The sequence below is a fragment of the Nocardioides sp. SR21 genome, assembly GCF_022761125.1.
Classification (GTDB): Bacteria; Actinomycetota; Actinomycetes; order Propionibacteriales; family Nocardioidaceae; genus Nocardioides.
In genome coordinates, this window is the sequence record NZ_JAKWJR010000012.1 from 1 (window position 1) to 112,159 (window position 112,159).

Below are 112,159 nucleotides of genomic sequence, written 5' to 3' on the forward strand. Positions count from 1 at the left end.
CCGGAGGTTCTCTTCACGTCAACGGCCAGAACCGCTACCAACGTCCTGGCCGGGTACAACTAGCGCGGCTCCCACACCGCCGCGTCGTGGGCGAACACCACGCGCCGCGGGTCGAACGCCAGCAGCCGCTCCATCCACGGCGGCGCCAGCGGCAGGTCGAGCGCGTCGGCGCTCCAGGCCGAGGCGTTGTCGTGGGACTGACCGGCGAGCACGACGCTGCCGTCCGCGCACTCGACCACCAGCGACTGGTGCCCGTCGACGTGACCGGGCGTCGGGATCACGTGCAGCCCCGGCAGCGGCTCGGCCTCGCCGTCGAGCAGCTCGTAGGTCACCCCGTCGAGGAGGTGCTCGAACGTGTAGCTCCCGGCCCGGGCGGTGGCGAGCTCGTCGCGCTGGCACAGCACGGGCGTCGCCCCGAGCAGCGGGTTGCCGCCGCAGTGGTCGAAGTGCAGGTGGCAGTTCGCGACCAGGTCGAGATCGTCGAGGGAGACGCCGGCGGTGGCGAGGGCGTCGGGCAGCGCGACCCGGCGCGGCTGGTACCAGGACTCGGTCCCCTCGTCGCCGCGCCCCATCCCGGTGTCGAGCAGGACCAGCCCCGCCTCGTGGCGGACCAGGTAGCCGTACACGCCCTCCACGCGCGGCCGGCCGGTGCCGGTCTCCTCGGGAGGGCGGGTGAACGTGCCGAGCAGGATCCGGCGTACGTCGTCGATCTGCATGGTCAGTGCCGAGCCTCGAGCCCGACGGCGTCGCGGAGCTTGGACACCGCCTCGTCGAGTCGCGGGTCCTCCTGGGCGCGCGACTCCATCAGCGCCGCCAGGCCCTCGGCGAGGACGTTGAGCTTCTCCTGCGCGGCCTCCTCGCTGCGGCGGCCGGCGTTCTCGAGCAGGGCGAGCAGCAGCAGGGAGAGCACGCTGGCGACCGTGTGGATGGCCACCTGCCAGGACTTCAGGCTCGACCAGAACGGGACGCTGACCGCCCAGACGACGACGATGCCCAGGCACACCACGAAGAACGGCGCCCGGCTGACCTGCTCGTACGCCGCCTCGACGAACTTCTCGAACGGCGTGCGCCCGTCCTGCTTGGCGCGGTCCTCGGCGGCGTTGCTTCTGTTCTCCATGTCCGCACCCTAGGCGCGGTTGCGCCACTCCTCGGCGAGCAGCGCGTAGCCGTACCCGTCGAGCCATCCGCGCGAGCGGTGCAGCGAGTCGCGCACCGTGTGTTCCTCACGGCGCATCCCGACGCGCTCCATGAGCCGCCACGACGCCTCGTTGTCGGCGAAGCACAGCGCGATCACGCGGCGCAGCCCGAGGTCCTCGAAGCAGATCCGCAGCAGCTCGCCGACCGCCTCGGCCCCGTAGCCCTGGCCGGCGTGGGCCGGGTCGACGGTCCAGCCGAGCTCGGCCTGCACGTTCGCGGCCCGCTCGACGACCTCGGCCTGCGCCCAGGCATCGCCGATCGCGAGCATCAGGTCGCCGACCACCGCGCCGTCGCGCTCGATGATCAGCGTCTTCGACAGCCGGCCCGGGTCCAGGAACAGTGCGGCGTACGCGTCTCGGTCCGTCGGGAAGTGCGTGACCCACTCGCACACCTCGGGCAGCCGGCGGAACGCCCAGGTCGCGTCGGCGTCGTCGGCCGTGGCCGGGCGGATCGAGAGCCGCGCGGTCCGGACCGGCCAGGCGACCGCGCTGAGGTCCTGGATCATCTCTGGCCGGTGCAGGCGTCGCGGTAGGTCTTCCGCTCCGGTCGCGGCGCCGCGGTGGACTTCTTGTTCGCGTTCTTCAGCGTCCAGTAGCGCAGCCAGTCCATCTGGATGCGGGACTCGTTCATCCGCTTCCCGGGCTTCGCCTCCATCGTGTAGCGCACCGCGAACGGCACGCCGCTCAGCGCGTCCTTGCGCTTCTCGGTGCTGACCACGTGGGAGTCGACGAACCACGAGATCCGCTTGCGGGTCACCTCGACCGCGAACGTGTGCCATTGGTTGTCGCTCAGGTTGAGCCCCTTGCGCGCGACGAACCGGTTGTCCGGCCGCGTGTTGATGTAGTGGGCGGCCTTGTTGACGCCGGGCGTGTACGACGTCAGCGCGATGTTGCGCGCGCCGCAGTACCCCTTGCGGTCGCCGGCCGGGACCAGCTCGATCAGCACCCGGTACGGCGTGTTGCGGTGCACGTACTGGCGGTGCCGGATCCGGGTCTCCCAGCGGCCGACCGCGCGGCCCTTGGTCTGTTCCGTGGCGACGACCGTCCCGTGGCGCCCGGCGAGGAGGGTGAGCATGCCGTGCTGGTTGCCGACGTTCCCGCGGACCTTCCAGTGCGAGCGGTCCAGCGGTCCGACGAACGTGTAGTTGACCGGGGCGCGGCCCCAGCCGTACTCGCTGCCGGCGTGGACGGGGCCCGGCGGGTGCGCGTGGTCGGCGTCGGCCGGGACCGCACCGAGGGTCGCGGTGAGGGCAGCGGCGCCGAGCAGCGCCAGGACACGCTTCATCGTGCTCATGGTCGCCCAACGTACGGGCCGCGAGGGGCGGGGCTCAAACGGCGGGCCTCAGGGGCGGATGTCCGGCGCGGGCTTGGTCTGCGGGTCGAGGTTGGGGTCCTGGCCGGGGTCGATGTCCGGGTCGTTGATGCTCGGGTCGCCGCTGGGCACGACCTCGGGCTCGGGCAGGGGCTCTTGGGGTGTGGTGGTCATGCGACTCCCGTACCCGCTGATCTCCCGTCGAGACACCCGGGCCGGGTGTCTCGACGGAAGATCAGCGAGCCCGCCCGACCCCAGGTGCGGGATCGGGCGGGCTCGACGGCGTACGACGGTGGCTCAGCGGCCCCAGTCGTGGCTCTGGTAGCCCTCGCCCCACTGGTGATCCGAGTCGTCCCAGGCGTGGCCGGAGTCCTGGCCGGACTCCCGATCGGAGTCCTGGCCGGAATCCTGGCCGGACTCCTCGCCCCAGCCGTGGTCCTCGCCGGACTCGGACTCGGACTCGGAGTCCTCGCCCGGGCCGGCGTCGCCGAACACGTCGCCCTCGGCGAACGTGCCGTCACCGACGGCCGCGTTGAGCGTCTCGGCGCCCTCGGCCGTGAGCGCGAGGTCGGCCTCGTGGCTGTCGCCCTCCTCGGGCACGACCTCGAGCAGGTCGACGCGCTGGCCGTCCACGTCGAAGCTCACCTGCCAGTCGGTGGTGTCGAGCGCCGGGTCGAGCCACGCGGTGTCGCCGGACGCGCCGGAGACCGCGATGCCGCCGTCGAAGGCCGCCTGGCCGGAGCTGAAGTCCTGGTCCTCGCTGGTCGGGAACGTGAACTCGACGGTCCCGTCCTCGGCCTCCTCGGCCGTCGCGGGCTCGATCGCCGCGAGGGTCGCGCCGACCTCGGTGAACGCGGCCTCGGCCTCGTCACTGGTCTCGACCTGGACCGCGACGGCCCCGTGGTCGCTGTGGTGGTCGCTGTGGTGGTCGCTGTGGTGGTCGCTGTGGTGGTCGCCGTACCCGTCACCGGTGGCGTGGGCCGCGCCGGCGCCGACGGTGCCGACGACCGCGAGCGCGGCCAGGGGAGCGATCAGGGTGGTTGCGTGCTTCCGCATGAATCATGCACCTCCATGAGGCGGTGTGTGGTTCGTGCTTCGTACGGGTCCCGACCGTGCCAGAGACCCCGGGCTCTTTCAAACCGCGGCGTCCACCCTCCGCAGCACCGGTACCCGTCGGACCACCGCCGGTGCAGGAACGCCCTCAGGAGCCGTCGAAGTCGTGGGGCTCGTCCTCGATCAGGTAGTTGGGGTCGGCTTCGATCCGCTCGACGGTGCGCTGGATCCATGCGTCGTCCGTGGTCTCGATGTCCCGCTCGGACAGCTGCTCGCGCAGGTAGCCGGCCAGGTCGTCGGTCTCCTTGGCGTCCTTGGCCACCGAGGTGGCGTCGACAGCGGCTTGCAGGTCGGAGTTGTGGCGTGCCATGTGCACCTCTGTCCCCGGTCAGACCGCGACGTACACCTTCCGCAGCGTCTCGGTGACGACCCACGTGGTGCGCTCGCCGGCGGTCAGGCGTACGGCGACGCCGGGTGCGAGATCGACCACGTCGCCGTCCTCGAACGTCACCGTCCCGCGCCCGGTGAGGACCACGAACACCTCGTCGACCTCGGTGTCGTGGTCGGTGCCGGGGGCCATCTCCCAGGTGCCGACCTCGGCCGCGCCGAGCTCCGTCAGCGGCGCGGCCTCGCCGGCCAGCACGTCGGTCGAGAGCACCCTGCTGGATCCGCGGGCTGTCATGAGTCGAATCCCAGTCCTAGAGCGTCGAGGGTCTTGAGGAACAGGTTGCGCCGCCCCCGCCGGTGGTCGGCCCGGTCCAGCGAGCGCCGGGTCAGCTCGATGCCGAGGTCCGCGACCGGCGACGGCGGGAACGGCAGCGGCTTCCTCTGCACCATCTCCAGCCGCGTGCGCTCGGTCGACAGCCCGGACAGCCGGTCCAGCATCACCTCGGCGGCGAAGCGGGTCGCCCCCACGCCGAGCCCGGTGAAGCCGGCGGCGTACGCCACCCGGCCACCCGACGCGAGTCCGTGGAACGCCGCGAACCGCGTCGACGTGTCGATCGCGCCGGCCCAGCGGTGGCTGAACCGCACGTCCTCGAGCTGCGGGAACACCGTGAGGAAGTGCGAGGCGAGCTTGCGGAACGTCTCCGGCCGCTCCTCGTGCTCCCCTCGCACCGTCCGCTTGTGGATCGCGTCGTACCCGCCCCACAGGATCCGGTCGTCGGCGGTCAGCCGCGCGTAGTGGAACTGGTTCGCCATGTCGCCGAGCCCCTGCCGGTTCGCCCACCCGATGGAGCCCAGCTGCGCGGACGTCAGCGGCTCGGTCATCAGCACGTAGTCGTAGACGGGCACCGTCAGCAGGCGGGTACGCCGCAGCAGCGACGGGAACACGTTGGTGGCGAGCGCGACCCGCTCGCTGGTGACGGTGCCGCGCGGGGTCCGCACGGTCGTGCCGTCCAGCCCGGTCGCGGTCGTCTGCTCGTGGATCTCGACGCCGAGGTCGGCGGCCACGCGCGCGAGCTCGCGCGCCAGCCGTGCCGGGTGCACGAGCGCGCAGCTCTCGCGCTCCCAGTCGCCGGCCAGGAACACCGGGCTGTCGATCTCCGCGCGGACGGCCGCGGCGTCCAGGAAGCCGTGCGAGTCCCGGATCCAGTCGACCTGGTGCTCCTCGACCGCGACCGCGAGCATGCCGGTGCGCTCGAACTCGCACTCGATCCCGAGCTCGCGGACGTCGGCCTCGAGCGCGTCGAGGTTCTCCAGGCCGAGGCGCTCGAGGGCGTCGTACTCGTCGGGCCAGCGGGTGCGCCCGTTCTCCTCGCCGTGGGTGATGCTGGCCTCGCAGAACCCGCCGTTGCGCCCGGATGCCGCCCACCCGATCGTCTGCGCCTCGAGCAGCACCACCCGGGCGGCGGGGTTGCGCCGCTTCGCGAGCACCGCGGTCCACAGTCCGCAGTAGCCGCCGCCGACCACGGTGAGGTCGGCGGCGGTGTCCTGGGTCAGCGGTGGGTACGACGTCCCGGGTGCGTCCTCGAGCCAGAACACCGCGTGCCGGCTCGGCGCCAGGGCCGCGTCGACGAGGTCTACGGCTGGCGCTAGACGCTCATAGACAGTGCTATGGCTCCGCCTATCCCTGGGCATGCGCGTCGCCGGCCTTGAGCGCGTCGTCGAGGATCGCCAGGCCCTCGCGGGCCTCCTCGTCGCTCATCGTGCACGGCGGGACCACGTGGATGCGGTTGGTGTTCGCGAACGGCAGCAGCCCGGCGGACTTGCAGGCGCCCACCACCTCGTTGAGCGCGGCCGGCGGCAGCAGCGCCTTGGTCTCCTGCGAGGTCACCAGGTCGATCGCCCAGAACGCCCCGACGCCGCGGACCTCGCCGACGCACGCGTGCCGGGAGGCGATCTCGGCCAGGCCCGGCCCGAAGACCTCGCGGCCGAGCCGCTCGGCGTTCTCGACGATGCCCTCGTCGCGCATCGTGGTGATGGTCGCGACGGCGGCCGCGGTCGCGAGCGGGTGGCCGGAGTAGGTCAGCCCGCCCGGGTAGACCCGGTGGTTGAACGTCTCCACGATCGGCTCGCTGATGATCACGCCGCCGAGCGGGACGTAGCCGGAGTTCACGCCCTTCGCGAACGTGATGAGGTCCGGGACGACGTCGTACAGGTCGAGCGCGAGCCACGACCCGGCGCGGCCGAAGCCGGCCATCACCTCGTCCAGGATCATCATGATCCCGTGCTGGTCGCACAGCGCCCGGACGCCTGCCAGGTAGCCCGGCGGGGGCGCGAAGATGCCCGCGGTGCCGGGGATCGTCTCGAGGATGATCGCGGCGATCGTGTCCGGTCCCTCGGCCTCGATCGTGCGCGACAGGTGCGCCAGCGCGCGCTCGCTCTCCTCGGCCTCGGTGCTCGCGTGGAACTCCGAGCGGTACAGGAACGGCCCGAAGAAGTGCACGGTCCCGGCGGTGGCGGTGTCGTTCGGCCAGCGCCGCGGGTCACCGGTCATGTTGATCGCGGTCTGGGTGCCGCCGTGGTAGCTGCGGTACGTCGAGAGCACCTTGTGGCGGCCGGTGTGCAGGCGCGCCATGCGTACGGCGTGCTCGTTGGCGTCCGCGCCGCCGTTGGTGAAGAAGACCTTCTCGAAGCCGTCCGGCGCGATCTCGCTGATCAGCCGCGCGGCCTCGGAGCGCTGGTCGTTGGCGAACTGCGGGGCGACCGTGCACAGCCGGTCGGCCTGCTCCTTGATCGCCGCGACCACCCGTGGGTGCTGGTGGCCGATGTTGGTGAAGACCAGCTGGCTGGAGAAGTCGAGGTAGCGGCGGTCCTCGTCGTCCCAGACGTACGACCCGCGAGCAGCGGTGATCACCATCGGGCTGATCTCGGCCTGGGCGGACCAGGAGTGGAAGACGTGCTTGCGGTCCAGCTCGTACGCGGTGCTCATGTCGGCGCTCTCCTGGGCTCTCAGTGGTTCTTCGGGAAGGCGAGCTCGAGGCCGCCGGCGGTGGCCGGGTCGGGCCAGCGCGTGGTGACGACCTTGCCACGGGTGAAGAAGTGCACGCCCTCGGTGCCGTGGGCGTGGGTGTCGCCGAACAGCGAGGCCTTCCAGCCACCGAACGAGTAGTACGCCATCGGCACCGGGATCGGGACGTTCACGCCGATCATGCCGACCTGCACGTCCTGCTCGAACGCGCGCGCCGCGCCGCCGTTGCTGGTGAAGATCGCGGTGCCGTTGCCGTACTTGTTGGCGTTCACCAGGTCCAGCGCCTCCTGGTAGGTGTCCGCGCGCACGACGGAGAGCACGGGGCCGAAGATCTCGTCGGTGTAGACGCTCATCTCGGGGGTCACGTGGTCGAACAGCGTCGGGCCGAGCCAGAAGCCGTCGGCCGCACCGTCGGCGGCGACGTCGCGGCCGTCGATGACCAGCGTCGCGCCCTCGGCCGCGCCGGCCTCGACGTACGACGCCACCTTGTCGCGGTGGACCTGGGTGACGAGCGGACCCATGTCCGCCTCAGATCCGGTGCCGGTCTTCGCGCCGTCGCCGATGTTGAGGGTGGCGGTGCGCTCGGCGATCTTCTGCACGAGGGTGTCGCCGGTGTCGCCGACCGCGACGACCACGCTGATCGCCATGCAGCGCTCGCCGGCCGAGCCGTAGCCGGCGCTGACCGCGGCGTCCGCGGCCAGGTCGAGGTCGGCGTCGGGGAGGACGAGCATGTGGTTCTTGGCCCCGCCGAGGGCCTGGACCCGCTTGCCGTGCTGGCTGGCGCGCTCGTAGACGTACTCCGCGATCGGGGTGGAGCCCACGAAGCTGATCGCAGCGACGTCCGGGTGGTCGAGCAGCCCGTCGACGGCGACCTTGTCGCCGTGCAGCACGGTGAAGACGCCGTCGGGGAGACCGGCCTCCTTCCAGAGCTCGGCCATCCAGTTGGCGGCGGACGGGTCCTTCTCGCTGGGCTTCAGCACGACGGCGTTCCCGGCGGCGATCGCGATGGGGAAGAACCACATCGGGACCATCGCGGGGAAGTTGAACGGACTGATGATGCCGACCACGCCGAGCGGCTGGCGGATGCTCTTCACGTCGACGCCGGTCGAGACCTGCGGGGAGTTGCCGCCCTTGAGCAGGTGCGGGATGCCGCACGCGAACTCCACGACCTCCTGGCCGCGGGAGACCTCGCCCAGGGCGTCGGAGCGGACCTTGCCGTGCTCGGCGGTGATGAGCTCGGCGAGCTCCTCCTTGCGCTCGTTGAGGAGCTCGCGGAAGCGGAAGACCACCTGGGTCCGCGCGCTCACCGAGGCGGCGGCCCAGTCGAGGCCGGCCTTCTTCGCCGAGGCGACCGCCGCCTCGATCTCCGCCGGACCGGCGAACGCGACCTGACCGGTGACCAGGCCGGTCGCGGGGTTGGTGACGTCGCCGACGCGGGCGCTGTCTCCGGGGTGGGCCTTGCCGTCGATCCAGTGCGAGATGGTCTTCATGGGTGTCATCGTTCCGCCGCTCCGCGGCTGACGCCAGGGACGGTCTGTCCCGTGCGTCGCGACCAGTGCGACACTGTGTCGCATGCCGGTCACCGTCCGCGAGGCGCTCGCCCTCCCCGAGCTGGCTGCCGGTGACCCGGTGGTGCTGAGCGGCGAGTCGGGCCTGGACGCGGTGCTGCGGTGGGTGCACGTCTCCGAGCTGCGCGACGTGGGCCGGATGCTGTCCGGCGCCGAGCTGGTGCTGACCACCGGCCTCGGGATGGCCGCATCCCCGGACGCGGCCGACGACTTCGTGCGGCAGCTGGTCGAGGTCGGCGCCGCCGGGCTGGTCATCGAGCTCGGCGCGTCGTACACCTCGGTCCCGGAGCCGGCGCTGCGCCGGGCCCGGGCGGCGGGGTTCCCGCTGGTCGCGCTGAACCGGCCGGTGCGGTTCGTCGAGATCACCGAGAGCGTCCACCGCGCGATCGTGGCCGAGCAGTTCGAGGAGGTCCGGTTCGCCGGGGACCTGCACCGGACCTTCACCGAGCTCGGGCTGGAGCGGGCGCCGATGCACCGGCTGGTCGAGGCGGCCGCGGACCTGGCCGACGGGTCGGTGGTGCTCGAGGACCTGTCGCGCCGGGTGCTGGTCGCGGCGGCGCGCGGCGAACCGGTCGACCGGCTGCTGACCGACTGGGAGCGGCGGTCCCGGCTGACGCCGTTCCCGCGCGGCACCGAGATCGGCGGCCCGGAGAGCTGGCTGACCACGCCCGTCGGCATCCAGGGCGGGGCGTGGGCGCGGCTGGTCGTGACCGGCCCGCGTGACCAGGCCCGCGCGCGGCTGGTCGCCGAGCGTGCGGCGCAGGCGCTCGAGCTGGGCCGGATGATCGAGCGCGACGAGACCTCGATCCAGCTGCGGGTGCACGGCGGCTTCCTGCTGGACCTGCTCGACGGGCGGGTCGGCAGCGAGCCGGTCGCCGCGGCCCGGCTGCACGCGCTCGGGGTGCCCGAGTCCACGTCGTACGTCGGCGCCGTCGCGCGGCTCCGGTCCGACGAACCCGTCGAGCGGCTGGTGGCCGTCCTCGGCGACGTACCTGGTCTGGTCGGCGTGCTCGACGCCGTCCACGTCGGCCTGCTGGTCCCCGTGGACGTCGACCTCGACGCGATCGCGCGGTCGGTGTCGGGCGAGGCCATCGTGGCCGCGGGTCATCCGGTCACCGGCGTGCTGCCTGCCGCGACGTCGCTGCGCTCGGCGCGAGCCGTCGCCGACGTGGCGGTCACGCTGCCCCCGCTCGACGGCTGCGTGCGCCAGGCCGACATCCGGCTCCCCGGGCTGCTGATGTCGCTGCGCGAGGACCCGCGGCTCCAGGAGTTCGCCGAGGCCGAGCTCGGCGCCCTGCTCGAGCACGAGGCCCGCCACGGTGGCGGCCTGGTCGAGCTGCTCCGGCAGTTCCTCGCGGTCGGCGGCAACAAGACCGAGCTCGCCCGCGTCGCGCACCGCAACCGCACCTCGCTCTACCCGGCGCTCCGGCGGCTCGAGGAGCTGGTCGGCCACCCCCTCGACGACGCGGCCTCGCGCCTGTCGCTCGGCGTGGCGCTGCTGGCCTACGACCAGGGGCGCGAGCTGTAGCTGTCGCGTCCCTTCCCGGCCGTGCACCGCCTGGAGGTGCCGGGACTGCCTGAGAGATGCCGCGATACTGAGCCATGGCGAAGTTCGAGACCGTCGACGACTACCTGGCGACGCTGCCCGACGACCAGCGCGCGGTGGTCGAGGAGATCCGGCGCCGCGTGCTCGCGGTGGCGCCGGCCGCGACCGAGGTGATCCGCTACGACATGCCGACCTGGCAGGTCGACGGGGCGTCGCTCGTCCACGCGGCGGCCTGGAAGCAGCACGTGTCGCTCTACCCCGTCCCACCCGCGGGCGACGCCGAGCTGGACCGCGACCTCGCGCCGTACGCCGGCGCGAAGGGCACCCTGAAGATCCCGTACGGCGAGGTCGACTACGACCTGATCGAGCGGGCGGTACGCCGGCTCGCGGCGGGCGGCTCCTGAACCGGGGCGGTCGACCTGGCAGCCGACACCAGCAGCGGCTACTCGCTCGCCGCCATCGCGGTACCGAGGCCGATCATCATCACGCCACCGGCGACGCCGAGCTTGTCGAGCCGGGTGGGCTTGCGGGCGAACCAGTCGCGCGCCTTGCCCGCCGCGAGCGCCCAGACGGAGTCGGAGCAGGCGGCCATCACGCCGAAGATGAGGCCGAGCAGCGCGAGCTGCAGCCCGGTGTGCCCGGCCGGCTCGTTCACGAACTGTGGCAGGAACGCCACGAAGAACACGATGGTCTTCGGGTTGGTCACCCCGACGGTGAACCCGACGCGCAGCGAGCGCCGCGCCGAGGCGCGGAGCACGACCGCCGAGGTCTCGACGGCGTCGAGGGCGGCGCGGGCGTCCGCGCGGTGCCGGATCGCCTGGACGCCGAGGTAGACGACGTACACCGCGCCGACGATCTTCAGCGCGAGGTAGGCGTGGGTGCTGGCGGCCACCACGGCGCCGAGGCCGACGGCCACGAGCAGCACCTGGGTGGTCACGCCGATCGCGTTGCCGACCACCGAGAGGAGCGCGTCGCGACGGCCGACCGTGAGCGCGCGACCGATCGTGAACAGCAGGCTCGGTCCGGGGACCTGGATGAAGAGGGCGCTCGCGATGACGAAGGCGAGCCACTGGCTGGTGGTCGGCACCGCGCCAGTGTCTCAGGACGGCGACGGGCCGCGCGAAGGATTTGCTTGAGTAAGCATGCTTTATGCTGACAAGCATGAGCCTGACGGACCGGGAGCGCGAGATCGTCGCGCTGCTGCGGCGCGACCCGCTGCTCGGGTCCGAGGCGATCGCGGCCACCCTCGGCACCACCCGCACCGCGGTCAACGTGCACCTGTCGAACCTCGGCAAGAAGGGCGTGATCCTCGGCCGCGGCTACGTGCTGAGCGAGGAGCCCGCTGTCGTCGTGATCGGCGGCGCCAACATGGACGTGAAGGCGCGCAGTGCCCGCGCCGCCGTACCGGCCACCAGCAACCCGGGCACCGGCTCGATGGCCGCCGGCGGGGTCGGCCGCAACATCGCCGAGAACCTCGCCCGGCTCGGCACCCGCACCCACCTGGTCGCCGCGATCGGCAGCGACGGCCTGGGCGACCAGGTCCTCGCCGCGACGACGGGCGCCGGCGTCCACGTCGAGCACGTACGGCGTTCCGCGCGCGCGACCGGCACCTACACCGCGGTGCTCGACGCCGACGGCGAGCTGGTTGTCGCGGTCGCGGACATGGCCGCCACCGACGAGCTGGCCCCCGAGCAGGTCAACGCCGCACGCGACCTGGTGGCCGCCGCGTCGCTGGTCGTGCTGGACGGCAACCTGTCGCCCGAGACCCTCGCGTTCGCGCTGGACCTCGCCACCCAGGCGGGCGTCCGGGTGCTGCTCGAGCCGGTCAGCGTCCCGAAGGCCGCGGCGCTCGCGCACCTCGTCGAGGCGGACCGGCCGCTCCACGCGATCACGCCCAACCGCGACGAGCTCGCCGCGCTCACCGACCTGCCCACCCGCACCGACCGCCAGGTGGCCACCGCCACCCGGGCGCTGCACGACCGCGGCGTCGAGCTGGTGTGGGTGCGGCTGGGGCGCGACGGCTCGCTCTTGAGTACGGCGTCCGGCGCGACCGCGCTGTCCGTCGTGCCCGCCGACGTCGCGGACGTGACCGGTGCGGGCGACGCGATGCTCGCGGCGTTCTGCCACGCGCTGCTGACCGGGGCGGACCCGGTCGACGCCGCGGCGTACGGCCACGCGGCGGCGGCCCTGACCGTCGCCAGCCCCCACACGGTCCGACCGGACCTCACCGACCGACTCGTCAGGAGCCTCTTGTGACGCACCCGCTACTCACCGTGACCGACGAGGTCGCCACCGCGCTCGCGGAGGGCAGGCCGGTCGTGGCGCTCGAGAGCACGATCATCAGCCACGGCATGCCGTACCCGCAGAACGTCGCGATGGCGGTCGAGGTCGAGGGCATCATCCGCGAGCACGGCGCCGTCCCGGCCACGATCGCGGTGCTCGACGGCCGGCCGAGGATCGGGTTGTCGCCCGACGACCTCGAGCTGCTCGCCAGCCACGGCGACGTGACGAAGGTGAGCGTCCGCGACCTCCCGTTCGTCGTCGCGCGCGGCAGCCACGGCGCGACCACGGTCGCCGCGACCATGCGGCTCGCGGCGCTGGCCGGCATCCGCACCTTCGTCACCGGCGGGCTCGGCGGCGTGCACCGCGGCGCGCAGCAGACGTTCGACATCTCGGCCGACCTCACCGAGCTCGGTACGACGGACGTCGCGGTCGTGTCGGCGGGCGTGAAGTCGATCCTCGACATCGGGCTCACGCTCGAGACCCTGGAGACGCTCGGCGTCCCGGTGCTGGCGTTCGGCAGCGACGAGTTCCCGTCGTTCTACTCCCGCTCCAGCGGGCACGCGGCGCCGATGCGGGTCGACTCCGCCGCCGAGGTGGCCGCGGTGATGTCCTCGAAGTGGGCGCTCGGCATCGCCGGCGGCATCGTCGTCGCGAACCCGATCCCCGTGGAGGACGAGATCCCCGCCGACGAGATCGGCGTCATCATCGAGCAGGCCCTCGGCGACATGGACGCGCTCGGCATCCACGGCAAGGACGCGACGCCGTACCTCCTCGGCCGGATCGTCGAGATCACCGGCGGCGCCTCGCTGACCGCGAACATCGCCCTGGTCCGGCACAACGCGAGGCTGGGAGCCGCCATCGCTGCGGAATTCGCAGCGCTCTGAGGTATCTGACGGCGATATCGGCACTCCTCCCGATGTCAGCGCAGTACCTCAGCAATGAATGTGGAGCTCATGAACCCGCTCAGCGCCAACCCCGTCACCGTCCTCCAGGCCGCCCGCGCGGACCGCGCGCGCACCGACCGCCGCGACCGCGCCGTGCGCGCGGCCCGCACTGCCCGTCAGGCGCTGGAGCGCCGCGACCGCTAGACAAATCTCTTGATTTGTCTCACCCTGGGTCGGTGGCCTACCGACCCGGCAGCGCGGACAGCTGGGCCGAGCCCTGGGCGATGTACGCCGACCTTCGCGACCACGACCCGGTCCACCACGTGGTCCCCGCCGGGCGTCCGGACGCCGACTACTTCGTGCTCTCCCGGCACGCCGACGTGCTGGCGGCCGCGGTCGACACCGCGACGTACTCCTCCGCCCGCGGCCTGACCGTCGAGTACGACGAGCTCGAGACGATCGGGCTCGCCGACAACCCGCCGCTGGTGATGCTCGACCCGCCGGACCACACGGCGTTCCGCAAGCTGGTCGCCCGCGGGTTCACGCCGCGCCAGGTACGGACGCTCGAGCCCGAGGTACGCGCGTTCGTGGTCGAGCGGCTCGAGCGGTTGCGCGACGCGGGCGGCGGCGACATCGTCGAGGCGCTGTTCAAGCCGATGCCGAGCATGGTGGTCGCCCACTACCTCGGGGTGCCCGCGCACGAGCGGGACCGGTTCGACGACTGGACCCACGCGATCGTCTCGGCCAGCTCCGCGGGGGAGATCGGGGCCGCCACCGACGCGATCGTCGAGATGATGGGCTACTTCACCGAGCTGATCGAGCGCCGCCGCGTCGAGCCGGGCGACGACACCGTCTCGCACCTGGTCGCGGCCGGCGTCGGGGACGACGACCGCGGGCTGCTCTCGATCCTCGCCTACGTCTTCACGGTCGTGACGGGCGGCAACGACACCACGACCGGGATGCTCGGCGGCACGGTGCAGCTGCTCGAGACCGACCGAGACCAGCGCGAGCTGCTGCTCGACGACCCGGCCCTCGTCGGTGACGCCGTCGAGGAGCTGCTGCGGCTGACCTCCCCGGTGCAGGGGCTGGCCCGGACCGTGACCCGCGATGTCGAGCTGCACGGCACCACGATCCCCGCGGGGCGCCGCGTCCTGCTGCTGTACGGCGCCGCGAACCGGGACCCGCGCCGCTACGGGCCGGACGCCGACGACCTCGACGTACGCCGGAGGCCGTCGCAGATCCTGACGTTCAGCCAGGGCAGCCACCACTGTCTGGGCGCCGCGGCCGCGCGGCTGCAGGCGCGGGTCGCGATCGAGGAGCTGCTGGCGCGATGCCCCGAGTTCACGGTCGACCTCGACGCGGTGGAGTGGGCTCCCGGTCCGTACGTCCGGCGCCCCACCACGGTCCCCTTCCGCCCGTGAACGCCGAGCAGATCCTGGACGCCGCCTCCGGTTTGTTCGCCGAGCGCGGCGTCAACGCGGTCGGCATGGGCGAGGTCGCCAAGGCCGCGGGCTGCTCGCGGGCGACGTTGTACCGCTACTTCCCCGACCGGCACGCGCTGCACGTCGCCTTCGTGCAGCGCGAGGCGCGCCGGATCGGGGCGCTGCTGCCCACCGACGAGCCCGTCGAGGCCATCCTCGGAGCGGTGCGGGAGGTCCGCGCCCGCCCCGAGCTGATCGCGTGGTTCGGCGCGGCCGACGCGGGGACGGCCGCGGAGCTCGCCCAGTCCGACGCCGTCATCGGCGGGCTGGGTGACGAGGAGACCGCGCGCTGGCTGGTGCGGGTGGTCGTCTCGCTGCTGATCGTCCCGGGACGCGACGAGGCCGACGAGCGCGCGATGGTCGAGCGGTTCGTGGTTCCGGGCCTGTAGGGCAGTCTTCTCCCATGCACCCCCAGACCCATTTCGTGGGCGTCGACCTCGCCTGGGGACAGAAGCAGCGCACCGGGCTGGCGGTCCTCGACGAGGACGGCCACCTCGTGCACATCTCGAGCGTGCACACCGACGACGAGATCCGCGACGCGCTGGCGCCGTACGTCGCCGGCCCGTGCGTGGTCGGCATCGACGCCCCGCTGATCGTCACGAACGCGACCGGGTCGCGGGCCGCCGAGCAGGAGCTCAACAAGGACTTCCAGCGGTTCCAGGCCGGCGCGCACCCGTCGAACACCGGCAAGCCGGAGTTCGCGGGCGGGGTGACCCGCGGCGCCACGATCTGCCGGCTGCTGCGGCTCGACATGGACCCGCGCTCCGGACGGGAGCGCCGGGCGATCGAGGTCTACCCGCACCCCGCGACCGTCGTGCTGTTCGGGCTGTCGAAGACGCTGAAGTACAAGTCCAAGGCCGGGCGCACCCTCGACTCGATGCGCTCGGCGCTCGTGACGCTGATGCAGCACGTCGAGCAGCTGGTGCCGCCGGACCCGACCTGGCGCGAGCTGCGCAGCCAGGTGGAGAACGCGACCACCAAGGCCGAGCTCGGCCGCGCCGAGGACCAGGTCGACGCGGTGGTGTGTGCGTACGTCGCGCTGTTCGCGCACCGCTGGCCGGCGCGGGTCACGACGTACGGCACGTTCGAGAACGGCTACATCGTCACGCCGACGCTGAGCGACGACCACGGCGTGATCCGGCGGGCGGTCGAGGAGTACGAGCGGATCCAGCCGGGCCTGGTCGCGGTCGCGGCCGAGTACGTCGCGCAGGTGACGTCGATCCTCGACGAGGCCGGCATCAACTACCTGACCGTCACCGGGCGGGCCAAGAGCGTCGAGTCGTTCGCGACCAAGGCGGCGCGCACCGTCGACGGGCTGCCGGCGTACGCCGACCCGCTCGCCGAGATCGGCGACCAGGTCGGCGTCCGCGTCATCACCTACGTGCGGGCCGACGTCGCCGCGGTCGCGGAGGTGCTCGGCAGCCAGCTGCGGGTGCTCGACGACCGTGACCTCGGGCAGGAGACCGCGAGCGAGGGGCGGTTCGGCTACGCCAGCCGGCACCTCCAGGTCTCCCGCGAGGGCGGCCCGGTCGCGCAGGTGCAGGTGCGCACCGTGCTCCAGCACGCGTGGGCCGAGTTCGAGCACGACATCCGCTACAAGGGCGCGGTGCCCGCCGAGCACGCCCGCGACTTCGACCGGCGGTTCACGCTCGCGGCCGGATTGCTGGAGCTCGCCGACCAGGAGTTCACCACGATCCGCGAGCGGCTGCGCGGCGGCTCGTTCGAGGAGATCGACGGCGACGCCGAGCGGATCAGCCCGCGCGAGCTCGCGGCGTACCTCGCCGGTCAGTACGACGACGCCGAGTGGTCGCGCACCGACCACTACGCCTGGATCGCGAGCCTGCTGCCGGACCTCGGCGTCGACACCCTGGACGAGCTCGGCGAGGTGCTCGCCCGCGTCGACGCCGACACCGTGGCCGCGCGGATGGACTACCGCTACCCGCCGGGCGCCGTACGCCGCCTCGATGACGCGCTGCTCGCGGCGTTCGGGGAGAGGTACGTCGTCCTGCCGGGCAACGAGCACCGGGTCGCGTTGCTGCGCGCCCGGCTGGAGAAGATGACCGGCTGACGTCGGCCGGGTCGGTGCGCCGACGTACGGTCGTGGGCATGACTCCGGCAGAGATCTACATCGACTCCTTCGAGCGGATCCTCGAGAACGGCGAGGCCGTCGTCGACGGGCTCACCGAGGCGCAGCTCGCGCACCGGCCCGCGCCGGACGCCAACTCGATCGCCTGGCTGGTCTGGCACCTCACCCGGGTGCAGGACTCGCACGTCGCGCCGCTCGCCGGGACCGAGGAGGTCTGGACGCGCGACGGCTGGGCCGACCGGTTCGGGCTCGACCTGGACCCGTCCGACCACGGCTACGGCCACACCAGCGAGCAGGTCGCGAAGGTGCGGGCGTCGGCCGAGCTGCTGGCCGGCTACCTGCGCGCCACCCACGAGGCGACGGTCGCCTACCTGCGCGGCCTCACGGAGGCCGACCTCGACGACATCGTCGACCGCGCCTGGGACCCGCCGGTCACGCGCGGGGTGCGCCTGGTCAGCGTCGTCGACGACGACGCGCAGCACGTCGGCCAGGCGGCGTACCTCCGCGGACTGCTCTGATCTCGACACGCCGGTCGCGACTTCGTTCCTCAGTCGCGCGGCTCGCTCGATCACCATCAGCGGAGCCGCTGCCGCGTCTCCGCTAGGGCTGGTACGGCGGCGCCACGCCCCAGCCCCAGCGCGGCACCGGCGCGTGCTCGACGACGTCCGCGCCGGGCCGGGAGTTCTGCAGCGCGAGCCGGGTACCCCACTCGAGGTAGCCGACCAGCGCGGCCCGGAACTCCGGGTCGTCGGGGAGCTCCGCGTCGTCGGCGGCCAGGCTCATCGTCGAGGCGAACCGGTGCCGCTGCTCCGCGGTGATGTTCAGCCCGACGTGATGGGCGAGCATCCGCTCGTAGCCGCCGTGGTGCCGGGTGTAGTCGTCCGGACCGCCGAAGACCTCCGACCACCACGTGGCCACGTGGTCGCGGTGCTCCTCGGACACCCCGCCCGGGAAGAACGCCGTCAGCAGCTCGTCGCGCTCGACGCGGTCGTAGAAGCAGTCGATCAGCCGGCGGATCGCGGCGCGCCCGCCCGCCCAGTCGTACAGGGTGGGGACGTCCTCGGCCACGGACCGAGGGTACGCGTCGCACGGTGGATGAGGTGCGAGCGAAGCGAGCCTCGACACCACTGGGTCTCGACACGCCGGTCGCGACCTCGTCCCCCGGGTCGCGCGGCTCGCTCGACCACCATCAGCGGATCCGCTGGCGCGTCTCCGCTACCAGGGGGACGGTTCGAAGTCCTTGAGGAAGTGGCCGTACAGGTCCTCGCCGGCCTCGCCGCGCACGATCGGGTCGTAGACGCGGGCCGCGCCGTCGACCAGGTCGAGCGGGGCGTGCCAGCCCTCGGCGGCGATCCGCAGCTTCTCCTGGTGCGGGCGCTCGTCGGTGATCCAGCCGGTGTCGACGGCGTTCATCAGGATCCGGTCGGTCTCGAACATCTCGCCCGCGCTGGTGCGGGTCAGCATGTTCAGCGACGCCTTCGCCATGTTCGTGTGCGGGTGTCCCGGCCCCTTGTAGGTGCGCGAGAACTGCCCCTCCATCGCGGAGACGTTCACGACGTAGGTACGCCGGGCCGCCGACTGCCGCATCGAGGCCCGCAGCCGCGAGATCAGCAGGAACGGCGCGGTCGCGTTGCAGAGCTGCACCTCGAGCAGCTCCAGCGGGTCGACCTCGTCGACCGTCTGGGTCCACGAGTTGGTGGTCTGCAGGTCCGGCAGCAGCCCGCCGGCGTCGACGGCGGTGCCCGCGAGGTGCGCCTCGAGGCTGGCGTTGCCGGCCTTCAGCGCGAGCGCGGTGATCGACGCCGGCGTGTGCGCGGGCGTCTCGTGGTGGGCGACCGCGTGCTGCTGGAGCGTGCCGGCGATCGCGGCCGGGTGCGCGTCGCTGATGTGGTCGAACGACACGATCTCCGGCAGCGTGGTCCCGGTCGGCAGCGGCGCCAGCTCGGCCTCGACGAGAGGCGCGTAGGCGCCGGGCGTACGGCGCACGGTCTGGCACGCGTTGTTGATGAGGATGTCGAGCGGGCCGGCCGCCGCGACCTCGTCGGCGAGCGCGACGACCTGGGTGGGGTCGCGCAGGTCGATGCCGACGATCTTGAGCCGATCGATCCAGTCCGCGCTGTCCTCGAGCGCGGAGAACCGGCGTACGGCGTCGTGCGGGAAGCGGGTCGTGATCGTGGTGTGCGCGCCGTCGCGGAGGAGGCGCAGCGCGATGTACATGCCGATCTTCGCGCGGCCGCCGGTGAGCAGCGCGCGGCGCCCGGTGAGGTCGGTGCCCTGGTCGCGCTTGGCGTGCGACATGGCGGCGCAGCTCGGGCAGAGGTAGTGGTAGAACGCGTCGACGAGCGTGTAGTCGTTCTTGCAGATGTAGCAGCCGCGCGGGTTGAGCAGCTCGCCGGCGAAGGCGCCCGGCGCGGTCGAGACGAGCGGGATGCCGAGGGTCTCGTCGTCGATCCGCATCGGCGACCCGGTCGCGGTCTTCTCGGTGATCGCCCGGTCGTGGGCGAGCTCGGCCTGGCGCTTGCGGGTGCGCCGCTCGGCCTTGAGCGCCTTGTACATGTGCGACGCCGCGCGCTTCACCGTGGTGATGTCCGGGTGGTCGACCGGCAGGCGGTGCAGCTCGTTGAGGACCTTGACGGCGATCGCCAGCTCGTCAGGATCGATGCCCTCGAGGAGCTCGGGATGATCGGGATTCACTGGGTGATGGTAGGTGTCCGGGTCACCCGGTACCGAATGAACGACGGCACCGCGATCGCGGCGATCACCGTCCCGACGATCACCAGGAGGCCGCCGCCTGCGGCCGCGGCCGCCGTACCCACCATCGCGGCGCTGGCGCCGTGCACGACGTCGGCGATGCGGGGACCGCCCGCGACGACGACCATGAACACGCCCTGGAGGCGGCCGCGCACCGAGTCGTCGGCGGCGCTCTGGAGCATGCTGGTGCGGAACGCCGCGGAGGCCATGTCGGCGGCGCCGCCGATCACCAGCATGACCAGCGCGATCGCGAGCATCAGCTGCTGCCAGTGGTCGGCCAGGCCGACCGCGATGCCGAAGCCGGCCATCGCCGCGCCCCAGATCAGGATGCAGACGATCACGGCGTACCCCTGCCGCTCGACGCGCGACACCCAGCCGGAGAACACGCCGCCGATCACGGCACCCAACGGGATCGCCGCGAACAGCAGCGCGAACACCAGGCCGCCCTCGTCGGGGCCGCCGAAGGACACGTGCGCGATCTCCGGGAACAGCGCCCGCGGCATGCCGAAGATCATCGCGATCAGGTCGACGACGAAGGACATCAGCAGGATCGGGTGGCCGCCGAGGTAGCGGAAGCCCTCGATCACCGACCGCAGGCCCGGAGTGCCGATCGGGTTGTCGACCGGCAGCCGGGGGAGCCGGATGACCGCACCGAGCGTCGCGAACAGCGTGATGGTGTCGAGGAAGTACAGCCACTCGTAGCCCACCACCGGGATCAGCACGCCCGCCAGCAGCGGGCCGCCGATCGCGCCGGCCTGGAAGACCGTCATGTTGAGGGAGTTGGCGGCCGGGAGCAGGTCGGGCGCGACCAGCTTCGGGATGATCGCCTGCCGGGTGGGCGCGTTGACCGCGAAGAACGCCTGCTGCAGCGAGAACAGGCCGAGCAGCACCCACACGTTCGTGTTGCCCAGGGCCGCCTGGAGCCAGAACAGCCCCGACGTCGTGATCAGGCCCGTGGTGGTGATCATCATCAGCGTGCGCCGGTCGAAGTGGTCGGCGAGCGCCCCGCCCCACAGCCCGAACACGATCAGCGGGACGAGGCCGAACAGCCCCGTGAGGCCGACGTACGCCGACGAGCCGGTGACGTCGTAGATCTGGGCCGGCACCGAGACGACCGTGAGCTGGGCACCGACCATCGTGATGATGTTGGCGATCCACAGCCGCCGGAAGTGGTCGTTGCGCAGCGGACGGGTGTCAGCCATCAGGTCCCGGAGTCTGCGCACGGTGGACCAACCTAATCGCCGATGAATCCTGTTCCGCCAGGAGGTCGAAAGGCTGTGACCGAGATCGACGTGACGTTCGAGGCGGTGCTCCAGCAGAGCGACGCGAAGGGTGGCTGGACCTACGTGGTCTGGCCCGAGTCCGCGGCGTACTTCGGGACCCGCGGACTGGTGAAGGTGCGGGGCACCGTGGACGGTGTGCCGTTCGAGAGCTCGTTCATGGCGCTCGGCGACGGGAACCACAAGCTGCCCGTGAGGACGGCGCTGCGGGTCGAGTCCGGGAAGACTGCGGGTGACACGGTGACCGTGCACCTCGACGAGAGGATCAAGTGATGAGCGTGGAGCCGAAGGTGCAGGGGCCGGCGTCGTACTTCCCGTCGATCGAGAAGAAGTACGGCCGCCCGATCGCCGAGTGGCAGCAGGTGGTGCGTACGGCGCCCGGGTACGGCGCGGGGGCGAAGCACATGGAGCTCGTGGCCGTGTTGAAGGACCAGCACGGCATGGGCCACGGCCACGCGAACGCCGTGGTCGCCTACACGCTCGCCGAGGACCAGGCCTGACGGCGAGGCCTGGTCGGTGGTTGAGGAAGGCGCGCTAGCGCCTGTCTCGAAACCACCGGGCGTGCTACTCGATGCCGGCGACCCGGTCGAGGTGCTGGAGCAGGTCGTGGGCGGCGAGCTCGACCAACTTGTGCCGCCACTCCGCGGCCCGGTAGACGCAGGCGATCAGGCCCGAGCGGTGCACGCGGCGCAGGTCGCCGTACACGAACGCGTAGCGCGCCTTGGTCTCGTCGTTGGCGTCCTCGGTGAGGCCGAGGTGCCAGGCGGCGTAGTCGTCCCAGGTGTGCCGCTCGAGGTAGGCGTTCTGCGCGTCGGCGCGCGGCTGCACCTCACCCCAGTCGCTGTCGAGGACGTACTGGCGCTTGTCGATCATCGAGCGCGCGTGGGCGACGGCGTCGGGGTTCACCGCGTACGTCGCCATCGGCTCAGCAGGCGCCCTGGTCGCTGCGGCCGAGGAGGCGGTCGGCGAGCATGTCGCACCACTGGCCGGACGGCGGGCCGCCGTTGACCTGGCCGTCGGACTCGCCCGGGTGCTTGACCCACAGCCGACCGTCGAACGCGCCCTGGAGGAGCAGCCGCGGCGGCTGGCCGACGCGCGCCCACGGCGGGTTGAGGACCTGGTCGTCCTGCGGGCCGCCCTTCGCGCCGTTGCGCGAGGTGTCGATGACGTAGTGCTTGCCCTTGACGTTCAGCTTGCGCAGCCCACGGAGCAGGGTCTCGGCGTACTTCTTCTCGTCGCCGGAGGTGCGGAAGTTCGAGACGTTGGTGCTGAAGCCGCGGACGTACTGGATGCCGGCCTGCTTGAGGTACGCCGCGCGGTCGTCGTACGGCGTCCAGTTGGAGTGCCCCGCGTCGAGGTAGACCCACGCGTCGGTCCTGCCGAGCTGCTTGTTCGCGAAGCGCAGCATCGCCTGCCAGCCCTGCGCCTCGGTCGGGCACGGGTTCCACTCGCTGCTGAACAGCGGGAGCGCGTCCGGCTCGACCACGACGATCGCGGTCTGGTTGCGGACGCCGGCCGCGACCTCCTTGATCCAGGCGCGGTACTGCTCGGCGGTCTGCAGGGCACCACCCGAGGAGTGGCTGCCGCAGTCGCGACCCGGGATGCCGTACACGACGAGCATCGGCGTCTTGTTCGCGTCGAGCGCGCGCTCGGTGTAGGCGCGGACGATGTCACGCACCCACGGGGTGCCGTACGCCTCCGGGATGATCCACAGCGCCTGGGCGTAGCCGCCGATCCGCTCGCGGTAGACCGCCTCCTGGTTGGCCGCCGGCATGAGGGAGTCGACGAACAGCCCGCGGGACGTGCGCGGATCCTTCGCCTGCTTGGCGACGTGGTCGTCCGCCGGGACGCCCTGCACGGCGACGGCGCCCGTCACGCTGAGCGCGAGGGCGGCGACGAGCGCGCCGAGGCGCAGCGACAGGGACCGAGTCGGCACCCGCTCAGGGTACGGGCTGGTCGTCCTCCCGGGGGCCGAAGATGCAGAGCTCGTCGAGCTCGTCCGGCGACAGGTCCAGCCCCCATGCCTGCATCTGCTCGCGGGAGCGACGGGAGAACAGGGCACGGAACGCCTCGTACTCGTCGACGCCGTCCGGCACGCCGCCGTCGCCGAACTTGTACGGCGCGACGTTGTCCAGCACCTTGCGCCACAGCGGCTCGGGGAGCCGACCGAGGCCGAGCGCCTCGTGGAGGTCGGCGTGGTGGACGCTGATGTCCCAGACGATCGCGGGCCGCGGGTTGTCGATGGTCGAGGCGCCGATGGCGTCCTGGTTGGCCTTCATCTCCGCGGTCAGCTCCGCGACCGGGAGGTTGGCCCGCTCGGACACGTGCCGCGCGGTCCACCCCGGGCCGGGCGCTCCGTCCATCCGCTCGGTCACGGCATCGGCCGGACCGCCGGCGAGGTGGGCGAACACGTCGTGGACCGTCCAGGCCGGAGTGCCGGGCACCGTGGTCGCGAGCTGCTCGTCGGTGAGCTCGCCGCCCAGCGCGGTGAGCGCGGCGACGTTGGCGCGGTAGAGCTCGTCCCAGGTGGTCGTCATGGGCACATCCTCACCCAGCGGCCGCCGACTCGAACAGGCAGAAGGGGTGACCGGCCGGGTCGAGGAGCACGCGTACGTCGTCCTGGGGCTGCTCCTCCGTCAACGTGGCGCCGATCGCCTGGGCGCGGGCGACCCCGGCGGCGAGGTCGGTGACGCCGATGTCGAGGTGCGCCTGCATCTGCTGGTCGCCCGGGCCGGGCGGCCAGGTCGGCGGCACGTGCCCGCCCTCGAGCTGGAACGACAGGCCGGCGCCGCTGGCGAGCGGAGCACCACCCACTCCGGGCTCTCCTCGCGCACCTCCCACCCGAGCAGCTCGCGGTAGAAGTCGGCCAGACCCCGCGGATCCGGGCTGCCGAGCACGGTCGAGGACAGGCGGAACTGGGGAGCCGACATGTGTGTCACCGTAGGCATCGGGAAACCGATTGGGGAAGGCTGTCGTATCGCCGGCATGCCGTTCGTGGACAAGGTGTCGGGCCCGACCAGGGCCCCGGACCAGGAGGATTTCCGATGACCCAGTACATGCTCTCCGTGCACCACCGCGCCGGGGACCCGGTCCCCTCGGCGGAGGAGATCCAGCCGATCTTCGAGGCGGTCGACCGCTTCAACGACAAGATCACGGCCGAGGGGATCTGGGTGTTCGGTGGCGGCCTCGAGCCGGTGGAGACCGCGATCACCGTCGACAACACCGGCGCCGAGGCCGTCGTCACCGACGGCCCGTTCGCCGAGTCCAAGGAGTGGCTGGGCGGCTTCTGGGTGATCGAGGCGCCCGACCTCGAGGCCGCGCTGGCGCTGGCCAAGGAGGCGTCCGCCGCGTGTGCCGGCCAGGTCGAGGTCCGGCCCTTCCAGGCCGAATGAGCGTCGACGAGGCGATCGAGCGGATCTACCGCGAGGAGTACGGCCGCGTGGTCGCCTCCTTGGTACGTCGCTTCGGCGACATCGACATCGCCGAGGAGGCCGCCGGCGAGGCGCTCCTCGTGGCGATGGAGCGCTGGCCCGAGGACGGCGTACCGCCGAACCCCGGTGGCTGGCTCACCACCACGGCGGGACGCCGGGCCATCGACCGGATCCGCCGTGAGTCGCACCGCGACGCGAAGCACCAGGCGGCACTGATGATCGAGGACGACACGCCCCACGAGCCGACCGGCGTCGTGGAGGACGACCGGCTGCGGCTGATCTTCACCTGCTGCCACCCGGCCCTGGCGCCCGAGGTGCGGGTGGCGCTGACCCTGCGGCTGCTCGGCGGTCTCACCGTCGCCGAGATCGCGCAGGCGTTCCTGGTCCCCGAGACCACGATGGCGCAGCGGATCACCCGGGCGAAGAGGAAGATCAAGGACGCCAACATCCCCTACCGGGTCCCGGCGCCCGAGGACCTGACCGCGCGGCTGAGCGGCGTGCTCGCGGTGGTGTACCTGGTGTTCAACGAGGGCTACCTCGCCAGCTCGGGCGGCGCGCCGATCCGCGAGGACCTGACCGCCGAGGCGATCCGGCTCGGTCGGATCCTGCGCACCCTGCTCCCGGACGAGCCCGAGGTCGCCGGCCTGCTGGCGCTGATGCTGCTCACCGAGTCCCGGCGCCGCACCCGCGTCGCCGGCGGCGAGCTGATCCCGCTGCACGAGCAGGACCGCGGCGGCTGGGACCGGGACCTGATCGCCGAGGGCCACGAGCTGGTCCGCGAGTGCCTGGCCCGCGCCATGCGCACGCAGCGAGGTCCGGGGCAGTACCAGCTGCTCGCCGCCGTCAACGCGGTGCACACCGACGCACCCGCGGCCGGCGACACCGACTGGGCGCAGATCGCGGCGCTCTACGCCCAGCTCTACGCGATCGCCCCGAGCCCGATCGTCGCGCTCAACCGCGCGGTCGCGATCGCCGAGCTCGACGGGCCGGAGGTCGCCCTCGCGGAGGTCGACCGGCTGCAGCTGACGACGTACCACGCCTGGCACGCGACCCGCGCCGACCTGCTCCGGCGTCTCGGGCGGAGCGCGGAGGCGCGGGCGGCGTACGACGCGGCGATCGCGGCGACCGAGAACGAGGCCGAGCGCGGCTATCTCTCCCGGAGGCGTGGCAGTCTGGCGCCATGACGGTCGCCCCCCTCGCGCTGCCCGCCCCCGACGCCGCCGAGGACTGGGTCGCGACCCGGACCCGCGAGGGGCTGGCGGAGGTGCGCCGCCTCGTCGAGGAGCTGCGCGACCGCCCGCCCGGCGACGCGCTCGCGACGCTGCGCCGGTGGGACGAGGTCTCGCTGGCGCTGAGCAACGTCGCGGTGGCGGCCTCGCTCTTCGCCAACGTGCACCCCGACGAGTCCGTGCGCACCGGCGCCGAGCAGGCCGAGGTCGAGCTGGACCGGCTGGTCACCGAGCTGCGCCAGGACCGCCGGCTGTACGACGTGTTCGCCGGGCTGGACCCGGCCGGGCTCGACCCGGTCGCCGCGCGGCTGCTGACCAAGACGCTCGACGACTTCCGGCGGGCCGGCGTCGACCTCGACGACGAGACGCGGGCCCGGTTGGCGCAGATCAACGAGCGGCTCACCGAGGTGGGCCAGGAGTTCAGCCGCACCATCCGCGACGACGTCCGCACGGTGCGGGTGACGCCCGACCGGCTGGCCGGGCTGCCGCAGGACTGGCTCGACGCGCACCCGGCCGACGAGGACGGCCTGGTGACGGTGACGACCGACTACCCGGACGCGCTGCCGGTGCGGATGTTCGCGCACGACGCCGGGGTGCGCCGCGACATCACGGTCGCGTTCCTCGACCGCGGCTGGCCCGAGAACGAGGCGCGGCTGCAGGAGCTGTTCGCGCTGCGCCACGAGCTGGCGAACCACGTCGGGTACGCCGACTGGGCGTCGTACGACGCCGCCGTGAAGATGATCGGCAAGGGCCCGGCGATCCCGGAGTTCATCGACCGGATCACCCAGGCCGCCGACGAGCCGATGCGCCGCGACCTCGCGGTGCTGCTCGAGCGCTACCGCCGCGACGTGCCGGCCGCGGCGGCGATCGACACCGCCGACTCCCTGTACTACGAGGAGCTGGTACGCCGCGAGCGGCACGAGGTCGACGCCCAGGAGGTACGCCGCTACTTCGACTTCACGCGCGTGCGGCAGGGACTGCTCGAGGTGACGTCTCGGCTGTTCGGCGTGGAGTACGTGCCCGTCTCGGACGCGCCGGTCTGGCACGAGGACGTCACGTCGTACGACGTGGTCCGCGACGGCGAGCGGATCGGGAGGATCCACCTCGACCTGCATCCGCGGGACGGCAAGTTCAAGCACGCCGCGCAGTTCACGCTCGCGAAGGGGCTCGCCGGCCGGCAGCTCGCGGAGGGCGTGCTGGTCTGCAACTTCTCCCGCGGGCTGATGGAGCACGACCACGTGGTCACGCTGTTCCACGAGTTCGGGCACCTGGTGCACCACGTCCTCGCCGGTGGCGCCGAGTGGACGCGGTTCTCCGGGGTGGCGACCGAGTGGGACTTCGTCGAGGCGCCGAGCCAGATGCTCGAGGAGTGGGCGTGGGACGCCGACGTCCTCCGCACCTTCGCGGTCGCCGAGAGCGGCGAGCCGATCCCCGCGGACCTCGTCGCCCGGATGCGCGCCGCCGACGACTTCGGCAAGGGCTACCAGGCGCGGACGCAGATGTTCTACGCGGCGATGTCGTACTGGTTCCACACCGACCGCCCCGCCGACCTGACCGCCGCGACGCGGGAGCTGCAGGCGCGCTACGCGCCGTTCCCCTACATCGACGGCACCCACATGTTCGCGAGCTTCGGCCACCTGGGCGGGTACTCGTCGGCGTACTACACCTACATGTGGTCGCTGGTGATCGCGAAGGACCTCTTCTCCGCCTTCGACCCCGACGACCTCTTCTCGCCCGACGCCGCCGGCCGCTACCGCGACCGGGTGCTCGCCCCCGGCGGCTCCCAGGACGCCGCCGACCTGGTCGCCGACTTCCTCGGCCGGCCGTACACCTTCGACGCGTACGCCGCCTGGCTGGCGCGGTAGCTGCTGTCGCGTCGGTTTCACCGGTGCACCGGTGAAACTGGCACTTCTCGGCCGTTGCAACGCCTGAGAAGTGACGGAATCACCGGTGAACCGGTGATTCCGACTTGCCTCGGCGCACCTTCAGGCGTACGCTCGCGATATATCGTGAAGTGTCGGCGACAGTCGATCCGCGGTATCACCAAACAACACAGAACACAGAGGAGGTCCCGAGATGGGACAGCGAGGATTCGGTCGGCAGTGGGCCGGCCATGGAGAAGATCAGTGGAACCAGCACGGCCGCCGGCACGGCGGTCACGGACACGGCGGTCCGCCGTGGGCGGGAGGCTGGAGCGGCTGGGGCCCGGCGGGCGTCGGCCGGCAGGGTCCGCCGCCGTGGGTGGCCGGCCTGTTCGGCCTCTCGCAGGGTGACCGGCAGCGCGGGCCGCGGGTCCGCCGCGGCGACGTGCGCTCGGCGATCCTGGACGTCATCCGCTCCGCGCAGTCGAACGGCGAGCAGATCAACGGCTACCAGGTCATCCAGCAGATCGCGGAGCGCAGCAACGGCTCGTGGCGGCCGAGCCCCGGCTCGGTCTACCCGACGATCCAGCAGCTCGAGGACGAGGGCCTGGTCGAGACCGTCGACACCAACGGTCGCCGCGGTCTCCGCCTGACCGACGCCGGGACGGAGTACGTCGACGCCAACGCCGACGAGCTCGCCGCGGTGTGGGCGCCGTTCGACGAGCCGGAGGCCGACCAGGAGGCCGACGGCATCCGCGACCTCAAGCCCGAGATCGGGCAGATGATGGGCGCGCTCTGGCAGATCATGACCAACGGCAGCGACCAGCAGCGGCGCGCGGCCGCCGAGATCCTGGTCGACACGCGTCGCAGGCTGTACGGCCTGCTCGCGGACGGCGACCCCGACGAGGACGCCGAGTCGTGAACGAGGAGGAGCCCGGGCTGCTCAGGATCGGCGATGCCGAGCGCGAGCAGGCCGCGGCCGAGCTGGGCGAGCACTACGCCCAGGGCCGGCTGAGTGCCGACGAGCACGCGGAGCGGCTCGACCGGGTCTGGGCGGCGCGCACGCGCGCCGACCTGGGCCCGGTCTTCCGCGACCTGCCCGGCCGGTACGGACCAGTCGTGCCCGTGCCGGCCGCACCGGCGCGCCGGTCGACGTACTGGTCCGGCGGTGTGCAACCGTTCCGGGGCGGTCGCCCCGGCCCGCTGGTGCTCGTGCTCCTGGTGCTGCTCGTGCTCACCGTGGTCACCCACGTGCCGGTGATCCTGGCCGGTGGCCTGGTCGCGATCTTCGTGCTGAGCAGGCGCCGGAGGTGCTCGCGGGATCTAGACCACTGGCGTAGACCACTGACGTAGACCAGTTTCTCGGTCTCGTGAGGCAGACCTAGCCTTGGCAGACCGGACCGGGGGGACCGGTAGGAACGCTCTCGGGGAGACGTGCTCACGCCCTATTTCCTGTCAATGCAAGGAGATCGTCGTCATGACGGCTCGAAATCGGTCCCGCACCTGGTTCATCGGTGCCGGCATTGCTGCGTTGCTCGCACCGCTGGCCCTCGTGGTCGCCGTTGCGACCCCCGCGTCTGCGCTGCCCGGCAAGCCGCACGAGGTCTACATCTACAAGGTCGAGAAGCACGTCGACATGTCCGGGGAGTACCCGGAGCAGTTCATGCACGAGCACCTCGCGTGCAACAACGGCGACTACGCCCTGGACGGCATGTGGCGCGTCGACCACGTCGACCAGGCCCAGCCCCCGCACATGCTCGGCGACGAGCGTGACGTCTACTTCACCGCGTCGTACGGCGACCCGGGAGACCCCAAGTACTGGCACTTCCGTGCGTACAACCGCGCCGACGGTGACGCCCAGATCAAGCTCTTCCTGACCTGCATCCGCGGCACGGTCGAGCAGGCGTTCAACCACACGCACGGCATCCAGGTGTCGCCCTCGCTCGTGGACACCTCGCGGACGAACCTCCAGCAGGACTTCGACTCCGGCGTGCCGGCGTGGACCCCGAACAACGACTGGGACCACAACCAGCAGTGCCAGCCGGGTGAGCTCGCGATCGCGCCGGGCTTCAACTTCACCCGCTTCGGCTCCGGGTACGACGGCCACAAGGCGCGGCTGTTCCGCAGCTACCCGACGGCCAACTACCAGGGTTGGCACTGGGCGTTCCTCGTCGAGGAAGCGCCGAACAACGTCGACGTGACGCTGTACCTGCGCTGCCTGCGCATCAAGACCGCGCCTGCCGGCAACGGTCCGCACGCCCACAACCTGCAGTGGGCCTGGCGGCCCAACGGCCAGGTCGGGTTCCACGACTTCTTCGGCGGCGCGCAGGTCGTCCAGGAGAAGCGCCTGAACTGCGACGACGGCCCGAACAGTGCCTTCTTCCAGGACTACAAGCTGGCGGTGGCGTCCTTCTACATCACCCGCCCGTTCCACACCTGGTTCCTCGGCATGGACCCGCGTCCGAAGCAGCGCGCGTTCAAGTTCTGGTGGGACGGCAACAGCGCCTTCAACAGCCACGAGTACTACCTCGGCGGCCTGTGCATCCGGGCGCGTACCGGCAAGCAGGTCGCGCCCTGACGGGCTGACCTCCGCACCGTGAGCTGACAGCTGAGCCCGGCCTGGGCATCTCGGGCCGGGCTCAGTCATCTCCCGAGGAAACCCCCAGACCCCCCGCCGGGCGGGAACCGCACCAGACAGGAGTGCGCTACCGCCCGGCGAGGCCTGGTCTCCGTGCGCCCCCGCGGCCGACGAAGCAGGTGACGCCCTGAACGCAGACAACAGCGCACGCCGCCGGTACTGGTTGCTGATCATCGCGCTGCTCGCCCCGGCGGTCGCCATCCCCTTGTGGGTCCCGCTCTACGACCGGGTCGACCCGAGGCTCGGCGGGTTCCCGTTCTTCTTCTGGTTCCAGATCGCGATGATCGGCGTCGCCGTGGTCCTGACGTCGCTGGCCCTGGTGGTCGCCGCCAAGGTCACCCGCCTCGACCGGGTCGCGCACGGCCTGTCCCCCGAGCCCCCGGACGCGAGTTGAACGGCGTCAACGGCGTCGCGTTCGGCGTCTTCGTCTTCCTGTTCCTCGTCGTCACGATCCTCGGCTTCGCCGCGTCCCGGTGGCGCCGCGCGACGTCGCTCGACAACCTCGACGAGTGGGGCCTCGGCGGTCGCGGCTTCGGCACGTTCGTCGCGTGGTTCCTCATCGGGGGCGATCTCTACACCGCCTACACGTTCATCGCCGTGCCCGCGACGCTGTACGCCGGCAGCGCGGTCGGCTTCTTCGCGATCCCCTACGGGATCATCGCCTACCCCCTGGTCTTCATCTTCCTGCCGCGGCTCTGGTCGGTCTCGCACCGGCACGGCTACGTCACGCCTGCCGACTTCGTGCAGGGCCGGTACGACAGCCGCGGTCTCGCGCTGGCCGTCGCGCTGACCGGCATCCTCGCGACAATGCCGTACATCGCGCTCCAGCTCGTCGGCATGCAGGTCGTGCTCGAGGTGATGGGGATCGGGACGCCCGGTGAGAGCTGGATCGCCAAGGACCTGCCGCTGTTCATCGCCTTCGGGTTCCTGGCGGCCTACACGTACACCTCGGGCATGCGCGCGCCCGCGCTGATCGCGTTCGTCAAGGACGTCCTGATCTACGTGGTGATCCTGGTGGCGGTGATCTACATCCCGCAGCAGGTCGGCGGCTGGGGCCACGTCTTCGACGCGGCGCAGAGCTCGTTCGACGCGGCCAACGCCGAGGGTGCGGTCCCCCCGAAGGGGATGATCCCGCCGCCGGAGATGCAGTGGGCGTACGCATCGCTCGCGCTCGGCTCCGCACTGGCGCTCTTCATGTACCCGCACTCGGTGACCGGGGTGCTGGCCACGCGGAACCGGTCGGTGATCCGGCGCAACGCGGCGCTGCTGCCGGCGTACTCCGTCCTGCTGGGCCTGCTGTCGCTGCTCGGCTTCGTCGCCATCGCGGCCGGGGTGAAGGTCGCGAACCCGCAGCACTCGGTGCCGCAGCTGTTCGAGGACCAGTTCAGCCCGTGGTTCGCCGGGGTCGCGTTCGCCGCCATCGCGATCGGCGCGCTGGTGCCGGCGGCGATCATGTCGATCGCCGCGGCGAACCTGTGGAGCCGCAACGTCTACAAGGCCTTCATCAACCGCGACGCCACGCCGGCGCAGGAGGCCCAGCAGAGCAAGCTGGTCTCGCTGCTGGTGAAGTTCGGTGCGCTGGTGTTCGTGCTCGCGCTGTCGAAGGACTTCGCGATCAACCTGCAGCTGCTCGGCGGGGTCTGGATGCTGCAGACGCTGCCGGCGATCGTCATCGGGCTCTACACGCGGTGGTTCCACCGGTGGGCGCTGCTCGCCGGCTGGGCGGTCGGGATGGCCTACGGCACCTGGCTGGCGTACGGCGTCGCCTCGCCGGTCAAGGCGCACTTCGGCGGTCCGCTCGTGGACTTCCCGGGCACCGAGACCAAGGTCTACATCGCGGTGGTGGCGTTCCTCGCCAACCTGGTCGTCGCGATCGTCCTGACCGTGGGGCTGCGCGCGCTCAAGGTCGACCCCGGCGTCGACCAGACCACGGCGCAGGACTTCCACGCCGACCGCGGCGACCCCGGGGTCGAGGCGGAGCGCTCGCACGGAGCACCCGTTCACGCCTGACGGAATTGGGTACGACCGTGGTGGTCGTCACCCAATTCTCGGAGGTGTGTCGTGTCGTCACGAGGGCGCTGGGCCGTCGTCTACCTGCTCCTGGCACCGGCGGTGGTGCTGCCGCTCTGGGTGTCGCTCTACGACCGGACCGACCCGACGCTGTTCGGGTTCCCGTTCTTCTTCTGGTTCCAGTTCGCGCTGATCATCCTGGCGGTCATGCTCACCGTCCCGGCCTACCTCGTCGCCCAGGGCGCCGAGCGATCGGACCGGGAGCGGCACGGGCTTCCTGCTGAGCCCCCGGCGACGCCCCCGACGACGCCCCCGACGACGGAGGAGAAGCCGTGATCGACAACGTGAACGGCGTCGTCCTCGGCGTCTTCGTCTTCCTGTTCCTGCTCGTCACCGTGCTCGGCTTCGCCGCCGCGCGCTGGCGCCGCGCCGACCTCGACAGCCTCGACGAGTGGGGTCTGGGCGGTCGCGGCTTCGGCACGTTCATCGCGTGGTTCCTCATCGGCGGCGACATCTACACCGCCTACACGTTCATCGCCGTCCCGGCGACGTTGTACGCCGGCAGCGCGGTCGGCTTCTTCGCGGTGCCGTACACGATCGTGGTGTACCCGCTGATCTTCCTGTTCCTGCCGCGACTCTGGTCGGTCTCGCACCGGCACGGCTACGTCACGCCCGCCGACTTCGTGCAGGGCCGGTACGACAGCCGCGGTCTCGCGCTGGCCGTCGCGCTGACCGGCATCCTCGCAACGATGCCCTACATCGCGCTCCAGCTCGTCGGCATGGAGGTCGTGCTCCAGGTGATGGGCATCGGCACCACCAGCGACAGCTGGTTCGTGAACCACCTGCCGCTGTTCATCGCGTTCGCGGTGCTCGCCGCCTACACGTACTCGAGCGGCCTGCGGGCGCCTGCGCTGATCGCGTTCGTCAAGGACACCCTGATCTACATCGTGATCATCGTCGCCGTGCTCTACATCCCGTCGCAGGTCGGCGGCTGGGACCACATCTTCGCGACGGTGACCGACTCCTTCGACACGTTCAACGCCGAGAACGCCGACGCGATCGCGGCCGGCGAGGCGACGCCGAAGGCGATCATGCCGCCGGACGTCGCCCAGTGGGCATACGCCTCCCTGGCGCTCGGCTCCGCGCTGGCGCTGTTCATGTACCCGCACTCGGTGACCGGCGTGCTGTCCACCCGCAGCCGTTCGGTGATCCGCCGCAACGCGGCCCTGCTGCCGGCGTACTCGTTCCTGCTCGGGCTGCTCGCGCTGCTCGGCTTCGTCGCCATCGCCGCCGGGGTGAAGGTGGAGAACCCGCAGCAGTCGGTGCCGCAGCTGTTCGAGGAGCAGTTCAGCCCGTGGTTCGCGGGCGTCGCCTTCGCGGCGATCGTGATCGGCGCCCTGGTGCCGGCCGCGATCATGTCGATCGCGGCGGCGAACCTGTGGACCCGCAACGTCTACCGGGCCTTCATCAACCGCGCGGCCACGCCCCAGCAGGAGGCGACCCAGAGCAAGGTCGTATCGCTGCTGGTGAAGTTCGGCGCGCTGGTGTTCGTGCTGGCGCTGTCGAAGGACTTCGCGATCAACCTGCAGCTACTGGGCGGGGTCTGGATCCTGCAGACGCTCCCGGCGATCGTCATCGGCCTGTACACGCGGTGGCTCCACCGGTGGGCACTGCTCGCCGGGTGGGCCGTGGGCATGGCCTACGGGACGTGGCTCGCGTACGGCGTCGCGTCGCCGGTGCAGGAGCACTTCGGCGGTCCGTTGGTGAACTTCCCGGGCACCGAGACCAAGGTCTACATCGCGCTGATCGCGTTCATCGCCAACCTGCTCGTGGCGGTGGCGCTGACGTTCGTGTTCCGCGCGATGAAGCTCGACGAGGGCGTCGACCAGACGCACCCGCAGGACTTCCACGCGGACATGGGCGACGCCGGTGTCGACCCCGAGCTGCGGCCGGAGGTCGCGCCGCACGCCTAGCGGCGCACCCAGCGTCAGCGCCGCCGGAGCTCCACGGGCTGACCGTCCTTGGGGAACGGCAGCGAGTGGTTGTTCATCGGAGCGACGTACGCCGGGTCGACCGACCACTCGAAGTCCAGCAGCAGGTGGAACATGAGCGCGGTGACCTCGGAGCCCGCGAAGTACATGCCGAGGCACTTGTGCACGCCGCCGCCGAACGGCGCCCACGCGTAGCGGTGCGAGCGGTCCTCGCGGCGCTCGGGCGAGAACCGCTCGGGGTCGAACACGGTCGGGTCGGTCCAGTACTCGGCCATCAGCTGGGCGTACTGGATGCCGACGATGGCGTAGGTGTCCTTCGGGATGCGGGTGCCGAGGACCTCGGTGTCCTTGACCGCCTGGCGCAGCACGACCGGCACCGGCGCCCGCAGCCGCAGCGACTCCTTCATCACCAGGTCGATCGAGGTCAGCGACTCGAGGTCGGCGAGCCCGGGCGCCGTACCCACCCGCGCGGCGAGCGCCTCGGCCTCGTCCCGGCAGCGCCGCTGCCACTCGGGGTGCTGGCCGAGGAACTGCATCATCGACGACAGCGTGATCGTGGAGGTGTCGTGCGCCGCCATCATCAGGAAGATCATGTGGTTCACGACGTCGGCGTCGCTGAACCTCTCGCCGTCCTCGGACTCGATGTGGCAGAGCACCGAGAAGAGGTCGTCGGTCGCGGTGGCGCGGCGCTCGGGCAGGTAGGTGGTGAAGAACTCCTCGAGGTACCGGCGGCCCCTCAGGCCGCGGCGCCACCGGGTGAACGGCACGTCGGCGCGCACGATGGCCGCAGCCGACTGCACGCACGCGATGAACGACTCGTTGACCCGCGCCATCTCCTGCGCGGACGTGTGGTCGGCGCCGCCCATGAACGTGGTGGTGGCGATGTCGAGCGTGAGGTTCTTCAACGCCCAGTAGGCCTGGAAGCCGGGCTCCGGTGTCCAGGTGGCGAGCCCGCTCGTGATCGCCGGGTGCATGGCGCCGACGTAGTTCTCGAGCCGGTCACGGGTGAACGCCTGCTGCATGATCCGCCGGTGCAGCAGGTGCTCGTCGAAGTCGAGGAACATCAGGCCGCGCCCGAAGAACGGGCCGACGAGGTAGGTCCACGCCGGCCCGTTCGCCCAGGCCTTGTCCGCGTTGCGCAGCGCGACCTCGACGGCGTCCGGCCCGAGCAGCATCACCCAGGTGTCCTTGCCGACCAGGCTCATCGGGGAGACCGGGCCGTAGCCGTCCCACTGCTTGCGGAACAGCGCCATCGGGTCGCGGGCGTACTCGAGGCTCCGGCCGATCAGCGGCAGTCCCTTGGGCGGGGTCGGCAGCTCGCGCAGCGGGGTGCTGGTCGCCATGCCAGCACGGTACGTCTAGTAGAGGAGTCGAGTCACGAAGCTGCTGGAGAACACCCGCGAGGGGTCGAGGATGTCCAGCATCTGCCGCGCGGAGTCCCAGTTGTCGTTGAGCGGCTGGCCGGCCCGGAACGTCGCCGGCACCTTCGCGTCGATCACGTCGTTCGACGTCCAGGCCCCGGCCGCCGTGTAGCCCCAGCCCTTCGACCACTCGGGGCGGACGTCGGCGTACGACGAGTAGTTGGCGTAGATCCACGACTCGATGTCGGCGTAGAACTCGTCGGCGTACGGCGTGCCCGGCAGCGTGAGGATGTCCAGCCACACCGCGCAGTCCCACTCCGGGTGGTCGGGTCGCGGTCGCAGGGCCGACATCTGGGGTGACCGCGTGGCACCCACGTCCGAGGGCTTGTCGAGGCCGGTCACGCGGATCTCGACGGGACCGTTCATCGGGAACCTGCCCTGCTGGCGGTAGTCGTTGAGCCGCGTGGAGTAGCGGAACGTGAACTCCTGGATCACCCGCTGGACGTCGGAGCGCTTGCAGACGATCGCGTAGCCGTTGGCCGTCACCCGCAGCGTCGAGGGCCGCACGTAGAGCAGCAGGTTCTTCGACCAGCCCCAGATGTCGTAGGTGAACGTGGTGACCAGGCCGGCCGCGACGATGTTGTAGTTGTTGAGCCCGAAGTCGGGCGTGCCCGACGGGTCGCCGCGGACGATCGACTCGGCGAGGTCGAAGAAGAAGTCCGGCAGGTTGTCGCTGAAGGTGTAGTTGTACGGGCTGTTCACCTGACGGGAGAAGAGCGGCTTGCTCGGCGCGACGCTCCACACCTTGAGCCAGGGCTTCGGGGTGAACGGGAACCAGATCGCCTCGACCCGGCCCGCCGAGTTGAGGAAGCTCGAGAACGTCTTGCCGCCCGACCCGGCCGGCGCGAAGAGCTCGGTCGCGGGGATGTCGAACCAGCTCTGGCAGCGCAGCCGCTGGTTGGGCCCGGCCTGGAGCACGACCTCGGTGACGAACGCCCGGCCGACGTGCGCCATCAGCGCGCCGGCCTCGGGAGCCGAGCGGTCGTACGTCCGGAGGACGTACGTCGACGTCGGGCCGTCCCAGACGACAGCGGTGATCTGCTGCACCAGGTTGCTGATCGACCCGTAGGTGTGGCCCGGGGGCTTGGTCTCGCCGGTCCTCGGCACCGCGGTGCCGTGGCCGTCGATCGCCAGCACGCCGCCGACCGTCAGGTCGCCGGGGGCCGGGGACGCGGTGACGCCGAGGCCCTTGGCCTCGAGCGCGGTCAGCAGCGCCTCCATCGTCGCGCCGGTCTGCACGCGGACCCGCGACGTGGCGGTGTCGACCGTGATCGCCTTGAGGTTGGTCCTGGTGTCGACGAGCACGACGTTCGCGGCGTCGCTGCCGTCGGCCGCCAGCGACAGCGGCGACCAGTTGTGCGAGCTGCCCTTCGCCCGCAGCCGCCAGCCGTTCGCCCGCGCCCAGTTCGCCAGCGTGACGACCTGCGCCGGGCCGGCCGGCGTGCACGTCCACACGCCGTCGACAGCGATCGCGCCGGACCAGTTCTTGTAGGACTGCTGGAACAGCGGGATCCCGCTCGGGAAGGCCGGCGGCGTCGGCAGCGCCGCCTGCGCGGCCGGGATCTGCTCGAACGGGATCCAGGCCGCGACTCCGACGGCGGCGGCTCCCTGCATCAGTCGGCGCCGGGAGATGCCGGCGCGCGTGGTCTCGCTCATGTAGTTGTGCTCCCTCACCCTGGATCCCACATCCCTGGTGTGACGCAGGTCACTGTAACGAGTTCTAGTTTTGGTCGGCCGTAGCCCGATGGGGCCATTTCCCCGCCCGATCGGGTCACGGGTGTGCGCGCGGCGCCGCCGCGCGTTCGGCGCAATTGCGCCCGGGACGGGCGTCCGCGCATCCCCGGGGTGACCGGTGGGTAACCTGCGGTGCGTGAGCGAGACGACCCCCTCCTTCGACCTCGGCCAGGACCACCTCGACCTGCGGGAGTGGGTGCACCAGTTCGCGGCTGACGTCATCCGCCCCGCGGCCGCGGAGTGGGACGAGCGGGAGGAGTTCCCGTGGCCGGTCCTCGAGGAGGCGGCCAAGATCGGGCTCTACTCCCTGGACTTCATCGCGACGCAGGCCTTCGACGAGACCGGGCTCGGGATCCCGATCACGATGGAGGAGCTGTTCTGGGGCGACGCCGGGATCGGCCTGTCGATCGTGGGGACGTCGCTCGCGGCGGCCGGGGTCCGCGCCAACGGCACCGACGAGCAGGTCGGCGAGTGGGTGCCGCAGATGTACGGCTCCCCGGGCGACCTCAAGCTCGGCGCGTTCTGCTCCTCCGAGCCGGACGCCGGCTCCGACGTCGGCGCGATGCGCACCCGGGCGCGGTACGACGAGGCGACCGACGAGTGGGTGCTCAACGGCACCAAGACCTGGGCGACCAACGGCGGCATCGCCGACGTGCACGTCGTGACCGCGGTCGTCGACCCCGACCTGCGCACCCGCGGCCAGGCGTCGTTCGTCGTGCCGCCGGGCACGAAGGGGCTCAGCCAGGGTCAGAAGTTCCACAAGCACGGCATCCGCGCCTCGCACACCGCCGAGGTCGTGCTCGACAACGTGCGCGTCCCCGGCCGCTGCCTGCTCGGCGGCAAGGAGAGGCTCGACGCCCGGCTGGCCCGCGCTCGCGAGGGCGGCGGCGCCCGCGGCAACGCCTCGATGGCGACGTTCGAGCGCACCCGCCCGGCGGTCGGCGCGCAGGCGATCGGCATCGCGCGAGCGGCGTACGAGGTGGCGCTGGACTACGCGAAGACCCGCGAGCAGTTCGGCAAGCCGATCATCGAGAACCAGGCGATCGCCTTCAAGCTCGCCGACATGGCCACCTCGATCGAGGCGTCCCGGCTGCTGGTGTGGCGCGCGGCGTGGATGGCGCGGCAGGGCAAGACCTTCGAGAACGCCGAGGGCTCGATGTCGAAGCTCTTCGCCGGCGAGACCGCGGTGCGGGTGACGACCGAGGCGATGCAGATCCTCGGCGGCAACGGCTTCACCCGTGAGTACCCGGTCGAGCGGATGTCGCGCGACGCGAAGATCTACACGATCTTCGAGGGCACCTCGGAGATCCAGCGGCTGGTGATCGCCCGCTCGGTCTCGGGAGCGCCGATCCGCTGATGCGCTTCCGCGGCGCGATCGCCGGCGTCGGCACGACGAGCGGTGTGCGGGTGGTGGTCGGGCGCTGGGACGAGTCGCCGTACGGCGCCTTCGCGGACGCGATGGTCGAGACGGCGGACGGGCATCGGGTGCTGCTGGCGCCGACGCCCGAGGTCGCGGACTTCGTCGCGGCGACGTACTCCTTCGACGAGGTCCGGGTCGAGCCGATCGCCGTCGACGGGTGGTCGGTCCGGTCTCCGTCGTTGTCCCTCGAGCTCACGGTCGGTGGCCGGACCGGGCTCGGCCGGCTGCTCCGGCTGGTGCCGCGCCGGGTCGCCGAGAGCACCTGGTGGTGCGCGCTCACCGACCCGGTCGCGCGGCTGCTGCTGCGCGGCGTGCGCACCCGCGGCAGCGCCGTGGACGGGCGACGCGAGTGGTACGGCGCGACCGACCTCTGCGCCGTCGCGGCCGTGTCGGGCACCTTCGACGGCGCCGACCTGGGTGCGCTCGCGCCGGTCGACCCGGCGCCGCGGTTCGGGTTCTCGTCGACGCCGCGGCGTCCCGGTGTCACCGAGCTGGTGACGACCGTCAGCCGCGATGGGTGAGCGCGACGTACACGTCGCACGGCGCGTGCGCGGCGACGTCGCGCGCGATGCTGCCGAGCACCCGGGCGATGCCCTGGACCCGCTTGTTGCCGACCACGATCAGGTCGGCGTCGAGCCGCTCGGCCGCGCTCACCAGCGCGTCACCCGGACGTCCCTCGGAGGCCGCGGCGTGCACCGCGAGGCCGGGGAACTCCTGCCGCAGCTCCACGGCGATGGCGCCGGCGACGCGCTCGGCCTCCATCTCGTTGCTGACCAGGATCGTCTCCGAACCGACCTCGACGGTCTCCGACTCGACCTTGCCGTACGCCGACAGCAGGTGGAGCTCGGCGCCGAGCGCTACCGCGAGCCCAGCGGCCTTGCGGGCCGCAGCGGCCGCGGTGTTGGTGTTGTCGACTCCGCACAGGATGGTCTTCGCCATGGGGAGAACGTACCGGTCGCGGCTCCCCGCGTCAGTCCGCGTCGCGCTTCGCCTGCCGGCGTGCGCCCGCCGCCCGGCTCGACGCGTCCTTCTTCACGCCGCCGGTGGTCTTCTTCGCGCCCCGCGCACGTGACGCGGCGGGCTTGGTCGACGCGGTGGCCGTGGCCTTCCGCGGGCCGGACCCGGTCCGCTGGGCAGCGGCGAGGCGCGACTCCTTGAGCTCGGCGGCGCCCCGCGCGGCGTGCGCTGCGACCTCCTTGCTCACCGCGGCCAGCGCGGTCTCGAAGACCTCGGCCTTGTCGCGGTCGCGCTGGTTCTTCGGGTAGCTGAACCCGCGGCCCCCGCGTTTCATGACCGCGCCGCTCGCGCCGCGGCGGTACAGCGTGACGTACTTCTTCCGCGCCCGCCGGACCCGCGCGTGCAGGTCCAGCAGCTCCTCCTCGTCGAGGCCGGCGAGGGCCCCCTTGGCGGTCTCGGCGACGAGTCGCTGCTCGGCCGCGGTCATCGAGTTGAGCACTGCCTTGTCCATGGGGACCTCCTGTCGCCATGGTGCCGCAGCGACGCGGTCGCGGCTAGCCGCGCACGGCCGGCAGCACGGTCTCGCACACCAGCCGCAGGCTCTCCCACGACGGCTCGGCGGGCAGGCCGCCGCAGGCCGGGTGGCTGGTCACCAGCCGGATCTCGCCGGAGCGGCACCGCTCGACGAGGTCGTCGGCGGTGAGCACGACGTACACACCGGCCGCCTGCATCTCCTCGACGGTGCGGGAGTGGTCGACGACGTACGACCCGACCTCGCCGTGCCACTCCTGGTAGGCGATCGCGTCGGCGAGCAGGTGCTCGCCGTACCGCTCCCAGAACTCGTCGGGCCGCTCGGCGCAGAAGATGTTCGCCGGCCCGTCACCGGGCGCCTGCAGCACGAAGCCGGGCTCACGGCCGGCGTCGCGGCAGGTCTGGTCGTAGAGCTCCTTGAGTGCGGCGTCGGCGTGCTGCGGCTGGAAGTGCAGCCCGAGCCGGGCCGCGCGCCGGGCCGCGGCCGGGGTGCCGCCGCCGTAGAAGAGGAAGGGGTGCGGCTGGGAGTACGGCCCGGGTGTGGTCGTGCCGTTCGCCCAGGCGTCGAGCACCGCCTGGATCCGCTCCTCGATGTCGCGGCCGCGCGTCTCCCAGGACCGGCCGTGGAGCTCGTACTCGACCGGCCGGTACCCGAGGCCGAACGTGTAGCTCACCCGCCCCTTGCTCAGGTGGTCGAGCACGGCGATGTCCTCGGCCAGCCGGACCGGTTCGTAGAGGTTCACCAGCAGCGCCGAGATCGTGATCGGCACCCGCGAGGTGACCGCGGCGAACGCCGACGCCACCAGCAGCGGGCTCGGCAGGTAGCCGTCCTCGGCCGCGTGGTGCTCCGACACCATCAGCGCGTCCATGCCGTGGCGGTCGACGTACGCCGCCTGCTCGACCGAGCGGGCGTAGATCTCCTGCCGGGTGGCCGGGTCCGCGCCGGGCGCGCGGAGGTCGTAGCGGGTGGCGAACTGGGTGCGCGGCATGCGCCCAGCCAACCAGAGAAACTGGAACTCGTTCTACATTCGGTCACAGATCCTTGGCGCGATTGACCCAGGTGCGGAACGTCCGCATGCCGACCTTCTCGTAGAGGCCGAGCGCGCCCGTGCGCGAGTCGGTGTTCAGTGTCGAGCTGGTGCAGCCGTGCGCGCGGGCGACGGCGAACGCGTCGACGAGCATGGCCTGGGCGATGCCCTGGCCGCGCTGGTCCTTGCGGGTCGCGAGCCGGTCGACGTACCCCTGGGACCCGAACGGGTGGACGTAGGTGACGCCGACGACCTCGCCGGCCGCGTCGGTCACCACGCGCAGGTGCCACGGCTCGAAGCCGGGACGATGGATGGTGCGGGCCACGAAGTCGTCGAACGACTCGCGGTCGCGGACCGACCACTCGAGGAACGCGTCCTCGAGCACGGTCCAGCAGGACTCGTAGTCCTCCGGCGTCGCCTCGCGCACGGTGTAGCCGGCGGGCAGCTCGCGCTCGGCGATCGTCGCACCCTCGGGGAGCTCGAGCTCCCAGCTCTCCCAGCGGACGCGGTAGCCCAGCGCCGACAGCAGCCGGTCACCCGGCGAGTCGATGGGGACCGGCATGCCGACGACCGTCGCGCCGGCCGCGCGGGCCCGCTGCTGCATCCAGCCCGCGAGCTCGGTGCCGATCCCGCGGCCCCGGTAGTCCGGGTGCACCGCGGCGTCTCCCCGGTCGCCGCCCATGTGCTCGGCGTACGCCACCAGGTGGTCGCCGTCGAAGACGCCGACCGTCCCGGCCGAGACGTCGTACGACGGCCGCTGCCAGTCGCCGACGATGTCGGCCTCCTCGATCGAGACGTCACCGAGGTCGTGCCTCTCTTGGGCGGCCATCACCTCGTAGACGGCGGTTGCGTCGGTCAGCACCAGGGGACGGGTGACCAGCGGGGCGGGGACCTCGAGCAGCTCGGACATGACGGACAGTCTGGATGAGAACTCGCCGAATGCGCCCCTGGATTACTCAGGACGGGTCCCCGGCGGCCGATCTCAGGGGTCCGGACAGCGACGGCCGGGTCCGCGGGGGAGTTCGGCCGTCGTTGTCTGCGGTTTCCCGGGGGCAGCGTGAGCGCTCGGGTGATGCTGGCCTGTGAGCCCGCAGACGCGACGACGGCCGGGTGCGTGAGCACCCGGCCGTCGGCGTGTGGAGCTGAGGAGCTCAGGCGTTGCGGATGGCCGAGACGTCGAACTCGAGCTTGACCTTCTCCGAGACGAGCACGCCGCCGGTCTCGAGCGCGGCGTTCCAGGTGAGGCCCCAGTCCTTGCGGTTGATGGCGGTGCCGCCCTCGAAACCGATGCGCAGGTTGCCGAACGGGTCCTGGGCGGAGCCGGTGGGCTCGAAGGTGACGGTGACCGGCTTGGTCTCGCCCTTGATCGACAGGTCGCCGGTGATCACCCAGTCGTCGCCGTCGCGCTCGACGTTGGTCGAGGAGAAGGTGATCTCCTTGTTGTTGTCGGCGTCGAAGAAGTCGGCCGAGCGGAGGTGGCCGTCGCGGTCGGCGACACCGGTGTCGATGCTGCTGGTCTGGATGGTCAGCTCGACCTTCGAGGCGCTCGGGTTCGCGGCGTCGATGCTCGCGGTGCCGGCGAAGTCGGTGAAGTGGCCGCGCACGGTGGTGACCATCGCGTGCCGGGTGCTGAAGCCGATCCGGCTGTGGGTCGGGTCGATCGTGTAGTCGCCGGAGATGTCCTCGACGGCGGCGGTGGGGGCGTCGAACTGCTCCGCGGACTTGCGGTTGAAGAAGGACATCGGGAACTGCTCCTCTGGTCGTCTGGTTGTTGAACCTTTGACGACCAGAACCGGACTGCGGTCCGGTTCATTCCCGACGGCGGGAAATATCTGACGCTCAGGCGGCCGACACGGTGTGCGTCGGCAGGTACGACGCGTCGATCCAGCGAGCCTCGAGCCGGGTCTGACCGTTCACGTCGGTCACCTCGACCCAGTGCTGGGTCAGATCGTTGGTCTTGGTGTTCATCGTCGTACGCCTCTCGTTCATCTTCTGTTCACCAACGATAGCCGATCCCCACCTGACCCGCCAACAAACGGCGGAATTCGGCAGTCTTGCTCCACCTGGGTGGTCGCTGATGGGCGCGTCGCGCGGGTCATGCTCCATCGGCAGGGATCGCGCCCTGCTGAGCAGTTCGAGGCGGTCAGGAGCGGGCGGGAGAAAGCGCGCTTCCTGCCCGAATTCGGGCAGGAAGTTGCGCGAAGGTCGGCCGCGAGCGCACGATCCCTGCCGTGACCTCCTTCCCCGACCCCGACCTGGTGGCCCGGATCGCGGCCAGCACCGGGCTGAGCGCCGCCGAGGCGGCCCGGGTGGTGGAGGACGTCGTCGCGTTCCACGCCGAGCCGGTGGAGGACTACGTCCGGCGCCGGCACGCGCACCTGAAGACCTACGGCGCGAAGAACCCCGAGATCTTCGCCCGCATCGCCGAGGAGCTGGCCGACCGCGTGGTCGCCGCTCCGGAGCTCACCGAGCGCCAGCTGCGGCGCATCATCTACGGATAGGACACAGAGATGTGCGGAATCGTCGGGTACGTCGGCGGCCAGCAGGCCACCCCGCTGCTGCTGGAGGGGCTCGCCCGCCTGGAGCACCGCGGCTACGACTCGGCCGGGCTGGCGCTGCTGGGCGGCACCGGGATCAAGGTCGCCAAGCGCGCCGGCCGGGTGCGCGACCTCGGTGACGGCCTCCCGAAGCGGTTCGCCGGCAAGGTCGGCATCGGGCACACCCGGTGGGCGACCCACGGTCCGGCCAACGACGTCAACGCCCACCCGCACACCGACGCCCGGGGCCGGGTGGCGGTCGTCCACAACGGGATCATCGACAACGCGGCGGCGCTCCGGCACCGGCTGACCGAGCAGGGCGTCGAGCTCGCGAGCGACACCGACACCGAGGTGCTCGCCCACCTGGTCGCCGGGTCCGACGCCGACACCCTCGAGGGCAAGGTCCGCGAGGCGCTCGCCGAGATCGAGGGCACCTACGGCCTGGCCGTCCTCCACGCGGACTTCCCGGACCGCCTGGTGGTCGCGCGCAACGGCAGCCCGCTGATCGTCGGCGTGGGGGAGCGCGAGATGTTCGTGGCCTCCGACCTGGCCGCGATCGTCCGGCACACGACGACGGTCGCGCACCTCGAGGACGGCGAGATCGTGACCCTGACGGCGAGCGGCTTCACGACCGCGCGCGACACCACGGTCGTCGACATCGACCCCGAGGCGTACGACGCGGGCGAGCACGAGTCCTTCATGCACAAGGAGATGCTCGAGCAGCCGGCCGCTGCCGAGCGGGTGCTCCGCGGTCGCCTCGACGACCGGTTCGGTACGGCGCACCTGGGTGGCCTCAACATGGACGCGCGCGAGACCCGCGCGATCCGGCGCGTGAAGATCCTCGGCTGCGGCTCGGCGTACTACGTCGGGCAGATGGGGGCGGCGCTGGTCGAGGAGCTGGCCAGGATCCCGGCGGACGCCGAGGCGGCCAGCGAGTTCCGCTACCGCAACCCGATCATCGAGCCGGACACCCTCTACGTCGCGGTGTCGCAGTCCGGCGAGACCATCGACACGCTGCTCGCCGTGCAGGAGGTCCGCCGCAAGGGCGGCCGGGTCATCGGCCTGGTCAACGTGGTCGGCAGCGCGATCGCGCGCGAGTGCGACGGCGGCATCTACCTGCACGCCGGCCCCGAGGTCGCGGTCGCGTCGACGAAGGCGCTGACCAACATGTTCCTCGGCTTCGCGCTGCTCGCGCTCCAGCTCGGGCGGGTGCGCGACCTCTCCATCGCCGACGGTCGCCGCCTGATCGCCGGGCTGAACCGGCTCCCCGAGCAGATCCAGCAGGTGCTCGACCAGGAGGACGCGCTGGCCGAGGTGGCCGGCCGGCTGGCCGACGCGGACAGCCTGTTCTTCGTCGGCCGGGTACGCGGCTACCCGGTCGCCCGCGAGGGCGCCCAGAAGTTCAAGGAGATCTCGTACCGGCACGCCGAGGCGTACCAGACCTCGGAGCTCAAGCACGGCCCGCTGGCGCTGATCTCGTCCGAGGTGCCGACGGTCGCGCTGGTCCCGGCCGACGAGCTGGCCGACCGCAACGTCGGGGCGCTGCACGAGATCGCCGCCCGCCGCGGACCGCTGGTCGTGGTGACGCACGAGGACGTCGACCTCGGCGAGCTCGACGCCCTGCCGCACTTCTGGCAACGGATCGTCGTACCCCGCAACGAGCGCGAGCTGGACCCGATCCTGCTGACGATCCCGCTGCAGCTGCTGGCCTACCACGCGGCGCTGCGGCTGGGCCACGACATCGACAAGCCGCGCAACCTCGCGAAGTCCGTCACGGTCGAGTGACGTCAGGTCTCAGAGGACAAGTGTTGACGGATCGTGCATGTATGCCTCGATCTCCGCACGGCGGCCCTTTACGGCAAGGACGATCGTCTCGGTCTTCCGGGTCACCGCGGTCAGTAGCCCAAGCGCGATCAATCGGTCCAAAACTCCGGAGACGAGACCCCGATCCTCCAGTGGCAGACCTCGCGCGAGCGCGGACTTGCGACGCCCGGCTCCGCTCTGCCGGTATACCTTCTTCAGGATTACGAGCGCGATCCTGACCTCGGTATCCACGCCAAGGGCCGAAACGCCCGCGGTGGTATCGACAGAACTCGAGAAAGCATCTATTTCGGCACCGGACAGCTTTCCGGCGAGGCTATCTGGGACCGCCGGGTACCCATGCAAGGTCGAAATCAGGCAGTCTTGGAAGACGGGAACCTCCGTCGCCGAGTCCACCTCAGTCAGATCCAGGTTGTCGATCACGCAGTCAGCGAAGATAGACTTGGAGAAGTACGAGTCCTCTCCGTGCGGCACCAGATCTTCGATGAGCAATTCGCGGAAGTACGGCTGTGCGGTGGACGGTGCCTCGACCTCCGCGAGCGATGCCATCGTTAGCAGGTCGAACATGACGGCGTCGCAGATGTCCTGGTCCATGCGTTGATTAATCGCAACATGCACATGACTGGCTTCGTAGCCGGATTGCTCGAGGTCGTAGATGGCGACTCCGGCAGAGAGTTCTCCCGTGTTGGCAGACCAGTTGACGCCCGCCTCCAAGGGATGCAATCCGATATAGGGAGCAGCCACGTACTTCGCGAGATCGAGCCCGTAGGCCGACTTGGCCAAATCGGAGTCGACGAAGCGGCGGACGTCCGCCTCGTCACCGGATCCGTCGCTCGCAATCCCTGGCATACGAAGGAGGAGTTGAAGCCCTTCCTCCTCGGCTTCGTACCCACACACGTCCTTGAAAGCCTCGCGCATCGATGACAGCGTCAGTTCGCCCTGACCGGCTTCGCCCGCGCCGTCGGCTCCGCGAGCAAGAGTCGCGATGCGCGCGATTAGATCGCGGACACGCTCTGGCGGCATCGTCGACAAGCGGTCCGACTCTCGCTTCGACAGCAGAGTTAGAAGCGCGTGCCACGCGCTTGCCTGATCGAAGTCCTCGTCGCTGGCGAGTCGCTCAAGGAGTCCAGTCAGGGCGAGATACTTGAGCAACAAGGGCCGGCTCGGAACCCACTCCGGCAGGGAGATGCTGCCGTCTCCTAGCAGTCGCTGGATCTGCTCACCGTCGAAGTCCTGGAGTCGACACACGATCGCGTCCTGGGGAAGTCCGAGGGTTTCGATGAGTTCCGAGTTACCGCCGAAGTACTGAGGACGCCCAGCGACGAGGACCCCGCAGTCACTGGGCGTCTCCTCAATCAAACGACGTACTGGTTCGAGTGCCTGCCAGCGGACGTTTCGTAGGTCCCGCGCACCCCCACCCCAGCGAATCGGGATGATTTCATCGAACCCATCAAGCAGCAGGACCGCAGCACCCGCCCGCCAAGCAGATATCAGACTTCGTTCGTTCGGAAAGCCGATCTCCTCGGCATGACGGCGGAGAACCTCAGTCGCCGATCTGAGTCCATAACACTCGCGAAGGTTGATGTGAACCGGTATGCGCTCGCTCGACGGGTTCTTGAAGTAGGCCTTTCGGAGGCGGATGAACACTTGATACAGCAGTTCACTCTTACCGGCGCCAAAATCCGCAGTCGCGACGCCACGTTGACCTCCTGCGATCGTGGTCGCCAGTTGGTCAACCGTGAAGGTGTCGGCGCCGACCGCGATGGTGGGGTGCACATAGTCGATCTTCCGATCGGTTACGTCTGGCAGTCGATAATTTGCGCTGCCGAACGGAGCGTTCAGTCGGGTGCTGATGTAGATCTCGGCGTCAACAAGTGAACGCTGAAGCGAACTGAAGCTCATCGCCCGCAGAGGTACACCAGTGTCCGAACTCACCTTCTGAACTGCAGTCCGCTGATCTGCCGTTGGTTCTTGCTCGGTTACGAAGTACCCGAGGGAAGACTTATAGCGATTGCTCGGATCGCTCGCTAGCTTCTTGAGCAGTCCCGCGAGCTTGCCGCCGTCCTTGACCGCCTTGTCCTTCGTCGGCATCTGAGTGAACTCGAAGGCGACGATCGCAGTGTCGTTGATAAAGACAGCGTCCCGTTCCTGACCATCCACCATCACCGGACCTTGCGTGCCGGATGGGTCGTGGATGGCCCGCGCGATCGCAAGCGCCCGAACCTCGAAAGACCGGCCAGATGATTCCGTCATTTGTCCTCCCGCGGCATCAGCGAGGTGATGCTTACATGCGCGCCGGCTGTCCACTGCCGTTATGTACAAACCAGTGCGCCGGGATCGATTGCGTACTGGGCGGGCCAGAGGGATGTCGCAACGGTGGAGGGAGTCGAGGTAGTGAGCCAGCCCACCGCGACGACGAAGGTGGCGCCCACGCGGAGAACCACTACCGTTGACGGGTGAGCGACACCGACGAGACCACCGACACCGTGACCTTTGCCGACCTCGGGCTCGACCCGAAGGTGCTGAAGGCCCTGTCGGACGTCGGCTACGAGAAGCCGTCCGCCATCCAGGCCGCGACCATCCCGCCGCTGCTCGAGGGCCGCGATGTCGTCGGCCTCGCGCAAACCGGCACCGGCAAGACGGCCGCCTTCGCGCTGCCGATCCTGTCGCGCCTCGACCTGTCGCAGAAGACCCCGCAGGCGCTGGTCCTCGCCCCGACCCGTGAGCTCGCGCTCCAGGTCTGCGAGGCGTTCGAGAAGTACGCCGCGCACATGAAGGGCGTCCACGTCCTCCCCGTCTACGGCGGCCAGGCGTACGGCGTGCAGCTCAGCGCGCTGCGCCGCGGCGTGCACGTGATCGTGGGTACGCCCGGCCGGATCATGGACCACCTCGCGAAGGGCACCCTCGACCTCACCGAGCTGCGCTTCCTGGTGCTCGACGAGGCCGACGAGATGCTCAACATGGGCTTCGCCGAGGACGTCGAGACGATCCTCGCCGACACCCCCGACGACAAGAACGTCGCGCTGTTCTCCGCGACGATGCCGGCGCAGATCCGGCGGATCTCGAAGCAGTACCTCACGAACCCCGAAGAGATCACGGTCAAGAACAAGACCACGACCTCGCCGAACATCACCCAGCGCTACCTGATGGTGTCGTACCCGCAGAAGGTCGACGCCCTCACGCGCATCCTCGAGGTCGAGAACTTCGAGGGGATGATCGTCTTCGTCCGCACCAAGAACGAGACCGAGACGCTCGCCGAGAAGCTGCGCGCCCGCGGCTTCTCCGCGGCCGCCATCAACGGCGACGTCGCCCAGGCCCAGCGCGAGCGCACGGTCAACCAGCTGAAGTCGGCCAAGCTCGACATCCTGGTCGCCACCGACGTCGCCGCCCGCGGTCTCGACGTCGAGCGGATCAGCCACGTCGTGAACTACGACATCCCCACCGACACCGAGTCCTACGTGCACCGCATCGGGCGCACCGGCCGGGCCGGGCGCAGCGGTGACGCGATCTCGTTCGTGACCCCGCGCGAGCGCTACCTGCTCAAGCAGATCGAGAAGGCCACCCGCCAGCCGCTCACCCAGATGCAGCTGCCGACCGCCGAGGACGTGAACGCGACCCGGCTGTCGCGGTTCGACGACCAGATCACCGAGGCGCTGAACCAGACCAAGCGCATCGAGCGCTTCCGCGACATCATCGCCCACTACGTGCGCGAGCACGACGTGCTCGAGGTCGACGTCGCGGCCGCGCTCGCCGTGGTCGCCCAGGGAGAGACCCCGCTGCTGATCGACCCCGCCGACGAGGTCAGGATCCGCGAGCCCCGCGAGGACACCCGCGACCGCCCCGAGCGCTCCGCCAGCCGCGAGCGTCGCGGCGCCCGCAGCGACGTCCCGATGGGGATGTACCGGATCAACGTCGGCAAGCGGCACAAGGTGGAGCCGCGCCAGATCGTCGGCGCGATCGCCAACGAGGGCGGGCTGCGCCGCGCCGACTTCGGGCACATCCAGATCCGGCCGGACTTCTCGCTGGTCGAGCTGCCCGCCGAGCTGCCCGGCACGGTGTGGGACGCGCTGAAGAACACCCGGATCTCCGGCAAGCTCATCGAGCTGCAGCGCGACAACGGTCCGACCCGCTCCGCCGCCCCGGACCGCAAGCCGCGCCACAAGAACCGCTAGAGCAGGTACGCCACCATCGCTGCCGCTGCGACCTGACCTGCGGCCGCGGCGGTCAGCACCGACGACATCGGCTTCGGCAGCTCGGCGGTGTGGGCCAGGTCCCCGGCGGCGTGGACGCCGGGCCGGCTGGTCCGGCCCATCACGTCGACCTCGACGCACCCGGACTCCAGCATGGTGAGGCCGAGCTGCTCGGCGAACGGCGCCGACTGCTCGAACGTGGGCGCGACGAAGATGCCTCCGTACTCCTGGCCGGTGCCGTCGGTCCGGATGACCCGCGCGCCCAGGTCGGAGCGCTCGACGCGGTCGACCGCGGCCTCCTCGATCATCGTCACCGACGACGCGACCGGCCCCATCAGGCCGACCAGGTGGGCGGCGTCGCCGATCACCGCCACCGGCTTGCCGGCGAACTCGTGGCCGTGGCAGAACGGGCAGTGCGCGACCACGTCGCCGAACAGCTCAGCGAGGCCGGGCTTGTCGGGCAGGGTGTCGCGGACCCCGGTCGCCAGGACCACGCCCCGGGCGGTGACGTCCTCGTCGCCGATCGACACCCGGAACCCGTCGCCGTCGGGGACCACCGCGGTGGCGGTGGCCGCGCGGACCGTCGCGGTGTCGTACGCCGCGATGTCCTTCTGTGCCGCCGCGCGGAACTCCGCGGGCGGGGTGCCGTCGTGGGTGACCACGTTGTGCATGTGGCGCGCCGGGTCGTTGCGGTAGTGACCGGAGTCGAGCATCAGGACGCGGCGGTGGACGCGCGCGAGCGTGAGGGTGGCCTGGAGGCCGGCGGGGCCGCCGCCGATGACGACGACGTCGTACTGCGTGATGTCAGAGGTTGTATTTGCCATGTGCACAAGGATCTGACTTCATGTTGACATGAAGTCAAGTATCGGCGAGATGGCCGCGCGGTTCGGCCTCGAGACCCACGTGCTGCGGCACTGGGAGGACGTCGGCCTGCTCCTGCCGGAGCGGGACGGGGCCGGCCGGCGACGGTACGGCGAGGCCGACCTGGTGCGGATCGCGGTGATCCTGCGCAGCAAGGCCGCCGGCATGAGCCTCGACCAGATCGCGGTGCTCCTCGACGCCGGTGCGGCCGACCGGCACGCGGTGCTGGCCGCGCACATCGCGGACCTCGACCGGCGGATGGCCGAGATGCAGCTGTCGCGCGAGATGACCGAGCACGCGCTGAGCTGTCGAGCCCACGACATCGCGACCTGCCCGCGCTTCAGGGAACGCGTCGCCGACATGCTGGCCGGAGGGACCTTCGGGCTCTAGTGTGACCGCCGTCACATCGCCCCTCCTGGAGGTTCCATGCCCCATCGCAAGCGGTTCGCGCGCGCCCTCGGCCTCGCGATCGTCGCCCTCGTCGTCACCCTTCTCCCGGCCCCCGCGCAGTCGGCGGGAGCGCCGTACGTCGCCCTCGGTGACTCGTACTCGTCGGGGGTCGGCACGCGCACCTACATCGGCGACGGCACCTGCCAGCGCTCGACGTACGCCTACCCGTACCTCGTCGCCGCGCAGAAGGGCTACGCACTGAGCTTCCAGGCCTGCGGCGGCGCGAAGATCGGCGACGTCACCAGCAAGCAGCTGGCCGCGCTGTCGACGACCACCCGCTACGTCACGCTGTCGGTCGGCGGCAACGACGCGGGCTTCGGAGACGTCATCCTCGAGTGCGCGAAGCCGGACCTGATCGCGAACTGCAGCGGCAAGATCGACACCGCCCAGGCCTACATCAACAACACCCTGCCCGGCGCGCTGAGCACGCTCTACGCGTCGATCAAGGCGAAGGCGCCGAGCGCCAAGGTCGTCATCGTCGGGTACCCGCGCCTGTTCATGGGCGTGGACTGCAACGCCGGCACGTTCTTCGGCTCGAGCGAGATGACCCGCCTGAACCAGACCGCCGACCTGCTCAACGCCAAGCTCGCCGCGGCCGCCTCGGCCAAGGGCTTCTCGTTCGCCAACCCGACCACCTCGTTCGCCGGCCACGCGGTCTGCTCCTCCACCGAGTGGCTCAACGGGCTGTCGAACCCGACCGGCGAGAGCTACCACCCGAACCGCACCGGGCACTCCTCCGGCTACCTCGCGCTGGTGAGTCCGCTCCTGGTCTGAGTGGCTGTCAGCACCGGCTGGTAGAACCAAGGCATGCGTCTCGCCCTCGCCACCACGTCCCTCTTGCTGGTGGCGGGGGGAGTCGCCGCCTGCAGCTCCGGAGGAGGCTCCGACGGCGACGGCGGTCCCGACGCGGCGGCCGTCGGCGACACCCTCGCCGCGGCGCTCGCCTCCGGTGACTTCGGCGACGTACCCCTCGCGGACGGGACGGCAGAGGACGTCGCCGCGGACTACACCGAGGTCGTCGAGGGGATGGGCGACGTCGAGCCGGTCGTGTACGCCGGAGAGGCCGAGGAGTCGGCCGACACCGCGACCGTCCCGCTCGCGTGGAGCTGGCCGGTGGCCGGCGACGAGTGGTCGTACTCCACCGAGGCCACCCTGACGAGGAGCGGCGACGACTGGCAGGTGACCTGGTCCCGCGACCTGGTGGAGCCACACCTGAAGAAGGCGACCGTCCTCGACATCACGCCGATCGGCGGCGGCCGCGGCCCGATCATCGGCGCCGACGGCTTCGCGCTGGTGACCGACCGGCCGGTGGTCCGCTTCGGGATCGACCGCAGCCAGGTCCCGACCGCGAGGGCCGGGGAGTCCGCGCGCCGGCTCGCCGAGCTCGTGGACATCGACCCGGCGCCGTACGCGAAGCAGGTCGAGGCCGCCGGCGACAAGGCGTACGTCGAGGCGATCGTGTTCCGCCAGGCCGAGGTCCCCGGCGAGGTCTCGCGCGGCGTCGAGAGGATCCCGGGCGCGCTGGCGATCCAGGACGAGATCCCGCTCGCCCCGACCCGCGAGTTCGCCGCACCCATCCTCGGCACGGTCGGCGCGGTGACCGCGGAGATGATCGAGGAGGACCCGGAGACGTACCAGGTCGGCGACGTCGCCGGGCTGTCCGGCCTCCAGGCGCGGTACGACGACCAGCTGCAGGGCACGGACGGCGCCGTGGTGAACGCGGTCGCGCCCGACGGCACCGAGCGCGAGCTCCACCGGATCGAGGGACTGCCCGGCACCGCGCTGGAGCTCACCCTCGACGAGCGGCTGCAGTCCGCCGCCGAGCGCGAGCTCGCCGGCGTCGGCCCGTCGAGCGCGCTGGTCGCGATCCGGCCGTCGACCGGGGCGATCCTGGCCGCCGCGAACGGGCCGGGGACCGACGGCTACAACGTGGCGACGTACGGCCAGGCCGCGCCGGGCTCGACGTTCAAGACCGTCAGCAGCCTGGCGCTGCTGCGCGCGGGACTGCGCCCGGACAGCACGGTCGCGTGCACGAGCTCGATCATCGTGGACGGCAAGCGGTTCGAGAACTACGACGACTACCCGAGCGGCGGCATCGGCCAGATCCCGCTGCGCACCGCGGTCGCGAACTCCTGCAACACCGCCTTCATCGCCCAGGCGGGCAAGCTCGGCAAGGGCGACCTGGCCGGCGCGGCCGCCACGCTGGGGCTCGGCGTCGACCACGACCTCGGGTTCCCGGCGTACTTCGGCGAGGTCCCGGCCCCGCGGTCGGAGACCGAGGCGGCCGCCGACCTGATCGGCCAGGGCACCGTGCTCGCCTCGCCGATGGCGATGGCGACCGTGATGGCCTCGATCCAGTCCGGCCAGACAGTCGTGCCGCGGCTGGTGAAGTCCGTCGAGGTGGCCGTGCCCGACGACGTCGAGCCGTTGGCCAGGGCCGAGGCCGAGGCGCTGCGCTCGATGCTGCGCGGGGTCGTCACGTCCGGCAGCGGCGTCGGGCTGCTCGACGTCCCGGGCCAGCCGGTGATCGCGAAGACCGGCACCGCCGAGTTCTCCCGCAACGGAAAGACCCTCCTCCACGCCTGGATGGTCGCGGCGCAGGGCGACCTCGCGGTCGCGGTGTTCGTCGACGAGGGCACCTCGGGCTCCGGCACCGCCGGCCCGATCCTCGAGGCGTTCCTGCGGGCCGCCGGATGACGGTCACCAGCCGGGTCGTCGACGACCCCGCGCGGCGGAACCTGTGGCACCCGGACGAGCCCCGGCCGATCCGGGTGTACGAGTGGCGGCCGGACGGCACGCCCGCGGGCACGGTCCTGGTGTCGCACGGCACCGGCGGCTCGGGGAGCGCGATGGGGTGGCTGGCCGATCCCATGGTCGCGGCGGGCTTCCGGGTCGTGGCCGTCGACCACCACGGCAACGACTTCGTGGGCGGCTACCACCCGGCCGGGTTCGCGCACGTCTGGGAGCGACCGCGGGACCTGAGCGTGGTGCTCGACGACCTCGGGAGTGTCGGACCCGTGGGCGTGGCCGGCTTCTCCGCCGGCGGCTACACCGCGGGGGCCCTGGTCGGGGGACGAGCCGATCCGGCGATCGTCCGGATGGTTCTCGACGGAGGGATCGAGCTGCCGCCGATCCCCGAGCTGCCCGGTGCGTTCGAGCGGCTGCGCGAGGAGACCACGGCCGTGGAGCTGGAGCAGGCGGTCGAGCGCTCGGCCGCCGACCTGCGCGATCCGCGGGTCACTGCGGCGTACGTCGTGGCCCCGGCGATCGGCGCGATGCTCACCGAGGAGAGCCTGGCGGCGATCGAGGTGCCGGTCGCCGTCCGCTGGGGTGACGCCGACGACGTCAACCCGTTCGAGCTGCACGTGCAGGCCTACGTCGACCACATCTCGGGCGTCGACGCCCGCTCGGTCGGCGCCGACGTGCGGCACGAGGACTTCATCGAGTCCGCCACGCCGGACCCGACGGTGCGCGACGCGGTGGGTCGCGACGCGGCGGCGTTCTTCCTGCGTCAGATGGGCTGACCGCCGGAGCGCGGTACGACGTTCTTGGCGACGTCCTCGGGCATCGCCTCGTAGTGCGCGAAGGTCCGGGTGAACACGCCGGCGCCGTGGGTGGTCGAGCGCAGGTCGACGGCGTACCGGACCAGCTCGGTCTGCGGCACCTCGGCCAGGACCTGGGTGCGGTCCTCGCCGACCTTGTCGGTGCCGAGCAACCGGGCCCGGCGCGCGGACAGGTCGCTCATCACGGTGCCGACCAGCTCGTCCGGCACGACGACCGAGACGTTGTCGAACGGCTCGAGCATCTTGATCGTGGTGGCGCTCGCGGCCTCGCGCAGGCCGAGCGCTCCGGCGGTCTGGAACGCCATGTCGGAGGAGTCGACGCTGTGCGCCTTGCCGTCGGTGAGGGTCACCCGCAGGTCGACCATCGGGTGGCCGAACCGGCAGCCGCGCTCCATCTGCGCGCGCACGCCCTTCTCCACGCTCGGGATGAACTGGCGGGGTACGGCGCCGCCGACGACCTTGTCGACGAACTCGAAGCCCGACCCCTCGGGCAGCGGCTCCACCTCGAGGTGGCAGACGGCGTACTGCCCGTGCCCGCCGGACTGCTTCACGTGCCGCCCGATCGCCTTGGCAGGGCCGGCGAACGTCTCGCGCAGCGACACGATGAACGGGACCTCGTCGACGTGCACGGAGTAGCGCTCGGTCAGCCGCTCGAGCGTGACCTCGGCGTGCGACTCACCCATCGTCCAGAGGACGAGCTGGTGGGTCTCGGCGTTGTTGTCGATGCGCAGCGACGGGTCCTCGGCGGCGAGCCGGGACAGCGCCTGCGACAGCTTGTCGTCGTCGGACTTGGTCTGCGCGACGATCGCGACCGGCAGCAGCGGCTCCGGCATCGACCAGGGCCGGAGGACCCGCGGGTCCTCGACCGACGAGAGGGTGTCGCCGGTCTCGGCACGGGTGAGCCGCCCGATCGCGCAGAGGTCGCCGGCCACGGCCCGGTCCGCAGGCGCCTGGGCCTTCCCGAACGGGTGCGCCAGCGCGCCGATCCGCTCGTCCTCGTCGTGGTCGGGGTGGCCCGAGGTCTCGCCGAAGAACGCGGTGAAGTGCCCCGACACGTGCACGGTCTGGTCGGGCACGAGGGTCCCGGAGAACACGCGCACGAGGCTGAGCCGGCCGACGTACGGGTCACTGGTGGTCTTCACGACCTCGGCGACCAGCGGGCCGTCGGGGTCGCAGGTGATCGGGTCGGCGCTGGCGCCGGACGGCTGGAACACGTCGGGGGAGGGGTGCTCGGCGGGTGACGGGAAGCCGCGGACCGCGAGCGACAGCAGCTCCGCGCAGCCGACGCCGGTGACCGAGCAGACCGGGACGACGGGAAAGAACGTCGCCCGCGCGACGGCGCGCTCGAGGTCGGCGACCAGCACCTTCTCGTCGATCTCCTCGCCGCCGATGTAGCGGTCCATGAGGGTCTCGTCCTCGGACTCCTCGATCACGCCCTCGATCAGGCCGCCGCGCATCCCGGTGGCGTCGGCCTCCGGTCCGGGCGCGAGCAGGCCGGTCAGCCCGGTGATCTCGTCGCCGTCGCGGATCGGCACGTACAGCGGCATCACCCGCTCGCCGAAGGCGTCCTGGGCCTGGAGCAGCAGCCCCTCGTAGTCGGCGCGGGCCTGGTCGAGCTTGGTGATCACGACCGCCCGCGGCATCGCGACCGCGGCGCACTCGCGCCACAGGGTCCGGGTCGCGTCGTCGATCGCCTCGTTCGCGGCGACCACGAACAGCGCGCAGTCCGCGGCGCGCAGCCCGGCGCGCAGCTCACCGACGAAGTCGGCGTACCCGGGGGTGTCGATGAGGTTGACCTTCACCCCCTCGTGCACGAGCGGGGCGACGGACAGGGAGATCGTGCGGTTGTGGGCGTGCTCGGACTCCTCGTAGTCGCAGACGGTGGTGCCGTCGCGCACGGAGCCGGCGCGGGGGATCGCGCCCGAGGCGGCGAGCAGGGTCTCGGTCAGCGTGGTCTTCCCGGACCCGGCCGGGCCCACCAGCACCACGTTGCGGATCCGGTCCGGGCTGCTCGCCCCCAGATCTTGGCCTGTCGCTCTCCGGTTGCCGCCCCTGTCCGCCATGGCACTACCTCCTGGAAGATCCTGAGAGCGAGACAACTCCTTCTCGGCCCTGGGCACAACCCCCTCGGCCGGCGCGGGCACCTACCGCTGGGACGTCTACGCCTACTCGGGCTCCGGCTCGTTCACGATGAAGTACGACGTGCCCTGATCCGTGCAGGGACGCGAGACGCGAGGGCCCCGGCGATGCCGGGGCCCTCGCCCCTTCGCGGATCCGCCCGATGCCGAGGCGAGGGGGTGCTCCGGCGCTCGAGGTCCGACCAAGGGACGAACCCCTCGCTGCATGGGGTCAGCAAGGGGTTCTGTCGACGCGGGGGTGCTCCCTCCCAAGCCGACACCTCCAGAGTCCCACGTCCATCAAGGCCTGTCATCGCTTTGCCGGGAGTGCAAGGCTGACCCCATGAACGGACTCGACCTGCTCGGCCCCGACCAGCGGGGCCTCTACATCGGTGGCTCGTGGCGTGAGGCGGAGGGCGGCGGCCGCCTCGAGGTGCTCGACCCGGCCGACGGATCGGTGCTCACCGACGTGGCCGACGGGACGGTCAACGACGCGGTCGATGCGCTCGACGCGGCCGTCGAGGCGCAGGCTGCGTGGGCGACGACGCCGCCACGCGAGCGCGGCGAGATCCTGCGGACGGCGTTCGCGCTGATCACCGACCGCGCCGACCAGTTCGCGCACCTGATGAGCCTCGAGATGGGCAAGACCGTCGCGGAGGCGCGCGGCGAGGTGACGTACGGCGCGGAGTTCTTCCGCTGGTACTCCGAGGAGGCGGTGCGCATCCACGGCCGCTGGATGCAGGCGCCCGCGGGCGGCAGCCGGCTGCTGACGATCAAGAAGCCGGTCGGTCCCTGCCTGTTCATCACGCCGTGGAACTTCCCGCTCGCGATGGGCACCCGCAAGATCGGCCCGGCGATCGCGGCCGGCTGCACGATGGTCGTGAAGCCCGCGAGCCAGACCCCGCTCACGATGCTCGCCCTCGCGGTGCTGCTCGAGGAGGCCGGCCTGCCGAAGGGCGTGCTGAACGTCGTGACGACGAGCCTGCACAGCGAGTTCAGCGAGACGCTGCAGAACGACGACCGGCTGCGCAAGGTCAGCTTCACCGGATCGACCGGGGTCGGCAGGATCCTGGTCCGCCAGTCCGCCGACCAGCTCCAGCGGCTGAGCATGGAGCTCGGCGGCAACGCGCCGTTCATCGTGTTCGAGGACGCCGACATCGACGCGGCCGTCGACGGCGCGATGATCGCGAAGATGCGCAACATGGGCGAGGCGTGCACGGCCGCCAACCGGTTCCTCGTGCACCGCTCGGTCGCGCAGGAGTTCGGCGAGAAGCTGGGCAAGAGGATGAGCGCGCTGACCCTCGGACGTGGCCAGGCCGACGGCGTCGACGTCGGCCCGCTGATCGACGAGCGCGCGGTCGAGAGCGTCAGCCAGCTGGTCACCGACGCCGTCCATGACGGCGCGACCGTGGTCTGCGGCGGCGAGACGCCGAGCGGCCCGGGCTACTTCTACCCGCCGACGGTGCTGCTCGACGTGCCGGCCGACTCCGAGATCAACGTCCAGGAGATCTTCGGCCCGGTCGCGCCGATCACGGCGTTCGACAGCGAGGAGGAGGCGATCCGCCGCGCCAACGACACGGAGTACGGGCTGGCGTCGTACGTCTACACGCGCGACCTCTCGCGCACGATCCGGGTCGCGGAGTCGCTGGAGTTCGGCATGGTCGGCATCAACTCCGGCCTGATCTCCAACCCGGCGGCGCCGTTCGGTGGCGTGAAGGCCAGCGGCTTCGGGCGCGAGGGTGGCTTCGAGGGCATCGAGGAGTACCTCGAGACGACGTACGTCGCGCTGCCCGCGGGCTAGATCAGGTTCTTCACCACGGTCAGGATCCACAGGTCCCAGCCGCGCACCAGCGGGTCGCGCCCGCGCTGGGGCCGCTCGTCGGAGATCCAGTAGCCGAACACGTCGGCCGGCGGGTTGCGCAGCCCCAGCCGCACCGGCAGGCCGGCGATCCGCGACGCGGGGACGGCCGCGATCAGCAGCCGGTCGATGTCGTCGCCGTACTCCTCGACCGTGAGCCGGGCGGGGTCCACCGGGCCCTCGGCGAAGGTCACGTCGAGGTCGAGCAGCACGTGGCCCTCGTGGCGCTCCAGCCGCCAGGACCTGGCCGGCGCCGGCAGCACGTCGGAGGACACGCTGCGCTGGACGCTCTCGAACATCGTGACGTCGGTCGGCGAGACCCGCCCGGAGACGACGAACGTCGTGTCGCCGTTGGTGAACGTCCAGGTGGTGTTCGAGAAGCCGTAGCGGATGCGGCTCGCCTCGCCGACGTCGTGGCCGACGCCGGCGCCGGAGTCGACCGAGATCGACTCGGCGCCCGGCTCGAAGGAGTACTGCACCGGCCCGAGCAGGGCGGCGGTCACCGAGAACCAGTTGCCGAGCACCGTGTCGCGGTCGGGGCTGGCGGAGAAGGTGTCGTCGACGGTCAGCCGGTCACCGGAGCCGCCGGCCGGCGTGAGGTCCAGGCGGTACGACGGGTACTCAGCGTCGTCGGCGACCTCGTCGATCTCCTTGACCAGCGCGGCGAGCTCCCGCTCGGAGTCCGCGTCGGCGAAGGTGACCGCGATCGCGGCACCGGTGGTCCTGGTCGGCGTGGCGACCGAGGCACCGACGACCCCGTCGATGCGGCCCAGCTTGGTCTGGACGCTGTGCGCGAGGTCGAGCGCCGCCGAGCAACCGGCCAGGGTGCCGGCGGGGAGGCACAGCGCAGCAAGCGCGCAGACAAGCGTCAGCGCCCTTCGCCCCCCGAAGGTCCCCATGGGGAGAATGGTGACCCATCGCCCGGCCGTCCGGGCAGGAACCCCAGAATGAGCGGGTGGACGTCTACACCGACACCGTCGAGCAGTACCGCGACTTCGCGGTCCACACCGGCGGGTACTCGCCGTCCTTCGAGGAGTGGGCCAACCGGGTCGCCGAGGATCCCGAGGTGCTCGCCTGGCTCGCCACGCTGCCCCGCCCGAAGCGCCAGCCCAACCTGGTCTTCGCGGCAGCGCGGTGGCACGGCGTGCCCGCGCCGGCGCCGTACGACGCCCTGCGCGAGGCGCTGCTCGCCGACGACGGGACCATCCGCGCGACGATCCTGGCCCGCGCGACCCAGACCAACGAGGTCGGCCGGCTCGCGACGCTGGTGCCGGCGTTCGCCCAGGTGTCGCCCGGCCCGCTCGCGCTGATCGAGGTCGGCGCCAGCGCGGGGCTCAACCTCTTCCCGGACCGGTACTCCTACTCCTGGGGCGGCGCCGACCCGGTCGGCACCGGGCCGCTGCTCACCGCGACGGTCGAGGGCGACCCGCCGCTGCCGTCCGCCGTACCCGCCGTGGCCTGGCGCGGCGGCATCGACCTGAACCCGCTCGACGTCACCGACGCCGACCAGATGGGCTGGCTCACCACGCTGGTCTGGCCCGAGCACGACGACCGGCGTGCGCAGCTGGTCCGGGCGATCGAGGTCGCGCGCGCGGACCCGCCGTCGATCGTGAAGGGCGACCTGCTCGAGGAGCTGCCGGCGCTGGTCGACCGCGCGGCCGGGCACGGGCCGGTCGTGGTGTTCCACAGCGCGGTGATCGCCTACCTCACCGCCGAGGACCGCGACCGGTTCCACGCGATGATGACCGACCTGGTCGGCTCCGGTCGCTGCCACTGGGTCAGCAACGAGGCCGCGAACGTGCTGCCCGACCTGGTCGGCGTCAGTACGGTGCCCGTCGACCCGACCGGGTTCGTGATGGGGATCGACGGCCGCGCGGTCGCGCGCACCCACGGCCACGGCCGCTCGCTGCGCTGGCTGTGAGCTGGCGGTAGCGGCCCGACCGGACGCAACTGCGCGGATCGGCGCCTTGACCTCAAGCCCACTTGAACGTGTGCCATGGGGGCGCGATCAATTCGGTGGGCGCTGTCGGTCCCGCGAGGGCGACTGACGGTGGAGGAGGAGCGATGACCGACGTCACGGAGCACGAGGAGCAGGCGGACGTACGCCGGCTGCCGCGTGCGCTCACGCCGTTCCGCCACTCCGCCTACCGCCGGCTCGCGGTCGCGCTGGTGCTGGCGACCTTCGCCGGCGGCGTCTGGGTCGTCGGCCTGGTCTGGGAGGTCATCCGGATGGGTGGCGGCCCGGCGCAGCTGTCGCTCGTGTCGACCGCGGGTGCGATCGGCGTGCTGCTGCCCGCCCTGCTCGGTGGCGTGGTCGCCGACCGGGTCCCGCAGAAGCTGATCCTCATCGTGGTCGCCTCCGTCGAGATGACGTGCATGGCCGCGGTCGCGCTGCTGTCGCTCACCGACCACACCCAGCTCTGGCACCTCGCGGTCGTCGGGTTCGTGATCGGCGCCGCGATGGCGTTCTACTTCCCGGCCTACACCGCCTGGATCCCCGCGCTGGTGCCCGAGGAGGACCTCCTCGCGGTCAACGGCTTCGAGGGCATGGTCCGCCCGACGGTCGGCCAGGCGGTCGGCCCCGCCGTCGCAGGCGTGGCGGTGGGTGTGGCCTCGGCCGGTGCCGCGGTCTCGATCGCCGCGATCTCCTCGCTGGCCGGGTTGGTCGCGCTGACGATGGTGCCGCGCACCGCCGTACGCCGGGAGGCCCCGACGGCCGACGCCGTCCCGGTCCACCCCGTCCGCTCGATGCTGCACGACATGGCCGAGGGGTTCCGCTACATGGTGCGGACGCCGTGGCTGCTCGCGACGCTGCTGTTCGCCTCGCTGCTCGTCTTCGTGATCATGGGCCCGCTCGAGGTCCTGGTGCCGTTCCTCATCAAGGACAAGCTGGGCGGCGGGCCGGGCGACCACGCGTGGGTGCTGGCCGCGTTCGGCATCGGCGGCGCGATCGGCTCGCTGGCCGTCGCGTCGATGCGGATGCCGAAGCGCTACCTCACCTGGATGAACCTCATGTGGGGTTTCGGCTGCGTCCCGTTCGTGGTGATGGGCATCGCCACCGAGATCTGGATGCTCGTGGCCGCGGCGTTCGTCCTCGGCATCCTGTTCTCCGCGCCGATGGTGATCTGGGGGACGCTGCTCCAGCGACGCGTGCCGCCGCACCTGCTCGGCCGGGTGTCCTCGCTCGACTTCTTCGTGTCGGTGAGCCTGATGCCGGTGTCGATGGCGCTGGCGGGCCCGATCTCCGAGGCGATCGGTCTCGAGGCGGTGTTCCTCATCGCCGGCACCGTCCCCGCGATCGCCGCGGTGGTCGCGATCGTCTGGGCCAAGCTGCCCCAGGACGAGATCGCGAACCCGCTGTGAGCTGCCCCAGCCCGAGCCTGCGAGGGCTGGGATGCTGCAGCCAGGTCGAGTAGCCGCACGACCGACGAAGGAGGTCGTGACCGGCGTATCGAGACCTAGGGCCCGAGCCTGCGAGGGCTGGGATGCTGCAGCCGGGTCGAGTAGCCGCACGACCGACGAAGGAGGTCGTGACCGGCGTATCGAGACCTAGGGCCCGAGCCTGCGAGGGCTGGGATGCTGCAGCCGGGTCGAGTAGCCGCACGACCGACGAAGGAGGTCGTGACCGGCGTATCGAGACCTAGGGCCCGAGCCTGCGAGGGCTGGGATCCTGCATCTAGAGGCCGAGGCTGCCCGCCAGTCCGGTCCGCGAGCGGATGCCGAGCTTGCGGTACACGTGCGACAGGTGCCACTCGACGGCCTTGACCGTGACCACGAGCTGGCTCGCGATCTCGCGGTTGGTCAGCCCGGCGGCGGCCAGCCGCGCGATCCGGCGCTCGGAGACCGTCAGCGTCGCCATCACCTCGCCCGGTGCGGGCCGCGCCGGCTGGCCGAGCCGGTCCAGCAGCCGGCGGATCCGGCCCTGGAGGGGCCAGAGCTCCTCACGGCCGACGTACTCCTCGGCCCCGCGCAGCAGCGTCAGCGCCTCGTCCTGGTCGCTCGCGCCGCCGGTGAGCATCAGCCCGCCGGCGAGGTCGGTCTCGATCTGGGCGGTCAGCCGGAGGGCGGGGAGGTCGGAGACCACCGCCCGCGCCTCGCGCAGCAGCTCGATGCCGTCGCCGCGTGGGTCGACGATCGCGAGCGCGCGCAGGCCGAGGCCGACGGCGTACGGCGCCTCCGCGAGGCGGGCCGCCGCCAGGTGGGCCCGTGCCAGCGCGGCGCCCTGGGCCCGGCGGCCGATCCGCACCTCGGCGAGGGCGGCGGCGGGCCGCCACGGCAGCAGGTCCGGGTCGTCGTCGACGAGCAGCCGTCCGGCGCGTACGAAGTGGCCGGCGGCGATCTCGGCGTCGCCGGTGGCCGCGGCCAGCTCGCCGCGCCCGAAGTGCGCGGTGGCGCCGACGAGGCCGGCCGCGTCCAGCAGCGGCACCAGCTGGTCGGCCCTCGCCATCGCGGTCGAGAGCTCACCACGGGCGAGGCGGCACTCGACGCTGGTCGCCAGCGCGGTCGCGAGGTCGACGCCGGAGATCTCGGTGCGCGGCCCGAGCGCGCGGTCGAGGTCGTCGAGCGCGTCACGGACCAGACCCGCGCGGGCGCGTGCGTGCCCGCGCGCGACGAGCGCGCGGGAGGGGTGAAGGTCGTCCCGAGCCGATGCCTCGACGGTGACCGCCTGCGGCGTCAGCATGGGCAAACCCTAGGAACTGGCGGGGTCGCGGGTGACCGGAATGGCGTGGATTCACCTGGGTGGACCAGTCAGGTGCGGCCGAGGAAGCCCAGCAGCCGTTGGTCGTACGGCGCCTCCGCGGGCACCGGCCGGGCCGCGGAGAACCGCACCCCGCGGTCGCCCGGGTCGACCAGCCAGGTCGCTGCCTCGAGCAGCTCCTGAGCCAGCCCGGGCGGCACCGGCACGTCACGGCCGGTGGCCCTCCCGACGTCCCAGCCGTGCACGGTGATCTCGAGAGCGGCGGTCGTGACCAGCAGCGGGCTCTGCAGGTCGACCCGGCCGGTCGCGGCCTCGAGCACGACGTCGCCCGGAGCCGGGCGGGTCCACGCCGTCACCAGGGCGACCGCCTTCGCCTGGATCGCCGGCACCGGGCCGGGCTCGCAGCCGGCGCAGCCCACCGAGACGCGGCCGCCGGCCGCCTCGGTGAACGCGTCGAGCGCGTCCTCCATGTGCGCGAGCAGGTCGCCGAGCGTCCAGGCCGCGCACGGTGTCGGCCGGTCGAGCATGTGCGGCTGCACGCTCGCCAGCTGTCCGCAGGTGTAGGCGATGGCCCGGTCGAGCAGCCCGACGGACCCGCCGAGCGTCGCGGTCACCGACAGTCCGGCGACGGCGTGTAGTCGGCGGGCAGCCGGTCCGGCAGCCCGAACGTCTCGAAGAGACGCAGGTCGAAGAACGCGGTCACGTGCTTCACGCGATCGCCGTCCAGCTCGAGCACCTGCAGCTGGAACGGTGCGAAGTCACCGGCCGGTGTGCGCATGTACAGCCCGTACGCCGGCTGCCCGTTGGCCTGGGTCGCCAGCATCGGCATGTCCAGCGAGCCGCCCGGGCACTCGTGACCGATCAGCCAGCCGATGTTCTGCGCGCCCTTGAACCAGCTCGTGAACGGCGGCATGTCCCACGTCGCCTCGGCGGTCAGCAGCCCGACGATCGAGTCGACGTCCTTGCGCCAGAACGCGTCGACGTACCGCTCGAGCAGCTGCTGCTGCCCGGTGGTCAGGTTCGCCTCGACGGTGTCCTCGGTGAGGCCGCGCTCGGCCATCTGGGCGTGGGCACGCTGGAGCGCGGAGTTCACCGCGGCGGTGGAGGTGTCGAGCGCCTCGGCGACCTCGGCGGCGGTCCAGCGGAGCACGTCGCGCAGGATCAGCACCGCGCGTTGACGGGCCGGCAGGTGCTGCAGCGCCGCGACGAACGCGAGCCGGATCGACTCCCGCTCGGCCACCATCACCGCGGCGTCGGGGACCGGCTCCAGCCAGGCGATCTCGTGGTCGAGCTCGAGCGCGTCGCCTGCCATCGCGTCGGGTGTGCCGATCCCGGCGGGGAGCGGGCGGCGCGGCCGTCCCTCGAGGTTGGTCAGGCAGACGTTGGTGGCGATCCGGTAGAGCCAGGTGCGCACCGAGGAGCGACCCTCGAACGCGCCCGCCGAGCGCCAGGCGCGCAGGAACGTCTCCTGCACCAGGTCCTCGGCCTCGTGCACCGATCCGGACATGCGGTAGCAGTGGGCCAGCAACTCACGCTGGTAGCGCTGCGTGAGAGCCGGGAAGTCGTCGAGCTCCGTCGTCGTCGTCATGGGTGTCCTCCAGTCTGCCTGGAGGTACGACCGGCGTCGACGCCTTAACTCATCGCGATCCGCAACGCTCTTTCGGCGGCGGGTACGGCGAGCGCCCGGTCGGCGGGCACCAGGCCGATCCGGGTGCGCCGGTCGAGCAGGTCGTCGACGTCGGCGGCGCCCTCGTGGGTGACGCCGAAGATCAGCTCGGCGAGCGTCGCCGGCACGCCGTCCGCGATCGGCGCGAGCAGCTCCTCGTCGGACAGCCCGCTGACCTCGCGCGCGGAGTCCAGGACCAGGGCGGCGTCGGTGCCGAAGCGGCGCACCAGCCGGGCGGGGTCCTCGAGCTCGGCGAGCACCGCGCGCGGCGCCGCGCCGAGCAGCGGCAGGTCGTGCGTCCGGCACGGGCCGGCCTGGAGACCGGCCCGGGCGACCGCCGCGTCGACGGCGTCCTCGGCCATCCGGCGGTACGTCGTGAGCTTGCCGCCGACGACCGTCACCACGCCGGTCTCGCTGGTGAGGACCGCGTGCTTGCGCGAGAGGTCCGCGGTCGAGCCCTCGTTGCTGTGCAGCAGCGGCCGCAGGCCGGCGTACGCCCCGACGACGTCGTTGCGGTGGAGCTGGTGGGAGAACGCCGCGGACACGACGTCGAGCAGGAAGCCGATCTCGGGCTCGGACGGCTCGGGCACGTCGGGGATGTCACCGTCGACGGCCTCGTCGGTCAGGCCGACGTACAGCGTGCCGTCCGGCTGGGGGAGCACCATGACGTACCGGTTGCTCGTGCCGGGGATCGGGCAGGCGACCGCGACCTGGAGGCCGGGGATGCTCTCCTGGCGCAGCACCAGGTGGGTGCCGCGGCTCGGGCGCAGGTCGACGCCGGGCACGAGAGACCCGGCCCAGACGCCGGCGGCGTTGATGACGCTGCGGGTGCGCACGGTCCTGGTCTCCCCGGTCAGCTCGTCGCGCAGCTCGACCTCGGTGCCGCTCGCCGACAGCACCCGGGCGCGGGTGCGCACGTGGGCGCCCAGCTCGGCCGCGGTGCGGGCCACGTTGGTGACCAGGCGGGCGTCGTCCTCGAGCTGGCCGTCCCAGCTCAGGTAGCCGCTCCGCAGCCCGCCGCGGCGCAGCGCCGGCGCGAGCTGGAGGATCTCCGCCGCGGAGAGCCGGCGCGGGCGGGGGAGCACGCCGGACGGCGTCCGCGCGCTGCGCTTGAGCAGGTCGCCGGCCACCATGCCGTAGCCCGTGATCGCGGTGTGCACGCGGCCCGAGGTCTGGGGGAGGAGCATCGGCATCGCGTGGGTGAGGTGCGGCGCGGTGCGCTCCATGATGATGCCGCGCTCGACGGCGCTCTCGTGGGCGACGCTGAACTGGAACTTGGCGAGGTACCGGAGCCCGCCGTGCACGAGCTTCGACGACCAGCGTGACGTGCCGAACGCGAGGTCGTGCGCGTCCACCGCGAGCACGGACAGGCCGCGGCTGACGGCGTCGAGGGCGACGCCGGTGCCGGTGATGCCGAGGCCGATCACGACGAGGTCGACGTCGGTCGGGGCGCCGGCCAGGCCGGGGGTGATCCGGGTGGCGGTCATGGCTGGATGCTCCGCGTCAGGGCGAGCCGGAGCTCGGCGTCGAGCTCGTCGAGGGAGACCTCGTCGTCGACCATCGTGTGGGCGGAGAGCACGAAGCCGTGGGCGGCGAGCAGCATCGCGCGCGCCATCGCGACCGGGTTGCCGGCGCGGGCGGCGCCCGCCTCCTGGGCGTCGCGCAGCGCGGCGACCGTGAGCTCGAGGATGCCGTCCTGCGAGCGGCCGCGGCGGGAGAAGAGGTAGGGGAGGATCAGCTCGGCGTCGAGGTCGACGATGCGGACGAACAGCTCGTTCTCGCGCAGCCGCTGCACGACGGCGACGATGTCGCCGACCAGCCGTTCGGCGGTCGGGGCGTCCTTGTCCTCCTCGGCCAGCGCGTCGGCGACGACACCGCCCCACTCGCGGGTCATCAGGTCGCCGAGCAGCTGCGGCATGTCGGCCCAGGTGCGGTAGATCGTCATCCGGGAGACGCCCGCGCGGCGGGCGACCTCGGTCAGGGTCGTGCGCCGCCAGCCGACGTCGAGGATGCAGTCGCGGGCGGCGTCGAGATACGCGTCGCGCGGTTCCTGGCGGTCGCTGAGCCCGTCGAAGCGGTTGTGACGAAGTGACGTCATGTGTCACAGTGTAACGCATGACGACCGAGATGCACCCCACCCGCTGGGGCGACCCGGCCCGCGCCACCGCACTCCCGGCCGAGGCCCGGGGACTCGTCGAGATGGTGTTCGGCGCCGACGACCGCCCGGCCGTCGCCGAGGCCCCGCTCGCGGCCCCCGCGATCGACCCCGCCGTCCTGACCCGGCTGGCCGACCTCCTCGGTCCCGACCACGTGCGGACCGATGACGAGACCCGCCGGCTGCGCACCCGCGGCAAGTCGACGCCGGACCTGCTCAAGGCCCGGGCCGGCGACCTGACCGACGCGCCCGACGCCGTCGTACGCCCCTCCTCGCACGAGGAGGTCGCCACCGTCCTCGACCTCGCCGCCGAGCACCACCTCGCGGTCGTGCCCTTCGGGGGAGGTACGTCCGTGACGGGCGGCCTGGTCGCCCGCCGCGAGGGCTTCGCCGGCGTGCTGAGCCTGGACCTGGTGCGGATGAAGCGGCTGATCGAGGTCGACCACGTGTCGATGACCGCGACCCTCGAGCCCGGCCTGCGCGGGCCCGAGGCCGAGGCGCTGCTCGCGGCCGAGGGCGTGACGCTGGGGCACTACCCGCAGTCGTTCGAGTTCGCCTCCATCGGCGGCTTCGCCGCGACCCGGTCCAGCGGGCAGTCCAGCGCCGGGTTCGGCCGGTTCGACTCGCTCGTGGTCGGCCTGAGCGTCGCGACCCCGCAGGGCCGGGTCGACCTCGGCAGCGCCCCCGCGAACGCCGCCGGCCCCGACCTGCGCCAGCTCTTCCTCGGCTCCGAGGGCACGCTCGGCGTGATCACCGCGGTGACCGTCCGGGTCCGCAAGCTCGCCGAGACCAAGGTCTACGAGGGCTGGCGCTGGCCGTCGTTCGCCGACGGTGCGACCGCGATGCGCACCCTCGCCCAGGCCGGCCTGCTGCCGACGGTGCTCCGGCTCTCCGACGAGGCGGAGTCCGCTCTCAACCTCGCCGACCCCGGCGCGATCGGCGGCGACGCCGCGACCGGCTGCCTGATGATCACCGGCTTCGAGGGCGAGCCCACCGCGGTCGAGGCCAAGCGGGCCGCGGTCACCGCGCTGCTGACCACCCTCGGCGGGTCCGCGGCCGGGGAGCAGCCCGGCGAGAAGTGGGCGCACGGCCGCTTCGACGCGCCGTACCTCCGCGACTCGATGCTGGACGCCGGGGTGCTGGTGGAGACCTTGGAGACCGCGACGTTCTGGTCGAACGTCGACAACCTCTACACCAAGGTCAAGGCGGCGCTGGAGGGCTCGCTCGGCCAGCCGTCGCTGGTGCTCTGCCACATCTCGCACGTGTACGAGACCGGCTGCTCGCTGTACTTCACCGTCGCCGCGAAGGAGGCCGACGACCCGCTGCCGCAGTGGCTGGCCGCGAAGTCCGCCGCGTGCGACGCGATCGTGGCCGCGGGCGCGACGATCACCCACCACCACGCCGTCGGCACCGACCACAAGCCGTGGCTCGCCGCCGAGATCGGGCAGGTCGGCGTCTCCGTGCTGCGCGCGGTCAAGGCCGACCTCGACCCGGCCGGCATCCTCAACCCGGGGGTCCTGATCCCGTGACCCGCTCGTACACCTTCCTGGTCAACCCGAAGTCCGGCGGCGGCGCCGCCCCCGGGGCGGTCGTCCCGGTCGCCCGCGTCCTGCGCGAGGCCGGCGCGACCGTCGACGTCACGTACTCACCCGGCCCGCAGGCGATGGCGGCAGCCGTCGACGAGGCCGTCGGCCGCGGCGACGTGGTGGTCTCGGTGGGCGGCGACGGCATGCTGTCCTCCCTCGCCGGCCTGGTCTCCGCTGCCGGCGGCACGCTCGGGGTCGTCCCCGCCGGCCGCGGCAACGACTTCGCCCGGATGCTCGGCATCCACGACGACCCCGAGGCCCAGGCGCGGGTGCTGCTCGCCGGCGCCGTGCGCCAGGTCGACCTGATCGCGGTCACCGGACTCGGCGCCGGGCGCCGGGTGATCGCCGGCTCGGTCTACTCCGGGGTCGACGCGCGCGCCGCCGAGATCGTCGACCGGGCGCACTGGCTGCCGCGCAAGCTGCAGTACCCGTACGCCGCGCTGCGCTCGCTCGCGACGTACCAGCCCGGTCGCTACGTCGTGTCGGTCGACGGCATCGAGCACACCTACGAAGCGGCGACGGTCGTGGTCGCGAACTCGGCGTACTACGGCAAGGGCATGCAGATCGCCCCGCCCGCCTCGCTCGAGGACGGCCTGCTCGACGTGGTCGTCATCGAGGCGGCGTCGCGGCTCGCGCTGATGCGCTCGCTGCCCCAGGTGTACGACGGCGGCCACGTCGCGCTGCCCGAGGTCACGCTGCTGTCCGGCAAGGTCGTCGAGCTGCGCGGCACCGCCCGCGCAGGCATCCCGGTCGGCGGCGACGGCGAGCCCCTCGGCACGTTGCCCGCGCTCGACGCCGCCCCCGCGACTGTCGAGGTGGTCCCGGGTGCGCTGTCGGTGATCGCCTGACTGTTGGTCGAGCAGCGAGCGCCAGCGAGCGTCGTCGAGACCCCTGCGCCCGACCGCCGTCGTCGGCTCGCGGGGTCTCGACAAGCTCGACCAACGTCACGCCTAGACGAACGCCCAGACCAGCAGCTCGGTCGGCACCGCGGCGGTGACCTCGAGGCCCGGGCCCCCTTGGACCTCGGGGCGGGTCACCCGGAACGCGTCGCCGTCGGAGAGCGGCTCGGCGAGGGAGAAGCGCTGCAGCGCGCCCCCGGCGACGTACACGTGCTGGCGCCGCTCCTCGGGGAGCACCACGGTGTCGCCGGGGCCGAGGCGGGCGACGAGGAAGCGCGCGCCGCCGACCGTCGCGGCCAGGGTGAGCGAGCCGGGGACGAGGTCGACCGGCGTGATCGAGTACGCCGGCGCCACGCCCGGCTCGGTCGGGGTCAGCCAGGTCTGCACGAAGCGGCACGGCCCCTCGGGCCCGGCTACCTCGGAGTGCGTGACGCCCGAGCCGGCGGACAGCACCTGCACCTCGCCGGGGCGCACGACGCCGGTGTGTCCCTCGGAGTCGGTGTGGTGGAGCGAGCCGGACAGCACCCAGGTGACGATGTCGACGTCGCGGTGCGGGTGCTCGTCGAAGCCGACCCCGCTGGCGAGGTGGTGGTCGTCGTGGCAGACGATCGGGCCGAAGCGCAGGTTCTCCGGGTCGTACTGGTCACCGAACGAGAATGAGTGTCGGGTGAAATATCCCGGAGTGCGGGTGAGGTGGCGTTCAGTTCCCCGGCGGATCTCGACTGTCACCTGCATCATTGTGCCCGTGCCAGACCCTGCCTCGGACCAGTCCCTCCCCCAGCTCCCGCCCGGCTTCCGCTTCGGGACCAGCACCGCGTCGTACCAGATCGAGGGCGCTGCCCGAGACCACGGCAAGGGCCTCAGCATCTGGGACACCTTCACCGCCCAGGAGGGGCGGATCCTCGACAAGTCCACCGGCGACGTGGCGTGCGACCACTACCACCGGTACGCCGAGGACGTCGCGCTGATGAAGCGCCTGGGCGCGGGGGGCTACCGGTTCTCGTTCGCGTGGCCACGGATCCAGCCCGACGGGCGCGGCCCGGCCAACGCCGCCGGTCTCGACTTCTACGACCGGCTCATCGACGAGCTGCTCGCGAACGACGTGCAGCCGATGGCGACGCTCTACCACTGGGACCTGCCGCAGGCGCTCGAGGACGACGGCGGCTGGCTGAACCGCGCGACCGTCGACCGGTTCGCCGACTACGCCGCGATCCTCGGGGAGAGGTTCGCCGACCGGGTCGAGCACTGGATCCCGGTCAACGAGCCGAACGTCGTGATGATGATGGGCTACGCGATCGGCATGCACGCGCCGGGCAAGACGCTGATGTTCGACGCGATGCCGGCCGCCCACCACCTGCTGCTCGGCCACGGCCGGGCCGCGATCGCGCTGCGCGAGGCCGGCGCGAGCAGCATCGGCAGCGCCAACAACCACGCCCCGATGTGGCCGGCGTCCGACGACGAGGCCGACGTCGGCGCGTCCAAGCTGTTCGACGCGCTCTGGAACGGCATGTTCATGGAGCCGATGCTGCTGGGCCGCTACCCCGTCGACCTGCAGCCGCTGCTCGAGGAGATCGTGCAGGAGGGCGACATGGCGATGATCCGCCAGCCGCTCGACTTCTACGGGGTCAACTACTACAACCCGTTCCGCATCGGCGCCGCCGCCGAGGACGCGGAGATGCCGTTCGAGTTCCGCGAGCTGCTCGGCTACCCGACCACCGACTTCGGCTGGCCGGTCGTGCCGGACGCGCTGCGCGAGATGCTGATCACGATGCGCGCCCGCTACCGCGCCGCACTGCCGCCGATCCACATCACCGAGTCCGGCTGCGCCTACAACATGGGCCCGGACGAGAACGGCGTGGTCGACGACCAGGCCCGCATCGACTACCACGACGCGCACCTGCGCGCGGTGGCGACGGCGTGCCAGCGCGGGGTCGACGTACGCGGCTACTACGCGTGGTCGCTCATGGACAACTTCGAGTGGTCCGAGGGCTACACGCAGCGCTTCGGCCTCGTGCACATCGACTACGACTCCCAGGTGCGGACGCCGAAGCGGTCGTTCCACTGGTACGCCGACGTGATCGCGGCGCAGATGAACTCGCTGGGCTGAGCGGGAGCGGGTCGTCCGCCACGCGAGAGGCGGACGACCCGATCACACCGAGTGCCGGACGGCCATGGTCTCGCGCACGGAAGCCTCGTCGAACGGCTCACCGAGCCACTCGAACATCCCGCGCAGCACGCCCGGGTCGGCGACGTAGTCGTCGTAGTGGACGCGGTACGCCGCATCGCCCAGGGAGTCCGCGAGGGCGAGGATGCGTCGCTCGACGTCGGCGAGGTGCTCGGACTTGTCGTCGCCCTCGGCCCACCACTTGCTCTTGAGCACGTCCTCGTGGTTGCGGGTGTTGACGAGGAACCGCGCCCCGGGGAAGACCTGCTGCAGCCAGGCGACGTACTCCTCGAGGTCCGGCCGGTACCACCGGATCTCCTTGAAGCCGGTGACCCGGGTGTCCTCGTCGGGCCGCAGCACGGTGTCGGACGCGAGCCGCCGGATCTGCCGGATCGACCGCTCGGGCGGGAAGCCGGCGATGCCGTAGAACGGGTGCGTCGGCTGCCGGACCCGGCGCCTCGGGACGCGACTGCTCTCGGCGAGCATCGTGCTGTGGAACCGGTAGAGGTGGTGCAGCGCGTCCCGGTTCTCGCCGCGGATCAGGTAGCCCGGGATCGTGTTGAGCACGCCCATCAGCAGCGTGGAGCCGGACCGGCCGTAGGTGACCATGAAGAGGTAGTCCAGGTCACGCTGCGGCATGGCACACACCCTAGAGTGACCGCCATGTCTGCCCGCCTCCGGCTCGTCGCCGCTGCCCTCGCCGTCGTCCTGGTGGCGGTGCCGATCGTCTTCGGCCTGGTGGACGGTACGACGGGCACGCTGGTCGGGCTCGCGTTCTCGATGCTCGCGGTGCTGGTGACCGGGTCGGCGTACGCCGTCCTCAAGCTGGTCGACCGGCACATCGCGCAGGCCGAGCGCCGGCTCCGCAAGGAGATCCGGATGCGGCCGAAGGCGCAGCAGCCCAAGCCGGTGAAGCTGCCCAAGGGCCTGGTCACCGTCGCGCACCTGAAGAAGGAGCGCGACTTCCACGCCAAGCGGACCCAGGACATCGTGAACCTGTTCTCGATGGTGCCGATCACGTCCGGCATCCCGCCGCTCGGCCTGTGGACCGCGTCCGCCGACCTGCTCGTCGAGCTCGTCGACCGGCTCGTCACCGAGCGCCCGGCCACCGTGGTCGAGGGCGGCAGCGGCGTCTCGACGGTGGTGATGGCGCTGGCCGCCAAGGAGCACGGGATCCCGGTGAAGATCGTCGCGCTCGAGGCCCAGCCGGTCTGGGCCGAGCACACCCGCGCGATGCTGGCGCGGCACGGGGTGGCGGAGTATGCCGAGGTCCGGCTCGCGCCGCTCGCGCGCACGTCGATCGCCGAGCACGAGACGCCCTGGTACGACGAGGGGGCGATCGCCGACCTCAGCGGCATCGGCCTGCTGCTGGTGGACGGCCCGCCCGAGGGGACCGGCGAGCGGGCGCGGTACCCGATGGTGCCGCTGCTCAAGGACAAGCTCGCGGACCGCTGCACGATCCTCGTCGACGACACCGGCCGGCCCAGCGACGCCGACGTGGTCGAGCGCTGGAAGCCGCTCCTCCCCGACTTCGACTTCGAGGTCCTCCACCTGGACAAGGGTGCCGCGCTCCTCACCCGGAAGTGAGCCCGTGCTCGCCGACCTGAAGACCCCCGCCCTGGTGCTGTCCGGCCCCGGGCTCGACCTCGGCCCGGTCCCGGACGGCGTCACCGTCGCGCGGCTCGGTGACCCCGGTGACCCCGGTGACCCCGGTGACCCGGTCCCGGTCGAGGGGCGGTGGACCAGCGTGCTGCTCGCCGTCGCCGACGAGACCGCGCTGCGCCAGGTCGTCTCCGTGCTGCCGGACCTCGGCCGCGCCAAGCACGTCGGGTGCCACCTGGCCTCGGCGCAGGGCCCGGTCACCACGGTGCTCCGGCCCGAGTGGCCGCCGCTCGCGAGCCTCGAGGCCGACGCCGGGCTGACCCGGCTGACGTTCCGCCGGCCCGCGCCGGTCGCCCCGGTGCTGGTCGAGCTGGCCCGGCACACCGGCACCCCCGCGCCCTCCGGCAACCACGGGCTCGTGGTCTCCGGCATCGACGTGCCGATGGACCCGACCGCGGTGACCGACGAGGTCCCGGCTGCGGTGGTGACGTCGGCGCCCCAGCAGTCCGAGGTCCTCGGCGGCCCGCCGGTCGTCCTCGACCCGGGCATGGGCCCGCTGGACGAGGCGCTGCTCAACCCGGTCGGCTTCCGCCGCGACTGGGACCGGGGTCCGGTCCCGCTGCCGGCCGGCGAGCCCACCCCCGCGATGGTCGCCGCCCTGCGGGACGCCCAGGCGGTGGTCGTCCCGGCCGGCGCCGACCTCCGGACCGTCGCGGGCCTCGCGATGGCCGGGGTGCCGCTCGTCGGCGACGGGTTCGACGAGGTGGAGCTCGACGACCCGCTGCGCCGCGAGGAGCACTCGGTGCGAGTACGCCGCGCGGCGCTGCGCGAGTACTCCTCGCTGGGCTGGCGCCGGCGCGTCGGTGCCGCGACCGGCGTGCGCGTCGCGGCGTACCCCTCGGTGAGCGTGCTGCTGCCCACGCGGCGGCCCGAGCAGCTGGAGTTCGCGCTGCGGCAGGTCGCCCGGCAGCGGGGTGCCGAGCTCGAGCTGGTGCTGGCGACCCACGGCTTCGAGGCCGACCCCGGGCTGGTCCGCGAGCACCTCGGCGACCGGCCGCACACGCTGCTGCCGATGCCGGCCGAGACGATCTTCGGCGACGTGCTGCGCGCGGCGACCGACGCGGCCGCCGGTGACGTGGTCGTGAAGATGGACGACGACGACTGGTACGGCCCCGACGTGATCGCGGACCTCCTGCTCGCGCGGCACTACTCCGGCGCGGAGCTGGTCGGGATGCCCGCCGAGCTCGTCTACCTTGAGCCGATCCGCACCACCGTGCGCCGGCGCGGACCGAGCGAGAACTTCGGCGCGGTCGTCGCCGGCGGGACGATGACGATCGACCGGGCGCTGCTGCGCGCGGTCGGTGGCTTCCGGTCCGTGCCGCGCCATGTCGACGCGCGGCTGCTCGACGACGTCCGGGCGGCGGGTGGCAGCGTCTACCGCACCCAGGGTCTCGGGTACGTGCTCCGGCGTACCGCCGACGGCCACACCTGGGACACCGGTCTCGGCTACTTCCTGACCCGCGCCAGCCTGGCCGCGCAGTGGCGCGGCTTCCGCCCCAGTCACCTGCTGGAGGACTCATGAACCAGCCCCGCGTCCGCCGCAACGACTGGGGCACCCTCGACGCGCCCGCGATCGGGTCGTGGAAGCCCTCGCTCACGGTGTCGGTGGTGATCCCGGCGTACGGCGCGCAGCGGCTGCTGCCGTACGTGCTCGCCGGCCTGGCCGCGCAGACCTACCCCGCGCACCTGCTCGAGGTCGTGGTCGCCGACGACGACCCGCGCAAGCCGCTGGAGCTGCCGGAGGTGCGCCCGGAGCGCACCCGCATCGTCCGGGTCGAGGAGGGCTGGGGCCGTGCGAACGCCTGCCACACCGGCGCGCTCGCGTCCGACGGCCAGGTCATCCACTGGCTCGACGCCGACATGCTGGTCGAGCCCGACGAGGTCGAGGCGCAGGCCCGCTGGCACCACCTCATCGACCACGCGGTCGTGCTCGGCCACAAGTGGTTCGTGGATCCCGCGCCGCTGCTGGCGACGTCCCCGGACGGCCCGCTCCACGACGTCTTCGCCGGCGTCGAGAAGGAGCGGCACTGGGTCGAGGACGTCTGGGACAAGACCGACGACCTGCGTGCGGCCGGCCCGCGCGCGCTGCGGACCCACGTCGGCGCGACGGCGTCGCTGCGGCGGTCGTTGTACGAGGAGTCCGGCGGCATGGACACGAGCCTGCGGCTCGGCGAGGACATCGACCTCGGCTACCGGCTGGCCGAGCAGGGCGCGGTGTTCGTCGCCGACCGCCAGGCGCGCAGCTGGCACCTCGGCCGCTCGCACCAGCAGCACCGGCAGGACGACGTCAACGACTACAACCAGCCGTTCCTCACCGACCGGGTGCCGGACCTGCAGCCGCAGCGCCGCCGCGGCCGGCTCTACACGGTGCCGTACCTCGAGGTCGTGCTCGACACCCGCGGGCAGGACCACCGCAGCGTCCAGGCGGTCGTCGACTCCGTGCTCGCCTCGACCCTCGCCGACCTGTCGGTGAGCCTGCTCGGCGACTGGTCCGGGATCGGTGAGGAGCGGATCTCGCCGCTCGACGACCCGCAGAAGAGCGCCCGGCTGGTGCGCGCGTCGTACGCCGGGGACCCGCGGGTGCACCTGGTCAAGGAGGCCGGTCCGCGCCGGCGCCAGTTCCGGCTCACGCTGGGGAGCGCCGGCTGGGCGCCGGGCCCGGAGACGCTGGCGAACCTCGTGATGCACCTGGAGCGCACCCACCACGGGCTGCGCCAGGTGATGATGCCGGACGGCACGTCCGCCCGGCTCGAGCGCAGCGCGGCCGTCGCCCGCGCCCGCCGGGTCGCGCGCCCGGGAGAGGACCTCGACGACGTGGTCGACGAGCTGTTCGGCAGCTGGTGGGTGGAGGCCGGCGACGCGGGCTTCGAGCCCAGCGCGACGATCAAGCGGCCGCGGCTGCGCGGCACCGCCGGGCCTGCGCAGGACCCGGCCGCCTCCTGGGTCGAGCTCGGCCAGGCGCCCGCGCCCCAGGCCAAGCCCAGGAAGAAGGCCGCCGCTCCGACTCCAGCTCCCGCTCCGCGCTCGTTGAAGGACCGGGTGCGCTCCCGGCTGCGCCGTGGCTGAGCCCTTCGAGGTCCGGGTCGCCGACCTCGCCGCCCTCCGGTCGTACGCCGGCGACGGCGACGTACGCGCCGACGCGGTGCGGCTCGTGGTCGAGACCGCGTCGGCGTCGTTGTCGCTGGTGCCGCGGCCCGAGTGGCCGGCGCTCGTGTCGCTGCGGTCGCGCCGTGCGGGCGACGGCGTGGTGCTGGTGGCGCGGTTCAAGCGGCCGGTGCCGGTCGCGGACGTGGTCGCCGAGGTCGGGCGCCAGGCGGTGTGGCCGTCGGTCGTCGCCCGCCGCCCGGACCGCCTCGACGAGCGGGTCTTCAACCCGATCGGCTTCCGCCCCGCCTGGGAGCGCGGCGTCGTCGACCTGCCGCCCGGCCCGCCGACGCCCGAGCTGGTCGCCTCGCTGCGTGACGCCCAGGGCGTGCTGGTCTCGGCACCTTCTCCCACGGTCGACGCGCTGGCGATGGCCGGGGTGCCGCTGGTCGGCGCGGGCTACGGCGAGGTGGACCTCGACGACCCGCTCGCGCGCGAGGAGCACAGCCTCGTCGTGCGCCGGGCCGCCTTGGACGCGCACGGATCGATCGACTGGCAGCGGTCGGTGTCGGTGGTGCTGGCCACCCGGCGACCGGAACAGCTCGACTTCGCGCTCGCGCAGGTCGCCCGGCAGCGGGGAGTGGACTCACTCGAGCTGGTGCTGGCGCCGCACGGGTTCTCGCCCGACCCGGCCGCGGTCCGCGCCGCGGTGCCGAACGCGTCCGTGCGCGTCGTACCGGCTGAGGCGGACGCGTTCTTCGGCGACGTCCTCAATGCCGCGGCGACCGCGGCGGACGGCGACGTGATCCTCAAGATGGACGACGACGACTGGTACGCCCCCGACGTGGTCGCCGACCTGCTCCGCGCCCGTGCCTACAGCGGGGCCGAGCTGGTCGGGATGCCCGCGGAGTTCCACTACCTCGCGCCGCTGGACCTCACCGTGAAGCGCGGCCACCAGACCGAGTTCTACGCGAAGTTCGTCGCCGGCGGCACGATGATGCTCGACCGCGAGGTGCTGCGGTCGGTCGGTGGGTTCCGGAGGGTGCGGAAGTTCGTCGACGCGCAGCTGCTCGCCGCCGTCACCGCCGCCGGCGGGGCGGTCTACCGCACCCATGGCCTCGGCTACCTGCTGCGCCGCAACGAGTCCGGCCACACCTGGCAGGTCGACATGGACTACCTGCTCGACCCGTCCCGCGTCGAGCGCACCTGGGAGGGGCTCACGCCCTCCCGGCTGATGGAGCTGTAGCCGGTGTCGGAATCACCGGTGCACCGGTGATCCCGTCACTTCTCAGGCGTTGCAACACCCAGGAAGTGCCAGTTTCACCGGTGAACCGGTGAAACCTCAGCGGCGGCCGAGGCCGCGGGCGGTCCAGCCGGCGGCGCGCCAGGCGTCGAGGTCGAGCTTGTTGCGGCCGTCGAGGACCAGCTTGCTGCGGACGACGTCGCCGAGCGCGACCGGGTCGATCTCGCGGAACTCCGGCCACTCGGTGAGGTGCAGCAGCAGGTCGGCGTCGCGGGCCGCGGCCAGCGCGGACTCGGCGTAGTCGAGGGTGGGGAACTTCGCCCGCGCGGTCTCGTTCGCCTTCGGGTCGTAGACCGACACGAGCGCGCCGTGCAGGTGCAGCTGGCCCGCGATCGACAGCGCGGGCGAGTCACGGACGTCGTCGCTGTCGGGCTTGAACGCCGCTCCCCAGACCGCGATCCGGGCGCGGGCGATGTTGCCGCCGAGCATCGACGTCGCGATCTGGACGACGCGGGTGCGCTGGCGCAGGTTGATGTCGTCGACCTGGCGGAGGAACGACATCGCGTCCTCGACGCCGAGCTCGCCGGCGCGGCTCAGGAACGCGCGGATGTCCTTGGGCAGGCAGCCGCCGCCGAACCCGACACCGGCGTTGAGGAACTTGCGGCCGATCCGGTCGTCGTGGCCGATCGCGTCAGCGAGGTCGACGATGTCACCGCCGGCCGCCTCGCACACCTCGGCGACCGCGTTGATGAACGAGATCTTCGTGGCCAGGAACGCGTTCGCGGACACCTTCACCAGCTCGGCGGTCGCGAAGTCGGTCACCACGACCGGGGTCCCGGTCTCGATCACCGTCCCGTAGAACTCGCGCAGCACCTGCTCGGCCCGCTCGGACGCGACGCCGAAGACCAGCCGGTCCGGCTGGAGGGTGTCCTGGACGGCGAAGCCCTCGCGCAGGAACTCCGGGTTCCACGCGAGCTCCGCACCCTCGCCGAGCTTCGTGGCCAGCCGGGCGGCGGTCCCGACCGGGACCGTCGACTTGCCGACGACCAGCGATCCGTCGGTGAGGTACGGCGCGAGCGAGTCGACCGCGGCGTCGACGTACTGCACGTCGGCACCGAGGCCGTCGTGGCGCTGCGGCGTACCCACGCAGACGAAGTGGAGGGAGCCGAAGGCGCCGGCCTCCTCGTAGGAGTCGGTGAAGCGGAGCCGGCCGGACGCCACGTGCTTGGCGAGCAGCTCCTCGAGCGCGGGCTCGTAGAACGGCACCTTGCCGGCGGCGAGCGACTCGCGCTTCCCGGGGTCGATCTCGACGCCGAGGACGTCGTACCCGAGCTCGGCCATGCAGGCCGCGTGGGTGGCGCCGAGGTAGCCGCAGCCGATGACGGTGACGTTCACGCTTTCGAGTCTAGGAGGAGACGGTGGTCACAGCGGTGGCCAGGCGGTGAACGACAGCCTCCAACCGCTCGGCGCTGGTGGCCAGGTTGATCCGCACGTGCCCCTCCAGCCCGGGCTGGTAGTCCGAGCCCGGCCCGAGCTTCACGCCGCGGTCGAGCGCCGCCGCGGCCGGGTCGGCGACGCCGTACGCACGCAGGTCGAGCCACGCGAGGTACGTCGCCTCGAGCGGACGCATCCGCGCCTCGGGGAGCTGCGTGGCCAGCAGGTCGGCGAGCCGCGAGCGCTGGTCGTCGAAGCGCTCGACGAGTGCGGCCAGCCAGGCATCGCACTCGGTCCACGCGGCGACGCCGGCGATCATCCCGAACACCGACCAGGCGTTCTGCGCGGGGATCGGCGCGGCCAGGATGCGCTCCCGGTCGTCGGGGTCGAGCACCACCAGCTGGGCGCCGTGCACGCCGGGGATGTTGAACGACTTCGACGCGCTCGTCACGACGACGGCCGTCTCGTCGAGGGTGAGGTACGGCGTGAACGTCGAGCCCGGCAGCGTCAGCGGCGCGTGGATCTCGTCGGAGATCACCTTGACGTCGTACTCCCGCGCGAGGTCGGCCAGCGCGGCCAGCTCGTCGCGGGTCCAGCAGCGGCCGAGCGGATTGTGCGGGCTGCAGAGCAGGAACGTCCGGGCGCCGGCGGCGAACGCCCGCTCGACCTCGCCGAGGTCCATGGTCGCGGTCTCGGCGTCGGGGTCGAGGGTGACCTCGACGAGCTCGCGCCCGGTGATCCGGACGGCGTCGCGGAACGGCGGGTAGCAGGGCGTCGGCACCACGACCGGACCCGGCGGGCAGACCAGCTCGAGGGCCAGCCGGATCCCGGACATGACCGCGCCGGTCGGCAGCGTCGCCTCCGCCGGCACCTGCCAGCCCCAGTGCCGCTCGGCGAAGCCGGAGAACGCCGCGCCGAGCCCGGCGTCGCCGAAGGCGGGGTACCCGGCGGTGCCGCGTCGTACGGCGGCGACCAGCGCCTCCTCGATCGGCTCGGCCGGCTTGAAGTCCATCTCGGCGACCCATGCGGGGATCACGCCGGGTGCGACCGCGCCCCACTTCAGCGGCAGCGCCGCGCGGGCCTGGTCGTCGGTGAGGTCGCGGATCACCTCGCCATCCAACTACACGGGCGAACCACCCGGGCCAACTACACGGGCCAACTACACGGGCGCGGCTACCGTGGCAGCATGCGGGCGCTCGTGCTGGCCGTGGTGGTGCTGCTGCTGTGCGCCTGTACGCCGGACGAGGACCAGGACGTCGCGCACGTGCCGCCGGCGTCCGCCGGCGCGACCGCCGGGCAGTCGGACCCGCCGACCCCGCCCGCGTGGCAGACCGGGCAGCCCTCGGCGGTGCTGACCAAACGCCCGCTGGTGCTGGCGACCAACCCGCGCCGCGGCCCGATCGACGTGCCCGAGGCGGTCGCCCGCTGGGTGATCGACGGCACGATCACGAACTGGAGGGACCTGGGCCAGCCCGCTGCGCCGCTGACGGTCGACGACCGCAGCCCGGCGCGGAACCTGCCGATGAACACGATCGCGGTGGGCGTCGCCGACGGCGTGGGCCCTGGTGTCCGGGTGGTCGCGGTCGACGGCTTCGACCCGCTGCGCGAGCCGGACCGGTACCCCATCCAGGTGCAGGGGCCCTCGCACGGCCAGGTCACGACGATGACGGTCGTCGGCGACATCATGCTCGGGCGTGGCGTCGGTGGCGGCGCGGCGCTGCGCCCCATGGCGGACCGGCTCGAGTCCGCCGACATCACCATCGGGAACCTCGAGAGCACCCTGTCCGACGCCGGCACGCCGACCCAGGGCGACGACTCGTTCCACGCCGACCCGGCCGTGCGCGAGGACCTCCTGCGCGCCGGGTTCGACGTGCTCGGCCTGGCCAACAACCACCTCGGCGACTACGGGGACACGGCGCTGGTGGAGACGGGGCAGCTCCTGCGGAACGCCGGGTTCGAGACGTTCGGCGCCGGACGAGACCTGGTCGCGGCCAGGCGCCCGGCCGTCGTCGAGCGCAACGGCATCACCTTCGGCTTCCTCGGCTTCAACGCGATCGGTGAGACCCGGGAGGCGGCGCCCGGCCAGCCGGGCGCGCTCTCGGTGAGCATGCCGCCGCGCACCGGACCGCTCGACCGCGCCGAGCTGGACCGGGTCCTCGGCGACGTACGCCGGCTCGCGAAGCGCGTCGACGTCGTGGTCGTGCTGCCGCACTGGGGCGAGCAGTACACGAACGAGCCGTGGCCGGAGCAGCTGCTCGTCGGCCGCCGGCTGGCCGCCGCCGGCGCGGACCTGGTCGTCGGCGGGCACCCGCACTGGGTGCAGGGCGCGTCGCTGGTCGGGGACACGCTGGTCGTGAACTCGCTGGGCAACTTCGTCTTCGACATGGACGGACCGTCGTTCACCCCGGACACCATGGAGGGCCTGGTGCTCGAGGCAACGTTCTGGGACGACCGGCTGATGGCGGCCGACTTCGTGCCGTACCGGATGGACGCGGACTTCGCGCCGCGCGTCGTCAGTCGCACGGACGCGACCCGGATCTACGACCGATTCTGGGAGTTCAGCGGTCTCGGAGCCACGCGGTGAGCAGCCGGCCGACCCGGTCGAGCTGGTCGGGGTCCACGACGGACGGCACGTCGCCGGCCGAGTGGTAGCCGTCGTACGGCGTGCTGCCGACCCGCGCCGCCGGGATGCCCACGACCGCGAACGACTCGTGGTCGCTGGTCGTGTTGAGGCCCACCGTGGTCGGGATGTCGAGCCGCCGGGCCAGCCGCGCCAGCTCGTCGCGGACCCCGGTCGAGTCCGCCGAGAACGCCGCCAGCGGCACCCGGTCGCCGACGCCGACCCGGTCGAGCGACACCATCGCGGTGACCTTTCCGGGCTCCTCGGCGTACCGCTTGGAGCCGAAGTGGTGCAGGTCGCCCGGCCCCACCGGCTCCTCGCCGCCGAACAGCACCAGCACCACCCGCGGCTCGCCGGCCAGCACGCGCGCGAGCTCCATCACGACCGCCACGCCCGACGCGTTGTCCTCGGCGCCCGGTGCGACGGCCACCGTGTCGAGGTGCGCGCCGACGACGACGTGGCGCCGGTCGGGGTCGAAGCCCGGCGGCTCGGCGATCACGTTGACCGACCGGCCGGCCTCGACCGGCACTCCCCAGGAGTCCCCACCCGGCACCGGGAACCGCTGCAGGCGGACGTCGTACCCGGCCCTGGTGAGGTACGGCGTCGCCCAGTCGACCGCCTCGAGGAAGGCCGGCCCGGTCGCCAGCCGGGGACCGATCCGCCCGGCCAGGTGGCGGACCGTCCCCATCGCGCGCGCCGCGTCGAACTCGGCGGGCGGCTCCGGTGTGGGCTCGGGCGTGGGCTCTGGTGTGGGCTCCGGTGTGGGCGCGGACGCGTCGCTGGTCGCGGGCGGTGTGGTGACTGCGGGAGGCTGGGTGTCGACGAGCGGCTCGCTGGAGCAGCCCGTCGCCGCGAGGGCCAGAGCGATCACCGCGAGCCGGCGCACCACAGGCATCGCGCTCGCCGTCGCACGGGCGTTCGACCTCGGGTGCCTGATGACCTCCACACCTGTTCAACGCGCGGCGACGAGCATGGGTTCGGCCGTCCCTGTCGCGTGGCCGAGGTCACGACCTTCGTCCACCAAATGCACGAAGGTCACCACCACCCCTGAGCGTGGTCCTACGCTGAGCGCATGCGTGTACGTCGTGCCCTCGCCACTGCTGCCGTCCTGCCCCTCGCCCTCGCCGCTGCGGCGTGCGCTCCCGAGGAGGACTCCGAGGGCTCGACCGCGACCGACCCGGCCGCGTCGTCGTCGGCCTCCGAGTCCGCGGACACGTGTGCGACCGACTCGCTCCCGGTGCGCACCGCCGGGCAGCTGACCGTCGGCACGGACTCGCCGGCGTACGAGCCGTGGTTCAAGGACAACGACCCGAGCAACGGCGAGGGCTTCGAGTCCGCGGTGGCGTACGCCGTCGCCGAGCAGCTCGGCTTCTCCGCCGACCAGGTCGAGTGGGTGAAGGTGCCGTTCAACAAGTCCTACGCCCCGGGCCCGAAGGACTTCGACTTCGACATCAACCAGATCTCGATCAACCCCAAGCGCGCCGAGGCCGTCGACTTCTCCGACGGCTACTACTCGGCCTCGCAGGCCGTGATCGCGCTCAAGGGCACCGCCGGCGCCGAGGCGACCAGCCTCGAGGACCTGAAGGGCCTGCGGCTCGGCGCCCAGACCGGCACCACCTCGCTCACCGCCATCCGCGACGTGATCCAGCCCGAGCAGGACCCCGCCGTCTACGAGGACACCAACGTCGCGAAGGCGGCGCTGCAGAACGACCAGGTCGACGCGATCCTGGCCGACCTGCCGACGGCGTTCTACATCTCGGCGGTGGAGATCCCGGACAGCGCGATCATCGGGCAGTTCCAGCCCGAGACGGGTGAGCAGGAGGAGTTCGGCATGCTCTTCGAGAAGGGCAGCGCGCTCGTCCCCTGCGTCAACGAGGCGCTGGCGGCCCTCGAGGAGGACGGCACGCTCGACCAGCTCGAGCAGCAGTGGCTCTCCGAGACCGTGGGCGTGCCCGAGCTCCAGTGAGCGACTGGTCGCCCAGCCAGCACGAGCTCGACCGGCAGCGGGTCCGTACCCGGCTCCAGCGGCGCTCGGCCCTGATCGCGACGGCGATGACCCTCCTGGTCTTCGTCGTCCTCGGCCTGATCGTCACCAGCTCGCCGGGCTGGCCGAACGTCAAGGCGTACTTCTTCAGCTGGCCGGACGCGAAGGAGTCGTTCCCGGACATCTGGGACGCGATCTGGCTGAACATCAAGATGTTCCTGATCGCGGAGTTCTTCATCCTGATCTTCGCGATGCTGATCGCGATGGCGCGGGTCAGCCGGTCGCCGTGGCTGATGCCGCTGCGGGTGGTGGCCGTGATCTACACCGACGTGGTCCGCGGCATCCCGACGATCCTGCTGGTGTACCTGTTCGCGTTCGGCATGCCCGCGCTGGAGCTCCAGGGCCTGCCGGACAGCCCGTTCTTCTGGGCGACGGCGGCGCTGATCGTCTCCTACAGCGCGTACGTCGCCGAGGTGTTCCGCTCCGGCATCGAGTCCGTGCACCCGTCGCAGTGGGCCAGCGCGCAGGCGCTCGGCCTGACCCGCGGCCAGACGCTGCGGCACGTGATCATCCCGCAGGCGGTACGTCGCGTCGTACCTCCGCTGCTCAACGACTTCGTCTCGCTGCAGAAGGACACGGCACTCGCCGCCGTCGCGGGTGTCTTCGAGGCGGTCGCGACCGCGCGCGACTACACGCTCTACAACTTCAACTTCACGCCGTACATCGTCGTCGCCTGCTTCTTCATCGTGATGACCGTGCCGCTCGCGCGGCTGTGCGACTGGCTGACCGCGCGGATGCGCCGCCGCGAGCTGGCGGGTGCCCGATGAGCGCGCTGCTGACGGTCGAGGGGCTGCGGAAGTCGTACGGCGAGAAGGTCGTGCTCGACGACGTGTCCCTGTCGGTGGACCAGCACGACGTGATCTGCCTGATCGGCTCGTCCGGCTCCGGCAAGTCGACCCTGCTGCGCTGCCTGAACCTCCTCGAGGACATCGACGACGGCATCATCACGTTCGACGGGCAGGAGATCTCCGACCCGCGCGTCGACGCCCGCGCGCTGCGCTCGCGCATCGGCATGGTGTTCCAGGCCTACAACCTGTTCCCGCACCTGACCGTCCTCGAGAACTGCACCCTCGCCCCGCGCAAGGTCCACGGCGTACGCCGGCCCGAGGCCGAGGAGCGCGCCCGCGAGCTGCTCGCCCGGTTCGGCCTCGCCGACCAGGCCGCCAAGCACCCCGACCAGCTGTCGGGTGGGCAGCAGCAGCGCGCCGCGCTGGTCCGCGCGCTCTGCACGAACCCGACCCTGCTGCTGCTCGACGAGATCACCGCCGCCCTCGACCCCGAGCTGGTCGGCGAGGTGCTGGAGATCGTCAGGGCGGAGGCGTCGGCGGGGATGACGATGGTGCTCGCCACCCACGAGATGGCCTTCGCCCGCGATGTCGCCACCTCCGTCTGCTTCCTGCACGAGGGCCGCATCCTCGAGCAGGGCCCGCCGTCGCAGATCTTCACCGACCCGCGCGAGGAGCGGACCCGGCAGTTCCTGGCGCGGGTGCTGTAGCTGACGACCCGGGTGGGCGGTGTGTCAGCAACCGTTTGGTCGGGGCATTTGGTTGCTGGGTCACCGCTGGCCTGGGCTGACCCCTGCTGGCGGTGTGTCAGCAACCGTTTGAGCCGGGCATTCGGTTGCTAGGTCACCGCCCGCCGGGGCTGACCCCTGCTAGCGGTGCATCAGCAACCGTTCGCCCCGGGCATTCGGTTGCTAGCTCACCGCCCGCCCGGCGATCCGGTCGCGACGGGGACCGACGGCGATCGAGACCGGCAGGAAGAGCTGTTTCCAGTGCTCGCCGAACGTCGGCGGCGGGCCGGAGTATCCGCACGCCAGCAGAGCCCGGTAGACCTCGCCCACCAGGGTGCGAGGTCGAGCGAGCTTCTCCTTGGTCACCTGCACGTACGGGACGCCGGCGCTGCGCAGGAGCGCGTAGCGGTCGAGGTCGCGCACGTACTGATCCCGGTCCTGCTGGTGATGCGCGCCTTCGTACTCCACCACCAGGCCGAGCTCGCGGTACACCAGGTCGCCGATGACCTCGATGTCCTCGCGCACGTCGACGGCGGCGTTCACCTCAGGCGCCGGAAGGCCGGCGAACGACAGCACGGCCCGAGTCTCGCTCTCCAGCAGCGACCGGGAGCGTGCGTCGAGGTGGTCGAGCACCCAGACCGCTTCGTGCGCACCGTCTCGCCACGGCGCAGCGAGGGCGAGATCGCGCACCCCGGACAGCGAGATGTGGCCCCCGCGCAACAGCCAGTCACCGACCTTGATCGCGTCGACCGTCCGGGCCCGCGCGGCGTAGGCGAGGAAGGCGGCCGGGACGACGACCCCGGTCTCGTCGGTCGGAGCCAGCTTCACCGTCCGGTGGAGGAAGACGTCCTCGAGGGCGACGTGGTGGTCCCTCGCGATCACGAAGCGGATCGGTCGGCGGGGTCCGTAGTCCAGACCGAGCTCCTGGATCCGGCTGATGCCGGTCAGGTGGGCATCGGCCGGCAGCGCCAGCCGAGCGGCGGCCCGCCGGTCCGACTCCGACATCTGATGATCCCGGTGCCGCCACACGCCCGGATGAAGGCGCACGAAGCGACTGCCTTGCAGCATCCGGGACGACACTCCGAGCGCGCGTGCCGTCGACCGGGTGAAGGGTCCACGGAGGAGCGGGTCGGGGATGGGGTGCACGATCGGGGTTGTTCCCGGAAGTCAGGGATCTCCGATCGGTCGTCCACAGGGACCGTGACAGCACTTCTGTCATGATGCGGGGCATGGCTGAGTCGACGTACGAGCTGGGACAGGGCACCGGGCCGCTGAAGGGCGTGAAGGTCGTCGAGATCGCGGGCATCGGGCCCGGGCCGCACGCGTGCATGATCCTGGCCGACCTGGGCGCGGACGTGATCCGGGTCGAGCGGCCGGGCGGTCAGGCGCTGGCGGGTGGGGGCGCGCACATGCTGCTCAACCGCGGGCGGCCGAGCGTCGCGCTCGACCTCAAGAAGCCCGAGGCCGTCGAGACGGTCCTCGAGCTCGTCGCGAACGCCGACGTCCTCATCGAGGGCATGCGCCCCGGCGTCGCCGAGCGGCTCGGCTTCGGCCCCGACGACTGCCTGAAGCGCAACGAGAAGCTGGTCTACGGACGGATGACCGGATGGGGCCAGGACGGCCCGTTCGCGCTGGCCGCCGGGCACGACATGAACTACATCGCGATCACCGGCGCCCTGCACGGCCTGGGCCAGGACCCGAGCCGCCCGCACTTCCCGACCAACCTGGTCGGCGACTTCGGCGGCGGGTCGACGTACCTCGTCATCGGCGTCCTCGCCGCGCTCCTCGAGGCGAAGACCAGCGGCAAGGGCCAGGTCGTCGACGCCGCGATCGTCGACGGCACCGCGCACCTCAACACGATGACCGCGGCGTTCCTCGCGTCCGGCGGCTTCAAGGAGCAGCGCGCGGTCAACCTGCTCGACGGCGGCGTGCCGTACTACGACATCTACGAGACCTCCGACGGCAAGCACATGAGCGTCGGCGCGCTCGAGCCGCAGTTCTACGACGCGTTCGTCGACCTGCTCGGCATCAAGGACACCGCCCCGGACCGGTACGACGCCGACCAGGCCGACGCGCTGCGCAAGCTGATCACCGAGACGTTCCTGCAGCGGACGCAGGCCGAGTGGGTCGCGATCTTCGAGGGCACCGACGCCTGCGTGGCCGGGATCATCCCGCTGACCGAGGCCGCCGAGCACCCGCACATGAAGGCGCGCGGCACGCTGGTCCAGCACGACGGCTACCTCCAGCCCGCCCCCGCCCCGCGCTTCTCGCGCACCGGGGCGAGCATCGGCCGGCTGGCCGAGAGCGCCGGCGACAGCACCCGCGACGCTCTGACCGCCTGGGGCATCGACAACGTCGACGACCTGATCGAGTCGGGCGCCGCCGTCCAAGCATGAAGCCGTTCCTGTTCCTCGGCACCCGCGCCGAGGACGACACCGCCGACAGCGAGTACGCCGCTGTGCTCCGGTACGCCGGCCTCGACGAGCGCGACGTACGCCGCGTCCGCCTCGAGCGCGACCCGCTCGGCACGGTCGACCTCGACGACTGGTCCGGGATCATCCTCGGCGGCGGGCCGTTCAACTCCAGCGACCCCGAGGACATCAAGTCCGCGGCGCAGAAGCGCGCCGAGGCCGAGCTCCGCGCGCTCGCCGAGCGCGTGGTCGACGCGGACTTCCCGTTCCTCGGCGCCTGCTACGGCGTCGGCGTGCTCGGCGGGCTGCGCGGCGGCCTGGTCGACCGGACCTACGGCGAGCCGATCTCGGCAGTCGCCATCACGCTGACCGAGGCCGGCCAGCAGGACCCGTTGCTCGGCGTGCTCCCCACGACGTTCGACGCGTTCCTCGGCCACAAGGAGGCGGTCTCCCGCCTGCCGGACGGCGCGGTCCTGCTCGCGAGCAGCGCGACCTGCCCGGTGCAGGCGTTCCGCCTCGGCCGCAACGTCTACGCCACCCAGTTCCACCCCGAGCTCGACGTCGAGGGGCTGTGCCTGCGCATCGACGTCTACCGCCACCACGGCTACTTCGACCCGCCGGAGCTCGCCGAGGAGATCCAGGCCATGGCGCGCACCCAGCACGTCGAGCACCCGCAGCGGATCATCGAGGGCTTCGTCCGGCACTACTCCAATTGACAGATATTCAGTAAGGTCGGTCCATGACGGAGCGCCCCGAACACATCGACGTCCTCATCGTCGGCGCCGGCCTCTCGGGCATCGGAGCGGCCTGCCGGCTGCGCACCGAGCACCCCGGGAAGTCGGTCGCGATCCTCGAGGCCCGCGCCGCCAGCGGCGGCACGTGGGACCTGTTCCGCTATCCGGGCATCCGCTCGGACTCCGACATGTTCACGTTCGGCTTCAAGTGGCGGCACTGGGAGGGCGACGTCGCGCTGGCCGACGGCCCGTCGATCCTGGAGTACGTCCGCACCGTCGCCCGGGAGTACGACGTCGACCGGCTGATCCGGTACCGGCACCGCGTCCTCAGCGCGAGCTGGGACTCCGACACGAGTCTGTGGACCGTCGAGATCGACCACGACGGGACGCCGACCACGCTGACGACCGGGTTCCTGTGGGGCTGCGGCGGCTACTACGACTACGACGAGGGCTACACCCCGGAGTTCCTGGGCCGCGCGGACTTCCGGGGCGAGGTCGTGCACCCGCAGCACTGGCCGGAGGACCTCGACTACGCGGGGAAGAAGGTCGTCGTGATCGGCTCCGGCGCGACCGCCGTGACGCTGGTCCCGGCGATGGCGAAGGCGGGCGCCGAGCACGTGACGATGCTGCAGCGCAGCCCGACGTACGTCCTGTCCCTGCCCGGCCGCGACCCGGTCGCCACGCGGCTCCACCGGCTGCCCTCGAAGCTGAGGTACCAGATCGTCCGGTGGAAGGCGATCCTGCTGACCGTCGCGACGTACCAGCTCGCGCAGCGCCGTCCCGCGTTCGTGAAGAAGGTGATCCGCGCCGGCGTCGCGAAGCAGCTCCCGGCCGGCATGGACGTCGACACCCACTTCAAGCCGGCCTACAACCCCTGGGACCAGCGGCTCTGCTTCGTGCCGGACGGCGACCTGTTCAAGGCGTTCCGTGCGGGTACGGCCTCGGTCGTCACCGACCACATCGACCGGTTCACCGAGACCGGCATCCGGTTGCGCTCGGGCGAGGAGCTCGAGGCCGACGTGATCGTCACCGCGACCGGCCTCAAGCTGAAGGCGATGGGCGGCGTCGAGCTGACCGTCGACGGCGAGCCGGTGAAGATGCCGGAGACCCTGACGTACAAGGCGCTGATGCTCAGCGACGTCCCCAACTTCGTCTTCACGATCGGCTACACGAACGCGTCCTGGACCCTGAAGGCCGACCTGGTCGCCGACTTCGTCTGCCGGCTGCTGCGCCACATGGACGAGCACGGCGTACGACGGGCCGTGGCACCGCGTGACCCGTCGGTCGGCGAGGAGCAGCTGATCTCCTTCAGCTCCGGCTACATCCAGCGGGCGCTCGACGAGCTGCCGAAGCAGGGCGACCGCGAGCCGTGGAAGCTGCGGCAGAACTACCTCAAGGACCTCCGCGCGATCAACCGCCTCCCGATCGACGACGGCGTCCTGACGTTTCGCTGAGCCGCCGACCGGTCACTGCCTCGGTATGGGACTCAAGGACAAGGCAGAGAACAAGATGGACGAGCTCAAGGGCCAGGGCAAGGAGTCGGCCGGCAAGGCGACCGGCGACCGCGACCTCGAGGCCGAGGGCAAGGCCGACCAGACCGAGGGCAAGGTCAAGCAGGCCGGCGAGCACGTCAAGGACGCCGCCAAGGACGTCAAGGACGGCCTCACCAAGTAACCAACGGCACAGCGCGACGATGCCGGTCGGACGGGCTGCGTCCTCTACACTCGTGGACGCAGCCCGTTCCGTCTTGCCTCGGGCTTTGCGCGGCCCTCATGCGGCTCGCGCCTTCCTTCTCGGGAACCATCTGGCGAGACACGCCAACAGTGAGTGATCCCCTCTTGTCTTCTGCAGTCTCCGCTGCGGGCTTCGCCGATCTCGGTGTGCCCAGCAGCCTCGTCTCCATCCTCTCGGACCTCGGCATCACCGACCCGACTCCCATCCAGCGCGCCACGCTCCCCGACTCGCTCGCGGGCCGCGACGTGCTCGGCCGTGGCCGCACCGGCTCCGGCAAGACCTACGCGTTCCTGCTCCCGCTGGTCGCCCGGCTCACGCAGTCCGGCCGCCCGGCGCGGTCCAACAAGCCGCGCGCCGTCGTGCTCGCGCCGACGCGTGAGCTCGTCGCCCAGATCGAGGACTCCCTGCGCCCGCTCGCCCAGGCGGCCGGCCTCACCACGATGACCGTCTTCGGCGGCGTCGGCCAGAACCCGCAGGTGCAGAACCTGCGCCGCGGCGTCGACATCGTCCTCGCCTGCCCCGGCCGGCTCGAGGACCTGATGGGCCAGGGTCACTGCGACCTCGGCCAGGTCGAGGTCACCATCCTCGACGAGGCCGACCACATGGCCGACCTCGGCTTCCTGCCCGGCGTGCGCCGGATCATGGGCAAGACCCCGCGCGACAGCCAGCGGCTGCTGTTCTCGGCCACGCTCGACAAGGCGATCGACACCCTGGTCAAGCAGTTCCTGCGGAACCCGGTGACCCACCAGGCCGACTCGGCGCAGTCGCCGGTCGCGACCATGGACCACCACGTACTGCACGTCGCTCGCGAGCACCGCGTCCCGGTGCTCGTCGACCTGACCAGCGCGCCCGGCCGCACCGTGGTGTTCACCCGCACCAAGTACGGCGCCAAGGCGCTCGCCCGCCAGCTCAACAAGAGCGGCGTACCCGCCGTCGAGCTCCACGGCAACCTGAGCCAGAACGCCCGCACGCGGAACATGGACGCCTTCCACTCCGGCAAGGCCTCCACGCTGGTCGCGACCGACATCGCTGCCCGCGGCATCCACGTCGACGACGTGTCGCTCGTCGTGCACGCGGACCCGCCGGTCGAGCACAAGGCGTACCTGCACCGCTCGGGCCGTACGGCGCGCGCGGGCAACAAGGGCACCGTCGTCACGCTGATGACCGACGAGCAGGTCCGCGACGTCCGCGACCTGACCCGCGCGGCCGGCATCAAGCCGACCACGACCAAGGTCGTCGGCTCCAGCCACGCGATCCTGGCCGAGCTCGCCCCCGGCGAGCGGGTCCTGGTCCCCGGCGGCCTGGCCGTCGAGGCCCCCGAGAGCAAGCCCCGCCCCAAGACCGCCGCCGGCGGTGGCGGTGGCGGTGGCCGCAACCGGTCCCGCGGTCGCCGCGGCGGCTCGGCGACGAAGTCCACCGGCGCGAAGAGCACCGGCTCGGCGACGAAGTCCACCGGCGGCAAGCCCCGGCGCCAGTCCGGCCAGGCGGCCTCGGCCGGTGGCCAGAAGCGGCACAGCGCCTCGACGTTCAGCTCCGGACGCCGCTGACCATGAGGGGAAGCCGCCGGGCCGCGCTCGTCGGCTTCCTCCTCGTCGGCACCGCGCTGCTCGGCCTGTCCTTCGGGATCGAGCCGGGCAGCGCGTGGTTCTACCCGTCCGCGCTCGCCCTTGCGGCGACGTGGGCCGCCGGCGCCTTCGCCAGCGGCCCGGTACCGCTGGGTGAGCGCACGGTCGTGCGCCCGCTGCTGGTGGGCGCGCTCCTGGCGGGCGTGTTCCTGCTGGGTGCGCTCGTCCTGCGTGAGCTGTCGCTGTTCGACGACCAGGTGTCCTCGGTGACGGCGTACGCCGACCGGGGCTCCGGTCCGCTCATCGTGGCCGTCACCCTGGTCACCGGCCTGGCCGAGGAGCTGTTCTTCCGCGGCTCGGTCTACGCGGCGTTCACGCGGCGACCGGTCCTGGGCAGCACGCTCGTGTACGCCGTGGTCACGCTCGCGACGGGCAACGTCGCGCTCGTCGCGGCCGCGGCGGTCCTCGGCCTCGTGGTCGGGCTGGAGCGCCGGTCGTCCGGCGGGGTCCTGGCGCCGGCGATCACGCACATGACCTGGTCGCTGGTCATGCTCCTCGCGCTGCCACAGCTCTTCTGACCGCCTCGGCGTACGACAGCGGCTCGCCGGGCAGCAGGTCCCGGATCGCGTCCTCGGTGACGACCACCTCGGTCCCCATCGAGTCGATCAGGTTCCGCCCGGTGGTCGGGTCGACGTTGGTCACGAACGCGATCCAGTACGACGACAGCCGCGGCGTCAGCACCGGGACCGTGATGACCGGCACCGAGCGTCCCCGGATGACCTCGCTCGCCTGCTGCAGCATCTCGACGTACGTGAGCCGGTCGGCGCCGCCGATCTCGAAGGTCCGGCCCAGCGCCTCCTCGAGCCCGACCACGCCGGCGAGGTAGCGCACCACGTCGTCGACGGCGATCGGCTGGGTCAGGGTCGACGCCCACTTCGGGACCACCATCGCCGGGAGGTTCTTCACGAGCTGGCGGGTCATCTCCCACGAGATGCCGCCGGCGCCGACCACGATCGCGGCGCGCAGCACCGTCACCGGCACGCCGGCCTCACCGAGCAGCCGCTCGACCTCGCGCCTGGACCGCAGGTGTGCCGAGAGGGTGGCGTCGTCCGGGCCGAGCCCGCCGAGGTAGACGATCTGCCGGACCCCGCACGCCGCGGCGGCGAGCCCGAAGGCGCGGGCCGCCTCGGCGTCCTTCTCGGCGAACGCGTCGTCGTCGAGCGAGTGCACGAGGTAGACGGCCACGTCGATGCCGTCGAGGGGGGCCGCCAGCGAGCCCGGGTCGCTGACGTCGCCGGCGACCGGCTCACCCTCGCCGTCGTACGTCTCGGGGTGCCGGGTCATCGCCCGCACGTTCCAGCCTCGCTCGAGCAGCGCCGGCACCAGCCGACTGCCCACGAAGCCGGTCGCACCGGTCACGAGCACGGTCGGGCCTTGTCGGTTCACGACGGGTACGTACCCACGTGGGGACCTTCGACCCCTCCCATCCGGCCGCTCGCCGTCCTAGCCTCGAAGCATGAACGACGACAACGAGCTGCACCCGCAGGAGTGTTGGGACCTGCTGCGTGCCCAGGAGTTCGGTCGGCTCGCGTTCACCGTGGTCGACGAGCTCCACATCACCCCGATCAACTACGCCGTCGACGGGGAGACCCTGCTCTTCCGCACCGCCGCCGGCAACAAGCTCTTCGGCGTCGAGCTCGGCGGCGAGGTCGCCTTCGAGATCGACGAGATCGGCGACGAGGAGGCGACCAGCGTCGTCGTGCGCGGCCGCGCCCGGCACCTCGAGGAGGACGAGGCGCACCGCGCGGACAACCTCCCGCTGCGCCCCTGGGTCGGCACGGACAAGCCGAACGTCGTCGAGATCGTCCCGACCGACGTCACCGGCCGCCGGTTCCCGCTCAGCCGTCCCTGGCTGCGGATGCGGACCTAACGGCGCGGGCGGCGGCTGCGCGCCTCGACCTGCTCGCGGCGGGTCTCGTCCATGGCCGCTTCGTACGCCGACACCAGGCTCGCGATCGACAGCGGCTTGATCCGCTCGACGACCTCGCGCAGCGTCTCGGGGGACGCGCCGGACTCCTTGTAGACCGGCCAGACCATGGTGCGGAAGAGCTCGTTGAGCTCCTTGGCGATCTGCCGCCCGTGCTCGGCGTACACGTCCGCGGCGGCGAGCGCCGCCTCGGTCGGGAAGCCCAGGTCGAGCAGGCCGAGGCCGACCGAGAGCTGGGAGACCGCGACCTCGTAGCGGCCGCGCTTGGTGCGGAACACGATGCCGAGCGCCGCGAGCGTCGCGAGGTCCTCGTCGCTGAGCGTGCGGCCGGTACGCCGGTCGAGGTCGGCGCGGGACATCTCGACCGGCCGGTCCACCTGCCACGGGGCGAGCATCGTGCGGTGCAGCGCGATGTCCTCGGGGGAGGCGTCCGCGGGGATGCCCGCGACGTACTTCTCGATCGCCGACAGGGTGAAGCCGTGCGCCTGCAGCTCCTGCACCAGCTCGAGCCGGGCGACGTGGTCGGCGCTGTAGTAGCCCGACCGGCCGCGCCGGATCGGCGGGGGCACCAGGCCCTTGGTCGTGTAGAACCGGATGTTCCGCACGCTCATGCCGACGCGCTTGGTCAGGTCGTCCAGGGTCAGCAGCTCTCGCAGCGACTCCACGCTCTCCTCCATGACCCTCCTCACACTGACCGATCTTGACGGTGACAGTAATAGTGTCACAATCGGTCCATGGCTGAGGCATTCGTGTACGACCACATCCGAACTCCCCGCGGCAAGGGCAAGAAGGTCGGCACCTTGCACGAGGTGAAGCCCGTCGACCTGATCGTGGGCCTCCTCGACGAGATCAAGGAGCGCAACCCCTCCCTCGACCCGAACCGCGTCGACGACGTCGTGCTCGGTGTCGTGTCCCCGATCGGCGAGCAGGGCGGCGACATCGCCAAGACCGCCGCGCTCAAGGCCGGCTACCCCGAGACCGTGGCCGGCGTGCAGCTCAACCGCTTCTGCGCCTCCGGCCTCGAGGCGGTCAACCAGGCCGCGTCCCGCGTCCGCGGCGGCTTCGAGGACCTGATCCTCGCCGGCGGCGTGGAGTCGATGAGCCGGGTGCCGATGGGCTCCGACGGCGGCGCCTGGGCATCCGACCCGGCCACCGCGCTGAAGACCGGCTTCGTGCCCCAGGGCATCGGCGCCGACCTGATCGCCACGCTCGAGGGCTGGAGCCGCGCCGACGTCGACGCGTACGCCGCCGAGTCGCACCACCGCGCCGCCAAGGCCTGGGCGAACGGCTACTTCGCGAACGCCGTCGTACCGGTCCGCGACCTCAACGGCCTCACCGTGCTCGACACCGACGAGACGATCCGCCCCGACACGACCCCCGAGGGCCTGGCCGGGCTCAAGCCGAGCTTCGCCGACATCGGCGCGCAGGCCGGCTTCGACGACGTGGCGCTCGAGAAGTACCACTGGGTCGAGAAGATCAACCACGTCCACCACGCCGGCAACTCGTCCGGCATCGTCGACGGCGCCGCGCTGATGGCGATCGGCACCGAGCAGGTCGGCATCGACCTCGGCCTCACCCCGCGCGCCCGCATCATCGCGACCGCGGTGTCCGGTGCGGACCCGACGATCATGCTCACCGGCCCGGCGCCGGCGGCCCGCAAGGCGCTCGCCAAGGCCGGCCTCGAGGCCAGCGACATCGACCTCTGGGAGATCAACGAGGCGTTCGCCGCCGTCGCCATGCGTTTCATGCGCGACATGGGCATCAGCCACGAGGTCACCAACGTCAACGGCGGCGCGATCGCCATGGGCCACCCCCTCGGCGCCACCGGCGCGATGATCCTCGGCACGCTCGTCGACGAGCTCCAGCGCCGCGACCTGCGCCGCGGCCTCGCCACGCTCTGCGTGGGCGGCGGCATGGGTATCGCGACGATCGTGGAGGTCGTCTGAGCGCGAAGCGCTCCGACGACCGGCCACGATCGGGCGATACGTCGGTGGTCGAGCAAGCGGCGCGGCTGAGGAACGAAGCCGCGACCCGCGTGTCGAGACCCGGTGACACGACCGCCCCCCTGAACCACTGACCTTCCTTCAGCTGAAGAGGACGAACCAGACATGAGCAGCACCAGCACCGAGAACCAGACCGCCGTCCGCTACGACCGGGACGCCGACGGCATCGTCACCCTGACGCTCGACGACCCGACGGCGAGCGCCAACACCATGAACGACCTCTACATCGAGGCGATGGCCGCGTGCGTCCAGCGCCTGTACGACGAGGTCGACGACGTGACGGGCGTCGTGGTCGCCAGCGCGAAGAAGACCTTCTTCGCCGGCGGCAACCTCAAGAACATGGTCCAGGCGACCAAGGCCGACGCCGCGTCGGTGTTCGAGCTCGGCGAGACCGTCAAGGCCAGCCTGCGCAGGCTCGAGCTGTACCCGCGCCCGGTCGTCTCCGCGATCAACGGCGCCGCCCTCGGCGGTGGCTTCGAGATCTGCCTGGCCACCAACCACCGGATCGCCGTCGACGACCGGTCGGTCAAGATCGGCCTGCCCGAGTCGACCCTCGGCCTGCTCCCGGGTGGGGGCGGCGTCACCCGCATCGTCCGGCTGCTCGGCCTCCAGGCCGGCCTGATGGACGTGCTGCTCACCGGCACCCAGTTCAACCCGGCCGCCGCTAAGGAGAAGGGCCTGGTCGACGAGCTGGTCGCCACCCGCGAGGAGCTCGTCCCCGCTGCCAAGGCGTGGATCAAGGCCAACCCGGAGGAGAGCCAGAACCCCTGGGACAAGCCCGGCTACAAGATGCCCGGCGGCTCGCCGACGTCGCCCGCGCTGGCCGGCTTCCTGCCCGCCTTCCCGGCGCTGCTGCGCAAGCAGACCAAGGGCGCGGTCTACCCCGCGCCGCGGGCGATCCTCGCCGCCGCGGTCGAGGGCGCGCTGAGCGACTTCGACACCGCGTCGCGGATCGAGTCGCGCTACCTGACGAACCTGATCGTCAACCAGGGCTCGAAGAACATGATCCAGGCGTTCTTCTTCGACCTGCAGGCGATCAACGCCGGCAAGCTCCGCCCGCAGGGCATCGAGCCGTACACCGCCACGAAGGTCGGCGTCCTCGGCGCCGGCATGATGGGCGCCGGCATCGCGTACTCGTGTGCCCGCGCCGGCATGCAGGTCGTGCTGAAGGACGTCGCCCTCGAGAGCGCCGAGAAGGGCAAGGCGTACTCCGAGAAGATCAACGCCAAGGCCGTCTCGCGCGGCAAGCTCACCGAGGAGAAGTCCCAGGAGCTGCTGGACCGGATCACCCCGACCGCGGACCCGGCCGACCTGGCCGGCTGCGACCTGGTGATCGAGGCCGTCTTCGAGGACCCGTCGCTCAAGCAGCAGGTCTTCGCCGAGATCGCGCCGTACGTGAACGCCGACGCGCTGCTGTGCTCCAACACCTCGACGCTCCCGATCACCGAGCTCGCCGCGGGCGTGGACCGGCCGGCCGACTTCATCGGCCTGCACTTCTTCAGCCCCGTCGACAAGATGCCGCTGGTCGAGATCATCAAGGGCAAGGAGACCTCGGACGTCGCGCTGGCCAAGGCTTACGACGTGGTCCAGCAGATCCGCAAGACGCCGATCGTCGTCAACGACAGCCGCGGGTTCTACACCTCGCGGGTCATCGGCACCCAGGTCATGGAGGGCCTCGCCATGCTCGGCGAGGGCGTCCACCCGGTCTCGATCGACCGCGCGGGCACCTCGGCCGGCTACCCGGTCGGCCCGCTCCAGCTCAGCGACGAGCTGAACATGGAGCTGATGGCGAAGATCCAGAAGGCGTCCGCCGACGCCGCCGAGCGCGAGGGCCGCTCGTGGGAGCCGTCCGCCGGTGAGCAGGTCGTCGCGAAGATGATCGAGCTCGGCCGCCCGTCGCGTCTGAAGGGCGCGGGCTTCTACGACTACGACGAGAACGGCCAGCGCCAGGGCATCTGGCCCGGCCTCGCCGAGGCGTTCCCGGTCGCGTCGGAGATGATCCCGATCGAGGACATGCGCGAGCGGATGCTCTTCATCGAGGCGCTCGAGACCGCGAAGTGCTTCGAGGAGGGCGTGATCGAGTCCGCGGCCGCCGCGAACATCGGCTCGATCATGGGCATCGGCTTCCCGCCGGTGACCGGTGGCGCCGCGCAGTACATGCAGGGCTACGAGAACGCCGCGGGCCAGGTCGGCCTCGGCGCGTTCGTCGCCCGCGCGGACGAGCTGGCCGAGAAGTACGGCGAGCGCTTCCGCCCCACGCCGTACCTGCGGGACCTGGCTGCTTCCGGCGGGTCGTTCCCGGCCTGATCGCCGCCTGCCCCTGGTTCAGCGCGAGCTGAACCAGGGGTGGTGCAGGTCGTAGAACGTCGCGCCCTGCATCGCGTAGTCGAGCTCCCTGCGGACGTCCTCGGGCGGTTCCGTCTGCTCACCGCTGCGGGCGCTCGCCTCGTCGGTGAAGGCCACGGTCTCGGTGAAGGTGCCGTCCGGCTCGATCGCGAGCGTCGCGCCGAGGATGTCCGGGCGCATCCGCTTCAGCTCGGCCTGGTCGGACGTCATCAGCCGGCGCAGCCGGGCGGGATCGTCGACCTTCCCGCGGATGACCTGGACGAACCCGGCGTCGTCGGACCCGCCGTCGAACAGCAGGACCACGTCGTCGCAGTCGTGGAACTCCACCGGCCCGTCGAAGCAGGCCATCATCTCCTCGGCCCATCGGCCCTGCTCGGGGCGCTCGGAGTTGGCCATCGCCGCCTCGCGGTCCTCGAACCGGACGACCGCCATGAACAGGTCGTCGTCGGTGAAGCCGTAGGTGCCGCCGAGCCAGCCGTCCGCTCCCGGGGCGAGCTGCTGGGACCAGCGGTCCAGGACGGCCTGGAGCTCGTCCTGTCGGGTGCATCGACCCTGGATGATCTGGATGAACATCTTTCGACGTTACGCCTCGACGACCGGTCCGGTCATGGCCCAGATGGGGGAGCCCTCTAGGGTCGGCGACCATGGGCGTGGTGATCCTGGTCCGGCACGGTCAGGCGTCGTTCGGCGCGGACGACTACGACGTGCTGTCCGAGACCGGTTGGGAGCAGGGCCGGCTGCTCGGCCGCTGGCTGGGTGAGCGTGCGGTCGCGCCGACCGCGGTGCTCCGCGGCGGGATGCGCCGGCACCGCGAGACGGCCGAGGCGGCGGGATGGGCGCCCGAGGAGGACCTCGGGTGGGACGAGTTCGACCACCTGTCGGTCGTCGCCGCGGACCCGGACCACCCGACCGGCGAGCTCGACCGGCGCGGGTTCCAGCGCGCGTTCGAGCAGGCCACCGCCCGGTGGACGGGTGGCGGTTTCGACGACGAGTACGCCGAGTCCTGGCCCGGGTTCGTCGACCGGGTGCGGTCCGCGCTGGACCGCGCCGTCGCTCGGGCCGGTGCCGGGGAGACCGTCGTCGTGGTCACCTCCGGCGGGCCGATCGCGGTCGCCTGTGCGGCACTGGCCGACCCGGACGCCGACGCGGCGTCGTACGCACGGCCGTGGCACCGGTTCAACACCACGATCGTGAACGCGTCGTTCACCCGTGTGGTGGTCGGCTCGACCGGTGCCCGGCTGCTGACGTTCAACGAGCACCCGCACCTCGAGGGCGACGCGCTGACCTACCGCTGAGCTAGATGCTGCCGTTCAGCAGGTCGCGCAGCCGCCCGAGCACCCGCGTGCTGTCGGCCCGGATGCCGTCGTGCTCGTACTCGTTGGTGACCCAGGCCCGCACGTTCCCGACCCGCTCCGCGGTCTCGAGCTGGAGCCCGGAGTCGACGTACATGTCGTCGAAGTAGACCGCGGCCGCGACCGGGACCTCGTTGGCCGCGAGCCGGTCGACGTCGTACAGCAGCGGCCAGTCGTCGTACGACGCCAGCAGGTCGGCCGCGCCGCGGAACGGCCGCAGTGCGGCGATCTCGTCGAACATCCAGGAGAACATCGTCTCGCCGGTGAACAGCAGCGGGTCGGCATCGGCGGCGAACTCCGGGCGCTGCGCGATCGCGCGGTCGGCGGCCCAGGCGGTCGGGCCGATGCCGGGGCGGCCGTACATGTACTCCTGCAGCGGGAACAGCGGCTGGTCGATGAAGCCGGTCTCGGCCATCACCTGGTGCAGGAAGCCGTCGGAGAGCCGGTCGCCGTGCCAGGCGCCCTCGAGCAGCCAGTGCACCTGCTCGTAGCCGTAGCTCATCCCGAACAGCTGGCCGAGCAGCCGCAGCCGCCGGCTGGTGAGCCGGTCGCCGTCGGGCAGCCGCACGTCGTGCTCGTCGAGGTGGTCGGCGATGCGCCGGACGGCCGCGACGTCGCCGGGGTAGCGGCGGTAGAACGCGTGGTTCTTGCCGGCGATCCGCGGGAACGTGCGGGCGTAGACCTCGTCGGCGGTCGCGGTCAGCCCGGGCAGCCCGCCGGTGACGTAGCAGCCGAGCAGCCCCTCCGGCGCCTGCGACAGGTAGGTCATCGTGATGAAGCCGCCGTAGCTCTGGCCGAGCGTGTACCACCGCTCGCCGCCGGCGACCTGCCGCCGGAGGACCTCGAGGTCGCCGACGATGCCGTCGGTGCGGAAGTGGCGGAGGTACGCCGCCAGCTCGGCGTCGGTGCGCCCGCCGACGGTCTTGGCGGAGATCGGCGTGGAGCGGCCGGTGCCGCGCTGGTCGAGCAGCAGCACCCGGTGGTGCTCGGCGGCCGCCGTGACCCAGCCGCCGCCCGCGCCGCCAGGCCGGGGCGACGCCGCGCCGGGACCGCCCTGGAGGAACACCAGCCACGGGAGGTCCTCGCCCTCGTGGCCGGCGGCGACGACCTCGCGGGCGAACACCTCGATGGTCCCGGCGTCCGGGTCGCGGTGGTCGAGCGGCGCCTCGACGACGTGGTCGGTCAGGACGAAGCCGGGGATCCGCGTGCTGGTCACCGGGCCGAGTCTAGGAGTTGATCCGGAGATACATACCGGGTATACATACTCGGTATGTCGGTGAAACAGGCCCTGTTGGCGCTCCTCGAGCAGGGGCCGCGGTACGGCTACCAGCTCCGGACCGAGTTCGAGCAGCGGACCGGGTCCACCTGGCCGCTCAACGTCGGGCAGGTCTACACGACGCTGACCCGGCTCGAGCGCGACGGCCTGGTCGAGGCCGACGGGGCCGACGGTGAGGGCCACGTGGTCTACCGCGTGACCGACGCCGGCCGCGACGAGGTGGCCGCGTGGTTCACCACGCCGGTCGCACGCACCCAGCCGCCGCGCGACGAGCTCGCGATCAAGCTCGCGCTCGCGGTCACGACCCCGGGCGTCGACGTCGGCACCGTGATCCAGCAGCAGCGGTCGGCCACGATGGCCGCGCTCCAGGACTACACCCGCCTGAAGCGGGAGGGCGACCTCGACCTCGCCTGGGGACTGGTGCTCGACTCGCTGGTGTTCTCGGCCGAGGCCGAGATCCGCTGGCTCGACCACTGCGAGGCGCGGCTGCGCCGGGCGGCGCTCGAGAGGCCGACACCGGTCGCCACGAACGTCGAGACTCCGGAGGTCGCCCGATGAACCCCCTGTCGAGCACCGTGCTGCACCTCGACACCGTCACCCGGATCCACGGCGAGGGCGCCACCGAGGTGCGCGCGCTGCGCGAGGTCTCGTTCCGGGTCGCCGCGGGCGAGCTGGTCGCGGTGATGGGGCCGTCCGGCTCCGGCAAGTCCACGCTGCTCACGATGGCCGGCGGCCTCGACGCCCCGACCTCGGGCACGGTCTCGGTCGAGGGCGTCGACCTCGCGACCCTCGGCAACGCCGGCCGCGCGCGGATGCGGCGTACGTCGGTCGGCTACGTGTTCCAGGACTTCAACCTGATCCCGGCGCTGAGCGCCGTCGAGAACGTCGCGCTCCCGATGGAGCTCGACGGGGTGCGTTCCCGTGCCGCCCGGGCGGCCGCCCGCGCCGCGCTCGAGGAGGTCGGGATCCCCGAGCTCGCCGACCGGTTCCCCGACCACATGTCGGGTGGGCAGCAGCAGCGGGTGGCGATCGCCCGCGCCGTGGTCGGCGAGCGCCGGCTGATCCTCGCCGACGAGCCCACGGGGGCGCTCGACAGCGAGACCGGCGAGGAGATCCTGCGGCTGCTGCGTGCCCGCTGCGACGCCGGGGCGGCCGGCGTCCTCGTCACGCACGAGGCACGGCACGCGGCCTGGGCGGACCGGGTGGTGTTCCTGCGCGACGGCGTGGTCGTCGACGAGACCGGCGCCGACCCGGCCGACGTCCTGCTCGAGTCCCGCCGATGAGCTCCTGGCGTCTCGCGATCCGCCTCGCCCGGCGCGACGCGCTGCGCGCCCGCGGCCGGTCGATCCTGGTGCTGGTGATGATCGCGCTGCCCGTGCTCGCCGTGACCGCCGCCGACGTGGTGATCCAGACCCAGGAGGTCACCGGCGTCGAGGCGCTCGACCGCCGGCTCGGCACGGCCGACGCGCAGGTCACCGTCCCGGCCGAGGGGCGGCCGATGGTGCAGCGCTTCGACCCGATGGACGGCGCGACCACGGTCGGGGGGAAGCCGGACCCGCCCACGGAGGCCGAGATCTCCGCCGCGCTGGGCGGCGCCCGGCTGGTCGAGGAGCGGGTCGGCAGCGTCTCGTACGCGACCGACAAGGGGATCGGGTACGTCGAGGTGACCGAGGTCGACCTGCGCGACCCGGTCGCCGACGGCCTGTTCGAGCTGACGTCGGGGCGGCTCCCCGAGACCGCCGGCGAGGTGGTCGTGAACGACGCCGTCCTGGACTCGGGGTACGCCCTCGGCGACACGCTCGACCTCGGCAGGCAGAACCCCGCGCCGACGATCGTCGGGATCGCGGACTCCGCCTCCCTGCGGACCGCCCCCACGGCGGCCGGTCCGATCGGCAGCCTCGGGCTCGACGCCCGCAACGGTGCGTCGCCGGGCTGGCTGGCGGAGGGCGGACCGGTCTCGTGGGACGCCGTGGAGGCGCTCAACACGATGGGCGCGCTCGTGCTCTCGCGCGCCGTGATCGAGGACCCGCCGCCCGCCTCGGAGATCCCCGAGGAGCTCAACTGGGACTCGGGCGACGACTCGATGGTCGCCGCGGTCGCGCTGATCGTGGTGATGGCGCTGCTCGAGGTCGTGCTGCTCGCCGGCCCGGCCTTCGCGGTGACCGCCCGCCGGCAGGCGCGCAGCCTCGCGCTGATGTCCGCCACCGGCGGCACGCCCGCGCAGAGCCGCCGGGTCGTGCTGGCCGGCGGACTGGTCCTCGGCGGCGCCGCGGCCGTCCTCGGGGTCGTGCTCGGGATCGGCGCCGGCTGGCTGCTGCTCCCGGTCGTGCAGCGCTGGTCGAGCCACTGGTTCGGCCCCTTCGACGTGCCGTGGCCGCACGTCGCCGGGATCGCGATGTTCGGCCTGGCGAGCGCGGTGCTCGCCGCGGTCGTGCCCGCGTGGATCGCCGCCCGCCAGGACGTCGTCGCGGTGCTCGCCGGTCGCCGGGCCGACCGCCCGCCGTCGGTGCGCTCGCCGATCCTGGGCGTCGTCCTGCTCGGCATCGGCGTCGCGATGGCGGCGTACGGCGCCGCCGCAGGCTCCGGGAGCGGCGAGTTCCTCATCGCCGGCTCCGCGATCGTCGCCGTCCTGGGGATGATCCTCGTGGTGCCGGTCGTCGTGGCGGGCGTGGCCCGGGCGGCGGGCCGGCTGCCGCTCTCGACGCGGTACGCCGCTCGCGACGCGGCGCGCCACCGCACCCGCACCGTGCCCGCCATCGCCGCGGTCGCGGCCACCGTCGCCGGCGTCGTGACGCTCGGGATCGGCCTCAGCAGCGACGAGGCCGAGAACGAAGGCACCTACACGCCGAGCCTGGCCATGGGCCAGGCCGCGGTGACCGGGTACGACCTCCGCCCGGCGGCCTGGGACGAGCTGGCCCGGGTGGTGGACCGGGAGCTGCCCGGCGCGACCGTGACCCCGATGACCGGGGTGGGCGGCGAGGACTGGGTCGACCTGCAGGAGCCGGGCGGCAGCGCCCCGCTGCTCGACGAGATGTCGGTCGGGTTCGGGTCCTCGATGCTCGTCGGTCGGTCCGTCCCTGACCTCGTCCCCGGCATCGCCGCGGCCGACCGCGAGCGAGCCGCGGCCGTGCTCGCCGACGGCGGGGTCGTGGCGTTCACCGACCACGACGTCGCGGGCGACGAGATCGAGCTGATGGCCGGCGAGCGGGGGACCACGATCCGGGTGCCGGCGGCGTACGTCCGCTTCCAGGACGACACGTACCCGACGCTCGCAGCCGTCGCCTCGCCGGAGGCGGTGGAGCGGCTCGGGGTCGACGTCGGCACGGTCGCGGTCGCGGTCGCCGGCGCCGACGTCTCGACCGAGCAGGAGCAGGACGTGACCGAGGCGGTCGCCGCGGTCAACCCGAACGCCGGGTTCTACGTCGAGCGCGGCTACCAGGCCGAGGAGAACACCCGGATCGTGCAGTTCGTGCTGGCCGCGCTCGGCGCGATCCTGATGCTCGGCGGCACGCTGACCGCCACGTTCCTCGCGCTGTCCGACGCCCGACCCGACCTCGCGACCCTGTCCGCCGTGGGGGCCTCCCCGCGACGCCGGCGCTCGATCGCGGCGTCGTACGCCCTGGTCGTGGGGTTCGTCGGCGCGCTGCTCGGCGCGGCGGTCGGGTTCATCCCCGGCATCGCGATCACCTACCCGCTGACCGCGCCGGCGTACACGGACACCGGGCCGTACCTCGACGTGCCGTGGGCGTTGATCGTCGGCCTGGTCGTGGGTCTGCCGCTGCTCACCGCCGCGATCGTCGGGCTCTGCACCCGCGCCCGGCTCCCGATGGTGGCGCGGCTCGACTGAACAAAAAGACAGGCTTGACTGTTTGTTGATGCGCGGGGCATGCTGACGCCGTGACAGTGACGCGCGTGCCTCAGGAGGAGCGCACCCGGTTGATGCGGGCACGGCTGCTCGAGGCGACCGTCGACTGCCTGGTCGAGCGCGGCTTCGCGGGTACGTCGACCACGCTCGTCTCCGAGCGCGCCGGGGTGAGCCGGGGCGCGCAGCTCCACCACTTCCCGACCAAGAACGACCTGGTCGTCGCCGCCGTCGAGCACCTCGCGGCGAAGCGGGCTGAGGCCCTCGTCGCGGACGCCGCCAAGCTGCCGGGCGGGCCGAGGCACACCCGCGCGGTGCTGCAGATGCTCGCCGACCACTTCACCGGGCCGGTGTTCAGCGCCGCGCTCGAGCTGTGGGTCGCCGCCCGCACCGACCCGACCCTGCTCGCCGCGGTGTCGCCGCTCGAGCTGCGGGTCGGCCGCGAGACGCACCGGATGACCGTCGAGCTGCTGGGCATCGACGAGTCCCAGCCCGGCGCCCGCGAGCTGGTGCAGGCGACGCTCGACCTGGTCCGCGGCCTCGGCCTCGCCAACACGATCACCGACGACACGCGCCGCCGCGCGCGCATCCTCGACCGCTGGGCCGACGTGCTCGACAAGGAGATCGCATGACCCTGCTCGACGACCTGCTCGGCGACCTGACCGCCGAGGGCGACCGGCTCTGGGCGGCGGTGTCCGGCCTGGACGCCGACGGCTGGGCCACCCCGACCCCGGCGGCCGGCTGGACCGTGGCCACCCAGGTCGCGCACCTGCTCTGGACCGACGAGGTCGCGACGATCGCGGCCACCGACTCCCCAGAAGGCAAGGACGCCTGGGACGCGATCGTGCTGGAGGCGATCGCCGACCCGATGGGGTACGTCGACGCCCAGGCGCACGAGGTCGCCAGGCTCGCGCCCACCGCACTGCTCGCCCGGTGGGGTGCGGCGCGCGACGGCCTGAAGACCGCCCTGCAGGAGCTCCCCGACGGTCAGAAGATGCCGTGGTTCGGCCCGCCGATGTCGGCGGCGTCGATGGCGACCGCGCGGTTCATGGAGACCTGGGCGCACGCGCTCGACGTGTACGACGCGCTCGGGGTCGCCTACGAGCCGACCGACCGGATCCGGCACGTGACGCACCTCGGGGTCCGCACCCGGAACTTCGCGTTCTCCGTGCACGAGCTGGAACCGCCGGCAGAGGAGTTCCGCATCGACCTGGTCGCGCCTTCCGGCGACGTCTGGTCGTGGGGACCCGAGGACGCGGCGCAGACCGTCACCGGCTCGGCGTACGACTTCTGCCTGCTCGTGACCCAGCGCGTGCACCGCGACGACACCGACCTGGTGGCCGTCGGTGCGGACGCCGAGAAGTGGCTGACGATCGCGCAGGCGTTCGCCGGGCCCGCGGGCGAGGGGCGAGCCAAGCGATGAGGATCGGCAACTGCTCGGGGTTCTACGGCGACCGGCTCTCCGCGATGCGGGAGATGCTGGAGGGTCGCCACGAAGATGGGCAGAGCCTCGACTACCTGACCGGTGACTACCTGGCCGAGCTGACCATGCTCATCCTCGGCAAGGACACCATGAAGGACCCGTCGCTCGGGTACGCCAAGACGTTCGTCCGCCAGCTCGAGGACTGCCTCGGCCTGGCGCTCGAGAACGGCGTCAAGATCGTCAGCAACGCCGGCGGGCTCAACCCGGCCGGCCTCGCCGACCGGGTCCGCGAGGTCGCGTCCGGCCTCGGGCTCGACGTGAACGTCGCGCACGTCGAAGGTGACGACGTCCGGAGCCTCGGCTTCGCGAACGCCCTCACCGCGAACGCCTACCTGGGCGGCTTCGGCATCGCTGCGGCCCTGCGCGAGGGCGCGGACGTCGTCGTCACCGGCCGGGTCACCGACGCCAGCGTGGTCGTCGGCCCGGCCGTCGCCCACCACGGCTGGACGCCGACGTCGTACGACGAGCTCGCCGGTGCCGTCGTCGCCGGGCACGTGCTGGAGTGCGGCACCCAGGCGACCGGCGGCAACTTCAGCGGGTTCCGCTCGCTGCCCCACGACGGCAGGCCGCTCGGCTTCCCGCTCGCCGAGATCGCGGCGGACGGCTCGAGCGTGATCACCAAGCACGTCGGCACCGGCGGCGCGGTCACCGTCGACACCGTGACCGCCCAGCTGCTGTACGAGATCCAGACGACGCGCTACCTCAACCCCGACGTGACCACGCACCTCGACTCGATCGAGCTGCGCGAGACCGGCGCCGACCGCGTCGAGATCAGCGGCGTGCGCGGGGAGGCGCCGCCCGAGCGGCTCAAGGTTTGCGTCAACGAGCTCGGCGGCTTCCGCAACACCGTGGAGTTCGTGCTGACCGGCCTCGACATCGAGGCCAAGGCCGACTGGGTCCGCGAGCAGCTCGCCCCACGGCTGACCGCCACCGAGGTCGCCTGGACGCTCGGCTCGGTCCCGGCTCCGGACGCGGACACCGAGGAGGGCGCGTCCTGCCTGCTGCGCTGCACGGTCAAGGACGCCGAGCCCGACCCGGTCGGCCGCGCGTTCACCGGCCCGGCGGTCGAGCTCGCGCTGGCGTCGTACCCCGGGTTCACGATGACCGCCCCGCCCGCGCAGCCCACGCCGTACGGCGTCTACCGGCCGGAGTACGTCGACCGCGCGTCGGTGACGCACACCGTCGTGCACGCCGACGGTCGTCGTGAGGTGATCGCGGACCCGACCGAGTTCGCCGAGCTCAGCGGTGAACACGGCGTCCGGCCGTCGCCGTTCCCGGCGCCCTCGGACTCGATGACCCGCCGCGCGCCGCTCGGCTCCTTCGTGCACGCGCGCTCCGGCGACAAGGGCGGCGACGCCAACCTCGGGCTCTGGATCGTCAATGACGGTTCCGAGAAGTACGACGCCCGGGTCACCTGGCTGCAGAAGCTGATCACGGCGAAGAAGGTCCGCGAGCTGGTCCCGGAGGCCGCCGACCTCGACGTCGAGGTCTACGTGCTCCCGAACCTCGGCGCGGTCAACGTGCTGATCCGCGGCCTGCTCGGCGACGGTGTCGCCGCGTCGACGCGGTTCGACCCGCAGGCCAAGGGCCTGGGCGAGTGGGTGCGCTCGCGGATGGTGCACATCGACGAGGCGGTCCTGTGATCCGCGACCTGGGCGCGGAGTTCACGCGCCGCGAGGTCGTCGACCACCTCCAGGAGTGGGAGGACGCCGGCGACATCCCGCGAGAGCTGCACCTGGCGGCCGCCAAGCAGGGCCTGCTCGGCGTCTCCTTCCCCGAGTCGGTCGGCGGCGAGGGCGGCGACATCCTCGACAGCGTCGACCTCCAGGAGGGCATGTTCGAGGCGGGCGCGAGCAGCGGTCTGATGGCCGGCCTGTTCACCGGCGGCATCGCGCTGCCGCACCTGGCCGCGCACGGCTCGCCCGAGCTGGTCGACCGCTTCGTGCGACCGACGCTGGCCGGCGAGAAGATCGGGGCGCTCGCGATCACCGAGCCCGGCGGTGGCTCGGACGTCGGTGGCATCCGGACGACCGCCGTACGCCGAGGGGACGACTACGTCGTCAACGGCGCCAAGACGTTCATCACCAGCGGCGTGCGCGCGGACTTCGTGACCACCGCGGTCCGCACCGGCGGCCCGGGAGCGGGCGGGGTCAGCCTGCTGGTGATCGAGAAGGGCACGCCCGGCTTCACCGTCGACCGGTCCCTGAAGAAGATGGGCTGGCACTGCTCCGACACCGCCGAGCTGTCGTTCGTCGACGTGCGGGTGCCGGTGACGAACCTGGTCGGCGAGGAGAACGGCGGGTTCGCCCAGATCGCCGAGCAGTTCGTGGTCGAGCGGATCGCGCTGGCCGTGCACGCGTACGGCATCGCCGGCCGTTCGCTCGAGCTGACCGCCGCGTACTGCCGCGACCGCGAGACGTTCGGCAGGCCGCTCGTCGAGCGGCAGGTCGTGCGGCACAAGCTCGTCGAGATGCGCCGGCAGGTCGAGGTCGCGCGCACCTACACGCGCGAGGTCGCCCGCCGGCACGCAGCCGGCGAGTTCGTCGTGGCCGAGGCCTGCCTCGCGAAGCAGACCGCGGTGGACTGCGCGACGTACGTCTGTGACCAGGCCGTCCAGCTGCATGGCGGGACCGGCTACATGCACGGGACCGAGGTGGAGCGGCACTACCGCGACGCCCGGATCCTGCCGATCGGAGGAGGCGCGAGCGAAGTGCTGGCAGATCTCGCAGCGAAGCTGCTGGGGTACGCATGACCACCCCAAGAAACCGCGGGCTTCCCCCGCTTCGCTCCTCCACCCCGCGCTTCCCCGGGGACCCCGGATGAAGGGCGAGGTGACGGTGCGGATGGACGCGCCGCCCGAGAAGGTCTGGGCGCTCGTGTCCGACGTGACCCGGATCGGGGAGTTCTCGCCGGAGACGTTCGAGGCGCGGTGGACCCGCGGCTCGACCGGACCCGAGGTGGGCGCCTACTTCAAGGGTCACGTGAAGCGGAACGGCGTGGGCCCGACGTACTGGACGCCGTGCCGGGTCACGAAGTGCGTGCCGAACGAGCTGTTCGAGTTCGCCGTCGGCACCGAGGAGGTCCCGATCAACAACTGGGGCTACCGGATCGAGCCGGACGGCGACGGGTCGCTGGTGACGGAGTACTTCCGGCTCGAGCCCAAGCCCTACCTGCGCGCCTACTGGTTCCTGCTCGGCAAGCTCCGCGGCCGGACCAACGAGAAGGGCATGCGCACCACCCTCGAACGCATGAAGGAGGTCGTCGAGCGATGAGCGGTCTCGACAAGCTCGACCACCGGACGGCGATGCTGGAGAAGCTCGCCGCTCTCGACACCGAGCACGCCAAGGCGGTCGCCGGTGGCGGGGAGAAGTACGTCGGGCGCCACCACGCGCGCGGCAAGCTGCTGCCGCGGGAGCGGATCGAGCTGCTCATCGACGAGGGCTCGGCGTTCCTCGAGCTGTCACCGCTGGCCGGCTGGGGCTCGGAGTTCCCGGTCGGCGCGTCCGTGGTCACGGGCATCGGCGTCGTCGAGGGCGTCGAGTGCATGATCACCGCGAACGACCCGACGGTGAAGGGCGGCGCCTCGAACCCCTGGACGGTCAAGAAGATCTTCCGAGCCTCGCAGATCGCCGAGGAGAACGGGCTGCCGACGGTCTCGCTGGTCGAGTCCGGCGGCGCGGACCTGCCGACCCAGAAGGAGATCTTCATCCCGGGCGGCAAGCTGTTCCGCGACATCACGCGCGCCAGCGCCCGCAAGGAGCCGACGATTGCGCTGGTGTTCGGCAACTCGACCGCTGGTGGCGCCTACGTGCCCGGCATGTCTGACTACACGGTGATGGTCAAGGAGCAGGCCAAGGTCTTCCTCGGGGGTCCGCCGCTGGTGAAGATGGCGACCGGCGAGGAGTCCGACGACGAGTCGCTCGGCGGTGCCGAGATGCACGCCCGCACCTCGGGTCTCGCCGACTACCTCGCCGAGGACGAGCGGGACGCCATCCGCATCGGCCGGCGCATCGTGGCGCGGCTCAACTGGCGCAAGGCCGTGGCCGCCCCGACGTCGTGGGCCGAGCCTGACGAGGACACGGAGGGTCTGCTCGACCTGATCCCGGCCGACCTCAAGGAGCCGTTCGACCCGCGCGACGTGATCCACCGGATCTGCGACGGCGTCTCGGACACGAACGGTGTCGTCTTCGACGAGTTCAAGCCGCTCTACGGCCCGTCGCTGGTGACCGGCTGGGCCAAGCTGCACGGCCGCTCGATCGGCATCCTCGCCAACGCGCAGGGCGTGCTGTTCAGCGCCGAGGCGCAGAAGGCGACGCAGTTCGTGCAGCTCGCGAACCAGACCGACACCCCGCTGCTGTTCCTGCACAACACCACCGGCTACATGGTCGGCAAGGAGTACGAGCAGGGCGGCATCATCAAGCACGGCGCGATGATGATCAACGCGATCAGCAACTCCACGGTCCCGCACCTCAGCGTGATCATGGGCGCGTCGTACGGCGCCGGGAACTACGGCATGAACGGCCGTGCCTTCGACCCGCGCTTCCTCTTCACCTGGCCGTCGGCGAAGTCCGCGGTGATGGGCCCCGCCCAGCTCGCCGGCGTGCTCGAGATCGTCGCGCAGCAGTCGGCCGAGGCGAAGGGCCAGCCGTTCGACGCCGAGGGCTTCAAGGGCATCAAGGAGATCGTCGAGGCCCAGATCGAGGAGCAGTCGATGCCGCACTTCCTCTCCGGGATGCTGTACGACGACGGCGTCATCGACCCGCGCGACACCCGGACCATCCTCGGCATCTGCCTGTCCGTCATCGAGAACCAGCCGATCGTCGGCACCGACCGGTTTGGAGTGTTCCGGCCTTGATCACACGACTGCTTGTCGCCAACCGCGCCGAGATCGCGTCGCGGGTCTTCCGGACCTGCCGCGCGCTCGGCATCGAGACCGTGGCGATCCACTCCGACGCCGACGCGGCCCTGCCGTACGTCCGCGAGGCCGATGCTGCCGTGCACCTGCCCGGCAACGCGCCGTCCGAGACCTACCTGCGCGCCGACCTCGTCATCGAGGCCGCGAAGCGGTCCGGTGCCGACGCGATCCACCCGGGCTACGGCTTCCTCTCGGAGAACGCCGAGTTCGCCCGCGCGGTCGTCGACGCCGGCCTGACCTGGGTCGGCCCGGCGCCGGAGTCCATCGACGCGATGGGCTCGAAGATCGAGGCCAAGCGGATCATGAAGGCCGCCGGCGTCCCGATCCTCGAGGCGCCCGCCGACCCGACCGAGGCCGACCTGCCGCTGCTGGTCAAGGCGTCGGCCGGTGGCGGTGGCCGCGGCATGCGCGTGGTCCGCTCGCTCGCCGAGCTCCAGAGCGAGATCGAGAAGGCGCGGGCCGAGGCGGCGTCCGCGTTCGGCGACGGCACCGTCTTCGTCGAGCCGTACGTCGAGCGCGGCCGGCACGTCGAGGTGCAGGTCGTCGGCACCAGCGTGTACGGCGACCGGGACTGCTCGCTGCAGCGCCGCCACCAGAAGGTCGTGGAGGAGGCGCCCGCGCCCGGCCTCAGCGACGAGGTCCGGAAGGCGCTCCACGACGCCGCGCGCAAGGCCGCAGAGGCGATCGACTACCGCGGTGCCGGCACCGTCGAGTTCCTCTACGACCCGGAGTCCGAGCGGTTCTGGTTCCTGGAGATGAACACCCGGCTCCAGGTCGAGCACCCGGTCACCGAGCTGGTGGCGGGGGTCGACCTGGTCCAGCTCCAGATCGTCGCCGCCGAGAACGACTGGACGATGGGCTGGGTCGACCCGCCGAGCAGCCACGCGATCGAGGTGCGGCTGTACGCCGAGGACCCGGACGCCGACTACCAGCCGCAGAGCGGCACGCTGACCACGTTCGAGATCCCGGTCGAGGAGGGCATCCGCGTGGACGCCGGCTTCGAGTCGGGCAACACCGTGTCGACGCACTACGACGCGATGATCGCGAAGGTCATCGCGCACGCGCCGACCCGGGAGGCCGCGGCCCGCAAGCTCGCCGGCGTACTCAGTCGGGCGAAGATCCACGGGCTCGTCACCAACCGGGACCTGCTGGTGCAGATCCTGCGGGACCCGACGTTCATCGCTGGACAGGTGAGCACCGACTTCCTCGGTGGCTTCGAGA

Annotated in this window: 110 protein-coding genes (1 of these 110 cut by a window edge); 64 read left to right on the forward strand and 46 right to left on the reverse strand. The window is 71.9% G+C overall.

Annotation, left to right across the window (positions count from 1 at the left end; genetic code table 11):
- Positions 1-59: 59 nt before the first annotated feature.
- From MJ604_RS20095 to MJ604_RS20145, 11 genes are all read right to left on the reverse strand, one after another.
- Positions 60-716: an MBL fold metallo-hydrolase gene (locus MJ604_RS20095; protein WP_243060406.1), complete on the reverse strand. Its 657-nt coding sequence runs from the start codon at positions 714-716 to the stop codon at positions 60-62.
- 2 nt (positions 717-718) lie between these two features.
- Entirely contained in the window at positions 719-1,117 is a 399-nt protein-coding gene (locus MJ604_RS20100; protein WP_243060407.1) for a low affinity iron permease family protein, read from the reverse strand.
- Positions 1,118-1,126: 9 nt separating this feature from the next.
- Positions 1,127-1,702 (reverse strand): GNAT family N-acetyltransferase, encoded by a 576-nt coding sequence (locus MJ604_RS20105; RefSeq protein WP_243060408.1) that lies wholly within the window; start codon positions 1,700-1,702, stop codon positions 1,127-1,129.
- Positions 1,699-2,481, reverse strand: a complete 783-nt coding sequence (locus tag MJ604_RS20110) for a family 16 glycosylhydrolase (protein ID WP_243060409.1) — start codon at positions 2,479-2,481, stop codon at positions 1,699-1,701. Before MJ604_RS20110 ends, MJ604_RS20105 begins: the two co-directional genes overlap by 4 nt.
- Before the next feature lie 57 nt (positions 2,482-2,538).
- Positions 2,539-2,682 carry a hypothetical protein gene (locus MJ604_RS20115; protein WP_243060410.1) on the reverse strand — a complete coding sequence of 48 codons (144 nt, stop codon included), beginning with the start codon at positions 2,680-2,682 and terminating at the stop codon, positions 2,539-2,541.
- Between the two features lie 123 nt (positions 2,683-2,805).
- A complete protein-coding gene (locus MJ604_RS20120; protein WP_243060412.1) occupies positions 2,806-3,564 on the reverse strand; it encodes a hypothetical protein in 759 nt (252 codons plus the stop codon).
- 145 nt (positions 3,565-3,709) lie between these two features.
- Complete coding sequence (locus MJ604_RS20125) at positions 3,710-3,931, reverse strand: hypothetical protein (protein WP_243060414.1); 222 nt, start codon at positions 3,929-3,931, stop codon at positions 3,710-3,712.
- A gap of 18 nt (positions 3,932-3,949) precedes the next feature.
- Complete coding sequence (locus tag MJ604_RS20130; protein ID WP_243060416.1) at positions 3,950-4,243, reverse strand: cupin domain-containing protein; 294 nt, start codon at positions 4,241-4,243, stop codon at positions 3,950-3,952.
- Positions 4,240-5,544, reverse strand: coding sequence for an FAD-binding oxidoreductase (locus MJ604_RS20135; protein ID WP_243060419.1), 1,305 nt, complete (start codon positions 5,542-5,544; stop codon positions 4,240-4,242). Before MJ604_RS20135 ends, MJ604_RS20130 begins: the two co-directional genes overlap by 4 nt.
- Before the next feature lie 82 nt (positions 5,545-5,626).
- Positions 5,627-6,934 (reverse strand): aspartate aminotransferase family protein, encoded by a 1,308-nt coding sequence (locus tag MJ604_RS20140; protein ID WP_243060421.1) that lies wholly within the window; start codon positions 6,932-6,934, stop codon positions 5,627-5,629.
- Between the two features lie 20 nt (positions 6,935-6,954).
- The gene (locus tag MJ604_RS20145) at positions 6,955-8,472 is read right to left on the reverse strand and encodes a CoA-acylating methylmalonate-semialdehyde dehydrogenase (RefSeq protein WP_308194163.1); all 1,518 of its coding nucleotides are present in this window, start codon (positions 8,470-8,472) and stop codon (positions 6,955-6,957) included.
- Positions 8,473-8,545: 73 nt separating this feature from the next.
- Here MJ604_RS20145 and MJ604_RS20150 point away from each other — a divergent pair, with 73 nt between their 5' ends.
- Both MJ604_RS20150 and MJ604_RS20155 read left to right on the forward strand, forming a co-directional pair.
- A complete protein-coding gene (locus MJ604_RS20150) occupies positions 8,546-10,069 on the forward strand; it encodes a PucR family transcriptional regulator (RefSeq protein WP_243060424.1) in 1,524 nt (507 codons plus the stop codon).
- Positions 10,070-10,143: 74 nt separating this feature from the next.
- Positions 10,144-10,491 (forward strand): iron chaperone, encoded by a 348-nt coding sequence (locus MJ604_RS20155; protein WP_243060425.1) that lies wholly within the window; start codon positions 10,144-10,146, stop codon positions 10,489-10,491.
- A 38-nt stretch (positions 10,492-10,529) separates the two neighbouring features.
- Here MJ604_RS20155 and MJ604_RS20160 read toward each other — a convergent pair whose 3' ends face one another.
- Complete coding sequence (locus tag MJ604_RS20160) at positions 10,530-11,174, reverse strand: LysE family translocator (RefSeq protein ID WP_243060426.1); 645 nt, start codon at positions 11,172-11,174, stop codon at positions 10,530-10,532.
- A gap of 74 nt (positions 11,175-11,248) precedes the next feature.
- Between MJ604_RS20160 and MJ604_RS20165 the strand changes: the two genes are divergently transcribed.
- The 7 genes from MJ604_RS20165 to MJ604_RS20190 all read left to right on the forward strand — a co-directional run bounded on the left by MJ604_RS20165 (position 11,249) and on the right by MJ604_RS20190 (position 17,339).
- On the forward strand, positions 11,249-12,343 hold the full coding sequence (locus MJ604_RS20165) for a PfkB family carbohydrate kinase (protein ID WP_243060428.1): 1,095 nt from the start codon (positions 11,249-11,251) through the stop codon (positions 12,341-12,343).
- Positions 12,340-13,254 carry a pseudouridine-5'-phosphate glycosidase gene (locus MJ604_RS20170; protein ID WP_243060431.1) on the forward strand — a complete coding sequence of 305 codons (915 nt, stop codon included), beginning with the start codon at positions 12,340-12,342 and terminating at the stop codon, positions 13,252-13,254. The genes MJ604_RS20165 and MJ604_RS20170 overlap by 4 nt, the downstream gene beginning before the upstream one ends.
- A 69-nt stretch (positions 13,255-13,323) precedes the next feature.
- Positions 13,324-13,458 (forward strand): hypothetical protein, encoded by a 135-nt coding sequence (locus tag MJ604_RS24030; RefSeq protein WP_279236394.1) that lies wholly within the window; start codon positions 13,324-13,326, stop codon positions 13,456-13,458.
- A 32-nt stretch (positions 13,459-13,490) separates the two neighbouring features.
- Positions 13,491-14,675, forward strand: coding sequence for a cytochrome P450 (locus MJ604_RS20175; protein WP_243060433.1), 1,185 nt, complete (start codon positions 13,491-13,493; stop codon positions 14,673-14,675).
- Positions 14,672-15,124: a TetR/AcrR family transcriptional regulator gene (locus tag MJ604_RS20180; RefSeq protein ID WP_243060435.1), complete on the forward strand. Its 453-nt coding sequence runs from the start codon at positions 14,672-14,674 to the stop codon at positions 15,122-15,124. The genes MJ604_RS20175 and MJ604_RS20180 overlap by 4 nt, the downstream gene beginning before the upstream one ends.
- Before the next feature lie 14 nt (positions 15,125-15,138).
- Complete coding sequence (locus tag MJ604_RS20185) at positions 15,139-16,803, forward strand: DUF429 domain-containing protein (protein WP_243060438.1); 1,665 nt, start codon at positions 15,139-15,141, stop codon at positions 16,801-16,803.
- A gap of 38 nt (positions 16,804-16,841) precedes the next feature.
- Positions 16,842-17,339, forward strand: coding sequence for a DUF664 domain-containing protein (locus tag MJ604_RS20190; protein WP_243060440.1), 498 nt, complete (start codon positions 16,842-16,844; stop codon positions 17,337-17,339).
- An 82-nt stretch (positions 17,340-17,421) separates the two neighbouring features.
- Here the strand turns inward: MJ604_RS20190 and MJ604_RS20195 are convergent, their stop codons facing one another.
- From MJ604_RS20195 to MJ604_RS20205, 3 genes are all read right to left on the reverse strand, one after another.
- The gene (locus MJ604_RS20195; RefSeq protein WP_243060448.1) at positions 17,422-17,889 is read right to left on the reverse strand and encodes a group II truncated hemoglobin; all 468 of its coding nucleotides are present in this window, start codon (positions 17,887-17,889) and stop codon (positions 17,422-17,424) included.
- A 147-nt stretch (positions 17,890-18,036) separates the two neighbouring features.
- Entirely contained in the window at positions 18,037-19,515 is a 1,479-nt protein-coding gene (locus MJ604_RS20200; RefSeq protein ID WP_243060449.1) for an SDR family NAD(P)-dependent oxidoreductase, read from the reverse strand.
- Entirely contained in the window at positions 19,512-20,774 is a 1,263-nt protein-coding gene (locus MJ604_RS20205; RefSeq protein ID WP_243060450.1) for an MFS transporter, read from the reverse strand. Before MJ604_RS20205 ends, MJ604_RS20200 begins: the two co-directional genes overlap by 4 nt.
- 75 nt (positions 20,775-20,849) lie before the next feature.
- Between MJ604_RS20205 and MJ604_RS20210 the strand changes: the two genes are divergently transcribed.
- Both MJ604_RS20210 and MJ604_RS20215 read left to right on the forward strand, forming a co-directional pair.
- Entirely contained in the window at positions 20,850-21,125 is a 276-nt protein-coding gene (locus tag MJ604_RS20210; RefSeq protein WP_243060451.1) for a DUF1905 domain-containing protein, read from the forward strand.
- On the forward strand, positions 21,125-21,352 hold the full coding sequence (locus MJ604_RS20215; protein ID WP_243060452.1) for a DUF4287 domain-containing protein: 228 nt from the start codon (positions 21,125-21,127) through the stop codon (positions 21,350-21,352). The genes MJ604_RS20210 and MJ604_RS20215 overlap by 1 nt, the downstream gene beginning before the upstream one ends.
- Before the next feature lie 64 nt (positions 21,353-21,416).
- Here MJ604_RS20215 and MJ604_RS20220 read toward each other — a convergent pair whose 3' ends face one another.
- From MJ604_RS20220 to MJ604_RS20235, 4 genes are read right to left on the reverse strand one after another with little or no spacing between them, the layout of a single operon-like run.
- On the reverse strand, positions 21,417-21,773 hold the full coding sequence (locus tag MJ604_RS20220) for a hypothetical protein (protein WP_243060453.1): 357 nt from the start codon (positions 21,771-21,773) through the stop codon (positions 21,417-21,419).
- A gap of 4 nt (positions 21,774-21,777) precedes the next feature.
- Positions 21,778-22,788 (reverse strand): glycoside hydrolase family 6 protein, encoded by a 1,011-nt coding sequence (locus tag MJ604_RS20225; RefSeq protein WP_243060454.1) that lies wholly within the window; start codon positions 22,786-22,788, stop codon positions 21,778-21,780.
- 4 nt (positions 22,789-22,792) lie between these two features.
- Complete coding sequence (locus MJ604_RS20230) at positions 22,793-23,389, reverse strand: maleylpyruvate isomerase N-terminal domain-containing protein (RefSeq protein ID WP_243060455.1); 597 nt, start codon at positions 23,387-23,389, stop codon at positions 22,793-22,795.
- 10 nt (positions 23,390-23,399) lie between these two features.
- On the reverse strand, positions 23,400-23,666 hold the full coding sequence (locus tag MJ604_RS20235) for a VOC family protein (RefSeq protein WP_243060456.1): 267 nt from the start codon (positions 23,664-23,666) through the stop codon (positions 23,400-23,402).
- A gap of 230 nt (positions 23,667-23,896) precedes the next feature.
- Between MJ604_RS20235 and MJ604_RS20240 the strand changes: the two genes are divergently transcribed.
- The 10 genes from MJ604_RS20240 to mctP (MJ604_RS20285) all read left to right on the forward strand — a co-directional run bounded on the left by MJ604_RS20240 (position 23,897) and on the right by mctP (MJ604_RS20285) (position 33,995).
- Positions 23,897-24,244, forward strand: coding sequence for a YciI family protein (locus MJ604_RS20240; protein WP_243060457.1), 348 nt, complete (start codon positions 23,897-23,899; stop codon positions 24,242-24,244).
- Complete coding sequence (locus tag MJ604_RS20245; RefSeq protein ID WP_243060458.1) at positions 24,241-25,467, forward strand: RNA polymerase sigma factor; 1,227 nt, start codon at positions 24,241-24,243, stop codon at positions 25,465-25,467. Before MJ604_RS20240 ends, MJ604_RS20245 begins: the two co-directional genes overlap by 4 nt.
- Positions 25,464-27,377 (forward strand): M3 family metallopeptidase, encoded by a 1,914-nt coding sequence (locus MJ604_RS20250; protein WP_243060459.1) that lies wholly within the window; start codon positions 25,464-25,466, stop codon positions 27,375-27,377. Before MJ604_RS20245 ends, MJ604_RS20250 begins: the two co-directional genes overlap by 4 nt.
- 211 nt (positions 27,378-27,588) lie before the next feature.
- Positions 27,589-28,296 carry a PadR family transcriptional regulator gene (locus MJ604_RS20255; protein ID WP_243060460.1) on the forward strand — a complete coding sequence of 236 codons (708 nt, stop codon included), beginning with the start codon at positions 27,589-27,591 and terminating at the stop codon, positions 28,294-28,296.
- The gene (locus tag MJ604_RS20260; protein WP_243060461.1) at positions 28,293-28,727 is read left to right on the forward strand and encodes a DUF1707 domain-containing protein; all 435 of its coding nucleotides are present in this window, start codon (positions 28,293-28,295) and stop codon (positions 28,725-28,727) included. Before MJ604_RS20255 ends, MJ604_RS20260 begins: the two co-directional genes overlap by 4 nt.
- A 124-nt stretch (positions 28,728-28,851) precedes the next feature.
- On the forward strand, positions 28,852-29,952 hold the full coding sequence (locus tag MJ604_RS20265) for a hypothetical protein (protein ID WP_243060462.1): 1,101 nt from the start codon (positions 28,852-28,854) through the stop codon (positions 29,950-29,952).
- 223 nt (positions 29,953-30,175) lie between these two features.
- Entirely contained in the window at positions 30,176-30,406 is a 231-nt protein-coding gene (locus MJ604_RS20270) for a DUF3311 domain-containing protein (protein ID WP_243060463.1), read from the forward strand.
- A complete protein-coding gene (mctP, locus tag MJ604_RS20275; protein ID WP_243060464.1) occupies positions 30,403-32,022 on the forward strand; it encodes a monocarboxylate uptake permease MctP in 1,620 nt (539 codons plus the stop codon). The genes MJ604_RS20270 and mctP (MJ604_RS20275) overlap by 4 nt, the downstream gene beginning before the upstream one ends.
- Before the next feature lie 51 nt (positions 32,023-32,073).
- The gene (locus tag MJ604_RS20280) at positions 32,074-32,358 is read left to right on the forward strand and encodes a DUF3311 domain-containing protein (RefSeq protein ID WP_243060466.1); all 285 of its coding nucleotides are present in this window, start codon (positions 32,074-32,076) and stop codon (positions 32,356-32,358) included.
- Entirely contained in the window at positions 32,355-33,995 is a 1,641-nt protein-coding gene (gene mctP, locus MJ604_RS20285; RefSeq protein WP_243060468.1) for a monocarboxylate uptake permease MctP, read from the forward strand. The genes MJ604_RS20280 and mctP (MJ604_RS20285) overlap by 4 nt, the downstream gene beginning before the upstream one ends.
- Positions 33,996-34,009: 14 nt before the next feature.
- Here mctP (MJ604_RS20285) and MJ604_RS20290 read toward each other — a convergent pair whose 3' ends face one another.
- Together MJ604_RS20290 and MJ604_RS20295 are read right to left on the reverse strand one after the other, a co-directional pair.
- A complete protein-coding gene (locus MJ604_RS20290; RefSeq protein WP_243060471.1) occupies positions 34,010-35,356 on the reverse strand; it encodes a cytochrome P450 in 1,347 nt (448 codons plus the stop codon).
- Positions 35,357-35,371: 15 nt separating this feature from the next.
- Positions 35,372-37,090 carry a cholesterol oxidase substrate-binding domain-containing protein gene (locus MJ604_RS20295; protein ID WP_243060473.1) on the reverse strand — a complete coding sequence of 573 codons (1,719 nt, stop codon included), beginning with the start codon at positions 37,088-37,090 and terminating at the stop codon, positions 35,372-35,374.
- Positions 37,091-37,304: 214 nt separating this feature from the next.
- On the opposite strand from MJ604_RS20295, the gene MJ604_RS20300 reads away from it, so the two are divergent.
- A complete protein-coding gene (locus MJ604_RS20300) occupies positions 37,305-38,525 on the forward strand; it encodes an acyl-CoA dehydrogenase family protein (RefSeq protein WP_243060475.1) in 1,221 nt (406 codons plus the stop codon).
- Positions 38,525-39,109: a hypothetical protein gene (locus MJ604_RS20305; protein WP_243060477.1), complete on the forward strand. Its 585-nt coding sequence runs from the start codon at positions 38,525-38,527 to the stop codon at positions 39,107-39,109. The genes MJ604_RS20300 and MJ604_RS20305 overlap by 1 nt, the downstream gene beginning before the upstream one ends.
- Here MJ604_RS20305 and MJ604_RS20310 read toward each other — a convergent pair.
- The 6 genes from MJ604_RS20310 to MJ604_RS24035 all read right to left on the reverse strand — a co-directional run bounded on the left by MJ604_RS20310 (position 39,093) and on the right by MJ604_RS24035 (position 43,072).
- On the reverse strand, positions 39,093-39,527 hold the full coding sequence (locus MJ604_RS20310) for a universal stress protein (RefSeq protein ID WP_243060479.1): 435 nt from the start codon (positions 39,525-39,527) through the stop codon (positions 39,093-39,095). The genes MJ604_RS20305 and MJ604_RS20310 overlap by 17 nt on opposite strands.
- Positions 39,528-39,558: 31 nt before the next feature.
- Complete coding sequence (locus MJ604_RS20315) at positions 39,559-40,056, reverse strand: hypothetical protein (RefSeq protein ID WP_243060481.1); 498 nt, start codon at positions 40,054-40,056, stop codon at positions 39,559-39,561.
- A gap of 43 nt (positions 40,057-40,099) precedes the next feature.
- Positions 40,100-41,065 carry an LLM class flavin-dependent oxidoreductase gene (locus MJ604_RS20320; protein ID WP_243060483.1) on the reverse strand — a complete coding sequence of 322 codons (966 nt, stop codon included), beginning with the start codon at positions 41,063-41,065 and terminating at the stop codon, positions 40,100-40,102.
- 43 nt (positions 41,066-41,108) lie between these two features.
- Positions 41,109-42,014: a GNAT family N-acetyltransferase gene (locus MJ604_RS20325; RefSeq protein ID WP_243060485.1), complete on the reverse strand. Its 906-nt coding sequence runs from the start codon at positions 42,012-42,014 to the stop codon at positions 41,109-41,111.
- A gap of 241 nt (positions 42,015-42,255) precedes the next feature.
- Positions 42,256-42,846 carry a YceI family protein gene (locus MJ604_RS20330; RefSeq protein WP_243060486.1) on the reverse strand — a complete coding sequence of 197 codons (591 nt, stop codon included), beginning with the start codon at positions 42,844-42,846 and terminating at the stop codon, positions 42,256-42,258.
- A gap of 97 nt (positions 42,847-42,943) precedes the next feature.
- Positions 42,944-43,072: a hypothetical protein gene (locus MJ604_RS24035; RefSeq protein WP_279236397.1), complete on the reverse strand. Its 129-nt coding sequence runs from the start codon at positions 43,070-43,072 to the stop codon at positions 42,944-42,946.
- A 263-nt stretch (positions 43,073-43,335) separates the two neighbouring features.
- Here MJ604_RS24035 and MJ604_RS20335 point away from each other — a divergent pair, with 263 nt between their 5' ends.
- Positions 43,336-43,605, forward strand: a complete 270-nt coding sequence (locus MJ604_RS20335; protein ID WP_243060488.1) for a hypothetical protein — start codon at positions 43,336-43,338, stop codon at positions 43,603-43,605.
- 9 nt (positions 43,606-43,614) lie between these two features.
- On the forward strand, positions 43,615-45,426 hold the full coding sequence (glmS, locus tag MJ604_RS20340) for a glutamine--fructose-6-phosphate transaminase (isomerizing) (RefSeq protein ID WP_243060490.1): 1,812 nt from the start codon (positions 43,615-43,617) through the stop codon (positions 45,424-45,426).
- Between the two features lie 9 nt (positions 45,427-45,435).
- On the opposite strand, the gene MJ604_RS20345 is transcribed toward glmS, so the two are convergent.
- The gene (locus MJ604_RS20345) at positions 45,436-47,769 is read right to left on the reverse strand and encodes a hypothetical protein (RefSeq protein WP_243060492.1); all 2,334 of its coding nucleotides are present in this window, start codon (positions 47,767-47,769) and stop codon (positions 45,436-45,438) included.
- A 149-nt stretch (positions 47,770-47,918) separates the two neighbouring features.
- On the opposite strand from MJ604_RS20345, the gene MJ604_RS20350 reads away from it, so the two are divergent.
- Entirely contained in the window at positions 47,919-49,634 is a 1,716-nt protein-coding gene (locus MJ604_RS20350) for a DEAD/DEAH box helicase (RefSeq protein ID WP_243060493.1), read from the forward strand.
- On the opposite strand, the gene MJ604_RS20355 is transcribed toward MJ604_RS20350, so the two are convergent.
- Positions 49,631-50,476 carry an NAD(P)/FAD-dependent oxidoreductase gene (locus MJ604_RS20355; RefSeq protein WP_243060494.1) on the reverse strand — a complete coding sequence of 282 codons (846 nt, stop codon included), beginning with the start codon at positions 50,474-50,476 and terminating at the stop codon, positions 49,631-49,633. The genes MJ604_RS20350 and MJ604_RS20355 overlap by 4 nt on opposite strands.
- 28 nt (positions 50,477-50,504) lie before the next feature.
- Between MJ604_RS20355 and MJ604_RS20360 the strand changes: the two genes are divergently transcribed.
- Genes MJ604_RS20360 through MJ604_RS20375 form a run of 4 tightly spaced genes read left to right on the forward strand, consistent with a single transcriptional unit; the run spans position 50,505 to position 54,487 of the window.
- Entirely contained in the window at positions 50,505-50,903 is a 399-nt protein-coding gene (locus MJ604_RS20360; RefSeq protein ID WP_243060495.1) for a MerR family transcriptional regulator, read from the forward strand.
- Between the two features lie 36 nt (positions 50,904-50,939).
- Positions 50,940-51,737: an SGNH/GDSL hydrolase family protein gene (locus tag MJ604_RS20365; RefSeq protein WP_243060497.1), complete on the forward strand. Its 798-nt coding sequence runs from the start codon at positions 50,940-50,942 to the stop codon at positions 51,735-51,737.
- 33 nt (positions 51,738-51,770) lie between these two features.
- Positions 51,771-53,660, forward strand: coding sequence for a penicillin-binding transpeptidase domain-containing protein (locus MJ604_RS20370; protein WP_243060499.1), 1,890 nt, complete (start codon positions 51,771-51,773; stop codon positions 53,658-53,660).
- On the forward strand, positions 53,657-54,487 hold the full coding sequence (locus MJ604_RS20375; protein WP_243060500.1) for a hypothetical protein: 831 nt from the start codon (positions 53,657-53,659) through the stop codon (positions 54,485-54,487). Before MJ604_RS20370 ends, MJ604_RS20375 begins: the two co-directional genes overlap by 4 nt.
- On the opposite strand, the gene MJ604_RS20380 is transcribed toward MJ604_RS20375, so the two are convergent.
- Positions 54,475-56,589, reverse strand: coding sequence for an elongation factor G-like protein EF-G2 (locus tag MJ604_RS20380; protein ID WP_243060502.1), 2,115 nt, complete (start codon positions 56,587-56,589; stop codon positions 54,475-54,477). The genes MJ604_RS20375 and MJ604_RS20380 overlap by 13 nt on opposite strands.
- A gap of 397 nt (positions 56,590-56,986) precedes the next feature.
- Here MJ604_RS20380 and MJ604_RS20385 point away from each other — a divergent pair, with 397 nt between their 5' ends.
- On the forward strand, positions 56,987-58,444 hold the full coding sequence (locus MJ604_RS20385) for an NAD-dependent succinate-semialdehyde dehydrogenase (RefSeq protein WP_243060504.1): 1,458 nt from the start codon (positions 56,987-56,989) through the stop codon (positions 58,442-58,444).
- On the opposite strand, the gene MJ604_RS20390 is transcribed toward MJ604_RS20385, so the two are convergent.
- Positions 58,441-59,400 carry a hypothetical protein gene (locus MJ604_RS20390; RefSeq protein WP_243060506.1) on the reverse strand — a complete coding sequence of 320 codons (960 nt, stop codon included), beginning with the start codon at positions 59,398-59,400 and terminating at the stop codon, positions 58,441-58,443. The two genes, MJ604_RS20385 and MJ604_RS20390, sit on opposite strands and share 4 nt — an antisense overlap.
- Positions 59,401-59,456: 56 nt before the next feature.
- Between MJ604_RS20390 and MJ604_RS20395 the strand changes: the two genes are divergently transcribed.
- On the forward strand, positions 59,457-60,422 hold the full coding sequence (locus MJ604_RS20395) for a DUF2332 domain-containing protein (protein WP_243060507.1): 966 nt from the start codon (positions 59,457-59,459) through the stop codon (positions 60,420-60,422).
- Positions 60,423-60,565: 143 nt separating this feature from the next.
- A complete protein-coding gene (locus MJ604_RS20400) occupies positions 60,566-61,864 on the forward strand; it encodes an MFS transporter (protein WP_243060509.1) in 1,299 nt (432 codons plus the stop codon).
- 313 nt (positions 61,865-62,177) lie between these two features.
- Here MJ604_RS20400 and MJ604_RS20405 read toward each other — a convergent pair whose 3' ends face one another.
- From MJ604_RS20405 to MJ604_RS20425, 5 genes are all read right to left on the reverse strand, one after another.
- Positions 62,178-63,182 carry a LuxR C-terminal-related transcriptional regulator gene (locus MJ604_RS20405; RefSeq protein ID WP_243060511.1) on the reverse strand — a complete coding sequence of 335 codons (1,005 nt, stop codon included), beginning with the start codon at positions 63,180-63,182 and terminating at the stop codon, positions 62,178-62,180.
- A gap of 68 nt (positions 63,183-63,250) precedes the next feature.
- Positions 63,251-63,814, reverse strand: coding sequence for a TIGR03086 family metal-binding protein (locus MJ604_RS20410; protein WP_243060513.1), 564 nt, complete (start codon positions 63,812-63,814; stop codon positions 63,251-63,253).
- The gene (locus tag MJ604_RS20415) at positions 63,811-64,788 is read right to left on the reverse strand and encodes a sigma-70 family RNA polymerase sigma factor (protein ID WP_243060515.1); all 978 of its coding nucleotides are present in this window, start codon (positions 64,786-64,788) and stop codon (positions 63,811-63,813) included. Before MJ604_RS20415 ends, MJ604_RS20410 begins: the two co-directional genes overlap by 4 nt.
- Positions 64,789-64,832: 44 nt before the next feature.
- Positions 64,833-66,353, reverse strand: coding sequence for a glycerol-3-phosphate dehydrogenase/oxidase (locus MJ604_RS20420; RefSeq protein ID WP_243060516.1), 1,521 nt, complete (start codon positions 66,351-66,353; stop codon positions 64,833-64,835).
- Entirely contained in the window at positions 66,350-66,964 is a 615-nt protein-coding gene (locus MJ604_RS20425; RefSeq protein ID WP_243060517.1) for a TetR/AcrR family transcriptional regulator, read from the reverse strand. Before MJ604_RS20425 ends, MJ604_RS20420 begins: the two co-directional genes overlap by 4 nt.
- 17 nt (positions 66,965-66,981) lie before the next feature.
- Between MJ604_RS20425 and MJ604_RS20430 the strand changes: the two genes are divergently transcribed.
- Positions 66,982-68,550: an FAD-binding oxidoreductase gene (locus tag MJ604_RS20430; protein ID WP_243060518.1), complete on the forward strand. Its 1,569-nt coding sequence runs from the start codon at positions 66,982-66,984 to the stop codon at positions 68,548-68,550.
- A complete protein-coding gene (locus tag MJ604_RS20435) occupies positions 68,547-69,455 on the forward strand; it encodes a diacylglycerol kinase family protein (RefSeq protein ID WP_243060519.1) in 909 nt (302 codons plus the stop codon). Before MJ604_RS20430 ends, MJ604_RS20435 begins: the two co-directional genes overlap by 4 nt.
- A gap of 102 nt (positions 69,456-69,557) precedes the next feature.
- Here the strand turns inward: MJ604_RS20435 and MJ604_RS20440 are convergent, their stop codons facing one another.
- On the reverse strand, positions 69,558-70,235 hold the full coding sequence (locus tag MJ604_RS20440) for a pirin family protein (protein WP_243060520.1): 678 nt from the start codon (positions 70,233-70,235) through the stop codon (positions 69,558-69,560).
- Between the two features lie 16 nt (positions 70,236-70,251).
- Here MJ604_RS20440 and MJ604_RS20445 point away from each other — a divergent pair, with 16 nt between their 5' ends.
- Entirely contained in the window at positions 70,252-71,613 is a 1,362-nt protein-coding gene (locus MJ604_RS20445; protein ID WP_243060521.1) for a GH1 family beta-glucosidase, read from the forward strand.
- Positions 71,614-71,655: 42 nt separating this feature from the next.
- Here the strand turns inward: MJ604_RS20445 and MJ604_RS20450 are convergent, their stop codons facing one another.
- Positions 71,656-72,309 (reverse strand): sulfotransferase, encoded by a 654-nt coding sequence (locus tag MJ604_RS20450; RefSeq protein WP_243060522.1) that lies wholly within the window; start codon positions 72,307-72,309, stop codon positions 71,656-71,658.
- Positions 72,310-72,333: 24 nt separating this feature from the next.
- Here MJ604_RS20450 and MJ604_RS20455 point away from each other — a divergent pair, with 24 nt between their 5' ends.
- The 4 genes from MJ604_RS20455 to MJ604_RS24355 are packed head-to-tail and all read left to right on the forward strand — an operon-like array spanning position 72,334 to position 77,662.
- Positions 72,334-73,257: a class I SAM-dependent methyltransferase gene (locus MJ604_RS20455; protein WP_243060523.1), complete on the forward strand. Its 924-nt coding sequence runs from the start codon at positions 72,334-72,336 to the stop codon at positions 73,255-73,257.
- A gap of 4 nt (positions 73,258-73,261) precedes the next feature.
- On the forward strand, positions 73,262-74,854 hold the full coding sequence (locus MJ604_RS20460) for a hypothetical protein (protein WP_243060525.1): 1,593 nt from the start codon (positions 73,262-73,264) through the stop codon (positions 74,852-74,854).
- Positions 74,851-76,398, forward strand: a complete 1,548-nt coding sequence (locus MJ604_RS20465; protein WP_243060526.1) for a glycosyltransferase family 2 protein — start codon at positions 74,851-74,853, stop codon at positions 76,396-76,398. Before MJ604_RS20460 ends, MJ604_RS20465 begins: the two co-directional genes overlap by 4 nt.
- On the forward strand, positions 76,391-77,662 hold the full coding sequence (locus tag MJ604_RS24355) for a glycosyltransferase (protein ID WP_243060527.1): 1,272 nt from the start codon (positions 76,391-76,393) through the stop codon (positions 77,660-77,662). The genes MJ604_RS20465 and MJ604_RS24355 overlap by 8 nt, the downstream gene beginning before the upstream one ends.
- Before the next feature lie 96 nt (positions 77,663-77,758).
- Here the strand turns inward: MJ604_RS24355 and MJ604_RS20475 are convergent, their stop codons facing one another.
- The gene (locus tag MJ604_RS20475) at positions 77,759-79,054 is read right to left on the reverse strand and encodes a UDP-glucose/GDP-mannose dehydrogenase family protein (protein WP_243060529.1); all 1,296 of its coding nucleotides are present in this window, start codon (positions 79,052-79,054) and stop codon (positions 77,759-77,761) included.
- A gap of 10 nt (positions 79,055-79,064) precedes the next feature.
- Complete coding sequence (locus MJ604_RS20480; RefSeq protein ID WP_243060532.1) at positions 79,065-80,201, reverse strand: MalY/PatB family protein; 1,137 nt, start codon at positions 80,199-80,201, stop codon at positions 79,065-79,067.
- A gap of 78 nt (positions 80,202-80,279) precedes the next feature.
- Here MJ604_RS20480 and MJ604_RS20485 point away from each other — a divergent pair, with 78 nt between their 5' ends.
- Positions 80,280-81,677: a CapA family protein gene (locus MJ604_RS20485; protein ID WP_243060533.1), complete on the forward strand. Its 1,398-nt coding sequence runs from the start codon at positions 80,280-80,282 to the stop codon at positions 81,675-81,677.
- On the opposite strand, the gene MJ604_RS20490 is transcribed toward MJ604_RS20485, so the two are convergent.
- Positions 81,652-82,608 carry a M28 family metallopeptidase gene (locus MJ604_RS20490; RefSeq protein WP_243060535.1) on the reverse strand — a complete coding sequence of 319 codons (957 nt, stop codon included), beginning with the start codon at positions 82,606-82,608 and terminating at the stop codon, positions 81,652-81,654. The two genes, MJ604_RS20485 and MJ604_RS20490, sit on opposite strands and share 26 nt — an antisense overlap.
- Positions 82,609-82,785: 177 nt before the next feature.
- Here MJ604_RS20490 and MJ604_RS20495 point away from each other — a divergent pair, with 177 nt between their 5' ends.
- The 3 genes from MJ604_RS20495 to MJ604_RS20505 are packed head-to-tail and all read left to right on the forward strand — an operon-like array spanning position 82,786 to position 85,252.
- A complete protein-coding gene (locus MJ604_RS20495; RefSeq protein WP_243060537.1) occupies positions 82,786-83,679 on the forward strand; it encodes an ABC transporter substrate-binding protein in 894 nt (297 codons plus the stop codon).
- A complete protein-coding gene (locus MJ604_RS20500) occupies positions 83,676-84,524 on the forward strand; it encodes an amino acid ABC transporter permease (RefSeq protein ID WP_243060539.1) in 849 nt (282 codons plus the stop codon). Before MJ604_RS20495 ends, MJ604_RS20500 begins: the two co-directional genes overlap by 4 nt.
- Complete coding sequence (locus MJ604_RS20505) at positions 84,521-85,252, forward strand: amino acid ABC transporter ATP-binding protein (protein ID WP_243060541.1); 732 nt, start codon at positions 84,521-84,523, stop codon at positions 85,250-85,252. Before MJ604_RS20500 ends, MJ604_RS20505 begins: the two co-directional genes overlap by 4 nt.
- Positions 85,253-85,453: 201 nt before the next feature.
- Here MJ604_RS20505 and MJ604_RS20510 read toward each other — a convergent pair whose 3' ends face one another.
- Positions 85,454-86,275 (reverse strand): hypothetical protein, encoded by an 822-nt coding sequence (locus tag MJ604_RS20510; RefSeq protein WP_243060543.1) that lies wholly within the window; start codon positions 86,273-86,275, stop codon positions 85,454-85,456.
- Between the two features lie 224 nt (positions 86,276-86,499).
- On the opposite strand from MJ604_RS20510, the gene MJ604_RS20515 reads away from it, so the two are divergent.
- The 6 genes from MJ604_RS20515 to MJ604_RS20540 all read left to right on the forward strand — a co-directional run bounded on the left by MJ604_RS20515 (position 86,500) and on the right by MJ604_RS20540 (position 92,292).
- A complete protein-coding gene (locus MJ604_RS20515; protein ID WP_279236401.1) occupies positions 86,500-87,666 on the forward strand; it encodes a CaiB/BaiF CoA-transferase family protein in 1,167 nt (388 codons plus the stop codon).
- Positions 87,663-88,397: a glutamine amidotransferase gene (locus MJ604_RS20520; protein ID WP_243060544.1), complete on the forward strand. Its 735-nt coding sequence runs from the start codon at positions 87,663-87,665 to the stop codon at positions 88,395-88,397. Before MJ604_RS20515 ends, MJ604_RS20520 begins: the two co-directional genes overlap by 4 nt.
- 23 nt (positions 88,398-88,420) lie before the next feature.
- The gene (locus MJ604_RS20525; protein WP_243060545.1) at positions 88,421-89,869 is read left to right on the forward strand and encodes an NAD(P)/FAD-dependent oxidoreductase; all 1,449 of its coding nucleotides are present in this window, start codon (positions 88,421-88,423) and stop codon (positions 89,867-89,869) included.
- A gap of 25 nt (positions 89,870-89,894) precedes the next feature.
- A complete protein-coding gene (locus MJ604_RS20530; protein WP_243060546.1) occupies positions 89,895-90,089 on the forward strand; it encodes a CsbD family protein in 195 nt (64 codons plus the stop codon).
- 164 nt (positions 90,090-90,253) lie between these two features.
- A complete protein-coding gene (locus MJ604_RS20535; RefSeq protein WP_243060548.1) occupies positions 90,254-91,696 on the forward strand; it encodes a DEAD/DEAH box helicase in 1,443 nt (480 codons plus the stop codon).
- Between the two features lie 2 nt (positions 91,697-91,698).
- A complete protein-coding gene (locus MJ604_RS20540; protein WP_243060549.1) occupies positions 91,699-92,292 on the forward strand; it encodes a type II CAAX prenyl endopeptidase Rce1 family protein in 594 nt (197 codons plus the stop codon).
- Here MJ604_RS20540 and MJ604_RS20545 read toward each other — a convergent pair.
- The gene (locus MJ604_RS20545) at positions 92,261-93,160 is read right to left on the reverse strand and encodes an NAD(P)H-binding protein (protein ID WP_243060550.1); all 900 of its coding nucleotides are present in this window, start codon (positions 93,158-93,160) and stop codon (positions 92,261-92,263) included. The two genes, MJ604_RS20540 and MJ604_RS20545, sit on opposite strands and share 32 nt — an antisense overlap.
- 70 nt (positions 93,161-93,230) lie before the next feature.
- Here MJ604_RS20545 and MJ604_RS20550 point away from each other — a divergent pair, with 70 nt between their 5' ends.
- Positions 93,231-93,644 (forward strand): pyridoxamine 5'-phosphate oxidase family protein, encoded by a 414-nt coding sequence (locus MJ604_RS20550; RefSeq protein ID WP_243060551.1) that lies wholly within the window; start codon positions 93,231-93,233, stop codon positions 93,642-93,644.
- Here MJ604_RS20550 and MJ604_RS20555 read toward each other — a convergent pair.
- Complete coding sequence (locus tag MJ604_RS20555; protein ID WP_243060553.1) at positions 93,641-94,378, reverse strand: MerR family transcriptional regulator; 738 nt, start codon at positions 94,376-94,378, stop codon at positions 93,641-93,643. The two genes, MJ604_RS20550 and MJ604_RS20555, sit on opposite strands and share 4 nt — an antisense overlap.
- Positions 94,379-94,435: 57 nt before the next feature.
- On the opposite strand from MJ604_RS20555, the gene MJ604_RS20560 reads away from it, so the two are divergent.
- Both MJ604_RS20560 and MJ604_RS20565 read left to right on the forward strand, forming a co-directional pair.
- Positions 94,436-95,647, forward strand: a complete 1,212-nt coding sequence (locus MJ604_RS20560; RefSeq protein WP_243060554.1) for an acetyl-CoA C-acetyltransferase — start codon at positions 94,436-94,438, stop codon at positions 95,645-95,647.
- A 162-nt stretch (positions 95,648-95,809) separates the two neighbouring features.
- The gene (locus MJ604_RS20565; RefSeq protein WP_243060555.1) at positions 95,810-98,011 is read left to right on the forward strand and encodes a 3-hydroxyacyl-CoA dehydrogenase NAD-binding domain-containing protein; all 2,202 of its coding nucleotides are present in this window, start codon (positions 95,810-95,812) and stop codon (positions 98,009-98,011) included.
- A gap of 18 nt (positions 98,012-98,029) precedes the next feature.
- Here the strand turns inward: MJ604_RS20565 and MJ604_RS20570 are convergent, their stop codons facing one another.
- Positions 98,030-98,623, reverse strand: a complete 594-nt coding sequence (locus MJ604_RS20570) for a hypothetical protein (protein WP_243060556.1) — start codon at positions 98,621-98,623, stop codon at positions 98,030-98,032.
- Positions 98,624-98,694: 71 nt separating this feature from the next.
- Here MJ604_RS20570 and MJ604_RS20575 point away from each other — a divergent pair, with 71 nt between their 5' ends.
- Entirely contained in the window at positions 98,695-99,345 is a 651-nt protein-coding gene (locus MJ604_RS20575; protein WP_243060557.1) for a histidine phosphatase family protein, read from the forward strand.
- Between the two features lies 1 nt (position 99,346).
- On the opposite strand, the gene MJ604_RS20580 is transcribed toward MJ604_RS20575, so the two are convergent.
- Positions 99,347-100,618 carry an alpha/beta fold hydrolase gene (locus MJ604_RS20580; RefSeq protein WP_243060558.1) on the reverse strand — a complete coding sequence of 424 codons (1,272 nt, stop codon included), beginning with the start codon at positions 100,616-100,618 and terminating at the stop codon, positions 99,347-99,349.
- A 54-nt stretch (positions 100,619-100,672) separates the two neighbouring features.
- On the opposite strand from MJ604_RS20580, the gene MJ604_RS20585 reads away from it, so the two are divergent.
- The 10 genes from MJ604_RS20585 to MJ604_RS20630 form a co-directional block, all read left to right on the forward strand.
- Positions 100,673-101,236 (forward strand): PadR family transcriptional regulator, encoded by a 564-nt coding sequence (locus MJ604_RS20585; RefSeq protein ID WP_243060559.1) that lies wholly within the window; start codon positions 100,673-100,675, stop codon positions 101,234-101,236.
- On the forward strand, positions 101,233-101,961 hold the full coding sequence (locus MJ604_RS20590; protein WP_243060561.1) for an ABC transporter ATP-binding protein: 729 nt from the start codon (positions 101,233-101,235) through the stop codon (positions 101,959-101,961). The genes MJ604_RS20585 and MJ604_RS20590 overlap by 4 nt, the downstream gene beginning before the upstream one ends.
- The gene (locus tag MJ604_RS20595; protein WP_243060563.1) at positions 101,958-104,525 is read left to right on the forward strand and encodes an ABC transporter permease; all 2,568 of its coding nucleotides are present in this window, start codon (positions 101,958-101,960) and stop codon (positions 104,523-104,525) included. The genes MJ604_RS20590 and MJ604_RS20595 overlap by 4 nt, the downstream gene beginning before the upstream one ends.
- Before the next feature lie 65 nt (positions 104,526-104,590).
- Complete coding sequence (locus tag MJ604_RS20600) at positions 104,591-105,172, forward strand: TetR/AcrR family transcriptional regulator (RefSeq protein WP_243060566.1); 582 nt, start codon at positions 104,591-104,593, stop codon at positions 105,170-105,172.
- Positions 105,169-105,963: a TIGR03084 family metal-binding protein gene (locus MJ604_RS20605; protein ID WP_243060568.1), complete on the forward strand. Its 795-nt coding sequence runs from the start codon at positions 105,169-105,171 to the stop codon at positions 105,961-105,963. Before MJ604_RS20600 ends, MJ604_RS20605 begins: the two co-directional genes overlap by 4 nt.
- Entirely contained in the window at positions 105,960-107,666 is a 1,707-nt protein-coding gene (locus MJ604_RS20610) for an acyclic terpene utilization AtuA family protein (protein ID WP_243060569.1), read from the forward strand. The genes MJ604_RS20605 and MJ604_RS20610 overlap by 4 nt, the downstream gene beginning before the upstream one ends.
- On the forward strand, positions 107,666-108,775 hold the full coding sequence (locus tag MJ604_RS20615) for an acyl-CoA dehydrogenase family protein (protein ID WP_243060629.1): 1,110 nt from the start codon (positions 107,666-107,668) through the stop codon (positions 108,773-108,775). Before MJ604_RS20610 ends, MJ604_RS20615 begins: the two co-directional genes overlap by 1 nt.
- A 67-nt stretch (positions 108,776-108,842) precedes the next feature.
- Complete coding sequence (locus MJ604_RS20620) at positions 108,843-109,295, forward strand: SRPBCC family protein (RefSeq protein WP_243060571.1); 453 nt, start codon at positions 108,843-108,845, stop codon at positions 109,293-109,295.
- Positions 109,292-110,878, forward strand: coding sequence for an acyl-CoA carboxylase subunit beta (locus MJ604_RS20625; protein WP_243060572.1), 1,587 nt, complete (start codon positions 109,292-109,294; stop codon positions 110,876-110,878). The genes MJ604_RS20620 and MJ604_RS20625 overlap by 4 nt, the downstream gene beginning before the upstream one ends.
- A protein-coding gene (locus tag MJ604_RS20630; RefSeq protein WP_243060575.1) for a biotin carboxylase N-terminal domain-containing protein crosses the window boundary here: on the forward strand, positions 110,875-112,159 show its 5' portion. The gene runs 602 nt beyond the window's last position; the window shows 1,285 of its 1,887 coding nt (coding positions 1-1,285); the start codon lies at positions 110,875-110,877; the stop codon falls past the right edge of the window. Before MJ604_RS20625 ends, MJ604_RS20630 begins: the two co-directional genes overlap by 4 nt.

Bases quoted from the DNA above. Each gene is read 5' to 3' on its own strand.
- MJ604_RS20095 (WP_243060406.1), bottom strand. From the start codon at position 716: ATGCAGATCGACGACGTACGCCGGATCCTGCTCGGCACGTTCACCCGC.
- MJ604_RS20100 (WP_243060407.1), bottom strand. From the start codon at position 1,117: ATGGAGAACAGAAGCAACGCCGCCGAGGACCGCGCCAAGCAGGACGGG.
- MJ604_RS20105 (WP_243060408.1), bottom strand. From the start codon at position 1,702: ATGATCCAGGACCTCAGCGCGGTCGCCTGGCCGGTCCGGACCGCGCGG.
- MJ604_RS20110 (WP_243060409.1), bottom strand. From the start codon at position 2,481: ATGAAGCGTGTCCTGGCGCTGCTCGGCGCCGCTGCCCTCACCGCGACC.
- MJ604_RS20115 (WP_243060410.1), bottom strand. From the start codon at position 2,682: ATGACCACCACACCCCAAGAGCCCCTGCCCGAGCCCGAGGTCGTGCCC.
- MJ604_RS20120 (WP_243060412.1), bottom strand. From the start codon at position 3,564: ATGCGGAAGCACGCAACCACCCTGATCGCTCCCCTGGCCGCGCTCGCG.
- MJ604_RS20125 (WP_243060414.1), bottom strand. From the start codon at position 3,931: ATGGCACGCCACAACTCCGACCTGCAAGCCGCTGTCGACGCCACCTCG.
- MJ604_RS20130 (WP_243060416.1), bottom strand. From the start codon at position 4,243: ATGACAGCCCGCGGATCCAGCAGGGTGCTCTCGACCGACGTGCTGGCC.
- MJ604_RS20140 (WP_243060421.1), bottom strand. From the start codon at position 6,934: ATGAGCACCGCGTACGAGCTGGACCGCAAGCACGTCTTCCACTCCTGG.
- MJ604_RS20145 (WP_308194163.1), bottom strand. From the start codon at position 8,472: ATGACACCCATGAAGACCATCTCGCACTGGATCGACGGCAAGGCCCAC.
- MJ604_RS20150 (WP_243060424.1), top strand. From the start codon at position 8,546: ATGCCGGTCACCGTCCGCGAGGCGCTCGCCCTCCCCGAGCTGGCTGCC.
- MJ604_RS20155 (WP_243060425.1), top strand. From the start codon at position 10,144: ATGGCGAAGTTCGAGACCGTCGACGACTACCTGGCGACGCTGCCCGAC.
- MJ604_RS20165 (WP_243060428.1), top strand. From the start codon at position 11,249: ATGAGCCTGACGGACCGGGAGCGCGAGATCGTCGCGCTGCTGCGGCGC.
- MJ604_RS24030 (WP_279236394.1), top strand. From the start codon at position 13,324: ATGAACCCGCTCAGCGCCAACCCCGTCACCGTCCTCCAGGCCGCCCGC.
- MJ604_RS20185 (WP_243060438.1), top strand. From the start codon at position 15,139: ATGCACCCCCAGACCCATTTCGTGGGCGTCGACCTCGCCTGGGGACAG.
- MJ604_RS20190 (WP_243060440.1), top strand. From the start codon at position 16,842: ATGACTCCGGCAGAGATCTACATCGACTCCTTCGAGCGGATCCTCGAG.
- MJ604_RS20205 (WP_243060450.1), bottom strand. From the start codon at position 20,774: ATGGCTGACACCCGTCCGCTGCGCAACGACCACTTCCGGCGGCTGTGG.
- MJ604_RS20215 (WP_243060452.1), top strand. From the start codon at position 21,125: ATGAGCGTGGAGCCGAAGGTGCAGGGGCCGGCGTCGTACTTCCCGTCG.
- MJ604_RS20220 (WP_243060453.1), bottom strand. From the start codon at position 21,773: ATGGCGACGTACGCGGTGAACCCCGACGCCGTCGCCCACGCGCGCTCG.
- MJ604_RS20230 (WP_243060455.1), bottom strand. From the start codon at position 23,389: ATGACGACCACCTGGGACGAGCTCTACCGCGCCAACGTCGCCGCGCTC.
- MJ604_RS20240 (WP_243060457.1), top strand. From the start codon at position 23,897: ATGACCCAGTACATGCTCTCCGTGCACCACCGCGCCGGGGACCCGGTC.
- MJ604_RS20245 (WP_243060458.1), top strand. From the start codon at position 24,241: ATGAGCGTCGACGAGGCGATCGAGCGGATCTACCGCGAGGAGTACGGC.
- MJ604_RS20250 (WP_243060459.1), top strand. From the start codon at position 25,464: ATGACGGTCGCCCCCCTCGCGCTGCCCGCCCCCGACGCCGCCGAGGAC.
- MJ604_RS20255 (WP_243060460.1), top strand. From the start codon at position 27,589: ATGGGACAGCGAGGATTCGGTCGGCAGTGGGCCGGCCATGGAGAAGAT.
- MJ604_RS20265 (WP_243060462.1), top strand. From the start codon at position 28,852: ATGACGGCTCGAAATCGGTCCCGCACCTGGTTCATCGGTGCCGGCATT.
- MJ604_RS20290 (WP_243060471.1), bottom strand. From the start codon at position 35,356: ATGGCGACCAGCACCCCGCTGCGCGAGCTGCCGACCCCGCCCAAGGGA.
- MJ604_RS20295 (WP_243060473.1), bottom strand. From the start codon at position 37,090: ATGAGCGAGACCACGCGCGCCGGCATCTCCCGGCGCCGACTGATGCAG.
- MJ604_RS20305 (WP_243060477.1), top strand. From the start codon at position 38,525: ATGCGCTTCCGCGGCGCGATCGCCGGCGTCGGCACGACGAGCGGTGTG.
- MJ604_RS20310 (WP_243060479.1), bottom strand. From the start codon at position 39,527: ATGGCGAAGACCATCCTGTGCGGAGTCGACAACACCAACACCGCGGCC.
- MJ604_RS20315 (WP_243060481.1), bottom strand. From the start codon at position 40,056: ATGGACAAGGCAGTGCTCAACTCGATGACCGCGGCCGAGCAGCGACTC.
- MJ604_RS20320 (WP_243060483.1), bottom strand. From the start codon at position 41,065: ATGCCGCGCACCCAGTTCGCCACCCGCTACGACCTCCGCGCGCCCGGC.
- MJ604_RS20325 (WP_243060485.1), bottom strand. From the start codon at position 42,014: ATGTCCGAGCTGCTCGAGGTCCCCGCCCCGCTGGTCACCCGTCCCCTG.
- MJ604_RS20330 (WP_243060486.1), bottom strand. From the start codon at position 42,846: ATGTCCTTCTTCAACCGCAAGTCCGCGGAGCAGTTCGACGCCCCCACC.
- MJ604_RS24035 (WP_279236397.1), bottom strand. From the start codon at position 43,072: ATGAACACCAAGACCAACGATCTGACCCAGCACTGGGTCGAGGTGACC.
- glmS (WP_243060490.1), top strand. From the start codon at position 43,615: ATGTGCGGAATCGTCGGGTACGTCGGCGGCCAGCAGGCCACCCCGCTG.
- MJ604_RS20355 (WP_243060494.1), bottom strand. From the start codon at position 50,476: ATGGCAAATACAACCTCTGACATCACGCAGTACGACGTCGTCGTCATC.
- MJ604_RS20360 (WP_243060495.1), top strand. From the start codon at position 50,505: ATGAAGTCAAGTATCGGCGAGATGGCCGCGCGGTTCGGCCTCGAGACC.
- MJ604_RS20365 (WP_243060497.1), top strand. From the start codon at position 50,940: ATGCCCCATCGCAAGCGGTTCGCGCGCGCCCTCGGCCTCGCGATCGTC.
- MJ604_RS20370 (WP_243060499.1), top strand. From the start codon at position 51,771: ATGCGTCTCGCCCTCGCCACCACGTCCCTCTTGCTGGTGGCGGGGGGA.
- MJ604_RS20375 (WP_243060500.1), top strand. From the start codon at position 53,657: ATGACGGTCACCAGCCGGGTCGTCGACGACCCCGCGCGGCGGAACCTG.
- MJ604_RS20380 (WP_243060502.1), bottom strand. From the start codon at position 56,589: ATGGCGGACAGGGGCGGCAACCGGAGAGCGACAGGCCAAGATCTGGGG.
- MJ604_RS20385 (WP_243060504.1), top strand. From the start codon at position 56,987: ATGAACGGACTCGACCTGCTCGGCCCCGACCAGCGGGGCCTCTACATC.
- MJ604_RS20390 (WP_243060506.1), bottom strand. From the start codon at position 59,400: ATGGGGACCTTCGGGGGGCGAAGGGCGCTGACGCTTGTCTGCGCGCTT.
- MJ604_RS20400 (WP_243060509.1), top strand. From the start codon at position 60,566: ATGACCGACGTCACGGAGCACGAGGAGCAGGCGGACGTACGCCGGCTG.
- MJ604_RS20405 (WP_243060511.1), bottom strand. From the start codon at position 63,182: ATGCTGACGCCGCAGGCGGTCACCGTCGAGGCATCGGCTCGGGACGAC.
- MJ604_RS20415 (WP_243060515.1), bottom strand. From the start codon at position 64,788: ATGACGACGACGACGGAGCTCGACGACTTCCCGGCTCTCACGCAGCGC.
- MJ604_RS20420 (WP_243060516.1), bottom strand. From the start codon at position 66,353: ATGACCGCCACCCGGATCACCCCCGGCCTGGCCGGCGCCCCGACCGAC.
- MJ604_RS20425 (WP_243060517.1), bottom strand. From the start codon at position 66,964: ATGACGTCACTTCGTCACAACCGCTTCGACGGGCTCAGCGACCGCCAG.
- MJ604_RS20430 (WP_243060518.1), top strand. From the start codon at position 66,982: ATGACGACCGAGATGCACCCCACCCGCTGGGGCGACCCGGCCCGCGCC.
- MJ604_RS20450 (WP_243060522.1), bottom strand. From the start codon at position 72,309: ATGCCGCAGCGTGACCTGGACTACCTCTTCATGGTCACCTACGGCCGG.
- MJ604_RS20455 (WP_243060523.1), top strand. From the start codon at position 72,334: ATGTCTGCCCGCCTCCGGCTCGTCGCCGCTGCCCTCGCCGTCGTCCTG.
- MJ604_RS20465 (WP_243060526.1), top strand. From the start codon at position 74,851: ATGAACCAGCCCCGCGTCCGCCGCAACGACTGGGGCACCCTCGACGCG.
- MJ604_RS20485 (WP_243060533.1), top strand. From the start codon at position 80,280: ATGCGGGCGCTCGTGCTGGCCGTGGTGGTGCTGCTGCTGTGCGCCTGT.
- MJ604_RS20490 (WP_243060535.1), bottom strand. From the start codon at position 82,608: ATGCCTGTGGTGCGCCGGCTCGCGGTGATCGCTCTGGCCCTCGCGGCG.
- MJ604_RS20495 (WP_243060537.1), top strand. From the start codon at position 82,786: ATGCGTGTACGTCGTGCCCTCGCCACTGCTGCCGTCCTGCCCCTCGCC.
- MJ604_RS20505 (WP_243060541.1), top strand. From the start codon at position 84,521: ATGAGCGCGCTGCTGACGGTCGAGGGGCTGCGGAAGTCGTACGGCGAG.
- MJ604_RS20510 (WP_243060543.1), bottom strand. From the start codon at position 86,275: ATGTCGGAGTCGGACCGGCGGGCCGCCGCTCGGCTGGCGCTGCCGGCC.
- MJ604_RS20515 (WP_279236401.1), top strand. From the start codon at position 86,500: ATGGCTGAGTCGACGTACGAGCTGGGACAGGGCACCGGGCCGCTGAAG.
- MJ604_RS20520 (WP_243060544.1), top strand. From the start codon at position 87,663: ATGAAGCCGTTCCTGTTCCTCGGCACCCGCGCCGAGGACGACACCGCC.
- MJ604_RS20525 (WP_243060545.1), top strand. From the start codon at position 88,421: ATGACGGAGCGCCCCGAACACATCGACGTCCTCATCGTCGGCGCCGGC.
- MJ604_RS20530 (WP_243060546.1), top strand. From the start codon at position 89,895: ATGGGACTCAAGGACAAGGCAGAGAACAAGATGGACGAGCTCAAGGGC.
- MJ604_RS20540 (WP_243060549.1), top strand. From the start codon at position 91,699: ATGAGGGGAAGCCGCCGGGCCGCGCTCGTCGGCTTCCTCCTCGTCGGC.
- MJ604_RS20550 (WP_243060551.1), top strand. From the start codon at position 93,231: ATGAACGACGACAACGAGCTGCACCCGCAGGAGTGTTGGGACCTGCTG.
- MJ604_RS20555 (WP_243060553.1), bottom strand. From the start codon at position 94,378: ATGGAGGAGAGCGTGGAGTCGCTGCGAGAGCTGCTGACCCTGGACGAC.
- MJ604_RS20560 (WP_243060554.1), top strand. From the start codon at position 94,436: ATGGCTGAGGCATTCGTGTACGACCACATCCGAACTCCCCGCGGCAAG.
- MJ604_RS20565 (WP_243060555.1), top strand. From the start codon at position 95,810: ATGAGCAGCACCAGCACCGAGAACCAGACCGCCGTCCGCTACGACCGG.
- MJ604_RS20570 (WP_243060556.1), bottom strand. From the start codon at position 98,623: ATGTTCATCCAGATCATCCAGGGTCGATGCACCCGACAGGACGAGCTC.
- MJ604_RS20575 (WP_243060557.1), top strand. From the start codon at position 98,695: ATGGGCGTGGTGATCCTGGTCCGGCACGGTCAGGCGTCGTTCGGCGCG.
- MJ604_RS20585 (WP_243060559.1), top strand. From the start codon at position 100,673: ATGTCGGTGAAACAGGCCCTGTTGGCGCTCCTCGAGCAGGGGCCGCGG.
- MJ604_RS20590 (WP_243060561.1), top strand. From the start codon at position 101,233: ATGAACCCCCTGTCGAGCACCGTGCTGCACCTCGACACCGTCACCCGG.
- MJ604_RS20595 (WP_243060563.1), top strand. From the start codon at position 101,958: ATGAGCTCCTGGCGTCTCGCGATCCGCCTCGCCCGGCGCGACGCGCTG.
- MJ604_RS20605 (WP_243060568.1), top strand. From the start codon at position 105,169: ATGACCCTGCTCGACGACCTGCTCGGCGACCTGACCGCCGAGGGCGAC.
- MJ604_RS20610 (WP_243060569.1), top strand. From the start codon at position 105,960: ATGAGGATCGGCAACTGCTCGGGGTTCTACGGCGACCGGCTCTCCGCG.
- MJ604_RS20620 (WP_243060571.1), top strand. From the start codon at position 108,843: ATGAAGGGCGAGGTGACGGTGCGGATGGACGCGCCGCCCGAGAAGGTC.
- MJ604_RS20625 (WP_243060572.1), top strand. From the start codon at position 109,292: ATGAGCGGTCTCGACAAGCTCGACCACCGGACGGCGATGCTGGAGAAG.